This is a genomic window from Streptomyces atroolivaceus, assembly GCF_000717025.1.
Taxonomy (GTDB): Bacteria; Actinomycetota; Actinomycetes; order Streptomycetales; family Streptomycetaceae; genus Streptomyces; species Streptomyces atroolivaceus.
In genome coordinates this window covers 57,672-172,342 of record NZ_JNXG01000011.1, presented here as the reverse complement: position 1 = coordinate 172,342, position 114,671 = coordinate 57,672, and the positions used below count along the sequence as shown (strand labels likewise).

Genomic DNA, 114,671 nt, shown 5'->3' with positions numbered 1-114,671 from the left:
TGGAGTAGGGGATCGGCCCCTCTGTGAGGAGCTGTTCCTGAAGAGCCTTGGCGCGGTAGTAGTCCAGTTCGGGCACCTGGTCCACGCCGACGATGGACAGCACCACGAAGTGGTGCACCCCGCCCTTCCGGCCGGCGTCCAGCAGATTGTCCATCGACTGACGGAAGAAGGCCGGCGAGGCCTCGTCGAACGTCGGCGAGTTCGTCAGGTTGACGATGACGTCGACGCCGGCCACCGCCTTGTCCACGCCCTCGCCGGTCACGACGTCCACGCCCGTCGACTGGGAGTGGGGCACCGCCTCGTGTCCACCGGCGGCGAGCTTTCTCACGACCTTCGATCCGATCAGCCCCGTACCGCCGATCACCGCGAACTTCATGACAGGCCCTTCCGCCGGAGGACGTCCTCGTCCCTGATACAGCTCACCCGATCCACTGAAGCACGCCTGCCGCCGGACTGCACTCGCTCCTCGTACGCGGGACGGCTGCAGCGCAGGGCCTTCCGCTCCGTGAACCGGTGTTCGCGGGAACCGGAGCGACGTTGGTTGATCCTGACCGTGCCCGGCCGCTCGTGTCCGACCGCTCCGGGCGGGATCGCCGGGGCCCCTCTGCCGGGCTCCCAGGGCAGTCCCACGCTCCTCGTCGACGACCGTACGGATGGCGACCCGCACGGCAACCGACCCCAGCCCCGTCCATCCGATACCAGCCAACGGGCGGGTCGTCCTCTTCGGACCGCTGGTGGACGGGACGAACATCGAGGTGGGTGACTTCACTCAACTCGGCCCGGACAGCGGGCCGACGGTCATCACGAACGGGCCGGACGGCGCGCTCCGGTTCACCGAGTACGGCGCGCACCGGATCGGCCGGATCACGACCGACGGCCGGGTGACGGAGTTCTCGGTGCCCACACCGGAGTGCGGGCCCTTCGGTATCGCCCAACGGCCGGACGGCGCGCTGTGGTTCACCGACACCGCGGCGGACCGCATCGGGCGCCTGACCACGGGCGGGGTGGTCAGGGAGTTCCGCTGCCTCGCTCCGGGGTGTTTCCCTCGGTGATCGCGGCCGGCCGGGATGCCATGTGGTTCACCATGAACCTGGCCGACGCCATCGGCCGGGTCGGCCAGGTCGGCACGGACGCGGCCGGATTACGGTCCACGACCTGCCCACCGAGGGCGCCGCACCTGTGGGGATCGCCGTCGGCCGGGACGGAGTGGTCCGGTTCACCGAGATCGCAGTCGGACGGACCGGCCGGACGGACCGGGACGGCCGGATCGCGGAGTACCCGCTGCCGGACCGCTCCGCCCGTCCGCATGCCGTCACCGCCACCGCCGATGCCGGCGGTACTCCGTGGTTCACCGAACGGGGCGGCAACCGGGTCGGCTCGACCGCCTCCGACGGGACCGTCGCGCTCCGCGACCTCCCACTCCGGCCCCGGAGCCGCAGGGCATCATCCTGGGGCCGGACGGCGGCCTCTGGACAGCACTGGAGATCGGCGACCTCGCCCGTGTCGTGCCTGCCGGCAGCACCAACTGACCAGGGTTTCACTCCCGGCCCGGGCCGCCGCGCCGCGACGGGCCGGGGCACGGCCGTCCTCAGCCCCTTCCCGGCCGGTCCGCCGTCACCGCGTGACGCTCCGCGAGGCCGGCCTCCGGCAACTCCCGCGTCTAGTACCGCATGAGGCAACGTTCGCCCTGTCGACGACGGCGCGCAGGTGCCGGTCGTCGGCATGGCGGTTTCGCCAGATGATGTAGCGGCGGATCATGCTGCCCTGCTCTTTGTGGGTAGCGTGGTCGGTGCCGTCGAGGGTGAAGTAGCGCAGGTCGGTGAACTGGGCCTCGATGCGGTTGAGCCAGGAGGAGTTCGTCGGGGTGTAGGCGATCTCGACGTTGTTCGCCGCGGCCCAGGTGCCGACCCGCTGGCACTTCTTCGTGGTCAGGTGCGGGGAAGAGTTGTCGCAGACGATCGCAATACGGACCTTGTCCGGGTAGAGGGTGCGCAGGTAGCGGCAGAACATCAGGAACTGCGTCCGCCGCTTGACCGGCTTGATGTGGCCGTAGAGCTTGTCCTTGGCCAGGCCTAGGGCGGCGAACAGGTGCCGTACTCCGCTGTAGCGGTTGTAGGTCGCCCGCCGCCTGCGGCGCGGCTCACGGTCGGGGTCCTTGTGCTTGCCGCCGCGCTCGGCCCACTGCTTCCCGGGGTGGGGCATGAGGTTGAGCGGGCCGAACTCGTCCATGCAGAAGATGATTTCGGGCTCGCCTTCCTCGGCCAGGACCCTGGGCGGGGGCGTCGGACCGCCGCTCTGCCAGGATGCAACCGGTTCCCGCCCGGAGCCGGCCGGGTGGTCAGTCCAGTGCGGGACGTGTGCGGCGTGCGGTGCGTGCGGGCTGCCCGACTGCGGCGTACCAGACCAGGGCCGCACATATGAAGGCCGTCGCCGCGGAGACCAGTGACCTTGTGAGGGTGTCGGGCCGTGCGCCGGAAACGAGGGCGACGATCAGTGCCAGCGCCAGGGCGATGACATGCAGCGCACGAGGGCTCCGCGTGGCGCCTGGCGCGGCGGCCGACGGCAGCAGCCAGGTTGCGAGGCCGTAACAAGCACAGGCGAGCAAGGTGGCTCCCAGCACTTCGCTGGGCCGGTGGCCGCCCATGGTCGCGGTGGCGGCGGCGATGCAGGCGAGCCACAGCACACCGGCCGTGGCGACGTAGGGGCGGATGCGGGGGGAAACCACGAGGACGGCGGCGAGGGTCAGCGCGGCGGGGATGACCGTGTGCCCGCTGGGAAAACCCTGATCAAGGAGATTCTCGGGCGCGCCCACCAGATCGGGGCGGGGCACGGTCGATTTGAACACCTCCTTGGCTCCGATCGCGAGAATGGCGACCCCCAGCGCCGCGAACCCCTGCCGCCAGCACCGTCGCACCAGGGTGAGGAGCACGATGACGGCCAGGCCCACCATCACGGTGGGCTTGGCGCTCAGTTCCAGCGGCGGCAGGGGCGTCGAGCCGTAGACCGATCCTGACAGGGGGTAGATCCATGCTGCTTCGCCACCCTGTATGCCGAGGTAGAACCACGGGTTCTCAGCTCGTTGCCCCCACGGGGTGCAGATGGCGAGCAGGTAGACCGTCAGGAACCCCAGGGTGTACAGCAGGGCCGGCATCCACGGCCGCGTCGTACACGACGGGCTGGTGTCGTCGGGGGCCTCGGGGGCCTGCCTTGAGGCCCCCGGACGGTGCGCGGCCAGGGACGGAGAATCGTGCTGAGTCATCGCTCTGTTTCCTCTGTTGGGGGGGAGTTCCGTCACGCACGTGTTGCGGCACGACGTGGGCCTCCGGGCTCGGTCGGCCCACCGGGGGCCCGCTCCTATTCGGCGCGTGCCTGCCCCTGTCGGCGCTGGGCGGCGATCGCCAGGGCGGGGAGGGGTGATATCAGCAGGATGAGGACGACCAGGTCCGGAAAGGACTGCATGAACGCGTCCGGACGGACGACGATCGCCTGCGTGCGGACGATCGCGACCGCCGCGACGGGGATCAGCCACCGGCGGTCGCCGGTGGCGGCCGTCGCCGCCCACGCGGCGATCAGCGCGGCGACTTCGAGGGCGAACAGACCGCGCTGGAAGGTCGGACTGACGGAGATGATGTGCAGGCCCCCGGCCACGAACATGGCGAGCACGACAGGGACCAGCCAGCGGTACGAGCGGCGTCGCAGACGGCTGGTACGGTAGAGCGCCAGCACGGCGCACGCGGCGCACAGCATCCCCGAGAGCACCAGGTCACGGGCCGTTATCGGGGCGCCAAGACCGTAGTAGCTCAGGCCCGCCTTGCCCTCGTCGCCGAAGAGGATGCGGCCGTGGGACGTGGCGCCGGCCCAGATCATGGCCGCCGCGGCCGGCAGCGCGATCCACGCTCTGCCGCGCAGCAGGGCGATCAGGCAGCCCAGCGGGAGCAGCCCGTAGGGCAGCAGGCGTATCCGCGTGGGACCTTCGGCCCACGGGTACCAGCCGGAGAAGTGGAAGGCGATGGCGTGCTGTCCGGGGTCGATGTGCAGTGCCCAGTGCCACACATCCTGCAAGTACGGAACCAGCGCTAGCGCGGCGAGGGCCAGGGCGGCCAGATGGATGCCGTCCAGCCACCACGGCCGGGCCGTGTCGTCGACGACGGCACGGGCGCGGGCCTGCACCCCGGCGCGCACCAGGGCGGCAACTTCCCGCGGCGGGGGCCAGGAGCGGCCGGGGTACGCCTCGGACAGGCAGGCCAGCACCTCCTCTCCCTGCCGGGAACGGTAGGGCTCGGGATGGGCCGCAAGCAGCAGACGGTTCATGCCGGGGCCGGTCCGGCATCCCGCGAGTGTCCGATGACGACGGCCGCCGCCTGCTGCATCCGCAGCGCCTCCCGGCCGAGCGCCTCGGTGCCGTCCTCGGTGAGCCGGTAGTAGCGCCGCGCCCGTCCGTCCACGATCTCCTCATGGCCGGCGGCCACCAGCCCGGCCCGCTTCATCCGTTCCAGCGCGCCGTAGAGAGTGCCGACAGCGATCCGGAGCCGCCCGTCGGTGGCCTGCTCGGCAGCCTTGATGATGCCGTAACCGTGCAACGGACCATCCATGAGTGCAGCAAGGATGAAGTACTGCGGTTCCGTCAAGGGAGGATTCTGTCTGCGCATGCATCGAGCATATATCGAGCTACGAAATATATCTGCCAGCCCTGGGTGATCAACGGCAGCACCTCCACGCCCGCGGCGAGCGTCACCCTCTCCCGGCCGGCGGGCGCGACGGCGATCTCCTCGACGCACCCGCGCGGCGCTGGCGGATGCTCACCGCGACCTGGTCCGGGCCGAGCGGAATGTGCTTCTTACCGGGTCCGCCGGACCCGTCTCGCCTCTGTTGAATCTTCTATGGACCAGACCCTGTTCGCCGGGACCGGCCGGGAGATCAAGAAGATCGCCAAGTCCGAGCCAGCCGAGCACGGCTTGCCGGTCTCGACCTGAAGTCCAGCCGAGCTGGCCGACTTCCTGGTAGCCGAGGGGGCATTCGACGACATCAGCCACGAGGGCCTTCGGGCCCTGCTCCGCGAGGAAGGCGTCTGATTTCAATGCATAAAGACCTGGAAGGCCTCACACGACTACGCGGCCAAGAAGGCCCAGGTCAAACACCTCTACGCGATCACCGACGGTGAGGTCATACCCGAGGAAGGCGAGCCGAAGTCGTCTTCTGCATCGACGAGTTCGGGCCGCTCAACCTCCAGCTCCACCCCGGGCGGCAGTGGACCGAACGCGGCGGCAGCCACAAGGACCCCGCCCGGGAACCGAGGCCCCGCCGGCGGGCGCCCTACACCCGCCCGCACGGGGTCCGGCACCTGTTCGCTGCCTACGCCCTGGCCAAGGGCGAGCTCTACGGGGCACATCAAACCGAAGAAGAAGCGGACCAGGTTCCTGGAGGTCTGCCGTTACCTGCGCAGTCTCTACCCGCCCGAGATCCGCATCGCGATCGTGCTCGACAACTTGAGCAGGGCAGCATGATCCGTCGCTACAGCATCTGGGAAACAAGCACGCCGCCGACGAACGCCTCCGCGAGGTCGTGAACGGGGCGAACGTTGCCTGATGCGGCACTAGAAGCTGACGTCGCCGATCCCGCCTAGGAAGAAGGAACGCAGGGCCGCGCTTTCGACCCAGGATTGGCCCAGGTTCCTGGCGTCCGAATGGCTCTCGGAGCTGGGCCGGTTCGGTCATAGAGTCGTGCCATGACCGAGAACACGACCACTCCGTTCCCTCCGGTACTCACCCGCCACGCCGACGCCGAGACCTGTGTCGACCCGAGCAGCACGATGCGTCTGCTCGGCGAGGCCCGTCACACGGACGACGGCTTCACGAGCTACCGGTCCACCTTCGCCGAGGGCGCGGTGGGGGCACCGGCCCACTTCCACACGAAGGCGACGGAGCTGTTCTTCGTGCTGGGCGGAGCCCTGCGCGTGCTCGTGGGCGAAGAGGTGACCGTCCTGCGGGAGGGAGACTTCCTCGCGGTCCCGCCCCGTACCCCGCACGCCTTCGCCGCTGCTCCCGGCTCCACCGCGGACGTCCTGTTCGTCTTCGACCGCCACATGGACCGCTTCGAGTACCTGCGTCTGCTCGGCAGGGTCATGCGAGGGGAGGCCGACCCCCAGGAGATGGCCGAGTCCGCCCAGCGCTTCGACAACCACTACGTCGAAAGCGCGGTCTGGCGCGCCGCACTGGAGGCCTCGTGAGCGCGGGCGGGGCCCGGCGGTCGTGAGCCGGGCCCCGAGCCGCGCGGCGACCGTCCCGGCCGTGGGTGCCGCCCGGCGGTGGCCGGGAGGCGAAGGGCCATGCGTGCGCTGCCGACTATCGGGTAGTCGGCAGCGCAAGGCATAACCGAGTGAAAGAAGGGGTTGTTTTCCTTATGTCCTCCTCCCTCGTCGAAACCGTCGACATCAAGGCGCCCGTCAGCGTCACCTGGGCTCTCTGGAGTGATGTGACGCAGTGGCCGAAGTTCCTGAGCCACGTTCGGCGGGTCGATCCGATGGACGAGCGCCGGTTCTCCTGGCAGTTGTCCCTGCCGGGCGCCGACAAGGGCTTCGTCGCGGAGCTCACCGAGGTCGTCCCGCAGGAGCGGATCGCCTGGAAGACCATCGAGGGTGTGCATCACGCGGGTGTGGTCACCTTCCACCGGCTCGACGACACCTCGAGCCGGGTCGCCCTGCAGATCGAGTACGACCCCACCGGATTCGTCGAACACCTGGGTGCCCTGACCAACCTGGACTCGGCGCTGGCCAATTACGACCTGGGCGAGTTCCAGAAGCTCGCCGAGTCCACTGCGGCGGGTGACGGCCCTCGAGGCGTGTGACCACGGCCCGTTCGCCGGGGGCTGATTCCCCGCAGACGTGACCGCCCGTGCGCACTTCCGGGGTGCGCGCGGGCGGTCACGTCTGTCGTAGAGCCGGAAGCCGGCGCGGAAGTCAGCGTCGTGAAGGCGTGGAGGAATCAGGCCGAGGGGCGTCGGGAGTGACCGGGGCGTCCGGGACCCGCCCGTGAGGTGCCTCGTCCTTCGTCCGGCGTGCCGCGGCGTACTCACGTGCGGTGCGCAGCGGTGACTGGGTCCACTCGGCGAACCACCAGACGCCTGCCACCACGCACGCCCACAGGAGTCCGCCCAGGACGGCGTCCGGCCACGGTGCCTGCTCCGCCCACCGTTCCACGGCGGTCAGCGCCACCCAGCCACCGAGCAGGACGGTCAGAACTCGTACGCGCCTATATCTGAACATCCCGGCCCGATACCCGGTGGACGAGGTATTACGCAGCGTGACCCGGAAAGATATCGATCGCGGTTCCGGAGCGCAGGCCGGTGAAGAGCTGCCGGACTCGACGTTCAGCCCTCGGAGCGCCCCCGGAACGCCCCCGGAACGCCCCCGGAGCGCCCGCGGAGGGCATGTGCGGGGCCGGTCGACGGCGGGGATGCGGCCCGGATGGCGCGTTCCCGGAGGGTGGCTGCGGGGCGGAAAGGCCGGGTACCGGTCGCCGCCCGCTCCCTGTCTCTTCCCGTGGACGGGGGTTGTCGGCAGCGGCGGGAGCGGGTGGGATGATCTCATGAAGAAAGCGCTTTCACCCTCTTCCGCCGAACCCCCGGCGCCCTTCGACCACCTCGATCACCGCTACCGCGGTGAGAACCCGGTCCGCACCCTCGGTCACCTCTTCCGCCCCGACCGTGGTCGGCTGGCCCTGGCGGTCGCCATCTTCGTCGTGAAGCACAGCCCCATCTGGCTCCTGCCGCTGATCACCGCCACCGTCCTCGACGTGGTCGTCCAGCACGGTCCCGAGTCGGGCATCTGGAAGGCGAGCGGCGTCCTGCTGTTCATCCTCCTGATCAATTATCCGCTCCACCAGTGGTACGTACGGTGCCTCGCGGGCAGCATCCGGCGTATGGGCACGACTCTGCGCTCGGCACTCTGCCGCCGGATGCAGCAACTGTCCATCGGCTATCACTCACGGGTGAGTTCGAGCGTGCTGCAGGCCAAAGTGGTCCGCGACGTCGAAGCCGTGGAACAGATGGTCCAGCAGAGTTCCGACATGGGCCTCGGCGCGGTCGTCACGCTGATCGGCGGGCTCGTCGTCATCGGTGTGCGCGTGCCCGAGTTCCTGCCCGTCTTCCTCGTCGTGGTGCCCGCCTCCGGCTTCCTCGTGATGAAACTCCGGGGGCGGCTGCGCAGCCACAACGAGTCCTTCCGCCGCGAGGTCGAGCAACTCTCCTCCCGGGTCGGGGAGATGACCACTCTCATCCCCATCACCCGCGCCCACGGCCTGGAACGTACCGCGCTCGGCCGGGTCGACGGGTCGCTGCGCCAGGTGTTCGCGGCCGGGATGCGCCTGGACGTGATCAACGGCCGCTTCGGATCGCTGGCCTGGGTCATCCTCAACACGCTCGGCGTCCTGTGCCTGACGGGCTCCGCCCTGGTTGCCTACCACGGGTGGATGGCCGTCACCCCCGGGGACGTCGTGATGCTCAGCTCCTTCTTCACGGTGCTGACGGGTTCCGTGACGACCCTGCTGGGTCTGGCTCCCATCCTGACCAAGGGGCTGGAGTCGGTGCGTTCGGCCGGTGAGGTGCTGCAGGCGCCCGACCTGGAGAACAACGCGGGCAAGGCGCGGGTCGAGAGCGTCGTGGGCCGCATCGACTTCGAGGAGGTCGGATTCGCCTACGAGAACGGGGAGCCGGCGGTCGACGGGTTCACCCTCTCCGCACGGCCGGGGGAGACCATCGCGCTCGTCGGCGCGTCGGGTGCCGGCAAGTCCACGGTGCTCAACCTGCTCATCGGCTTCATCCGGCCCACCTCGGGCCGCATCCTCCTCGACGGCACCGACATGGCAGGGCTCGACCTCCGGAGCTACCGGCGCTTCCTGTCCGTGGTGCCCCAGGAGTCGATCCTCTTCGAGGGCAGCATCCGTGACAACGTCACGTACGGCATGGGGGACTCGGACGAGGAGACGCTGATGCGCGCCCTCCGGGATGCCAACGCGCTGGAGTTCGTGAACGGTCTCCCGCGTGGCCTGGACTCGGTCATCGGGGAGCGCGGCGCACAGTTGTCGGGCGGTCAGAAGCAGCGCCTGGCCATTGCCAGGGCGCTGATCCGTGATCCGAGGATCCTGGTGCTCGACGAGGCCACCTCCGCACTCGACAACCGTTCCGAGGCCCTCGTCCAGGAGGCACTCACCCGGCTCGTGCACGGCCGGACCGTCTTCGTCGTCGCCCACCGGCTCTCCACGATCCGGGGTGCCGACCGCATCGTGGCCATGGAGGACGGCAGGATCGCCGAGGTGGGGACCCACGAGGAACTGCTGAACGCGGGCGGTGTGTACGCGGGGCTGCAGCCCGCGCAGCCGCGGTGACGCGACGCTCAGCCCGGTCCGGCTTCCGAGGAGCACGCTCCGACGGGGCAGGCATTGCGGCCGGGGAGCGGCATGACGGGCCGGTCGCTCCGCGGTTGATCACCTCTTCCCCCACCGGGAACCCGCACGGGGTGACGCGTGGGGGCCCGGACGTCTCATGCCGCCCATCCACCGCCGGGCGGGGGCGGGGTGCGGAGAGGGCGCCCCGTTACCCTGGTTCCGTGCAGCGACCGCAGGCCTCGTCGGCCCCCTCCGAGGCACTCGTCGCGGCGTTCCCGGCCCGGCTTGCCGAGGACGTGCGGGCCGTTCTGCCGATCATGCCGGATGCGCGTGTCCTGCGGGCTGGCCCCCTTCCCGTCGAAGTGGAGGGCGTGCGGATCGCTCTCCCCTCACGGATCCACCACGACGAGCCCGGCGGCGAACCGGAGCGATCCCTCACCGGGACACAGCAGGTGATCCTGCATTGCCTGTACTCCCGGCACCACGACGGCAGGGTCCGCCAACGCCGTCTGGGCGTGATCGTCGGGTCGAGCGAGCCGTGGGTGGTTCCGTTCGTCGTGCAACTGGCGGGCGAGTACGTCGTGGAGATCCTGGAGACGATCCTCCATGGGCTGACCGACCTCGGTGTGCCGGGTTCGTGCCGGCGCAAGCTGTACGGAGAGTTCGTCGCCCGGAATCCTTCATACTTCGCCCGGACCGAACGGCGCATGGTGAGCTACTGGTCCTGCCACCACCGCCGACAGTTCCCCGAGTTCGGCACCTACCCGGGAGGGATCCTGGCGGAGGCGCTCCGGTCGGCCGCGTCGGAGCAGGCCGGCATGCCGTGGCCGCGGCAGACTCCGCGCCCACGGACAGCTCCGGGCGGCCGGCGCTCGTGAAGCGCGCCCCCGGCCGGTCTGTCGCGCCGCAGCTCCGTGATCAGAGGCCCGCCCGGTGGGTGCGCATGGCCCGTGCCGTGAGGTTGGGCCGGTAGCCGAGCTCGTCGATCGCGGCGCCGATCCGCGCGCGGGTGGCGTTCTGCATCCCGGAGTCCGAGTGGCAGGTGATCGTCAGGGCGGCCGAGTGGACGTCCACGGCAGGGCGGACGTCCACTCAGCCTCCGGCGGCGGGGAGGGAGGTGCCCGGCCGGCGGACGGCCGGTTCGCCCGTACTGGCCCGGACAGTCAGCCTGGGGGTGATCTCCTTGTACTCCGCGGGCGGCCCGCCCTCGATCTCCTGGACGAGCGCGTGCACGGCTGTGGCGCCGACAGCCGTGAAGTCCTGGTGGACGGTCGTCAGGGGAGGGACGAAGTTCCTGGCTTCCGGCATGTCGTCGAAACCGGCGACGCTCACGTCCTGAGGTACGCGCAGCCGTGCTTCCGTCAGCGCGCGCAGTACCCCCAGAGCCATCTGGTCGTTCGCGGCGAAGACGGCAGTCAGGCCCGGCTCGGCGGCGAGCCGCTGCCCGGCGGCGTAGCCGGAGTCGGAGTACCAGTCACCGTGAATCGGCTCGGGCACAGGCCGGCCGCGGGCCCGCAGGGTGTCACGCCAGCCCTGCAGGCGCAGGCCGGCGGAGTAGGAGTCCCGGGGCCCGGCAACGTGCCGGACGGTCTCATGGCCCAGATCCAGGAGGTGCTCCGTCGCCAGGCGTGCGCCTGTGAACTGGTCGGTGTCCACCACGGCGGGCCGATCGGCCGACCAGGAGTCCACCACGACCAGGGGGATTCCCCGGCGGAGCCCCGCCCCGTCCGTCCCGGCCAGGTGTGACTCGACGAGCAGGATGACGCCGTCGACCGCCTGCTCGACCAGCCGGTCGAGGGCCGCACCCACATCGGCGTGGGTGGGCCGCGTCAACGGCATGAGAGTGATGGTGTAACGCCGCTCGGTGGCCGCAGCGGCCACCGCCTCCAGCGTCCGCAGATTCCCGTAGGAGTGGAGGGTGAACACGATGACGCCGATGCTGCGGAACCGGCCTGACCGCAGGGCACGGGCCGCGCTGTTGGGGCGGTATCCCAGCTCGCTCATGGCGGCCAGCACCCGCTCCCGGGTCGCGGCGCCCACGTTGCTGCGGCCGTTGGCGACGCGTGAGACCGTCTGACCCGAGACGCCGGCCAGCCGTGCCACGTCGTCGATGGACGCCTCACGCCTTCGCTGCCGCCCCTGCCCGGATTCTGCTCGCACGCCGTCCATGGCCTCCTCCGGGCGTCGTCCACCGAGTGGGACGTGATCTCCGCCAGGGTATGCGAGCACACGCCTCCGAAACCGGTGGGGCGGAAGTGTGCCCGGGGTGCGCCGAGTCCGCAGGGTCATGGGCTGCCGTCAGGGCACTCGCTGAGGCCGGCGCGGTTCCGCATTTCCGCGTACAGGGATGTTGACGTCAACATTCTTGAGTGCCTAGGCTCCTGGTGGAGCGGGAACCATGCGGCGGGGACACTGCCGGAACGTTCTCCGCGCAGTCCGAACAGACCCTCCGCAGACGGGCTTTGTCCAACCGGGACGCGTGGTGTACGAACCGTGCGGGGGTGAGGCTCGCATCGGTGCGGACTTCCAGGGGCGAGTCCGCGCGGAACGCTCCCGACAGCCAGGAGGAGTGATGCGTGAGTTCCACGTCCGTCTCCACCTGAAACGTTACAAGCTACCCGGTCGGCCCCGCTGCTTCCCGCCCCTGGAAGTCCGCACCGTGGTCGCCTGCTTCGGACGGATGGGGGGCGGCGGCGTCTCCCGCTCTTCCGCCTCGCTCCACCGGGTCCGCCGACAAGGCGGCGGACAGGCCGAGTCGGCCCGCTGAACAGGTCTCTTCCCGCCCGTGAGGCGGCCGCTGGACGCACGGCACACCAACCGGCACCGGGGATGACCCCCGCGTGCCCGCACGAGGACGGATCAGAATGACGACCGAACGCCCCTGGCCCCTGCACGCCGACGGGATCCTCTACGGGGGTGACTACAACCCCGAGCAGTGGCCGCTGGACGTCCAGCTGGAAGACGTCGAGCTCATGAAGGAGGCCGGTGTCGGTCTCGTCAGCGTCGCCATCTTCTCCTGGGCGCAACTCGAGCCACGTGAGGGAGAGTTCGACTTCGGCTGGCTGGACGCGGTGCTCGACAGGCTGCACGCCGCCGGCATAGGCGTCGCGTTGGCCACCGCGACCGCGTCGCCGCCGCCGTGGCTCACGCGCAAGCACCCGGAGATCCTGCCCGAACTCGCCGACGGCACCGTCCTCCACCAGGGTTCCAGGCAGTCCTACGCGGTCTCCTCACCGGTGTTCCGCGACTACGCCCTGCGGATGACCCGCCGGATGGCCGAGCGCTACCGCGACCATCCCGCGGTCGCCCTCTGGCATGTCGACAACGAACTCGGCTGCCATGTGCCCCACGACTACTCGGACGCCGCCGCCGAGGCCTTCCGCATCTGGCTGCAGGCCCGTTACGACACCGTCGACGCACTCAACACCGCCTGGGGAACCGCCTTCTGGTCCCAGCGGTACGACTCCTTCGAGGAGATCCTGCCGCCGAGATCCGCCCCCACCTTCGTCAATCCGACCCAGCAGCTCGATTTCGCGCGCTTCTCCTCCGACGAACAACTCGTGCACTACCGCGCTCTGCGCGACGTGCTGCGCGAAGTCACCCCGCACGTGCCGACCACGACGAACTTCATGATGACCACCGCCAACAAGTGGCTGGACTACTTCTCCTGGTCCGGCGACATGGACGTGGTGGCCAACGACCACTACCTCACCTCCCGGGACCCCGAGGCCCACATCGGTCTCGCCTTCAGCGCCGACCTGAGCCGGGGGGTCGCCGGCGGGGCACCGTGGATGCTGATGGAGCACTCGACGTCGGCGGTCAACTGGCAGCCCCGGAACGGTGCCAAGCGCGCCGGGGAAATGCTGCGCAACTCGCTCGCCCACGTGGCGCGAGGGGCGGACGCCGTGATGTTCTTCCAGTGGCGGCAGTCCGCCGCGGGCGCCGAGAAGTACCACTCCGCGATGCTCCCGCACGCGGGACAGGACTCCGACGTGTGGCGCAACACCCTGGAGCTCGGGCGGCGCCTCCGGTCCCTGGCACCGGTCCGGGGGAGCCGCGTCACGGCGGACGTGGCCCTCGTCTTCGACTACCCCTCCTGGTGGGGCTCCGAGATGGACGGTCACCCCACTCATGACCTCAGCTACACGGGCGAGGCCATGCGCTGGTACGGCGCACTGTGGAAGCGCGGCGTCACCGTCGACATCGTGTCGGCGAGGAACGACCTGACCGGGTACCGGGCCGTGATCGTGCCCACTCTGTACACGGTGGACGACCAGGACGCCGCACGCATCGCGGAGGCCGCACACGCGGGCGCCAGTGTCCTCGTCACCTTCTTCAGCGGCATCGTGGACGAACACGACCACGTACGGCTCGGCGGCTACCCCGGCGCCTTCCGTGACCTGCTCGGCGTACGTTCCGAGGAGTTCCACCCGCTCCAGGAAGGCGAAGTGCTCACCCTGGACGACGGTACCCGTGCCGACCTGTGGAGTGAGAAGACCCGTCTCGAGGGAGCGGAGGCGGTACGCACCTGGGCCGACGGCCCCCTCGCCGGACTGCCCGCCGTCACCCGCCACAGCGTCGGCAGCGGTCACGCCTGGTACGTCGCGACCCGCCCCGACGGCGACGGAGTCGCAGGCCTCGTCGACGCCCTGCTCGCCGAGGCGGACGTGGCACCGGCGGTGGCCGGCCTCCCGCAGGGAGTCGAGGCCGTGCGCCGGCGCGCCGACGACGGCACCGGCTTCCTCTTCCTCGTCAACCACACGGAACGTGACGTCGACGTACCCGCTGCCGGACGCGAACTCCTGCGTGGCCAGGACGTATCGGGACGGCTCACGGTGCCCGCCCTGGAGGTGGCCGTCGTCCACGAGCACTGACGCCCGCCTCCGGGTTTCCGTCGCCCGGCGAGTCCGTCCGCCCCCGCCACCCCGTCCGATCGGGGGGCGGGGGCGTTCGCGGCGACCCACGAGCCCCGGACCGCCGACAGGAAGTCATGCGGCCGATGGGGGCCTTGACGAGAAGGCCGTAGTGGTCCTCGTGCATGTGAGCGATGCCCGGATGTCGTTCCGGAGCCGGTGATGGACGGATTCGGCTGCCCGTGCGAGGTGTCATACCAGAGCGGGACGCCTGGCGGGCAACTTCAACAACAGCACGCCGTGCACGGGCCATTGACGACTACCGTGTGTTGCGGGTGATCAACGGTGGGCTCCTATCGGTCGAGCCTGCCCCGACCGTTGACCCGGCCTGACCGACCACCGTAGGTGTCACCGGACGAATGCAGATTCCTGGTGCCCCACGTACCGAGGACGATGATGTCTCAACTTCGCGCACCCATCGCGCGACCGGAACGCCGCGAAGGCGGACGGCACGGCCGTCCGGGTGGCCGTTCACACTCGGCCGCGAGCCGGCCGCGCGCCGCGCAGCCCGCTCCTGACGGCCGGCTGCGACCACAGCTGCTGCGCACAGCCGTCCTGCCGGCCGTGGCCGCCGTACTCAGCGGAGCCGCAGCCGTCATCTTCACCATCCGGGCTTCCGGGGTACGCCCGTCCGGCAGTCTCCTGGCGGCGCTCGGTGGATCCGGGGCACTGGCCGTGGCAGCCGTGGCGGCCGCCTTCCTCGGCGCAGGCCGTGTCGCCAACGGGGTGCTCGACCGGGCCCTCGCGCTCCGGCGCATCGGGGCCCAGCACCACGCCGAGCTCCAGCGCGTCGTGGAGCAGCTCCGCGACGGCGAACCTCTGCCGGCCCGGATGGCGACGCCCGCAGCCGACCCCGACGCGGACGCCTTCGATCTCCTCGCCCAGGAGATGGGCCGCTCGCAGGACGACGCGGTGGCGGCCGTCGTCCAGGCCTCGCAGCTGTTCCGCAGCAACGGGAACGAACAGAAGGTCGAGGTCTTCGTCAACCTCGCCCGGCGGCTGCAGTCCCTCGTGCACCGCGAGATCCAGATCCTGGACGAGCTGGAGCAGGAGGTCGAGGATCCCGACCTGCTCAAGGGCCTCTTCCACGTCGACCATCTGGCCACCCGCATCCGCAGGCACGCCGAGAACCTCGCCGTGCTCGGGGGCGCCGTCTCGCGGCGGCAGTGGAGCAACCCCGTGACCATGACCGAAGTGCTGCGCTCGGCGATCGCGGAGGTCGAACAGTATCCGCGGGTGAAGCTGGTACCGCCGATCGACGGGACGCTGCGGGGGCACGCGGTCGCCGACGTGATCCACCTCCTCGCCGAACTCGTCGAGAACGCCACGGTGTTCTCCGCCCCGCACACCCAGGTCCTGCTGCGCGCCCAGCGCGTCACCTCCGGGCTCGCCCTGGAGGTGGAGGACCGAGGGCTCGGCATGCCCGGCCCCGAGCAGAAGCGGATGAACACCCTGCTCGCCGACCCCGACCAGGTCAACGTCGCCCACCTGCTGCAGGACGGGCGGATCGGTCTGTTCGTGGTCGCCTCGCTGGCCCGCAGACACGGCATCGCCGTACGCCTGCAGAGCAACATCTACGGGGGCACGCAAGCGGTACTCGTACTGCCCGAAGTCCTCCTGGGCATCGACATCGAGGCCACGACGACACCCGACGCGGCGCCGGTCCCACCGCCCGGAGCAGGGCACCGGCGACCTGAGCACGACGCGCCGCCCCCGGCTTCGCCGCAGGCGGTCGCGCAGCACCCGCCACCGCTGGACCGGACGCCCCGGCAGGACCGGGGGCGGGGAGAGGGCCCGCCGCTGCCACTGCGTGCCGAGCGGGTCGACCGGCCGAACCTCGCCACGTCCCCGCCGGTCGTCCGTTCCGTCCGGAACGCCGAACCTGCCCCGCCGGCCGGGCCCGCGCCCTCGGTCCGGACTGCCCCTTCGGCGGGGCCGGCCGAACCCGCGCGGCCCGTCGTGGGCGCCGGTGCTCCCGCCGGAGCCACCGCGCCCTCCCCGGCAGGCCCCGGCCGCCCGCAGCTCCCCAGGCGCACCAACCAGGAGCACCTGGTTCCGCAGCTCAGGGAGGCCCCCGTACCGCGTACCGAGGACGAGAACGCCCTGCACGACCCCGGTCTGATGGCCGCCTTCCGGCGGGGTGTCGACCTGGCCGAGGCGCAGACCGCCGAGGAGCCGGAGCCGGCGGGAGCATGCGGGACAGCGGGTGCCGCGACGGCTGCCACCGGGCCCGCCACCACTGTCGGACCGCAGCGGTCCCACGGTCTCGCCCCGCTGCCGTTCCGCACGGCCGGCACCACCGCCACGCCCGGTACGGAGCGCGTGGACCCCGGCCACCGGGGGCCGCGGAGTACCGAACCGGATCCACGAACCGAGAACATGTTCAAGGAGTAGATGCACCATGACGAGCGAAATGCCGTCCGGCCAGGTCGCTGACCTCGACTGGCTGCTGAGTGGCCTGGTCCAACGCGTGCCCTACACGCGCAGCGCCGTCCTCCTCTCGGCGGACGGCCTGGTGAAGTCCGTCCACGGCATGGACGCCGACAGCGCCGATCACATGGCCGCCCTGGCCGCAGGCCTGTACTCACTCGGCCGAAGTGCCGGTGCCCGGTTCGGGGACAACGGCGACGTGCGGCAGGTCGTGGTCGAGCTCGACTCGACGCTCCTGTTCGTGTCGACCGCCGGCTCCGGCACCTGTCTCGCCGTCCTCGCGGGCCGTGAGGCGGATGCCGCCGTACTGGGGTACGAGATGGCCATGCTGGTCAAGAGCGTCCGCCCCTACCTGATGACGCCGCTCCGGCAGCCGGCCGGAGCGCCGTTCACCCCGGGGCTGTGAGGATGCCGGCTCCGCAGGACGGGCCGTTGCTCGACGACGCGGCAGGCCGGCTCATCCGCCCGTACACCGTGAGCAACGGCCGCACGAGGCCGACCACTGTGCTCGACCTGCTCTCCCTGGTGATGGCCACGGGGAGTGAACCGCAGGTGCACCTCGGCCCCGAACACACCGTGGCCCTCGAGCTCTGCGAGGGACCCACGTCCGTGGCGGAGGTCGCCGCCCATCTCCGGCTGCCCGCGGTCATCACCAAGATCCTCCTTTCCGACCTGGTCGACTGCGGGGCGGTCACCGCGCACGCCCCCGCCTTCCACGACATGCCAACCGACCGATCTCTGCTGGAGGCAGTGCTCGATGGTCTACGACGACAGCTCTGACAGCTCCGAACACTTTCCCGTGGCCCTCAAGGTCCTGGTCGCGGGCGGTTTCGGCGTCGGCAAAACGACGTTCGTGGGGGCCGTCAGCGAGATCGCGCCACTCAGTACGGAGGAGCTCCTGACGCAGGTCAGCGTGGCGACCGACAGCCTGGAAGGCATCGAATCGAAGTCGGCGACCACCGTGGCCATGGACTTCGGCCGGATCACGCTGTCCGAGCAGCATGTCCTCTACCTCTTCGGCACCCCGGGACAGGAGCGCTTCTGGTTCATGTGGGACGAGCTGTCCAAGGGCGCCCTCGGCGCGGTTGTGCTGGCGGACACGCGCCGTCTGGCCGAGTGCTTCGCAGCCGTCGACTTCTTCGAGCGACGGGGCATCGGATTCATCGTCGCGGTCAACGAGTTCGACGGCGCCTACCGTTACGAACCGGAAGAGGTACGGGCGGCTCTCGACCTGGGACCCGAGGTGCCGGTCGTCCTCTGTGATGCCAGGATCGCCAGCTCGGGGACCGGGGCGCTGGTCACCCTCGTCCAGCACCTCATCAACGCCACCGCGCCCGCGCCGCTCTCGGGGTCCGCAGCCCGTCCGTGACCCGTGCCGGGACAGCCCGGCCGCTGCTCACCCCGTCGGCCGGGGCCCGCCGGAGCGCACGGCTGCGCCGGCTCGGCCCGGGGGAGTGTGCCGGCCCCACGTCCGACGGCTTCGACTCCCTCGCCGACCGGTGGCCGGTACTCGCAGATGCTCGTACGCCGCGGGGCCTGTCGCTCAGGATGCCTGCGGCTGCCCGCGGTTCGCGGGTGCCCCGGGGGAACCGTGCCGCGCGTACGGGGCCGGGCGAACCGTGCCGCGCGTACGGGGCCGGGGGAACCGTGCCGCGCGTACGGGGCCGGGCCGGACTCGGCGCCACCGAGCTGCCGGCCGGGAGATGGCCGTACGGATCGAGCGCGGGGAGGTACCGCGCCGCCGACCGCGGGGGTGGCGTGCCGTCGTCACCGCGCTCCGGCCTGCCCGGCACCCGGCCCGTGGAAGCGCAGCCAGTCGACCGTGAACAGGTCCGGCTTCTCGCTGCTCCACGCCGAGTTGGTGAACACCACGTACAGCCGCACTCCACCACCGGGGCTCCGCAAGGCGGTCGAGGGTGACACGGCCTCGTCCCCGCCCTCCGCGCCGGGGACCGGGAGCGAGCCGAGGAGAGGGCCGTCGGGCGAGCCGGCCCGGAATTCGATCGTCCCGCCGATCCCGCACGGCGTCGCACCGACGGTCACCGACCGCAGGCTCCCCAGGTGTACCGGGTCGAAGGCGACCCAGTCCCCGGCCTCGATCTCCGTCAGCGATCTTCCGGCCGAGGCCTCCGCACGGCTGCCGGCGACGGCTCCGTCGTGGGCGCCACCGGTCGAGGCGAACTGTTCCGCCTCCTGGAAGCCGGTGCGCAGGGTGAGTGAGGTGGAGCCCGTGAGCTCCGGGGCGTCCGGGGCCCCACCGTCCGTGTACTGCACGGTGATCCGGTGAGGGCCGGGCAATGAGGCGTCACCGGTCTCCGTCACGATCGAGCCCCGGCACCCGGGTGAGTTCTTGAGGGGGCGCAACGGTCCGGGGTGGCCGACCGCTGAGCGTACGAGGACGCGTGAGCAGTCGACCGGGGTGCGGTCCCCGTCCTCGTCGTCCGTCACCTCCACCGTGAAGGCGAGAGTGTCGCCGGGGCGGAACAGGCCTCCGTCCGGCAACCGGTGGACGGTGACCCGGGGGCGGGAGTTGCCGACGGTGATCTCCTGGCCGGCCATGGCTGTCGTACCTTCGGGCCCGGTCACCGTGAGGCGTGCGGTGAACTGCCCTTCGGTGCGATAGGTGTAGGAGGGGTTCGCATCCGTCGACTCGGTGCCGCCGTCCCCGTCGAAGTCCCAGGCGTATGTGACCGGCACGTCGCGGGGAAGCCCGGAGCCCGCACCTGTGAAGGCGACGGTCAGCGGCGCGGAGCCGTTGTCGCGGTCGGTGGTGACGGCCGCACCGGGCAGCCGGCCGTCGCCGACGTGGTCGATCCGGAAGACCCCGGCGCCCTCGTTGCCGCCGTCCTGGCCCGTACCGCCGGCGAGCCCCGCGTCGATGACGTACAGGGCGCCGTCCGGGCCGAACACGGCGGCCGTCGGCCGGTTCCACTCCATGTCCTCGAACACGCCGTTGACGGACTGGAGTTCACCGGACTCCACCGGTCCGAACCGGGGGTCGGAGAACGACTGGTCCTCCCGCTGGAACGAGAGCGTGGTGAACCGCCGTCCGGCCGGGTCGTAGGTCAGCCACTTCCCGGCGAAGTATTCGGGGAACTTGGTGCGGTACAGGTTCCCCGGCTCGTATGCGTAGACGGCTCCGCTCGTCCCACCGCCGCCGCCCTCGCCCGCGCCGTCCCGCGCACCGTTGACCCGCGGGGCGCAGTCCGCGGCTCCTCGGGTGGCGCCGGCGGTGCAGTACGGCCGGCCGGCCTGCCCGGCCTCGGTGATCCGGAAGTGCCCCACCGCGCCGTCGGCACCGTTGTCCGCGGCAAGCAGTGTGCCGGTCACCGGGTCCACGGTGGCGCGGTAGGGGTTCGGCATGCCCAGCGCGTAGATCTCCGGGCGGGTGCCGGCGGTGCCCGGCCCGAAGAGATTCCCCTCCGGCACGGTGTAGCCGCCGTCGTCCTGCGGGGTGATCCGCAGAATCGCGCCCCGCAGGTCGTTCGGGGCGCCCGAGGTGAGTGGAAGCGTGACGTCACCCGTGGCCGCGTACAGATGGCCGGCCCGGTCGAAGGCCAGTGACCCGGATGACCGGGGGTGCCCGCTGCTCGTGGACCGCCTGCCGGGAAGTGTGAGCAGGCGCTTCTCCGACGCCGGGTCGACCGTGTCTCCGTCAGCCGTGAAGCGGGAGAGGGCCAGCCGCCTCCCCGACGTGTCCGTACGCAGCAGGTAGAGCCAGTTGTTCTCCCCGAAGCCCGGATCCAGAGCGAGGCCTATCAGTCCGTCCGAACGGGCGGCCGTATCCGGCGTGTACGCCAGGTCGAGTGCCGTGGAAACCTTCATCGTCCGCTGGTCGACGACCTTGAGTTCTCCGGTGCGCTGGGCGACGAACACCCGGCGGTCGGGGGCGACCGCCATGTCGACCGGGTCGGTGAGACCGCTGGTCGTGAGCGGGGTCCGCTGGAACGAACCGGTCCGGGTCCCGGTGCAGTCGCCGGGCTTCGCGCCCGCGGCCCACTCGATGCCGCCCAGCAGGTGGTCGAGGAAGTCGTCCTCCTGGAAGGACGAGGAGGCATGGCCGCCCGCGGTGAACCACGAACGCCCGCCGTCGTAGTGCTGGCACCAGGACCAGGGATGGTCCACGCCCTCGTCGAGGCCCGTGATGCCGTCGCGCACCCTGATCTGCGCGAGGGTGTGCACCGTGCCGGCCGGATTGGTGCGCCAGTTGTACCACTCCTCCGTACGCTCCCACAGGTCGGGAAGCGCCACCGTCGAGGGGTGCGCGTGGTCGAGGACCTTGATCCTGCCGGTCTGCACCGGGGTGCCCCGGTCGAGGACCGCGCCGACCAGCCCTTCGTACCAGTCCCAGTCGCGCGCACCGGCGGAGGCGTCGTGCAGGCCGACCCAGCCGCCACCCGCCCGGATGTACTTCCGCAGGGCGGCCCGCCCGGCCCCGCCGAGGCCGCTGCCCTCCTCCCGCGCGGCCGAGGTGTTGTTGAAGACGACCGCGTGGAACCGCGCGAGTTCCGCGTCGGCGAAGACCCCGGGGTCGTCACTCGCCTCGACCCCGAATCCGTTGCGGGCTCCGAGCTCCCTCACCGCGTCGACCCCCGCGCGGACCACGTCCTGGGGGGCGAGCGCCGACCCGGAGTACACCAGCACACGGAAGGGCGCTGCCGGAGCCCTCGGGAACGAGGCTGCCACCACCGAGCCTGCGATCAGCGCCAGAAGCGCGGACAGGACCATGAGGGCGATGGATGCGGGGGGAAGGGCCCGGGGGCCGGAGGCGCTGGGTAACGGGCGGCTGCTCATGAGGGCGCTCCCGGTGCGGAGTGGGGGCCGGGCATGGGGGTAGAAAGCGCTTTCTGGCGTGCCTGGTTCAGAGTAATTTCCTGGCATGGTCGGGTCAATGGGGCGCTGGGGCTCGCGTCGTCCGCGGACTCCGCGGACTCCGCGGACTCCGCGGACTCCGCGGACTCCGCGGACGACGCGAGCGCCGCTCGCCCGGGATACGGTCGGGCCGACCGCACCCCGGATCGGAGACCGTGGATGACCCTCACCGCCGATGACGTCCGCGCGATCGCGCTGTCGCTGCCGGACACGGCCGAGAAGCTCGCCTGGGGGCAGCCCGCCTTCCGGGTCGCGGGAAAGATCTTCGCCGCGCTGGGTGACGACGACGCCACCGTGGGGGTCAAGTGCCCCGTCGAGGAGCGCGCCGGGCTCATCGCCTCGGAGCCGGAGAAGTTCTTCGTGCGCGAGGGGCACGACGACAACTACGCCTGGCTGCGGGTGCGGCTCGCCGCGCTCGACGACGTGGCCGAACTGACCGCTGTTCTCACCGACTCGTGGCGACAGGCCGCCCCGCGCCGGCTCGTGTCCGCGCATCCGGAGCTGAACCCGCCGCCGGCGGACGGCTGAGGGGATCTCATCCCGGCAGGAAGCCGGTGATCCGCTGCCGCAGTGCGCGCGCGTCGAGTCCGTGCGCCTCGATGTGGTCCGCCATCTGCCCGTACCTGCGCAGCTCGCCCCGGCCCACTCCCAGCCCGAGCACCCGGTGGGGCAGGTCGGCCAGGGCGTCGTTGGCGGCCCCCGTCGACGTGCCCGCCAGATACGGCTCGACGAGCACGACGTCCGCCGATCTGCCCGTTCCTACCGCGCGACGGAGCCCCGCCGCGTCGAAAGGCCGCACGGTCGTCGCGTACAGCACGGTGGTGTCCAGGCCCTCTGTCGCCGCGAGGACGTTGTCGAGCAGGGGACCGACGGCGATCACCACCCCGCCGGTCCCCTGCCGCACGGTGCTGAAGCCGGGGCCCCCGACCGGACGGCCGGTGCTGTTCGACTGGAGGGAAAGCCGTACGTAGACACGGCCTTCCCCTTTGACGGCCCGCCGCACCAGGGCCTCGGCCTCATCGGGATGCCCAGGCACGTGCACCGTCCAGTCGTCGAGGGTGTCGAGAAGGGCGACATCGCCCGGCGACATGTGGGTGAAGCCTCCGGCCGGCCAGTCGTACGAGGCCCCGGCGCTGACCAGCACGCCGCCCACGCCCTGGTGGCCCAGGTCCAGCTTCACCTGCTCGAAGGGACGCTCCACGAGAAAGCTCGCGAAGGTGTGCATGACCGGCCGCGCCCCGGTCAGGGCCATCCCGGCACCCGCGCCGATGAGCAGTTGTTCCCTGATCCCGACGTTGACCACCCGGTCCGGGTGGGCTCGCTCGGCCTGCTGGAAGCCGTCGCGGCTGATCTCGGCGAGTACGACGGTGATGCGGGGGTCCTCGTCCAGCAGCCGGGTGGTCGTGGTGATGAAACGGTCACGCATGGTGTCCATGGGGGTGTGCTCCGTCCTGTTCGGGTGCGGGTGATCAGCGGCCGGGCGCCACACGGGCGATCACGGCGTGCGGCCGGCCGGGGTGCGGCGCGGTGAACGCGGCGAACAGCTCCTCGTGGTCCCGTCCGTCCACGGTCCGGGCGGACCATCCCGCGGCCTCGAACCGCGCCGCGATGCCACCCGGCCTGGCGTACGTCGCCGACGCGTTGTCGATCACCACGGTGTGCAGCTGGTCGAGCCCCGCGGGGCCGGCGTAGGCGATCGCCTCGTGGTTGCTGCCCTCGTCCAGTTCGGCGTCGCCGGTCAGGACCCAGACGCGGGGGTCCCTCAGCCCTTGCGCCCGCAGGCCCAGCACGCTGCCCACGGCGAGCGGGAGCCCGTGACCGAGCGACCCGCTGCTGATCTCGGCTCCCGGCACCAGCAGCCGGTCGGGATGGTGTCCGAGCGGGGAGGCGTACGAACCGAAGCCGGGGAGCAGCTCCTCCCCGAAGAAGCCACGGGCCGCCAGCACGGCGTAGTAGGCCATGGGGCCGTGCCCCTTCGAGAGCAGGAAGCGGTCACGGCCCGGGGAGTCGACGGTGCCGGGTGAGACCCGCAGCACCCGGTCGTACAGCACCCAGAGGGCGTCGAGTGTGGAGGTCGCGGCGGGGCCGTGCTTCTCGTCACCGGTCATGAGACTCATCAGCCGGGCCAGCTCGTCGTAGCCGTGGACCGGCGGGGGTGTCGTGGTGGTCATGAGACCCAGCGTTCGACATCAACCAAGGTTGAGGTCAAGCCCACCGGAAACGGGTTCGTGAGCACCGCTTGAAGTGCGGTATTGTTCTCATGCGCGTTCAGCCAGGGGGAAACCCCAGGTCAGGCGGGCAGCGGGACGTAGCGCAGCTTGGTAGCGCACTTGACTGGGGGTCAAGGGGTCGCAGGTTCAAATCCTGTCGTCCCGACTGTGCGGAAACGCAGGTCGGAGGTCGTTCTCTCATCCGTGAGAGGGCGGCCTTTCGTGCGTCTGGGGGCGTGGTGGTCGCAGTGTGGTCGCACGCCTGGGCCGGGGCTGGTTCGCGAGGCGGACGGTGCGGGGGAGCGGAACCGGCCGAGGGCTTTGCGCAGGCGGTGGAGGTGGTCGCGTGGTGGTCGCAACCGTGCCGGTCGGGTCGGGCTGTCAGCGGCTCGTGCGGCCGTGGTGAGGGTGTGGTCGATGGTGTCGACGGCCTGGTGTGCGGCTTGTCGGGTGAGGTGGCTGTAGAGGTTCGCGGTGGTCGACAGAGTGGAGTGCCGCAGCGTCTTGGAGACCACGGTGAGTGGGACGCCGGCGGTGATGGTGATGGTGGCGGCGAGATGCCGTAGGTCGTGGACCGTGACCCGGGGGACGCCGGCCTCCTCGGACAGCCGGTGGAGTCGGTCGAGTACCAGGTGCGGTCCGAGCGGCCGGCCGTCGGGTTGGCAGAAGACCAGCCCCGGGAACGGGTTGTTGGGGTCGCCGCGGAGACTTGGAGCGGAGCGTGCGCGGCGGCGGAGCGCGGTGGTGACGCGGGGTGAGATGGCGACCCAGTCTCTGCTTGACCGGGTCTTGGGCGTCGTGAGGACGAGACGCTGGTTGTCGACGGCGGAGAGCGTGCAGCGGATGTAGAGCACGCCCTGGTCGAGGTGGACGTCGTCCCGGTGCAGGCCGAGGGCCTCGCCCTTGCGCATGCCGGTGCCGATGAGGACCTCGAAGAGGTCGGCCATCTCGTGGTCGGTCTGATGGCAGTGGGTGAGGAATCGGGCTGCTTCCTCCGCTGTCCAAATCCGTCGTTCCGTCGACGGCGGCCGGTGCAGCACCGGGGGAGAGGCTGGGTTGTGGGGGAGGCGGTGCTGGCGGACGGCGTCGCCGAGCGCGCTGGACAGGGTGGCGAGGCACCGGTAGAGGGTGTCCGGCCACGGCCGCAGGCGAGCTGGCCGGTGACGAAGGCCGCGATATGCCGGTGGGCGAGCTGGTCGAGCTTGAGGGTGCCGAACGCGGGGACCAGGTCGTTGCGGACGTAGTCGCGGCAGCGGGCCATCGTGGTCGGCTTCAGCGCGAGCGCCTTCGCAGTCAGCCATGTGTCCAGGTAGGCGGCGACGGTCTGGTTCGGGTCCGCCTCGAACCCGCCGGCCTCGCCTTCGAGGAACCGTCGCAAGGCTTCATCGGCCGCATCCTGGGTGGTGAAGCCGCCGCGGCGCACCGTCGTTCTGCGGTGGTCCGGGGCGGGGACATCGACGGCGAATCCCCAGGTTCCGTGGGTGCTGTCGGTGACCAGGTGTGGACAGCGGGCACCTATCTGGTGACGGTGGGTGTCTCTGCAGCCGCAGCGGCGGTAGATGCGGCCTCGGCCGGTGCTGGTACGCATGGCGATCGCCTCCACGAGGCAGGGAAGTGCCTGACATTCTCAGCGTGCGACCACACGCGACCACCACGCACGCTAGAGAGTCCGTGACCAGCGATTTTCCCTTGTCTGCGCGCCAAAGGACCCGCAGGCGCCCCGCAGAGTCTTCGGCTGAAGGTTGTCGGGCTTGGTGCGCCACTGAACGGCTAACAGGGCTGCTGGGACGGATGACGGGCCACGTTCGAGCTTGGCCTCGCCTCTCAAGCAGCGAGGGGGCGATTCCCATCGGCGGCGTGGTTTCTGCCAGGCGGGGACTCTCCTCGTAGAGCGGTGCTGCTATCCGTTCATCCCAAAGTTGACCGTGATGGCACCGCTGCTGTGGGTGAGGTGCTTGCCACGCATCGGGACTCGAATCGCTGGGCCGGCGCCCTGATACGCCTTGTCGGCCCAGCACTTGCTGTCGTTCGCGTCGAGGGCGACGGGAATGCCGTGGGTCTGGGCGGCGGTCAGGTCGTGTGTGGCTCCCGGCAGTGCGTCCGAGACCCAGATCAGGCCTCCGGCGGCATCGGCATGGATCTGCACGTTCATCCCGTGGTGCTTCTTCTTCCCGGAGTAATACGGCCGGTCTGCGGTGATGCGGTCGATCGGTAGAACTGTGCCGTCGAGGATCACGTACGCCTTCTTCCGGACAGTCGTCGGGATGGCCTCGCTACCGCGGCCTGCCGAAAGTCCGCCTCCAACACGCCTTCTCCGCCACCGCACTCAACCTGATCAGGCTCGACGCCCACTGGACCGCCGGCCCTCTCGACCGAACCCGCCACACCCGGCTCGAACGACTCAGCTACCGACTCTCCGCCTGAACGAATTGAGCAGCAGAGTCATGTCCTGGAGCAAAGACACCGTCGGCGACAGTGATGGACGACGTGAGCGTGACGGTGGAACACTGAACGGGCAACGGGGCTCCTTCGATCAGGAAGACCTTGGTCGGCTTCCTCGCTCTATCAGGTGCGCCGGGGCCGTCAGGGCAGCGTGCTCCGGCGGCCCTCGACCACCTCACGCGGTCAGTCGATGTCCGGATCGTGGGTCTCTTCGAGTAAACGGCCTGCCAGGTCGTCGACCCATTCCAGGGGCTCAGGTGCGAAGCGCGGTGATGGTGGAGTCATCGAGCCCGTAGGCGGCGAAGGCTTCGTTGTCGGTCCACTCCGCGCCGGTGAGATGTGCCTGCAGGTCCTCGCGCTCGAAGAGCACCAGGCATGGCGGAGCGCCTGACGCCCCGCCGTCATCCGAACCGCCCCGTCCTCCCGTCCGGCGAAGCCCCCGCCCCCCGGCTTCTCGGAGCGGCCACGCTACGTCACCCTGCTCTCCGCTTCCCCCGCCGCTCCCCGCATCACCGACGACGGCACCCGCACCCGCAGCCGGTCCGGCGAGTAGAACTGCCGGGCCCAGTGGCGGAACGGGCCGATCGGGCCGTCGCCGCGGGCCAGCCGGGGCGGAGACACGTACCGCTTCGTCGTCCAGACCGGGAAGTCCTGGGACACGAAAGCGCAGTTGCCCCGGAACATCACACCCGCCAGCAGCCGGTGTACCGAGCCGCTCACCCAGCGGGCCAGCGGGGCCGGGAGGGCGGCCGGCTCGGCCACCTCGAAGCGGCTCGTCTGGCGCAGCTGGAAAGCCGCGGGCGCGATCATCGTGGTCGTGTATACGGCACAGGTGCGCACCCCGAACCGAGGGAGCGCCGTGCACACGTGCACCCGGCTGATCCCGTTGCCCTCCAGCGTCACCTCCAGCGGACTCGCGCCCAGCAGCGGCACCCGCTCCTCGGAGCGCACCGAGATCCGGAAGGACCGCCCCTCGAAGACCGCCGGCTCGGCTACCTCCGACGCGCCCCAGCCGTGCAGCGGCGTGAAGTGCCCGATGTCCACCGTGTTCTCGACCACGTCCTGGCTGTGCCCCGCCATCTCCCACGCGGCCAACCGCGGCGCCCGCGTCCCGAGCGTGTGCCAGGGCGTGAGCTCCCAGTCCGGCGCCCGCCCGTCGTGGTGCCGCCACACGAAGACGGCGCCGTCGACCTCGCGCACCGGCAGCAGGGTCAGGTCCGAGGACGGCGGTGGGGGCGTGCCGTACCCCGTCCGCGTGCAGGCGCCGTCCGGGCCGAAGGCGAAGCGGTGGAAGGGGCACAGCAGTTCGTCGCCCTCCAGCGCGCCGAGCCCGAGGTGCGCCCCCAGGTGCGGGCAGTACGGGCGGACCGCCCGCACCTGGCCGTCGCGGAGCCGGTAGAGCACCACGTCCTCGCCCTGGAGCGGCCGGGTCAGCAGCGCCCCCCGCACCACCTCCGAGGAGAACGCCACCGAGAACCAGCCGTCGGGGTACGGCAGGACTGGCTCGTGCGCGTCGGCCGGGCTCGGGCCCTCGGTGAGCGCTCGGGTGTGGCCGCGCCTCACAGCTCGACCAGCACCTTGCCGAAGGACGCCGCGCGGTCGGTGTACAGGCTGCGGTAGGCGGCGGGAATGGAGTCGAAGCCGTGGTGCATGGTCTGCTGGTAGCGGATCTCGCCGGCGCGCACCAGCGGCCCCAGCTCGGCGTGCAGCGCCGCCCAGTTGTCCTCGGTGAACCACTCCAGCGCGAAGATCCCGCGGATCGTCGTGCGCGGGAACATGATGTACGGCAGCAGCCGGGGCCCGGTCCACTCGCCGCCGACCTGGCTCGCCCACTGCCAGCACACCGCGACCCGGCTGTCCACGGTGAGCATCGTGAAGACGGTATCGGTCATGACCCCGCCGAGGTTGTCGAAGTACCGGTCGACGCCGCCAGGAGCCGCCTTCACCAGGTCCTCGCGGAGCTGCGCCGGGTCCCCGCCGTGCCGGAAGACGACGACGGCGTCGAAGCCGAGCGCCGTCAGCCGTGCCGCCTTCTCCGGCGAACCGGTCGTGCCCACCACCCGCGCGCCCGCCCGCTTCGCCAGCTGCCCGACCAGCGTGCCGATCGCGCCGGACGCGCCGCTGATCAGGACCGTGTCGCCGGGCCGTACGGCCAGGAAGGTGGTGAGGGCGCCCCACGCGGTCATCCCGGCGCCGCCGAGGATGCCGAGCGCGGTGCTCAGCGGCAGCGCCTCGTCGTAGTGGGCCGGGTCCAGCTTCCGGTACGCGGGGAAGACCATCGGGAACGTGCCGGTCTGCCACAGCGCCCCCGCGCCGTTACTGACCAGGTGGGTGCGCCAGCCGCCGAAGCCCTGCACGAGGTCCCCGACGCCGAACATCGCCCGCGGTCCGGCCGCCAGCACCTCCATGATCGAGTCGGCGCCCATGTGGTCGCCCACCGGGGTGTCCAGGGCGATCCCGTGGAGGTACGGGTCGACAGAGACGTACCGCGTGCGCAGCAGCATCTCGTCCTCGGCCAGGTCGGTGTCGAGCTCCTCCACCATCTTCACGTACATCCGGCCCACGTCCGGCACGCCGTCGTTGTGCTCCCTGACGATCCACTTCTCGGTCTTCACGGGGTCGCTCCTGCGGGTTCGATGAGTTGTACGGGGAGAGGGGCGCTGTCGTCGACGGAGGCGGTGAACGGCCGCCCGTCGTCGCGGCAGACGAAGTGCATGACGTGCCGTCCCGAGGCCGCGGCCCGGATCAGGCCGCCGGTGGTGGCCCAGACGCCGGACAGATAGAAGTCCGCGAGCCCCGGCAGTCCCGGACCGTGTCGCTTGACCTCCTGCTCCACGGTCTCGCCGCTGTCCACGAACGGCTGCCAGCCGAGCACCGTGCCGTCGTAGTTGCCGGTGTAGCGGACCTGGGTGAGCGGGGTGGACACGTCCCGCACCACGATCGCGTCCCGCAGTCCTGGGTGCCGCTCGTCGAGGAAGTCCACGATCGTGTCCCGCACCTGCCGCTTGGCCCGCTGGTAGTCGCGCCCGCGCCCGACCGGCAGCGTGTGCAGCTCCTCGCCGCGGCGGATCCGGGTGAACTGCTCGGGACCGGTGCTCAGCTCCCGCCACGGCGCGATGTCGCAGAAGTACGTGGCGTACACCACGGAGGTGCCCGGCGGCGACAGCTCCGGGTAGTGGCGGCTGCGGAACTGCACGTTGACGCTGGGGTGCCGGATGCCGGTGAGCCGTTCCGCGACCGCGTCCTCCAGGAGGTACGTGGTGCAGGGCTCGCCGTCCGGGAAGGGCCGGCGCAGCCCCAGGAAGACCGTGAGGTAGCCGGGGAACACCATGTCGGGTTCCGTGATGGTCCGGGTGTACAGCTCCCGGTACGTGTCGGTGAGGTAGCGGCCCTTCAGCAGGTCGAGGAGCGTGGTGCGCCCGTCGCAGGCGGAGACCACGATGTCCGCCCGCAGCTCTGTGCCGTCGCTCAGCCGGACCCCGGCCGCCCGGTCGTTCTCCACCAGGATCTCCACGACCCTGGCGTTGTACATGACCTCGCCGCCGAGCCCCCGGTAGCGCTCCTCGACCGAGCGGGCCAGGCCCAGCGAGCCGCCCTCGGGGACACCGGCCGAGGCGTCGGCGTGCGCCGCGAGCTGGAAGTAGAACGGCAGCACGGGGAAGTTGGGATGCTTCTCGTACAGGATGAAGTTGAACGCCTCGCGCAGCAGCGGGTCCCGGAAGCGCTGCGAGTAGTCCCGCATCAGCGTGCCGATGGAGCGCCGGATCACGTTGAAGTAGGGGACCAAGGACGCCAGCATCCGCCAGCGCTCCACGCGGCCCATGAGCCCGACCGGGGTGAGGAACGGGTAGCGGGCCAGTGCCTTGCGGAAGGTCCGCAGCCCGGCGCAGAAGTCGCGGATCACCCGGGCGTCGCCGGGGGAGAGGGCGAGCAGGTGCGCTTCGAGGCGGTCCGGATCGGAGTAGAAGTGGACCGCCCGCCCGTCCCGGCCGCGCACCGTGTTGAACACGTCGAAGTTGCGCATCCGCTTGCCCTGGAGCGCGCCGAGCTCCAGCCAGATCTGGTGCATCTCGTTGCCCGGCCCGCTGCCGAGCAGCCAGCTCACACAGCAGTCGAGGGTGAAGTCGCCCCGGTCCCAGGCCGTGCAGGAGCCGCCCGGGATCTCGTGCATCTCCAGCACCCTGCTGCGATAGCCGTTCATCTGGGCGTAGCAGCCGGTGGAGAGCCCACCGAGCCCTCCGCCGACGATCAGCATGGTCCTTCTGGTCATTCGGCCACCGCCGCCTTCCCGGCGTCGCCCCGCTGTTCGAGTCGTGGCAGCCGGCCCAGCTTCCCGGGATGCCACGGCCCGGCACCCTCGCTCGGCCAGGCCCGGAACTCCCGGCCCAGCTCGTCGCAGAGGAACTGGACCGCGTACCGGCCGCTGGTCGCGGCCCGGATCAGGCCGCCCATCCCGGTCCACTGCCCGGCCATCGAGAAGCCGCTCAGCCCCGGCAGCCGCATCCGGTCCCGGTCCACCAGCGCGGTCGACACGTCGTCGGCCTCGGAGAACGCTTTCCAGGCCAGGATGCTGCCGTAGGTGTTGCCGGTGTACCGCTCCGTCGTCGCGGGCGTCGCCACGTCCACCAGCTCGATCCGCTCCTCGAGGCCCGGATGACGCTCGGCCAGGAAGGCCCGCAGGAAGTCGACGACCTCCTGCTTGCGCTCCCGGTAGGCCCGCCGGTCCGCCTTCCGCAGATCCTGCCAGGACCGGTGGTCGGTGAAGTACGTGCAGTGCAGCACCGACTTCCCGGCCGGCGCGAAGCCGTCGGCGTAGTCGGACCGCCGCTGCACCACCAGACTGTGCTGGAGGCTCCCCGGCAGCGCCGCGCCCCGCTCCGGACCGAGGAGGTACGTGGTGCTGTGTGGCTCACCGGCGGGCAGCGGGCCGTCGATCCCGACGAACGCGGAGACCACCGCCGGGTACAGGTTGTCCGGCCGGTCCAGCAGCTCCGTGTACAGCCGCTCGGTGCGCGGGCTGCTCCACCGCCCCTCCAGCAGCCGGTCCAGCACCGTCGGCCCGTCGCAGGCGGCGATCACGTGGTCGGCGAAGTGCTCCTGCCCGTCCCGCAGCCGTACGCCGACCGCCCGCCCGTCCTCGACGAGGATCCGCTCCACCCGGGCGCGGTAGCCGATGTGCCCGCCGAGCCCCGTGTACCGCTCCTCCACCGACCGGGCCAGACCCAGCGAACCGCCCTCCGGGAAGCCCGCGTTGCCGTTGAAGGCGCAGGACATCGTGAAGAGGAAGGGGAGCAGCGGGAAGCCGGTCAGCTCCTGGAGGAACATGTTCGGGAACGCCTGGCGCAGCAGGGGGTCCTCGAAGCGGTCCGCGAACCGGCGCATCGGCGTGGCCGCGGTGCGCCAGTACAGCCGAAACGCCGGCAGGATCGCGAGCAGAGTTCGCGCTTTCTCCGTCAGGGACTTCAGCGGTGGCGGCTTCAGCTCCCAGTGCGGGGCGAGCCCCGCGAAGCGCCTGAGGTCCCGGCAGAACGCCCGGATCAGGCGCTCGTCGCCGGGCGAGAGCTCCAGCAGGTGCTTCTGGAGCCGGTCCGGGTCGTTGTAGAACGTGACGGACCGGCCGTCCTCCGTCACCACCCGGTTGAACTGGTCGAAATGGGTGATCCGCTTCCCGTCCAGTGCCCCGAGCTCGCGCCACACGTCGTTCGCCCCGGTCCCGGCTGCCGTGCCGATCAGCCAGTCGATGCAGTAGTCGAAGAGGTAGCCCTGCCGAGCCCAGGCGGTGCAGCAGCCCCCTGGCAGCACGTGCTTCTCGAAGATCCGGCTCTCCAGCCCACTCATCTGCGCGTAGCAGCCGGCGGCCAGACCCGACATGCCCGCGCCGATGATGATCACCCGGGGCCGCCCGCCGGGAGGCCGGGCCTCCCAACGGGGCCCGCCGTCACGCACGCCCATCCGCGGCACCTCCCGCCAGCAGCGCCCGGACCAGCTCCGCGTTCCCGTCGAGGAACGAGCCGTCGAGCATCTCGGCGTGCCGCCCGTGCCCCTTGCGTACGGTGCACCCGGCGGCTGTGACCCCGTGCCAGCCGCCGGGCTCGTCCGCCGCGAAGCGGAGCAGCTTGTCCTGGTCGGAGATCACCGCGATCGGCGCGCCGAGCACACCGAGCGACGGGTGAGCACCGCAGTGCGCCAGGTACTCGCGGCCCTGCTCCACGGTCTCCCGGGCGACGATCTCGGAACCGGTGTGCCGCCGCAGGTGCTCCGCGAGCTCCGCCTCGAACTCGGCCAGGTGCTCCTCGCCGAGGGCGACGGCCTCGGCGATCCGGTACGAGTCCATGATCAGCACGAGGTCCACCGCGCGGCCCCGCCGCTCCAGCTCCCCGGCGATCTCGAACGCGAGGTTGCCGCCGAGGGAGTAACCGAAGAGCGTGTACGGCCCGCCCGGGTGCAGCTCCTCGGCCAGATCCGCGTACCGGGCCGCCTTGTCCGGACCCGACAGGTAGTTGAACGCGGCGAAGCGGTGCTCGGGCAGCCGCGCCGCGAGCTGCCGGTACACCAGCCCGTGCCCGCCCGCGGGCGGCAGGCAGAACACCGTCGCCGCCGGGTCCGCGCCCGGGTTGAACCACAGGTACGGCTCGGCGCCGGGCAGCCGCCCGGTGACGACGTCCTCCAGGGTGCGGGCCATGCCGTGCAGGGTGCTGGTCTGGAACAGCCGCCCGACCGGCACGGACGCGTTGAACTCGGTCCGCAGGTGGTGGATCAGCTCGATCAGCTTGATCGAACTGCCGCCCGCCTCGAAGAAGTCGTCCCGCAGCCCCGGCCGCTCCAGCCCGAGCAGCGACCGCCAGTGCGCCGCCATCCGCGTCTCGTACAGCGTCACCGGCGGTTCGTACCTCTCCGGTCCCGCCTCCGCGTGCGGCTCCGGCAGCGCGCCGAGATCGACCTTTCCGTTCGCGGTCAGCGGCAGCGCGGACAGCTCCGTGAAGTGCGCCGGGATCAGATACGTCGGCAGCTGCTCCGCGAGGTGGCGGCGCAGCTCCCGGGCGTCGGCCACCGCGCCCGGCGCGGGCACGCAGTAGGCGCACAGCACGTTCTCGCCCGTCTCGTCCCGCCGTACCGTCACGCACACCTGCGCCAGCTCGGGCCGGGCGGCCAGCCGCGCCTCGATCTCCCCGGTCTCCACCCGGTGGCCGCGCACCTTCACCTGCCCGTCGGCCCGCCCGAGGAGGTGCAGCACCCCCTCCGCGTCCCAGTGCCCGAGGTCCCCCGTCCGGTACAGCCGTACGGGTTCGCCGCCCGGTTCGAGGGTCACGAACCGCTCGGCCGTCCGCTCCGGATCACCCAGGTAGCGGTCGGCGACGCCGGCGCCGCCGATCCACAGCTCACCGGCCACCCCCGGCGGCACCGGCTCGCCGTGCCGGTCGAGGACGTACAGCTCGCTGTTGGGCAGCGGCCGGCCGACCGGCACCATCCGGCCCGGCGCCAGCCCCTCCGCCGGCCCCTCGTAGCAGGCGCTGTCGATGGTGGCCTCGGTCAGCCCGTACGAGTTGACCACCCGGGTCCCCGGCCCGCACAGCGCGACGAGCCTCCGGTGCTCGCCCGCCCGCCAGGCGTCCGAGCCGACGATCACCAGGCGCATGAACTCCAGGCCCAGCCCCTCCCGCTCGCAGTGCGCCAGCAGCCCGCGCGCCACCGACGGCACGAACTCGCCGCAGTCCACGCCCTCCGCGCGCATGGTCCGGTAGAGCCGCGCGGTGTCGAAAAGGAGGTCCCGGTCGACGAGGACCAGCGTCCCGCCCGAACACAGCGCCCGGACCAGGTCCCCGGTGAACACGTCGAAGGAGACGCCCGCCATCTGCAGGTGCACCCGGACGTCGGTGTCCAGCCGGTACTCCTGCTGCCAGGCGACGAACACCGAGGCCAGGTTGCGGTGGCTGACCCGCACCGCCTTGGGGCGGCCGGTGGAACCCGAGGTGTGGATCACGTATGCCGTCTGGTCGAGGCCCACGGCCGGCTCCGGCCGCGCCTCGGTCCCTGGCCGGTCCAGCTCGTCGAGGGTGACCGGCCGTCCCGGCAGCCGGGCCGCCTGGCCCCGCCGCCCGTCGGTCAGAACCAGCGTGGCCCCGGCGTTCTCCATCAGCTCGGCCAGCCGCTCCGCCGGGTGGTCCGGGTCCAGCGGCAGATACGCGCCCCCGGCCCGCCACACCGCGAGCAGCGCGATCACCAGCTCCGGCGACTTCGCAAGACGCACCGCCACCACCGTCCCGGCGCCGACGCCGCGTTCGCGCAGCGAGGCCGCCACGCGCCGCGAGCGCTGGTCCAGCTCCCGGTAGCCGAGCCGCCGCCCGCCCGGCACGGACACCGCGACCGCCTCCGGGAACTGCGCGGCGATCTTCCCGATCAGCTCGTGCACCGGCACGTCGTGGTCGATCCGTCGGCCGACGCCGCCGAACCCGGTGACGATCCGCTCCCGTTCCCCGGCCCCCAGCATCGGCAGCCGTCCCGCCGGGCGCTCGCCCTCCGCGCGGGTCAGGCCGTCGAGGAGGTTCCGGTAGTGCGCGGCCATCCGACGCACCGTCGCCGCGTCGAACAGGTCGGTGTTGTACTTCAGCACGCAGTGGAAGCGCCCGTCGGACCGGTCCTCGTACGCGGACAGCGTGACATCGAACTGCCCCTCTTCCTCGGGAAGTTCGATGTACTCCAGTGTGTACCCGAAGCGCTCCACGGCCACCTTGTGGTTGAGCAGGATGAACATCGCCTCGAAGACCGCCGAGCGGCTCGGGTCGTGCTGGAGGCCCAACTGCTCCACGAGCAGCACGAACGGGTACTCCTGATTGTCGAGGCCCCCGAGGACCGTGTCCCGCACCCGGCCCAGCATCTCGGCCACCGACGGCTCCCCGGCCAGGCTCACGTGCAGCGGCAGCGGATTGACGAAGTAGCCGTAGACGGAGGCGAACTCCTCCTCGGTGCGCCCGGTGACGGGGCTGCCGACCACGATCTCGTCCTGCCCCGACCAGCGGTGCAGCAGCAGGTAGTACGCGGTGAGCAGCACCGTGAACACGGTGACGTTGTGCTCCCGGGCCAGCGTCTGCACCCGGGCGCTGAGCTCGTCGTCGAGCTGGAAGAACTCGGAGGCGCCGTTGTCGGTCTGCACCGGCGGGCGCGGCCGGTCGGTGGGCAGTTCGAGCGCCGGGACCTCCCGCGGCAGGTGCTCCCGCCAGTACTCCAGCATCCGCCGCGCCTCGGGCCCGGCCAGGAAGCGGTTTCGCCGGTTGAGGAAGTCCAGGTAGCGGGCCCGGACCGGGGCCAGCTCCGCCGGCCGGCCGGTGCGCAGCCCGTGGTAGACCTCGAACAGCTCCTCGACGAAGGTGAAGGTGGAGATCGCGTCCGAGACGATGTGGTGGACCGCCTTCATCAGTACCCAGCGGTCCGGGGCCCGCCGGAACAGCCGCAGCCGCACCAGAGGATCCCGCTCCAGGTCGTACGGCCTGCGGTACTCCGTTACCAGCCGGGCGCGGACCTCGTCCCAGGGCAGCCCGGACACATCGAGAAGACCGGTGTCGGCGATGGCCTCGGGCCGCACCCGCTGGACCGGACGCCCGTCCTCGGTGGTGATGTTGACGCGCAGGCTCGGATGCCGGGCGATCAGCGTCCGGAAGGCATCGAACAGCAGCTCCGGGTCGAGCTCCGCGCGCACCTCCACCGCGCCGCCGATGTTGTACGCGAAGCCGTCCGGGTTGAGCTGCCGGAGGAACCACAGGGCCTGCTGGTTGTGGGTGAGTGGGTAGCACGCCTCGTCGGTGAACAACTCCACCGCCGTCTCCGCCACCGGATCCCCGGCCTCCGCGAGCTCGGTCAGCCCCGCGTGCAGCCGCTCGGTCAGCTCGCTCACCGGCCCATTGCTGAGCAGCGCCACCACCGGCAGCGAGACCCCCAGCTCGGTGTGGGTCCGGGCCCGCAGCTCCATGGCGAGCAGCGAGTCCAGACCGAGCGAGCCGAGCCGGGCGTCCGCGTCGACCAGCTCCGGCCGCACCCGCAGCACACCCGCCGCGAGGGCCGCGAACCGCTCGGCCACCAACGCCGTACGCGCCGCCTCGTCGGCGGCGCGGAACGCGTCGAGCAGACTGCCGCCCTGCCCCGCCGGGACCTCCCGCGCCGCCGCGGCGGCGAGCGCCGACACCAGCGGCGGCGGGGTGGGATACCAGGACAGGAACACCGGCCAGTCCACCACCGCGGCCACCAGCAACTGGGCCCGGTCCTGCCCGATCACCCGCTCCAGGACCGCCATGCCCGCCTCCGGCGCCAGCGAGCTCATCCCGCGCGCGTCCCGGTAGTGGGCGACCAGCCCGAGCTCCTCGATCATGCCGGTGGCCCACGGCCCCCAGTCCAGGCTGAGCGCGGGCAGACCGAGCGCCCGGCGGTGATGGGCGAGCGCGTCCAGGAACGCGTTCCCGGCCGCGTAGTTGACCTGACCGGCCGTGGTCAGCAGCGAGGCGACCGACGCGAACAGTACGAAGTGCTCGACCGGCTCGTCGCGCAGCAGCTGGTGCAGCAGGTACCCGCCGTGCACCTTCGGCCCGTAGCCCGCGTCGAACGCTTCGCGGTCCAACGACGGCAGCAGGACGTCCCGCACCTGTCCCGCGAGGTGGAACACGCCCCGCACCGGCGGCAGACCGGCGGCCCGACGCCCGGCCAGCCAGTCCTCCATGGCCGCCGCGTCGGTCACGTCCACCGCGGCGACCAGCACCTCTGCGCCGAGCGCTTCGAGCTCGCGCAGGAACGCGACCCGCCGCCCCTCGGGGCCGCCCGGATCGAGCCCCCGCCACGCGCCGCGCTCCGGCACGCCGGTGCGGCCGAGCAGGACCAGGCGCCGGGCCCCGCGCCGTACCAGGGTGCGGCAGAGCAGCCGCCCCAGCGCCCCGAACGCGCCGGTGACCAGATAGGCGCCGTCCGCGCGCAACCGCAGCGGCAGCGGACGGGTCAACCCCGTGGGCGGACGCAGCCGGCTGAGGTGCCGCCGCCCGGACCGCAGCGCGATCTCGCCCTCGCCGTCGTCCGCCGTGAGCGCGCGCAGCAGCACCTCGGCCTCGCCGGGACCCCCGGCCGGGTCGAGATCGATCAGTTTGCCGCTGTGACCGGTGAGTTCCTGCTGCCACAGCACCCGGCCGATGCCCCAGGCAGGCGCGCCGAACGGCTCCACCGGCTCGCCCGGCACCACCGCCTGGGCGCCCCGGGTGACGATGTGCAGGCGCCCCTCCGGGCACGCCTCGGGCAGCACCTGGGCGAGCAGGACGAGCGAGTAGCCGCCGACCGTGCCGATCCCGTCGAGGTCCGCCGCGCCGACCGTGTCCAGCGGGGGCAGATCGAGGTTCCACAGATGCACCACGGCTCCGAACCCCGGCCCGAGTTCGTCGAACAGCATGCGCAGATCGGCCGCCGAATCGGGTCGCACGGTCATGTGCCGGGCCCCGCTTCGGTATCGGCTGCCCGGGCGGACCAGCCGGCACCGCCCGCCGCGCGCCACGACCGCCTCGGCCATCCGCGCGCCGAGCCCGCCCTCGTCGGCGAAGACCAGCAGGTCGGGCGCGGGGGAGCCGTCGGGACCGTCCCCGGTCCCCTCGGCGGTCCCGCCGTCCTCCGGCGCCTCGGTGGGCGTCTCCTCCCAGACCACCTCGGCCAGCCAGCCGTCGATGGTGCCGAGCTTCACCGAGGAGGCCACCCGGTCCACCGCCGCCGCGCGGAAGCCGCTGATCCGGCCGAGCGGCGTCCCGTCCTCGGTGTACAGGGCGAGGTCGCCGACCAGTTCCTCGTCGCTCTCCGCGGTCACCGTCGCGTGCGCCCACAGGGCCCGGTCGCCGACCGCGTCCAGCCGCAGCTCCGCGATGCCGACGGGCAGCCGGATCCCGGCGGACCGGCCGTCGTCCGGCGTCATCGCAGTGAGCATGGTCTGGAAGCAGGCGTCCAGGAGCACGGGGTGCACATGGCAGTCCGCGGCCCCGTCGCCCATGCCCGGGGTGGGCCGGATCAGCGACAGCGCCTCGCCGGGCGCCGTCCACACCTCGTCGATCGCCCGGAACGCCGGGCCGTAGTGGTAGCCGAGCGCCGCCAGCTCGCCGTAGCACGCCTCCCGGTCGAGCCGACGCCCCGCCCGCACCCGTACCGCGTCCGTGTCCAGCGGTTCCGCGAGCCGACGTGGCTGCCCGGTGCGGACGACCCCGCTCGCGTGGACCGTACGGTCCGGAGCCCCGGTCCCGGAACCGGCGAGGGAGGCGATGGTGAACCCGGCCTCCTCCGGCGCGAAGGCCAGCTGGACGGCCGTCGCCTCGCCGTCGGGCAGGAACAGGGCCCGGGAGAACTCGACGTCGGCCAGGGTCGCCGTGTGGCCGCCGGTCAGCGCCCGGACCGCCTGCGCGGCCATCTCCAGGTACCCGGCGGCCGGGAAGACCGTGCTGTCCTCGATCCGGTGGTCGGCCAGGTACGGCAGCCGCTCGGTGTCCAGGCGGCTCTCCCAGGTCGGCTGCAGCGCGGAGGTCCGCCGGCCGAGCAGCGGGTGGTCCAGCCGGCCGAGCCGGATCTGCTCCACCGGCGCGGGCTCCACCCAGTACCGCTCCCGCTGCCACGGATAGCCCGGCAGCGGCACCGGCCGCCCCACGGGCTGGAGCACCGACCAGTCCACGTCGACGCCCAGCGTGTACAGCTCCGCGAGGGAGCGGGCGAACCGCTCGGGCTCGTCCTCCCGGCGCCGGATCGACGGCAGCGTCACCCCCTCGACGGCCCGGCCCTCCAGGCACTCCCGGATCGAGTGGCCGAGCACCGGGTGCGGACCGATCTCCAGGAACAGCGTGTACCCGTCGTCGACCAGCCGGTCGACCGCGGCACGGAACCGGACGGGCCGCCGGACGTTCTCCCACCAGTACGCGGCGTCCAGCTCCGGCCCTCGCGCACGCCCCTCGCGGGCGGTCAGATACAGCGGGAGACCGGCGGCGCGCGGCGCGATCCCGGCCAGCGCCTCGTGCAGCTCGGCCTCGATCGGGTCCATCCGGACGCTGTGGTACGGCACTTCGACGTCGAGGAACCGGGCGAAGACCTGCTCCCGCTCCAGCCGCCCGGCGAGCTCCCCGAGGGTGTCCCGGTCCCCGGACAGCGTCACCGACGCCGGGCTGTTCACGGCGGCGACCGACACGTGGTCCCGGTACGGGCGGACCAGCCGCTCGGCCTCCTCCTCGGACAGGTTCGCCGCCAGCATCACGCCGGTGCCCGCGAGCCGGTGCTGGAGGGCGCTGCGCGCCAGCGCGATCCGGACGGCGTCCTCCAGGCCGTACACCCCGGCCTGGTGGAAGGCGGCGATCTCGCCGGTGCTGTGCCCGACGACGGCGTCCGGCCGCACCCCGTGGTGTTCCCACAGCGCCGCGAGCCCCGCCTGGACGGCGAAGTTGGCGGGCTGGGCGAGCCAGGTCTCGGCCATCCGGGACTCCGCCTCGGGCCGGGTCAGCTCGTCGAGCAGCGACCAGCCCGCCTGGCGCCGGACCTCCCGGTCGCAGCGCTCGACCGCCTCCCGGAACACGGGCTCGGCGTCCAGGAGCTCGCGCCCCATGCCCCACCACTGCGGCCCCATGCCGGTGAACACCCACACCAGCCGCTGCGCCCCGGGCTCCCGGAGGCGGCCCCGCACGGCCCGGGGGTGATGCTCCCCGCGCTCGCAGGCGGCCAGTACCTCGTCGAGGGAGCCGGGCGGGCCGAGGGGGGAGTGGACGACGGCGAGGCGCTCCTCGAAGTGCTGGCGGCGGTGGGCCAGGGTGTGCCCGAGGTCCGCGAGGGGCACTCCGGCGGCAAGTTCGCGGCGGACGCCCGCGGCCAGTTCGGCCGGGCCCGACGCGTGCCGGGCGCTCAGCGGGAGGACCGAGCGGGCGGGCGTCCGGGCCGTCGCGCGCGGCTCCTCCGGCGGGCGGGGCGGCGCTTCCTCCAGCAGGACGTGGGCGTTGGTGCCGCCGAAGCCGAAGGAGTTGACGCCTGCCCGCGCGGGCCCCTCGTGCTCCGGCCAGTCGACCGGTGCGGTCGGGATCTCGAAGGGCAGCGCGGCGAAGTCGATGGCGGGGTTGGGCTGTTCGAGGTTCAGGTGCGGTGGGATGCGGCGGTGCCGGAGGGCCAGCGCCGTCTTGATCAGGCCCGCGACGCCGGCGGCGGCCTCCGTGTGCCCGATGTTGGTCTTGACCGAGCCGACGTAGCACCGCGCCCCGGGCGCCCGGCCCTGCGCCAGCACCCGGCCCAGCGCCCGCGCTTCGATCGGGTCGCCGACGGGGGTGGAGGTGCCGTGCGCCTCGACGTACTGGAGGCTGCCCGGTGTCACTCCCGCCTCGGCGCAGACCCGCTCGATGAGCGTGGCCTGGGCGTCAGCGCTGGGCACGGTGATGCCGTTGGTGCGTCCGTCCTGGTTCACCCCGCTGCCGATCACCACGGCGTGCACCGGGTCGCCGTCGCGCAGCGCGTCCGAGAGGCGCTTGAGCGCCACGACGCCGACGCCCTCGGCCCGTACGTAGCCGTCGGCGGAGGCGTCGAAGGCGCGGGAGCGTCCGTCGGGGGAGAGGAAGCCGCCCTTGGTCTCGGCGATGGTGTACTGCGGCGCGAGGTGCAGCAGGGTACCTCCGGCCAGGGCGAGTTCGCTCTCGCCGCGCTGCAGGCTCTGGCAGGCCAGGTGGACCGCGACCAGGGAGGAGCTGCACGCCGTGTCGATCGAGACGCTGGGGCCGCGGAAGTCGAGGCAGTGCGAGATGCGGTTCGAGACCATCGTCATCATCGTGCCGGTCGCGGTGTGCGCGGCCAGCGTCTCGAAGCCGAGGTCGGCGAACTGCAGGATCTTGTAGTCCAGGGTGAAGGCGCCGATGAAGACGCCGACGTCCCGCCCGGCCAGTTCGGCGGGCCGCTGCCCACCGTCCTCCAGCGCCTCCCAGGACACCTCCAGGAGCTTCCGCTGCTGCGGGTCCATGTGCTCGGCCTCGCGCGGGCTGATCCCGAAGAAGTGGGGGTCGAACTCGTCGAAGCCGTCGATGTAGCCGCCTCTGCCGCCGGTCAGCCGGCCCGGCTTGGCCCGGTCGCGGCTGCCGAGGGTCGTGGTGTCGTACCGGTCCGCCGGGGTGGGGACGAGACAGTCCCGGCCTTCGATCAGATTGCGCCAGTAGGACCGGTGGTCACCCGCGTGTCCGGGGAGCCGGCAGCCGATGCCGATGATGGCGACCTTGTCGCGGTGGGCGGCGCTGGGTGAGTCCGTCATGGTCCAATCCGGTGGAGACGACGCCTCGGTACGGGCCGGGCGGGGGCGTATGGGGGCACGACGCCGGTACGGCCGGGGACTGCGCGGTACGGGGCGGGGAGGTCGCGGTACGGAGCGGGTGTGCGCGGTACGGGGGACTACGCGGGGTGGGGCGGGCGGCGCAGGGGGTGGAGCAGGCTTGCGACGATCGAGCCGGTCTCCGGGAAGGTGGCGGGGTCCTTGACACCGACGATCGCCGGGCGGCGGTCCGGTCGCCAGGTGAAACTGCCGAAGAGGCGGTCCCAGACCGAGAGGTCCACGCCGAAGTGACCGGCCTCGGCCAGGTCGGCGCTGTGGTGCAGCCGGTGTTGCTCGGGGCTGGCCATGACGTGGTGGAGCGGACCGAGTCGGACGTCCACGTTCGCGTGCACGAAATAGCCTTGGACAAGGGTGAAGAGCGCCACCGCGAAAAGGCAGTCGGTTGAGAATCCGAGAAATCCCAGTGTCAATTGGACCGTGCCCTGTTTGAAGGCGACATCCAGTAGGTGGTTGACGCCGTTATTGGCGACGTTCACTTTTCCCGGGACGTGATGAATTCCGTGTACCTTCCACAGCCACCGATTGGAATGCGCCCAGCGGTGGGCGAGGTAGCCGGTCAGTGAGGAGGCCAGCAGGGCGAGGGGCACCTCGGCCCCGAGCGCGAGCCCCGGTCCCGTGACGGGCGTCGCGGCCAGAACGGCCGCGACGACCGACTGGCCGAGCACGGCGCCGGCCATGGTGAACCCGAAATAGGCTGCGTACCAGCAGAGTTCCCGGCCGCTCGGGTGCCAGTCGGTCCGGTGCGGGATCAGCCGCTCCAGCGCCGCGAGATAGACGATGGTGCCGATCAGGAAGAGCTGGACGGCCCGGCCCCGGTCCCAGTCGAAGCGCAGAACCGAGGTGAAGAGCCAGACTGCGGACAGGAGCAGAATCGGGTACGCGGCATAGCGGAGACACTCGCGGGCGGACGCGCCGGTGGTCCACGCATTCGCCGGCAGCGATCCCGTATCGGGTCGATCTTCCATGCGGAGAATCTCCATCACATCCGAATAGGGAGTTCGCAGAGTAGCAGCGGACGTGAGGGGCCGTGAATGAGTGAGCGGCGCTTTTTGGCCAGCGCGGTAAGGGGGGCGCACGAGGGTAATTTATAAGAAGAAGTTCTTTTCATTGTTCGGTGCCCGTGGGGCGGGGTGGAGGGCGTGGGGTGCCGGTGACCGGAAGCAACGATTCCGCACTCGCGTGGGCGGCGCCGGCCATGCCGGTCGCCACCCGCGTAGAGAGCGGTTACCGGGGGTCCCGGGCCCGGCGGATATGCCCGAAACCATCGCCCCGTGGGAGCGCGTGCGGGGCCACGGGCGGAACGCGAGCCGTACAACTCGGGCGGCCGGACCGCACAGGAGCCCGCACGGAGAGAATGGCCCGGGCATACAGGCCCACCCAACCTGGCGGCCCGTCAACGTTGCAGGCGATCGAACAAGGGGCGATCCCCGGCCGCCGGAGACTCCCGTGTGGGAACCGAGGCAGGAGTGCAGCCGACGCCAGTGCTCGTGACGTCGGGAGCGGAAGTTGCGGGCGCGGTCGTATCGCTCCCATTCCTCGTCGCGCCCGGCCTCGTCGTCGTCTTTCTCCTCCTCGTCGCCGGATTCGGTGGCGCGGGGCGGGTACTCGCCGGCGGCGAGGGCGATGGCGGCGTCACGCTCGGCCTCGAGGTCCTCCTCGTCCTTGGACTCCCGGTCGAGCCAGATGGCGAGTGAATCCACCTCGCTCACTGCGGCGCCGAGCGGCAGGATGAGGCTGTCTGTGGGCAGAGGCCACCGACAGCTCGGGCAGAGCCGCGCCACGGCTTCGCCGAAGAGGACGTCGATCTGGTTCACGGAGGCGGCTGACCGCAGCGTGCGGCACTCGGGGCTTCCGTGGAGCTTGCCCTTGCCTGTCGCCGAGACGTGGCAGGTGATGAGGATGTCCCGGGTCGACCCCAGGGGAACCCTCATCCTGCACGGTGCCGACGACGCCCTGGGTCCCCGCCCGGCAGTCCATCCGCCTCGCCGAAGCCCTGCGCTCGGCCGGACACCGCCCCGACCTGTGCCTCCTGCCCGGCGGAAACCACCTGTGGGTGGGCCTGTCCGACGAGGAGGTCGAGGACTGCTACAGCCGCACCCTCGGCTTCCTCCGCCGCTGCGCGGACCATCCCGAGCCCTGAGCGGCCGCGACCGGGGCAAGAGAGGCGTGCGCCCCGCGGGGCCGGGGAGATCACCGCTTCCGCACCCGCGCCGCCCGATCGTCACGGCGTGGTCACAGCGGCGGAGGGGGTCGTTCGATCGGCTGACCCGTCCGTCAGCCGTTCCGCTTCCCGAGACCGTCCGACGGGGCGATGGTCCGGGCGAACGCGTGACGGAGTCTGGGGGAGGGCAGCGGAGATCGCGGCCTCGCACCGCACCCTACGATGCGGCAGAACCACAGGAGGGGTGTCGCCGATGACCACCAGGGCGGAACAGCTTCACACCACGGAGCCTTCCGGCAGCCGCACGACCGGAACCGGCCCGGGACCGAGGGCCGGGAGAAGGCGCGCAGCCTCTCTCGTGGGGGCGGTGCCGGCCGCCCTCACGCTGGCACTCGCCGGGTGCGCGCCGGACGGAGGCGCCTCCCCGTCCTCGGCGGCCACCTCACCGCCGCCGCGTCCGGGCGCGGCACGGACGGACGGCGAGGGCCCGGCCCGCACTCCCGCGGGAACCCTCCTGGTCACGGATTTCGGAGCCGACACCGTCACCTTCGTCGACCCGTCGGCGCGTGAGCGGTCCGGCCGGCAGTCGGTCGAGGTCGGTACGGCCCCGTACGGGATCGTGCTCGGTGACGACGGCACGGCGTGGGTGGCCACGGCCGAAGGGGTGGCAGCGGTGGACACCGCGACCAGGAAGCGCACCGCCCTGATCCCGTACACCACCGACACCGGACCGGTGACCACGGGTGAGTACCGGGGAGGCGGCATGGGCATCGCGCTCTCCCCTGACGGAAGCACCGTCTACGTAGGGGTCAACGTCCCCGGTGCCCCCGGAACCCTCGAGGCCATCGACACGGGGCGGCGCCAGGTGGTCGAGACGGTCCCGGTCGGAAGAAGGCCGTTCGACGTCGATGTCTCAGGTGACGGACGGCAGGTCTACACCACCAACCACGACTCCTTCGACGTCACGGTCGTCGATGCGGCGTCCTGGAAGAGCCGCCGCGTCGAAGTGGCCCCGTACGGCACGGAGGGAGGCCTCGGTTCCTGGCTCAAGCCGCACTACGCCGCCGTACGCCCTTCGGACGGGGCTCTTCTCCTCCCCTTCGAGGGCGAACGTCTCGCCGTCGTCGAACCGGACAGCGGCCGTGTCGCCATCGAGCGCATGACGGCCGACACCCACCAGCACGGAACCACGGTCACGGACGACGGGACGCTGTACGTCGTCGGTACCGGTGCCATTGATCCGTCGGCCGACGAAGGTCCTTCGCTGACCATCCGCGCGCCCGGCGGGACGGAGCGCGTCATCCCCCTGGACGGCCCGCACGAGGACGTCGTGGTGGCCGCCGACGGCCGGACCGCCTACGTCTCCGGAGGCTTCACCCGAGACGGTTACTGGGACGGTCTCAGCGTCGTCGACGTGGCGACGGGCGACGTCACACGCGTCCCGGCCGGCACCCGGCCTCTGGGCATGGTGGTTCTGCGGGGGCCTGCGTCGGCGGCAGGCGGTGCAGGAAAGTCTGCGGCGATGTGCGAGGAATGTCATCCAAACAGAGGGCCGGCTGCGAAGTGATGGGTGTGGCGCCCGCACCACGAGCGCGCCAACCCTCTCAGCAAAGGTGAAGGTCATGACCATCAACCGCCGCTTCAAAGGTGCCGCTCTCGCAGGAGCCGGTGCGTTCCTCGTCCCCCTCGCTCTCGTCGCCGCCGCGCCCGCCGCGCAGGCGGGCCCTGTGGCGGAGCCCTTCGGGCCCGCCTGCTCCACCTTGCCGACCAGCGGCGAGGGGAGCGCCGCAGGCATGGCCGACGATCCGGTCGCGACCGCGGCGTCCAACAATCCGGAACTCTCGACCCTGGTCAGCGCCGTGCAGAAGGCCGGTTTGGCCGAGACCTTGAACAGCGCCGAGAACATCACCGTGTTCGCGCCCACCAACGACGCTTTCGACAAGATTCCCCAGGCGGACCTCGACAAGATCCTCAACGACGAGCAGCAACTGAAGAGTCTGCTCAACTACCACGTGGTGGGTGAGAAGGTGACCGTCGACAAGCTGCCCGACGGCACGTTCAAGACACTCCAGGGCGGCCAGATCACGACGTCCGGGTCCGGGGAGAACTTCACGGTGAACGACTCGGCGAAGATCGTCTGCGGTGACATCGAGACGAAGAACGCGACGGTCCAGCTCGTCGACACGGTGCTGATGCCCAAGTCCTGAGACGCCTGGGCACTGTCACGGCGCGTCCGGTGTCAGAACGCGTACCGGATCGGCAGCCATGGAGCGTGCGTGTGGACCAGGCGGCGCACGGTTTCCACCGCCGAGGCCTTGGTGGCGTCGCGGTAACGCACGTTCCAGCTGCCGTTCTGCGAAAGCTTGGCCTGCTGGAGCTCCGGGCGCCAGATGGTGTCCTCGGCGCGCGGGTGCCAGGACATGTTGACGTCATGGAGATCCCGGTTGTGCGTCAGCATGATCACCTCGGCCGCGGCCTGTGCCTTGACCGCGTCCGGCAGGACGTCGTCCATGTGCTGGAGCAGCAGTCCCCAGGCCTGTTCCCACCCAGGTCTGATGACGACGGGAGAGAGGTTGAAGTGCACCTCGTAGCCGGCCTCGACGAAGTCCGCCGCCGCCTCGATGCGCTCCTCGACGGGACTGGTGCGGATGTCCAGCAGGCGGGAGTCGTCGGGTGGCATCAGGGAGAACCGCACACGGGTGCGCCCACGTGGCTGGAGCAGAAGAAGATCCGGATTGACGAACTTGGTCGCGAACGAGGCCTTGGCCGTGCGCCACCGCGAGAAGGCCCGCACCAGATCGGCGGTGTTCTCGCTGATCAGCGCGTCGACGGAACAGTCGTTGTTCTCCCCGACGTCGTAGACCCATGCCTCCGGGTCACACTGGTTCGGCTCGCTCTTGGGTCCCTGCCCGGCGACGTGCCGGGCCAGCCGGGCGATGATGCGGTCGATATTGGTGAAGACGGTGACAGGGTTGGCGTAACCCTTGCGCCGGGGTACGTAGCAGTAGGCACAGGCCATGGCACAGCCGTTGGCGGCACCTGGGGCGATCCAGTCGGCGGACCGGCCGTTGGCCCGGACGGTGAGTGTCTTCTTCTCGCCGAGCACCAGGACCGTGCTCTTGATCCTGACCCAGCGTTCGACGTTTCCCCTGTTGCCGTGCAGTTCCGGGATGCGCCAGTGGGAATCGACCGGAAGGACCTCGGCGTCCGGGAACCGTGCGAGGACCTCACGTCCCCGCTGCGAGGCTGCGGCGCCGGGCTCGGCATGGATCTCCCGTACGGACAGCATCCGGCGCGCCCGGTCGGAGTCGCGGAAGGACGGACCAGGGGCCCTGCTGTCCTCGGGCCGGCCGTCCAGGTCATCGACGCCGAACAGCCCGTCCTGGACCGGGCCGGCGTCGCCGGGGAACTGGGGATTCTGCATGGCTTCCGCTCCGCGATCGGTCACGTCACCACCAACGGTACGAGATCGGCGGGAGACGCCGGCGCGGGAGTCGCGGGCGGCGTGCGTGGATCACCAGGGCGGGTCCGGTTCACACCACGGCGTCCGCCCCGATCCGGTGGCGCAGACGGTGCAGCCCCAGACGGGCATGACTCTTGACGGTGCCGAGCGGGATGCCGGTGCGCTCCGCGATCTGGGCCTGCGTGAGGTCCTCGTAGAAGGCCATGCGCAGGACCTGGCGCTGGGGGCCGGGGAGCCGTACCAGCTCCCCGGACAGAAGCACACGGTCCAGGGCCGTTTCGGGGGGAGACTGCGCGCTGTGCGGCGGGGCCACGGCGAGGGTACGGGCAGCGGCCTCGACGAGCTTCGCGCGCCGGGTCCTGGCTGCCAGCGCGTCGACGGTCTTGCGGCGCGCGATCCCCACGATCCACGCACCGAGCGGCCCGCGCTCGGGCCGGAAACCGGCCCGTCCGAGCCACGCGGCGAGGAAGACCTGCTGGGTCACGTCCTCCGCTTCCTGCGCGTCGCCGAGTGAACGGCTCGCCAGCGTGTGGACGAGAGGGCGCCAGCGCGCGAACACGGCCGCGAAGGCGCGGTCGTCGGCGGCCGCGAAGGACCGCGCGAGTTCCTCCTCGTCGGCGGTGGTGCTTCGCGCGGGGACCGGTGTGCGCTCGGCGGGGCGGTTGATCGTGTACATCGTCTCGTTCTCCTGCCGGAGCCGGTTATGAGCGATGTGGGGGCGGTCGTTCGCCGCGGTGGGCCCCCGCTCGCGTACCTTTCAGTTTTGGAGGCCCGGACGACACAGGCAACATGCCTCGTTTGTGCGTCGTATGGTGAAAACGTGGCTCCCAGCGATGGCCCCGGACTGCAGGACGGCGGTCTGACGACCGGCGAGGTCGCCAGGCGGCTCGGGGTGGCCCCCACAACGGTGCGTTCGTGGGACCGCCGGTACGGGCTCGGCCCCCGGGTCCGCTCCCGCGGCAGGCACCGGAGGTGGACGGCGGCGGACCTCGCGCGGCTGGAGCGGATGTGCGCGCTGACCACGACCGGCCTCCCGCCCTCGGAGGCCGCCAGACTGGCCCGGGAGCAGGCGGCCCCTGACACACGGCAGGCCCGCGCCGGCCACCCGGGGGTCCGCGGCGGTCCACGGCCGGGGGACGTGCGACAGGAGTGCCGAGGGCTGGCCCGTGCCGCCGTCCGGCTGGATCCCGGCGCCCTCGACGAGCTCCTGGCCACCGTGCTCGCCGAGCGCGGACTGGTGGCCGCCTGGACCGAGGTGATCATGCCCACGCTGCAGGCGGTCGGCCGCAAGTGGGATGCCGCGGACGAGAGGTACACGGAGGTCGAGCACTTCCTGTCCTGGCACGTGGTCGGCGCTCTGCGCCGGTCCGCCCCGCCGGCTCCGTCCGGGCGCCCGGACGCCACGACCCTGCTGGCCTGCGTGCCGGGGGAGAACCACACACTGCCCCTCGAGGTCCTCGCTGCCGCCCTTGTCGAGCGTGGCATGCCGATCCGGATGTTCGGTGCCGCGCTGCCGGCCGAGGCGCTCACCGAGGCCGTGCGCAGAACCGGTCCGGCGGCGGTCGGGCTCTGGGCCCAGTCCCGTACGACCGCGAGCGCGCCGCTGGCCCGGCACATCGCGGCCGTGGAGTGGGGGGTGCGGGGATCCCGCAGGCGGCCGGTGGTGCTGACCCTCGGTCCGGGATGGGCCGGGCAGACGGTGCCCGGGCTGCCGCACCCGTCAGGCCTCGCCGAAGCGCTTACCGCGTTGCGGCCCGTCGTGGGCGCGTCCGGCTGAGTGCCGGGACCCGCGGGGCCGGGCTCTACGCGCGTGTCCTGCCGGAGTGGCCGTGAGCGGGCCTCCGCCCTCTGCCCGGCCTGGGACCGGGGTGTGCCGGGATCGGCGGCCATGGGGGCACAGGGGCACGGTCAGCGGCGACTCGCTCGTCCACGAGGTGGTGTCCCGGCACCGTCCCGCCTGCCAGGAGCACAACACCGTGTGCGAGGCAGGCTTCATCCGCCTCCGCTGCGACAGCGATCCGCCCGCGGCGTGGAACGCCGGCCTCGAGGGACGGGAGACGTGGCGCGCCGTTCCGGCCCGGTCGCCGGCGGCCGTGCGAGCGGAGGCCGTACCGGAACCTCCGGTACGGCCTCCGGGGTGTGATCGGAACTCTCAGGCGGTCCGGCCGGAACCGGAGCCCGCCCCCTCCGCCTCCTTGATGCCCTTGGTGATGTCGTCCAGGACAGAGAGCTTCGGTGCCTTGGCGTTGATGTCGAAGCCCGAGCGGACGACCACCAGCATGCCCTTGACGTTGGGGGAGGGGAACGCGAGCGATTCGACGTATCCGTCGTCGCCGTTCTTCGTCACCACCTTCCAGCGCACCAGGTAGCCCTTCTGTCCGGCGACCGTGACCGCCTCCGACTTGAGCTGCTCGTGCGAGGTGATGCCGCCGTAGATCTTCTCGCCGTACGACTCCTCGGCGTTGGTCTCGATGTCGGCCTCCGCCGCGGCCTTCGCCGTGGTCGCCTCGACCTCCAGGGCCTGAGCCGGTGCGGAGAACACCCCGCCGCGCACACATGTCTGGGCCTCGTCGCCGGGGCATGCGTACTCACCGGTCGTCACTCCGGCGCCGATCGGCCCGGACTGACCCGTCCAGCCTTCGGGGACGGGGATGCTGATCCCGCTGGCCGCGTCGGTGGCGTACCCCTCCTCCGTCTGCGGCATCTGCTGGTCGGGGCCCTGGCCCCCGCCGCCGTCCTGTCCGCCCCCGTCCGGCACACCCGGGAGGCGAGGGCTCTGCGACGGTGCGGGGGCTGTGGCCGAGGTTCCGGTGCGGTCGCCCGAACTGTCGCCCAGCAGGTAGGCGCCGCCACCGACGCCCGCCAGTACGACGATGCCTGCGGCGATGCCCGCACCGATGCGTATACGACGGCGGCGGACCGTGGCGGGAGGTATCCGGAGCTGGTCGGTCCAGCGGCTCCCGTCCCACCAGCGTTCCTGAAGGGGGCCGATTCCTGAGTGCCCGGGGTCTGGATGCCAGCCGGGTGGGGTCATCTGGGTCACAGGAGCACCGTAGGCGCACCGGGTGAGAATCGTATGAAACGCACAGCGTGGTCGTAGTCACGTCCCAGGCCCCCGTGCGGGGCACGAGCCTCGGGCCGCAGTGGTGGAGGGGGTGTCCGACGCCCCGTCACGCGGCCGCCCGGCGCCGCCTCCTGCAGAAGGAGGGGCCGCGCCTCAGCGCCGCCGCCGGCTTCCTCGGGAGCCGCCCACTCCACCGCGCACCGCCCGGATCCTGAGCGGAGCGATGCGGCGGAGTTCGGCCGGCGCGGTACTCCTACGGCTCGATCAGCCCGGCCCGGATCGCGTACCGGGTGAGTTCCAGACGGTCGCGGAGCCCCAGCTTCTGCAGCAGATTGGCCCTGTGCCGTTCGACCGTCTTGACGCTGATCACGAGCATGACCGCGATCTCCTTCGAGGAGTGGCCCTCGGCGACCAGCTTGAGGATCTCCTCCTCGCGCTCGGTGATGGCCCGGTCCGGCACGTCGCCGCCGTCCCTGACCCGGTCCAGGTAGTTCCGGATGAGAGCGGTGACCGCGCCCGGGTAGAGGAACGGTTCGTCGCGCATGGCCGCCCGGCACGCCTCGACGAGATCCCGGTCGGCGACGGACTTCAGCACGAAACCCGAGGCCCCGGCCTTCAGCGCCTCGAAGAAGTACTGCTCGTTGTCGTACATGGTGAGCATCAGGATGCGCAGATCCGGCATCACCCGGGACAGCTCACGGGCCGCCTGAAGGCCTGTCAGGCGTGGCATCGCGATGTCGAGGACGGCCAGGTCGGGCAGCTCCGCGCGCGCCATGTCGATGGCCTCGGCGCCGTCACCCGCCTCGGCGACGACCTCGAGGTCCGGTTCGCCGTCGAGGATCAGCCGCACGCCGCGGCGGACCAGGGCGTGGTCGTCGGCGAGCAGGATGCGGGTCTTCCCCGACCCGGTGGGGGAGTGGGGCATGGTCAGGCGCTTCCGTTCCGTACGGGCAGGTCGAGGCGTACGTCGGTGCCGCCCGTCGCACCGGCACCGAGGGTGAGTGTGGCCCCGATGAGCAGGGCGCGTTCGCGCATGCCGCGCAGGCCCGCCCCCTCGGGGGCGTCCCCGAGGCCTCGGCCGTCGTCACGGATCCGCAGCTCCACTCCGTCGGCGCTGCGCCGGAGGGAGAGTTCGAGGAGGGTGGCCCGTGCGTGGCGGACGGTGTTCGTGACGGCTTCCTGGGCGATGCGGTAGACGACGAGCTCCGCCTCCTCGCCGAGCGGGGGCAGATCCTTCTCCATCCGCCGTCGGATCGTGAGCCCTCCGGGTGTCGGTGTCTCGGTGGTCAGGGCCGTCAGCGCGCTGACCAGCCCCAGTTCCTCCAGTACCCCGGGGCGCAGCCGTCGCGCGATCCTCCGGATCTCGTCGAGACTGCCCCGGGTGATCTCCTGGACCTGAGCCAGTTCCCCGCGCAGGGGTTCCGGGGCGTGGCCGGTGACGCGTTTCAGCTCCAGCAGGACGGCGGTCAGGGTCTGGCCCACCTCGTCGTGCAGTTCCTGGGCGACCCGGCGGCGCTCGGCCTCCTGGGCCCAGAGGGCCCGGGCGCTGCTGGTCGCGCGCTCCGCCTCCAGGCGGTCGAGCATGCTGTTGAACGTCTCGATCAGGGCGGCGACCTCGCCCTCACCCGCGACCTCCGGGCGTGGCCGCGGGCTCAGCAGATCGGTGGTCGTCATCGCCCGGGTGACCCGTTGCAGCGGCGCGAGGCCCAGGCGCAGGAGCAGCGCGTTCGCGCCGAGCATCAGCGCCATGCCGCCGGCCAGGATCAGGGCCTCGGTCAGCACCACCGGGGCGGACACGGTGATCGGGCCGAGCAGCAGCAGGGCCCCGGCGGCGACCAGCACCGCGGCGTTGAGCAGGAAGATGCGCCAGAACAGGGACAAGGCCGCACGGCCTCCTTCTTCGGACGGGTACACGGGCGGGCGACTGCCTCCACTATCGCCGGTCGGGGGCCGCGCGGGGCAGCGGCCCGGCCTCCGCGGCCGCGTCTGCATGGCGCACCCCCTCCAAGATGGGTGTCATCCCCGATGGTTCCGGGCACCCGCACTCCCGGACGATGGAGACCTGCCCAACGGGTTCTGATCCGGGAGGGAGTCACCGATGCCCCACTACGACGAGAAGCTGCGAGGTCTTGAGGACCTGCCGCGCACCGACGACCACGCACACGCCGACGTCCCGGGACGGGACGCCTCACCCGGGCGCCGCCCCGGCCGCCTGACATGGCTGTGGCTCGCCGCCGGAATCGTCGGCCTGCTGGCCGGCATCGTCCTCGGTCACGGCCTGCTCATCGCCGCCGGCCTGGTGGTCGCCGGGATGGCGGGGCAGCTCCTGGACCCGCAGCGGAGCAGGCCACAGAACAGTGTGCCGGGCTCCCGTTGAGTGAGAGCCGCTTTCTGCTCTTTGGTCCGACCACACGCCCTGTGTGACATAGTCGGGGGTATGCGTATCGCCCGGAACAGGGAGTAGCGGATGCCCGTCGAGTGGCAACCCGTACGGCAGGCCCGCACCCACGAGCTCGTGCTCCAGAGCATCGAGGAACGGGTCTTCGCCGGAGAGCTCAAGGCGGGCGACCGCCTGCCGCCCGAGCGGGAGCTGGCGCCGGTGCTCGGCGTCAGCCGGTCCGCGCTGCGCGAGGCGCTCAGGGTGCTGGAGACCATCGGTGTCCTGGTCGCCCAGCCGGGCCGCGGCCCGGACTCCGGGGCGCGCATCGTGCGCAACCCGGACGACGCCCTCGGCCGTCTGCTGCGGCTGCACTTCGCGCTGGGCAGCTACGGTCTGCACGACGTCCTGGAGGCGCGCGTGGTCCTGGAGCGGTCGAGCTGGGAGGCCGCCGCCCGGCACGCCCGGGCCGAGGACCTCGAGGCGGCCGGTGAGCTCGTCCGCCTGATGGGGGAGCCGGACGTGGACGTCGCCGAGTTCAACGACCTCGACACCCGCTTCCATGTGCTGATCGCCGGGAGTTCGGGCAACGCCCTCACCTCCACGCTCACTTCGGCGGTGCGCGAATCCGTCCGCCCGCTGATCCTGCGGGCCCTCGAAGAGGCCGAGGACTGGCCGGCGACGGCGGGTGCCCTCAACGCGCAGCCCCGCCCCCGTTCCGCATTCCCTTCCAGTGGGTGTGCTCGCAGCCTTCCCCATTCGGACCGAGGCTAGTATGGTCGGACCATAAACGACCGGGGAGGCCCCATGCGTATCGGACTCTTCGCCACCTGTCTGGGAGACACGCTCTTCCCGGAGGCGGTGAAATCGACCGCGGTGCTGCTCGCCCGCCTGGGCCACGAAGTGGTCTTCCCGCCGGACCAGACCTGCTGCGGCCAGATGCACGTCAACACCGGCTACCAGCGCGAACCCGTCCCACTGGTGCGCAACTTCGCCGAGCAGTTCGGCGATGCCTCGATCGACGCCGTCGTCATGCCGTCCGGGTCGTGCGCCGGCTCCGTCCGTCACCAGCACGAGATCGTCGCCCAGCGGTACGGCGACGCCGCTCTGCGCGCCGGTGTCGCGACGGTCAAGGCCAAGACGTACGAGCTCTCCGAGCTCCTCGTCGACGTCCTCGGGGTCACCGAGGTCGGCGCGTACTTCCCGCACCGGGTCACCTACCACCCCACCTGCCACTCCCTGCGCATGCTCCGGGTCGGCGACAAGCCGCTGAAGCTGCTGCGGGCCGTCGAGGGGATCGACCTGGTCGAGCTTCCCGAGGCCGACTCCTGCTGCGGATTCGGCGGCACCTTCGCCGTGAAGAACGCCGAGACCTCCACCGCGATGCTCCAGGACAAGATGCGCAACATCGCCGATACCAAAGCCGATGTGTGCTCCGCCGGGGACTCCTCCTGCCTGATGCACATCGGCGGCGGACTCTCCCGTATCAAGTCCGGCACGCGCACCCTGCACCTCGCCCAGATCCTCGGATCCACCCGTACCGCTCCGTACGCCCCGATGGAGGCCGCCCGATGAGTACGTTCCTCGGCATGCCCGCCGCTCCGCCCCGCTCCCCGTACGGCACGGGCAACCTGCGCGGCGACCGTAAGTTCCCCGAGGCGGCCCACGACGAACTCCGGAACGAGCAGCTGCGCCGTAACCTCAGCAGGGCCACCCGCACCATCCGGACCAAGCGCCTCGGCGTCACCGGGGAACTCCCCGACTGGGAGCGGCTGCGTGACGCGGGATCAGCCATCAAGACCGACACCATGAACCGGCTCCCCGAACTGCTGGAGCAACTGGAGCGGAAGGTCACCGAGCGAGGCGGCACGGTCCACTGGGCGCGCGACGGCGTCGAGGCCAACGAGATCGTCACCCGGCTGATCAGGGCGACCGGCAGCCGGGACGTCATCAAGGTCAAGTCGATGGCCACCCAGGAGATCGGCCTCAACGAGCACCTCGAAGCAGCCGGCATCACTCCGTACGAGACCGACCTCGCCGAACTCATCGTGCAGCTCGCCGACGACAAGCCCTCGCACATCCTGGTGCCCGCGATCCACCGCAACCGCGACGAGATCCGGCAGATCTTCCTCGACGAGATCCCCGGCGTCGACCCGGATCTCGACAACGTGCCCGCGCACCTCGCCGCGGCGGCCCGCGCCTACCTGCGCGAGAAGTTCATGACGACCAAGGTGGCCGTCTCCGGGGCCAACTTCGGCATCGCCGAGACCGGCACCCTGACCGTGGTCGAGTCGGAGGGCAACGGCCGGATGTGCCTGACCCTGCCCGACACCCTCATCACCGTGATGGGCATCGAGAAGGTCCTGCCGCGCTTCCAGGACCTGGAGGTCTTCCTCCAGTTGCTGCCGCGCTCCTCGACCGGCGAGCGGATGAATCCGTACACCTCGATGTGGACCGGCGTGACACCGGGGGACGGACCACAGGACTTCCACCTCGTCCTCCTCGACAACGGCCGCACCGCCGCGCTGGCCGACACGATCGGCCGCGAGGCGCTCAACTGCATCCGCTGCTCGGCCTGTCTCAACGTCTGCCCCGTGTACGAACGGGCCGGCGGCCACGCCTACGGATCGACGTACCCCGGTCCGATCGGCGCCGTGCTCACTCCGCAGCTCGCCGGGATGCACGCGGCGAAGGACGACCCGAACAGCTCTCTGCCGTACGCCTCCAGCCTCTGCGGCGCGTGTTTCGACGCCTGCCCGGTGAAGATCGACATCCCCTCGATGCTCGTCGAACTGCGTCACCAGCACACCGAGCAGTCCGGTACCACGGCGGAGAAGCTCGCCATGAAGGCCGCGGCCGGCGTGATGAGCAGGCCGAAGCTCTTCGCCGCGGCGCAGAAGGCGGCCTCCCTCGGCAGGGCCGCCGGAGGACGCGACGGCACGATCTCGCGTCTGCCCGCATCACTCAGCGGCTGGAGCGACAGCCGCGACACCGCCGCCCCGCCCAAGCAGTCCTTCCGCTCCTGGCTGGCCTCGGCCGAGGGCGCGGCGACGATGCGCGCCGCAGCCGGGGAGGGCGCCGGGCGCACCGCCGAAGAGCCCGAGGAGGAGCAGTGACCACCAACCCCACCGCACGCGACACGGTGCTCGGCCGGATCAGGGCCGCCCTGGCTCTCGCACCCACCCCCGACAGCGAAGTCCCCCGCGTCTACCGCACCGGCCGGACGCTCCCGGACGATGAGCGACTGGCACTCCTGACCGACCGCCTGGCGGACTACAAGGCGCAGGTCCACCCCTGCACGGGCGACCGCACGGCCGAAGTGATCGCCGGGATCCTGCACGAGCGCGGCGCCCGGCGGATCGGCGTCCCGGACGGGCTGGACGAGCAGTGGCTCGCGGCCTACGACGGCGAGGTGCAGCTGGACTCGGCGGACATCCCCGCACCGAGCCTCGACGCGCTGGACGGGGTGGTGACGGCCTCCGCCGTCAGCTGCGCCGAGACCGGCACCATCTTCCTGGACGGCTCGCCGGGCCAGGGCCGGCGTGCCCTGTCCCTCGTCCCCGACCTCCACGTGTGCGTCGTCGACCTGTCCTCGGTCGTGGCAGGCGTCCCGGAGGCAGTGGCCCGCCTGGTGCCGGAGAGGCCGACGACCCTGATCAGCGGCCCGTCGGCCACGTCCGACATCGAGCTGGAGCGGGTGGAGGGCGTCCACGGTCCCCGCACCCTCGCGGTGGTGATCCGCACCGACGCCTAGGGACGTGTGCGGTCGATGGCTTACCGCTGCGGCCCCGTGCCGTCGATGGTGGGCGTGGCGAGGTCACCTCTTTCGACCTGGTGCGCGGAGAGCCGTGCTCACCTTCGTCGTCTCAGCGCAGCTGCCACGCGTGGAAGCTCCTCGTTCAGCAGTTGGCCGACCAGCGCCCCGCCGAAGACGACGATCCCCACACCCACCAGCCAGGACTGGACGACCAGTACGGTTCCGACGGGGCCGTAACTGATGGTGCTGGAGGCGATCAACGGCGAGAAGACGAGCATGGAGAAGACGCGCAGGCCGATCAGCCCGATCACGGTGACGACGGCGCCGGGCAGAAGGGCGAGCCAGCGGATCCGCCCGCCGAGCAGCAGTCGCTGGGACCACCAGAAGAACAGGACGGCGCTCAGCGACGCGGTGGCCCCACCCGCGGACGGCGTGTGCAGCAGCGTGGTGGTGGCGGAGACGAAGAGTTATCCGGTGAACACGCCGAGCCACACCAGGTGCCGCCACCTCGCCCACCAGCGAGCCGGCGGCAGGTCCCAGACCTTCTCGTAGCCGGTCTGCACAGCGGCCCCGAAGCTCAGACCGAACACGGCGAGAGCGGCGAGGCCGAACACGGTCGTGGTCCGCAGAGCCTGGCCGGGCAGGGTGAACAACCGCTCGACCCGTTCCCTGGAGTCCGTCGACACCCCGAGCCCTTGCCCCAGCCACTGGGCGAACCCCTGCCCACGCTGACCCCCTGCGGAGACGTTGATCAGAAGCGGGACCAGAGTGAGGAAACCGAGCGCGGCGAAACCCAGGGCGCGCTGCCCCAGTTCCATGTCGCTGCTCCGCCGCCATCCGCGCCCTACCGCGGAGCGGCTGATCACACGGCGCAGCCGTCCGAACCAGGACGGACGGTTCTCTGTGCCCGAAGGCTTCGTCGGCATCTCTGTCGACTACCACGACCCGGACCCCACTGCGCGAGGGCGCGACGAAGAGGTGCTCCGGAAACCCGGCAGGAACGAGGGAGTACCGGCCCTCGGGCGGAGCGGGGCGCCGCGTCCCGCCGTTCGGCCACCACCCGGGGTGACTGTTCCCCGCCCGTCGGCCCGGCCCCTCGCGGAGGCCGGGCCGACGGACGGACGCCGAGTGGCCCTCAGCCCCGGATCAGGTGAACGGCCACCGTCTCGCCGACGGACACCGGCCGCTCGTAGTCCGGGTCCGTCGCCGTGGCCCGCGCCTCGACCTCGACGTCACCGCGCTGGAACGGCACGGACCCGGTGGGGACGGCCTTCGCGGTCCAGGCGACCGGCGCGCCCGGGACGCACTCCACGGACGCGGCGTAGGAGCCCCGGATGAGCTGCTGCCGCTTCACCTGAGTGACGTCGCCGGCCACCTCCACCTGGACCGGCTTGTTGCAGCTCACCGTGCCGTGCAGGGTGGCCTTGCCGTTCAGGGTGCTCGCCGTGCCGTCCAGCGCCACGGCGAGGCCGAGACCGAGCTCGGCGGGCGGGGCCGGGTTGTCGATGTGGACCTCACCGCGCGCGGCGGGGTCGCCCCCCTCGCAGTGCTGTACGAAGGAGGCGTCGAGCTCCTTCACGTACCCGTGCGGGCCGAACTCGACGGCCGTGATCGTGAAGCTGCCGGTGAGGGTGTTGCAGCCGCGCCCGTTTCCGCTGAGGTCCAGACCGGGCTGCGCCGCCTCGTTGAACGGGTACCGGGTGGCCCCGGCATAGGTGCCGGGCGTCAGGGTGGTGCCCTCCGGTGCCGCGAGGTCCAGGGACCACCAGTCCCCGTTGGCGCCGTCGACGGACAGCGAGATCACCCGGTTGTCGCTCGACCCGGTCACCGACACCTTGTCCTGCGCATCCGTCGAGTAGGCGTAGGACCCGCCACCGCTGATCCAGTCACCCTCGTCGCCGCTGAAGGCCAGCGAACCGTCGGTGACCGGTTGGGCGTGGGCCTGGGGTCCGGACAGCAGACCGGTCGTACCGGTCGCCATGGTGAGGGCCAGCGCGAACACGGCCGCCCCTCTGGCCAGAACGCGTCCGGGCATGCTGATCTTCATGTGTGTTCCCCCCTGGGAAGACGGTCTGCGCTACGCCGACGAGGTGTTCCTTCGGCAGCGGGAAGAGTCTTGCAACCAGGAAGATCGACGACAACAGTGTTTCAGGAGAAGCCGGTTGAGGTTTCGGTCAACATCTGTGGCTGCTGTGGGCAGAGTGACGGCCCGGATCGCTCCGGAACCATGAACGAGCACCCGCGCACCCTGTGACGGGGCTCGCCCCCCGGTGTCCGCGCCCCCCGTGCGGACACCAGGGAGCGGTCGTACGTCAGGCGCCCAGGTCGTAGAGGACGAACTCCTCCCAGGACCCGGTGATCTCGGTGGAGCGGGCGCGCAACGCGTACTGGAGCGACCCGGTGTAACCGTTCTCCATGGTGACGAAGAGTCCGTTCAGCGTGGACTGGAGCGCCCAGCGGTCCAGTCCCTCGTTGTAGTACAGGACGAACCGCTCCCAGCCGCCCGCGGTCGCGGAGCGGGCGCGCAGTACGTTCTGTGTGCTGCCGGTGAAGTTCTTCTCGACCGCCACGTAGCGATTGTTCGCCAGGGACTTCATGGCGAACGTCTCGGAGGTCTCGTCCCACTCGAAGGCGAAGCCCTCCCAGGCGCCGCCGACGTCGGCGGAACGGGCCCGCAGCACACCGGTGTTCGGGGCGGCGTAGTTCATCTCGGTCGCGACGAACTGTCCGTTGCGGGCGGACTGCAGGGCCAGGAGCTCGGTCTCCGCGGCGGTCGCGGAGACACCTTCACCGGCGGCGAGCGGGGCCTGCCGGGTGTCCGACTTCTCCGCGACGCGCGCCAGCTCGGCGCCGTCCACCGCCTCCCAGCCGCTGGGTGCGGCGGCCGGTCTGTCGGCCGCCGGCGCGGCTCCGGCCGTGGGTGAGGCCAGCGCGGAAACCGCGACAACGGCACTCAGGGACAGAAAAACGGACGTCATGCGTCGCACAGGTTTTCCTCGCTTGTCGTCAGAACAATTACGGAGTCGTGGGGAATGGTTCGCGATGGATTTTCTGTTCGCCTTGCCGGGTCATTCGACATGCGAACGGAACGAGCGGACGGGCGTGTGCCGTCAACCCTTTACACCGCAAGGCGGAGCTGTCCCCCAGAACCCCCGCAACCCCAGAAGGCCGAGGTCGACGCCCTTCCGGGCGATTCCGCAGCCACCGCGCCACTCGGCGCAGCGGCCTCAGCGTAACCGTGAGACGCGCTTTCCGGAAAGGATTTGAGAGGAATTCGTGAAGCCTTGATCCTCCTTCTGCGGCATTAGGGATTCCGCATTTCTCCGTTAAGGCAAGTGACGCATTCAGTTTCCTTCGCGGTCGCCCGGGCGTCGGTAAGGCTCAACTCGCCCACCATCAGACTGACCGTCGTGGGTGCCACCATCAGCCTGCAGCCAGGCCGTTGATGCTCATTCACCCACGCGGGCGGGCCCAGGCGCCCCGACCGGTACAGGAACCTGCTCGCCGAGCTCCGGGTCACCGTCGAGGCCGGCGCGGAGGACGGCAGAGCGGAGACGTCCGCCGCCACAGCGGTACCGGCCGTCGGCGAGGAGCGGGACCGTCTCCACCAGGCACGGTGCGAGCGCGACCCCTGCCTTCATCGCCTGCCGGGCCGGCACCACGCGGGTCCTCCCGGCGTCCCGCACCGACCGTGCACGACACGGCCTCCGAAGCGTGACCCGCACGTTTCGGAGGCCGTCCGTTCCCGGTCGTGGCGGACTTCAGGGCCCGTGAGTGACCTCCAGCGGCGCGAAGCCGACCCGGGTCGTCGTACCGTCGTCGGCCCAGCGCACCGCGACCGTCTCCCCGTTCACGTCCACCCCGCTCACCGCCGAGGCGAGAGGACCGGCGTCCGGATCGGCGGTCAGCGAGGCCAGTGCCGCCAGCACCTCGGTCCCCTCCACGTCCGCGGCGAGCCGGGGCAGCACCGCCCACCGCGTGAAAGCGGTGCCCTGCGGAGCCCGTACCTGCTCCTGCTCGGCCCAGCCGTGCAGCCCGTGCACCGCGGAACGGGCCGAGCCCTCCGGATCCGTCGCCCAGCCCGTCTGTTCGGCCCGCGTCCCGGCGGGGGCGCCCACGATCCGGTGCACCCGTAGTTCGTACCGCCCCCGGACGACCGTCACACTCTCCACCCGCAGGCCAGGGGCGGTCGGCGGGCCCTCGGGGAAGACCGGGCAGTGCCAGGACGCGGCCCAGCCCCAGCCCTCGCCGTGCCCCGCGCCCAGCGGGTGGATACGGACCCGGCTGCTACGGGAGCCGGCGACCCGTACCGACAGATGGTTGTCCGCGGTGTTCGCGGACGCGGTGGGGCCGGTGGCCGTCGAGTACGCGAGGCGGGCGTAGAGCGGGTCCGACAGGTCGGCCGTCTCGCCCTCGTGCGGCCGGACATGGTCGCTGCCGTGGTTGTGCAGCCGCACGATGCCGTCCGCCCGGGTCGACTGCACCAGCAGTCCGGGAGACGGCAGTGACAGCACCCGGTCCGGTCCCTCGCTCGGGGCGGCCTCCTCCTCCGCCGTCCACAACGGGTGCTCCGCCGGGGCGAGCAGGGCCACGAAGGCCTTCGACGCCCAGTACGGGGAGGACGGGCCGGAGTACACCTGCAGCGTCGCGTCGTGCGGGCCGTGCCAGCCCAGACTCAGCAAGCCGTCGTCCCCGGCCGAACCGCGCTCCAGGAAGTACCGCAGCGAGCCGCTGATCAGCCGGCGCGAGACGCCCGGCGTCAGCGGGGTGTGCCCGGACACCGCGCCCATCCCGACGGCCGCGCCCGCCGCGAAGCGGTAGGTGAGGGAGCGCCCGAAGTGCAGCGGAGCGCCGTCCGCACCGAACATCAGCGAGAAGCTCTCCAGGTGCTCGCTCAGCCGCGCGCCGTAGTGTGCGGACAGTTCCGCGTCGCCCGACAGGTACGCGTCCAGCACGGGGTACAGATGCAGCGCCCAGCCGTTGTAGTGGTCGAAGGCGCGCCCGTCCCCGTCGGCGTACCAGCCCTCGCCGCGGTACCAGCCCTCGAGCAGGTCGAGCGCCCGCTGCCGGGCGCGGCCCGTCTCTCCGTCGCCCCGGCCGACCGACTCCAGGAATCCGGCGACGGAGAAGGGGAAGAGGTACCAGTTGTTGGGTGCGGGCGTGTGCCGCAGGGCGCCGCGCAGCCATTCCTCCGCCCGGTCCTGCGTGGCGGCGTCCAGCCGGTCCCACAGCCAGGGGCGGGTCAGCCGCAGCCCGATCGCCACCGACGCCGACTCCACCATCGGCTGGCCGAACACGGTGTGGTCCAGGATCAGCGGCCAGGACTCTGCGTCGTCCCGCCCGGCCGTGCGCGTACCGGCGGTGAGCCCGTCGGCGTACCGCTCCAGCCAGTTGTGCGGGTCCTTGCCGTCCGAGCCCGCGACCCGGAACGCGGCGGTGAGGAACGTACGGGCATAGCCCTCCAGGCCGTCGGAGCGGACTCCGGAGCGGGAGGGCCGGCCCGGCAGGTCGAGGAGGGCCCGGCCGGGGGTGGCCCACCTCCAGGCGGCGCCCAGCAGGCCGTCCGCCGCCGCTTCCCAGTGGCTCCGGGTGTAGCCCGTGTACGGGCTCGACCCGCGGTCCTCGGAGGGGAGTTGAAAGGGAGTGGAGGTCATGCGAGAAACGCCAGCCTTTCGCGTCGTACGGGATGGGCGAAGCCGTCGCCCGCGGCCCAGCGGGCGACCTCGCCGACCGCCAGATCGGCCAGCCGCCGCAGCTCGTTGCCCTGGGATCCTGCTAGATGGGGGGTGATCGTGGCGTTCGGGCAGTCCCACAGCGGGTGGTCGGCCGGCAGCGGATCCGGGTCGGTCACGTCGAGCACCGCCCGGATCCGCTCCGCCCGCAGTACGTCGGTGAGGGCGTCCTGGTCGACGACCGCGCCCCGGGAGGTGTTGATCAGGACCGCGTCCGGCCGCATCGAGGCGAGGAGCCCGCGGCTGACCAGCCCCGTGGTCGCGGGAAGCAGCGGGGTATGGACGCTGACCACGTCGCTCCCGGCGAAGAGTCCGGCCAGGGTGACGGGGTGGACCCCGAGCCCGGCGGCCTCCTCGTCCGTGACGTACGGATCGTGGAGCAGCACCCGCAGGTCATAGGGCCGCAGCAGCTCGATCACCCGCCGGCCGATCAGAGAGGCGGACAGAATGCCCACCGTGCGGCGGTAGTTGCCCACGTCGGGCGGTGTGGCGAGCCAGGCGTCGCGCAGACGGGTGGCCCGGAAGTCCCGGGCCCGCTCCAGGACCCGTTTGCCGGACAGCAGGATCATCGCGAGGGTGTACTCCGCCACGGGCAGCGCGTTGGCCGCCGCGGCCGACGACACCTCGATGCCCCGGTCCCAGCAGGCGTCGGTGACATGGCCGCGTACCGTGCCCGCCGTGTGCACGACGGCCCGCAGCGCGGGCGCCGCGGCCAGGACGCCCGCGTGGATCGGCGGGCAGCCCCAGCCGGTGACCAGGACCTCCGTGTCCGCGAGCACGGCCTGCGCCGCTTCGGTCGTGAAGTCGTCGATCGCGGGCACGGGGGCGAGGGCGCACACCTCGGCCAGCGCCGCCAGGGAGTCGGGGGAGAGCACCGCTGCTGCGGCGTCCGCTCCCATGGCGAGCGCGGCGCGCGGCCGGCGGTGTGCGGGGGGAGTGCTGGGCATGGTTCTCCTGTGCGATGGTCCGGGCGGGGCAGCACGGCTACTTGACGGCGCCCGCCGTCAGTCCGGACCGCCAGAAACGCTGGAGCAGGGCGAAGGCGAGGATCAGGGGCAGCACCGCGAGCAGCGAGCCCATGATGACGACGGGGTAGTACTCGGGTGATACGGAGGCGGCGCTGTTCCAGGAGTACAGGCCGAGGCTGACCGGATACAGGTCCTGGTCGGAGAGCATCACCATGGGCAGGAAGAAGTTGTTCCAGATGGCTGTGAGCTGGAAGAGGAAGATGGTGACCAGCCCGGGCCCCAGCATGCGGAGCGCCACCCTGAAGTAGGCGGCCAGTTCGCCCGCGCCGTCCATCCGTGCGGCCTCGAGCACCTCGTCGGGCACGTACCCCTGGCTGAAGATCCGGCCGAGGTAGACCCCGAACGGATTGAACAGGACGGGGATGAAGACCGCCCAGAAGGTGTTCACGAGCCCCGTGCCGGAGGCCATCAGGTAGAGCGGCAGGGCGAGCACCGTCTGCGGCACCATGACGGCGGCCAGCACCAGGCCGAACAGCTTCTCCTTGTGGGCGAAGCGGTACTTGTCGAAGGCGTAGCCGCACGCGATGCTGATCAGCGCGCCGAGCGCCGCGCCGAGCACCGCGTACAGCAGGCTGTTGCCGTACCAGCGGCCGAACAGCCCGCCGTCCATGGCGAAGAGGTCCTTCATGTTCTGGACGAAGGAGAAGCCGCTCAGCGACAGGATGTCGCTGCTGAACAGGGCGTCCCTGTCCTTCGTCGAGGCGAGCACCAGCCACAGCACCGGCAGCAGCGTGTACAGCACCGAGACGAGGACCACCAGGTTGACGACGGAGCGTCCGAGGAGCCGGGGGCGGAGGGGCGAGGCGGTGCGGGATACGGTCGACGCGCTCATCGGGCGGCCTCCTCGGCGGCGTCGGCGCGGTTGGTCCACCGGGTGACGCCGTAGGACAGGGCGATCGTGCACAGCAGCAGGACGACCGAGGCGGCGGCCGCCAGACCGTAGTTGTTGCGGGTGAAGGCGGCGTCGTAGATGTACATGCTGGGGGAGAAGCGTGAGTTGATCATGGGAGTCGACTGACTGAGCAGCATCGGCTCGGTGAAGAGCTGGAGCGCGAAGATGAGGGTGAACATCGCGACCATCACGATCGACGAGCGCACCAGCGGGGCTTTGATCTGGAGGGCCGTGCGGACGGGGCCCGCGCCGTCGACGACCGACGCCTCGAGCACCTCACGGGGGACCGCCTGCAGGGCGGCGTAGAACACGACCATGTTGTAGCCGAGGTTGCTCCACAGTGCGATGTTCACGATGGACGGGAGCACCGTGTGCACCCCGAGGAAGTCGATGGTGATGTCGGCCCTGCCGAGCAGGTCGATCACCGGACTGATGCCGGGTGTGTACAGATACAGCCAGATCAGGGCCGCGATGATGCCCGGCACGGCGTGCGGCAGGAACAGGGCGAGCTGGACGGTGCCCTTGAGGCGTACCACGCCGGAGTCGAGCAGCAGCGCCAGTACGAGGGCGCCGGTCACCATCAGCGGGATGTAGACCAGGCAGTACAGGGCGACGACGCCGAGACCGGCGAGGAAGGTGGGGTCTGCCAGTACGGCGGTGTAGTTGCGGAGCCCGGCGAAGACCGTCCGCTCGGGGCCGAAGCCGAGCCCGGGCTGGTCGTCGCTGAAGAAACTCAGATAGACGGCGGTGGCGACCGGGATCAGGAAGACGGTCACCAGAAGGACGAAGAACGGTGTCATCAGGACGCCGCAGGCGCCGAGTTCACGACGTCTGGCGGACCTGCGAGCCGCGGGGGGCGGCGCGGCGGCGGCCGGACTCTTCGGTGAGGGCCGAGCGGTGGCGTCCGCCGCCACGGAGACGGGGGTGGTGCTGGTCATGGGTGTCACCTGCCTCTCTGCTGCTGGGAACGGGATGCGGACCGCGGTCAGGTGGAGTGCCGGGTGGTGGAGAGTCCAAGAGCCCTGAGATCGGGCATCGTGCCCTCCTGGGCCGCCCGGACCGCTCCGAGGATGGATCCCTGTCCGCCGCTCGCCCGCGCCAGGCCGTCCTTCATGATCCTGCCGGTCGCCGTCATCCGGGGGCCCCAGACCCAGCCCGGGCGGATCTTGTGGGCCTCCTGCTCGAAGAGGGTGTAGATGTCCTGGCCGCCGTAGTAGGCACGGTCGAAGGCCTTGCGGCCCACCTCGACGAGCCCGGGCGCGGCGGGGTACTGGCTGCTGGCGCCGCTGGAGAGCCGGGCACGGAGGGCGTCCGGGTGCGAGACCTGCCACTCGATGAACTCCATCGCGGCCTCCGGGTGCGCGCTGCTGCTGGTGACCGCGAAGGTCGAGCCGCCGTGGGTCCCGACGCCGGGGTCGGCCGGCTCCCACTGGGGGAGCGGAGCGAGTGCCCACATGCCCTTCTGCTTCGGCCGTGCCTTCATCTGTGCGCCGGCGTCCCACGCCCCGCTGAGCCGGCTGACCACCAGGCCGTTGCCGATCTGTACATCGGCGTGCCGGCTCTCCACCGCGTTCATGAAGACCAGGTCCTGGTCGGTCAGCCGCTGCCAGAAGGCGGCCACACGGCGGGTGGGCGCGTCGGCGAGCGAGACGTTCCAGGCCCCGCCGGCCGTGTCGAACCACTGGGCCCCCGCCTGCCACGCGAACGCGGCGAGATGGGTGTCGCCGTCCGTCGGGAAGAGTGCCATCCGGCGGTCACCGCTCTTGCGCCGTACGGTCCTCGCCGTCTCCTCGAAGTCCTCCCAGGTACGGGGAACGGTCAGCCCGTACCGCTCGAAGAGGTCGGTGCGGTAGTGCAGCACCATGGGTTCTATGTCGAGCGGAACGCTGAAGACGCTCTTCTCGAAGGTGGTCAGTCCCAGCGCCTGCGGCAGCAGTTTCGCGCGCAGCCCCTCGCCCACCAGGTCCGTGATGTCGCGGCAGACCCCGTCGATGGCGAAGCCGGGGACCTGGGGATATTCGATCGTGGCGACGTCCGGTGCGTTGCCGGCCCGAGCCGCGCTGCTGAGCTTGGCGTAACCGCCCTGGGCCCCGGAGGGGACCTGCTGGTAATCGACCTCGATGGAGTCGTGGCTCCGGTTGAACGCGTCCACGACCTCCTGACTGCCCCGCAGGGCGGACCAGAAGGTGATCCGCGTCTTCCTGCCGGTCCTGCTGCTCACTGTCCTGCCGGTACTGCTCGTACCGCCCGATCGTGTGTCTCCGCCACCACCTCCGCAGGCGCTGAGCGCGCCTGTCAGAGGAAGTGCGGCGATCGTGGCGAGCACGGATCGACGGCTCTGTCGACCAGGCATGTGCGCCTCCCGCGGCTCCTGATTCGAGACACGGGGAATACTGATCGGCTGATCGATAGTGGTCAATAGATCGATCAAAAGAAGCTTGAAGTGTTCAAACGATCAGTTGGCCGGGCCGGGCAACTCGTGGGTCGATCCGCGCACTTCGAGGCAGGGGAGCAGCTCCACCCGTCGCACCGGGCCGGTGGCGCCCGCCGGGTGGGCCAGCCGGTGCAGGAGGAGCTCGGCCGCCGCCCGCCCGATCTCGGCCCTGGGCGGTGCGACGGCGGTGAGGGCGGTGCTGCCCAGGGCCGCGACGACATCGTCGTAAGCCACCACGGAGCAGTCCCGCGGCACCCGGATCCCGCTCTCCGTCAGGCGCTGGACCAGCATCAGGGCGTCCTCGTCGCCGTGCAGCACCGCGCCGGTCACACCGCGCTCCCGCACCAGCGCCGTGAGATCCGGGACCTCCTCCTGTGTCCCGGGCTCCCCGGGGCCCGCGTTCGGGGAGCTGAGCACCACCGACCAGTCCTCCACCTCGGGCCGGGCGGTGGCGATCTCCGTGAACGCGGCCCTGATGGAACGCGCCGTGGGGCTGTCGTTCCTGGCGGCCAGGACGAGCCGGCGGTGGCCGAGCGAGATCAGGTGGTCCACGGCCAGATGTATCCCGTACCAATGGTCGGAACACACCGTGTCCATGGCATGCAGCACGCTGCCCGGGCGGGGACGCCGCTCCATCAGGACCGTCGGCACCTCCACCTCGGCGAGCCAGCCGTAGTCCGCCTCCTCGCCGGCGGCGCTGCGCCACCGGGGCGCGATCAGCAGGCCTCTCACGCCGGCGGCCAGGGCCCGCTCCACCTGCGGCCGTTCGGCCCCGGCCGCCTGCGGGGCGATGTGCAGGGTGATCCGCATACCCGCCTCCTCGAGGGCGGTCCTCGCGCCGTGCAGGGTCTCGTAGAGATACGAATGCCGCTCCGGGACGACCAGGGCTATCGCGGCCCCGTCCCCGGCCGGTTCGTCGTTCCGGGCGGCCGGCACCCCGGTCGTGCGTGTGGCCTCCCCCACCGGCCGTACCACCCCGTGCCCCCGCCGCAGCATCCCCGCCCTGGCCAGCTCTTCCACGTCCCGCCGGAGCGTCACCGCGGAGACGTCCAGCTCGTCGGCGAGCGAACTCACCTTGACGGCGCCGCGTGCGTGCACCACCGCGAGAATGCGCTTGCGCCTCAGCTCAACCGGCTCCCGCATGCTGGCCCCCTTGCCTACCGCTGTGCGATGTTCGTTTGAACGTTTCCGTGAGCGATCGCAGCATAGCGAGGGACCGGCGCCACCGGCGGTCACAGAAGGGAACGATGATCCGCCGAAGGGAAGATGTGTCTAACATCTGATCCGGAATGGACACGATCACACTCTGGCAACTGGCCGCGCTCGCGGCGGCATCCACCCTCGTCGGCTTCTCGAAGACGGCGGTCAGCGGTGCCAACACGATCAGCCTCGCGGTCTTCGCGGCCGTACTCCCGGCCCGCGAATCGACCGGCGTGCTGCTCCCGATCCTGATCGCGGGCGACATCCTCGCCGTGCTGGTCTACCGCCGGCACGCCCACTGGCCGACCCTGCTGAAGCTCTTTCCCGCCGTCGCCGTGGGCGTGGTCGCGGGCACCGTCTTCATGCTGTGGGCCGACGACGCCGCCGTACGCACCTCCATCGGCGCGATCCTGCTCTTCATGGCGGGCGTCACCATCTGGCGCCGGCGTGCCCGCCCCGAGCCGGCGCCGGAACAGGATGACGAGGACGGCCCGACGCGCGGCGGGCGCCTCAAGGCGCGCTCGTACGGGGTGCTCGGCGGTTTCACCACCATGGTCGCCAACGCGGGCGGCCCCGTGATGTCGCTCTACCTGCTGTCGGCGGGCTTCCGGAAGCTTGGCTTCCTCGGAACGTCCGCGTGGTTCTTCCTGATCGTCAACACCTCGAAGGTGCCCTTCAGTGTGGGGCTCGGCCTCATCGACGCGCGGTCGCTCCTGCTGGACGCGGCCCTCGTGCTGTTCGTCATCCCCGGTGCGTACCTCGGCCGTGCCTGCGTCGGCCGGATCAACCAGAAGCTCTTCGACCGGATCGTGATCGGGGCGACCGTCCTGGGCGGCCTCCAGCTGCTGGTGCGCTGAAGACCGCCCGGGGGAGGACGGTCAGACGATGCCCTCGGCGATCTCCGCCTGCTCGCGGGCGTTCCCGTACGCGGCCGGAGTGCTGTACGAACGGCGCGCGACGAACCACCACACCGTGGCCAGGACCAGAACGGCTACCAGGGCGATCGACGCGTAGTTCATCGAGTCGATGGTGACGGGCGAGGACTGCGGCAGCAGGAACAGCACGCTCACGATGGCGACCCACACCACCGCGATCCAGCCGATCGGCTTCGACCAGCGGCCGAGGTGCCACGGGCCGCGCTGGAAGCGGTCACCGGCGCGCAGCTTCAGGTAGATCGGGATGGCGTAGGCCGGGGTGATCCCGATGACGTTGATCGCCGTGACCGCTCCGTAGGCGGTCGCGGAGTACAGCGACGGCACCGCCAGCAGTGCGGCGACGGCGACCGAGAGCCACACGGCGGGCACCGGCGTCTGGGTACGGGAGCTCACCTTGCGCCACAGCGCGGAGCCCGGAAGCGCGTTGTCACGGCTGAAGGCGAAGACCATCCGGCTCGCGGCCGCGACCTCGGCGTTGCCGCAGAACAGCTGAGCCGCGATGACGATCAGCAGCATGGCGGTGGCACCCGACGTGCCCAGCGCGTCGATCAGGATCTGGGCTGGCGGGACCCCGGTGGCACTGTTCTGGGTGCCGGCGTAGTCCTGGATGGCGAAGGTCAGTCCGGCCAGCAGGACGAAACCCGCGATCCAGGAGACCCAGATGGCGCGGACGATGCCCTTCGCCGCCGTCACCGAGGCGTTCGAGGTCTCCTCGGACAGGTGGACGGAGGCGTCGTAGCCGCAGAAGGTGTACTGCGCCAGGAGCAGACCGATCGCCGCCACGTAGATCGGGTTCTCCCAGCCCGTGCCGTTGACGAACTCGGTGAAGACGAACGACGGCGACTGGTGGTTCGAGGGCACGATCGCCAGCACCGTCACGATCACGGCGACACCTGCCAGATGCCACCAGACGCTGATGGAGTTGAGCACGCTGACCAGGCGCACTCCGAAGAGGTTCAGTACGGCGTGCAGCAGCAGGATGCAGAGGAAGATGACCATGGTGGAGCCGGGGGTGGGATCGAACCCCCACTGCAGGTTGAGCAGGGCGCCCGTGAACAGGGCCGCGCCGTAGTCGATGCCGGCGATCGCGCCGAGCAGACCGAGCAGGTTGAGCCACCCGGTGTACCAGCCCCACTTGCGGCCGCCGAGCCGGTCGGCCATGTAGTAGAGCGCCCCGGAGGTCGGATACGCGCTGGTCACCTCGGCGAGGGCCATGCCCACGCAGAGCACGAACAGGCCGACACCGGCCCAGCCCCAGAGCATCACGGCCGGGCCGCCGGTGGACATGCCGAAGCCGTACAGCGTCATGCAGCCGGAGAGGATCGAGATCACGGAGAAGCTGATCGCGAAGTTCCCGAAGCCGTTCATACGACGGGCCAGCACCGGCTGGTAGCCGAGCTCGCGCAGCCGCTGTTCCTCGTCCTTGTGCGGCGTGGGCTCCGTGCTCGACGGGGTCGAGGCGGATATGGACATGGAGATGACCTCCGGGTGGGCGACGGGGGGACGGAAAGGTGCGTGGGGGCGGGGCCGGGAGGTCAGGTGTGCGGCTCCCTCCCGCTCGGCGGCGGCCGCCGGTCAGCCGTGCGGGGCCCTCCCGGGCTCCTGCTCGGCGGCCAGACAGCGGCTGCGGGCCCGGAGGAACACGTCCTCGGCTCCTGCCGGATCCCGCGGGGTCCGGGTGCGGTGCGCCCAGGGGAGTGATGTGTAGTACGGGCCCATCGCCCGGAACACCGGCGCTGCGTCGGTGAACCGGAGCGAACCCCACAGGGCGTGGGCCAGGTGGTTGAGATCGAGCAGTGACCGGGCGGCCGGGTCGGAAGCGGCGAACCAGACGCGCAGGGCGCGCCGGGCGTCGCGCTCGCCGTCCTCGGTGACCCAGTGCAGGTCCAGCGCACGCTCGTTGCCGTTCTCGCGGCGGTAGCGCTCCACCCGGACGTACAGCGGCAGGACATGGAGCGGGGAGCCCTCCGGAGCGGAGGAAGCGGCCCACTGGACGAAGTTGACCGCCTCCGAGAGCGTGCCGCTCTCCTGCCTCGCGTAGACGAACTGCAGCATCCGGTGGTAGGCCTCGCGATTGAACGGATCGCGCTTGTCCGCCTCCGCCAGCAGCCCCCACGGCCCCGGGAACAGCATCGGGCCGGGCGGCAGCAGCCGGTGCTCCTCCAGGCGCTGTCCCTCGTCGAGCTGGGACAGGGCGAGGAGACAGACCCAGGGCACCGGGTCGGCGGGCGAAGCGTGCGCGGCGGAGCGGCACCCCTCCCACGCCTCCTGCCACAGCTCCTGGGCGCTCGGGCGCTTCTCCCGGTGCGCGCGTACGGCCCGTTCCACGGTCACCCGGGCGTGCATCACCGCCGCCGCCACGCTCCGCGGTTCCTCGGCGAGCCAGGCGTGCACCGTGTCGCTGCCCGCCGCCACGGCTGCGAGGACCTGGGTGCGCTGTGTCCACAGCGCCCAGTCCGGTGTGCTCTCCAGCAGATTCCGCATGGCGAGCCAACGGCCGGTACGCAGGTCCTGTAACGCCACCCGCAGATCGTGGTCGTGCCCCGCGGGGTGGTAGACCGGCCGGAAGTCACCGGTAGCCATGTACGTGCCCTGCCCCTGAACGCGCGGTGAGGGCGGGGCGGTGAGCCGGGCACAGCGGCACGGCGCAGATTTTTCTCGTCATGAATCCTCAGAGAACGTGGGGGGCTGGGTCGTTCGGTCATGAACTGCCGGTGGTCATCGTCCGGTTGTCCACTCGGCGGTGAGTGTAGAGCGCCGGGCGCCCGCCTTCCGGTGACTCCGCGGATCTTACTCAAGTAGGCGCCCTGAACCGGACGTTGATCTCCGCAGAGGGCTGAGGACGGGATGTTCTGGACGGGGTTGACGCAGGGCGTGGTCTGCACGACTGTGGGCGCAGGGACCAGATGATCACGATTCCGCCCGGGTCCGGGCGGTCCGCACGGCTGGAGCGTCGCTTGACAGGACCGGTACTCGCCATCGACCAGGGGACGTCCGGAACCAAGGCGCTGGTGATCTGCCCCGAGCGGGGGGTGATCGGTTCCGGTTCAGCGCCCGTGCGTCCCCGCTACGGTCCCGGAGGCCTGGTGGAGGCCGATCCCGGCGAGCTGATCGGGTCGGTCCTCGACGCCGGAGGCCAGGCGGTGGCGGACGCCGCCGAACCCGTGGCGGCCGTCGGCCTGGCCAACCAGGGCGAGACGGTGCTCGCCTGGGACCCCGCGACCGGCCGGCCGCTCACCGACGCCGTCGTCTGGCAGGACCGGCGTGCGGAAGGCATCTGTGGGGACCTCGCCGAACGCGGGGACGAGCTGAAGCGGCTCACCGGGCTGCCGCTCGATCCGTACTTCGCCGCTCCCAAGATGGCGTGGATCCGCCGCGAGCTGACCCGCGAAGGGGTCGTCACCACCAGCGACTCCTGGCTCGTCCACCAGCTGACCGGAGCTTTCGTCACCGATGCCGCCACCGCGGGACGCACCCAGCTGCTCGGGCTCCACGAGGTCGGCTGGGCGCCCGAGGCCCTGGAGATCTTCGGTCTGTCCGACGAGCGACTGCCCGCCGTCGTCGACTGCGCGGGACCGGTCGGCACCACCACCGCCTTCGGCGCAGACGTCCCTCTGACTGGCCTCCTCGTCGACCAGCAGGCCGCCCTGCTGGCCCAGGGCGCCCTGGAACCCGGCCAGGCGAAATGCACGTACGGCACCGGGGCGTTCCTCCTCGCCCAGACCGGCGGCCGGCCCAGCACCGGCTCCACAGGTCTGGTCAGCTGCGTCGCCTGGCGTCTCGGCGGCCGGACGGACTACTGCCTCGACGGCCAGGTCCTCACGGCTGCCTCGGCCGTGCGCTGGCTCACCGACCTCGGGGTGATCTCAGGAGCCGCGGACCTCGACGCGGTGGGCGCCTCCGTCCGGGACACCGGCGGAGTCACGTTCGTCCCCGCGCTCGCCGGTCTCGCCGCCCCCTGGTGGCGCAGCGACCTGCGCGGCTCCCTCACCGGCCTGGGGCTCGACACCAGCGCGGGCCACCTGGTCCGCGCCCTGTGCGAGGGCATCGCCGCACAGGTCGTCGCCCTGGCCGACGCCGTGGAGTCCGACCTGGGCGACCCGCTGACCGTGCTGCGGGTCGACGGCGGCCTGACCCGCTCCTCCCTGCTCATGCAGACCCAGGCGGACCTGCTGCAACGACCGGTCGAAGTCTCCGCGCTGCCCGACGTGACCGCGCTCGGTGCCGGCGTGGTGGCAAGGCTCGGGCTCGACCCGCGGCTGCCGCCGGACCGGGCGACACCGGAGTGGCGGCCCTTTGCCGTCTACGAACCCCGGATCGCCCCCGAGGAGGCGTCGGAGCGCCTCGCGGACTTCCGTGCCGCGGTGGACACCCTGCTGGAGCGCGCATGACCGTCACCCTGACCACAACCGGCCCCCTGCTCCCGGGGACGGACGCGGATTGCGCGTACGACGTCACCGTCGTCGGAGCGGGCGTCGTGGGCTCGGCCATCGCCCGCGAACTGGCCCGCTACGACCTGCGCACCGCCCTGGTCGACGCCGCCGACGACATCGGCGACGGCACGTCGAAGGCGAACACCGCCATCCTGCACACGGGCTTCGACGCCGTACCCGGCTCGCTGGAGGCGCGCCTCGTACGAGAGGGGCGGGAACTCCTCGCCGCCTACGCCGCCGAGACCGGAATCCCGGTCGAGCGGGTCGGTGCCCTCCTCGTGGCCTGGGACGAGGACCAGCTCGCCGCACTGCCCCGGCTGCGGGACAAGGCCGCTCGCAACGGCTACCACGCGTCCCGCGTCATCGACGCCGGCGAACTGCGCGCCCGTGAGCCCCACCTGGGACCCGGCGCGCTCGGCGCCCTGGAGGTTCCGGACGAGAGCATCATCTGTCCCTGGACCACCCCGCTCGCCTTCGCCACCCAGGCCGTCCGGGCAGGCGTCCACCTGCACCTGAACTGCCGGGTGCGGGGCGTCGACAGCGACACCGAGGGCCATACGCTCACCACGTCGCGAGGCCCGCTGCGCACCCGGTACCTGGTCAACGCGGCCGGACTGTACGCCGACGAGATCGACCGGCTCCTCGGGAACGAGGTGTTCACGGTGACCCCGCGCCGAGGCCAGCTGATGGTCTTCGACAAGCTCGCCCGCGGACTCGTCGGTCACATCCTCCTGCCCGTCCCCGGCCCGGAGGGCAAGGGTGTCCTGGTCGCACCGACCGTCTTCGGCAACGTCCTCCTCGGTCCCACCGCCGAGGAACTCGACGACAAGACCGCCACCGGGTCCACCGCCGAGGGCATGCGCCTGCTGCGTGAGAAGGGCCGCCGCATCGTGCCCGCGCTCGCCGACGAGGAGGTCACCGCCGTCTACGCGGGCCTGCGCGCCGCCACCGGGCAGGAGGACTACCGCATCCAGGAATACCCGGAGCTGCGCTACGTCGCCGTGGGCGGCATCCGCTCCACCGGTCTCACCGCCTCCATGGCGATCGGCCGCCACGTCACGGGGCTGCTCGCCGCCACCGGCCTGGAAATCGCCGGGCCACGCGCTCTCCCGCTCCTGACGATGCCCAACCTCGGAGAGGCCTTTCCCCGGCCCTGCCTGAGTCCAGGCCTCGTGGCCGAGGATCCGGCGTACGGCACTCTCGTGTGTCACTGTGAACAGGTCACGCTCGGAGAGATCCGGGACGCGCTGTCAGCGACGATCCCGCCGCACTCCTTGGACGGCTTGCGGCGCCGCACCCGTGCCCGTGGCGGCCGGTGCCAGGGATTCCACTGCGGCGCCGCCGTCCGCGCCCTGTTCGAGGAGGCGCGACCATGACCCGGAACGCACGCGAAGTCGACGTCCTGATCGTCGGCGCGGGCCCTGCGGGCCTCGCGGCCGGAGCCGAACTCGCCGCTGCGGGCGTGGAGCGGGTGGAGATCCTGGAACGCGACCAGGAGGCGGGCGGGATGCCCCGCCACTGCCACCACGGCGGATTCGGCGGACGCCTCGACCGGACCGCGTACGCCTGGGCGTCGGCGACCGGATCCGAGTACGCACCGGCAGGGACGAGCGGGCCCGAATACGCCCGGCGGAGCGTGAGAGCGGCTCTCGCCGCGGGCGCGGCCCTGCGCACCGGCGTCACCGTCACCGGCTGGGCGGGGCCCCACGCCGTGGAGACCACCGGACCCGCCGGACTCGAACGGATCACCGCCCGGGCCGTCGTCCTCGCCACCGGCGCCCGCGAACGGCCACGCAGCGCCCGTCTCATCCCCGGCACCCGGCCACCGGGCGTCTACACCACCGGCGAACTCCAGCAGGCCGTCCACCGGTACGGGCAGCGGATCGGCACGAGGGCGGTCGTCGTCGGCAACGAGCCGGTCGGCCACGCGGCCGCCGCCACCCTGCGGGCCGCCGGGGTCCACGTCGTGGCCATGGTCACGGACCAGCCGGACTCCCCGGTCCGCCCTCGGAGCCGGCGCACCCCGTTGCTCACCGGCGCCACCGTCACGGCGCTCACGGGCCGGAGCCGGCTGTCCGGGGTGGCGCTGCGCCACGACGACGGCCGTACGACCACGCTGCACTGCGACACCGTCGTCCTGACCGGCGACTTCGTCCCTGAACACGAACTGGCCAGGCGCGGGGAGATCCTCCTCGATCCCGGCACCCGCGGACCCGCCTACGACGCCGCCTACCGCACCTCGCGGCCGGGCGTCTTCGCAGCCGGGAACCTGCTGCACGCCGCCGAACGCGCGGGGTTCGCGGCTCAGGAGGGCCGAGCCGTGGCGGTGCCCGTACTGCACCGCCTGGCCGGCACCGACGAACCCGCGGGACACGGACGGCGCCTCGTCGTCGACGCCCCCCTGAGGTGGATCGCCCCGAACGTGACGGGGCCGGACGGGGCGCGCCCGCCGGATGACCGGTTCGTACTGCGCACCGCGCGGCGGCTGCCCCGGCCCCTGCTCGTCGTCTCGCAGGACGGGCGCGAACTCCACCGGCAGCGGTCGCTGTTGCCCGCAGTCCCCGGCAGGCCGCTCCACCTCGCGGCCGACTGGGTCGACCGGGTCGATCCGCACGGCACGTCCGTACGGATCAGCGCGCTGTGACGCGGGGGCGCGGCCGCCTCAGGGAATGAGCAGCCAGTCCGCGGAGACGGCCGCCACCAGTCCGGCGCCCAGCAGCCAGCTGCCGAGCCGGGTGCGGCCGTTCCGGCTGAGCTCGATCACCACACCGCACAGGATGAGCGCGAGCCCGTAGACCCCGACGACCAGGACCGAGGAACGGCTCGCTATCCGCAGCGCCAGGACCACGGCCATCGCCGCCATGCCCACCGAGGAGAGGACGATCCGCAGCCGCCGCGCCTGACGGGGCGTGAGTCTCCGCTCCGGTGCGGCGGTCCCGGGTATCGCCGCAGGGCTCTCGCCCCGCTCCTCGTCCTGCTCCGGGCCCTGTTGTTGGTCCTGGTCCTGATCCTGGTCAGAAGTGCTCATGACGCCGGATCGTAGTGGCTGCGCACCGCGCTGGCCGCCGGACCGTGGGATCACCGGATGATCAGGCGATGGAGGCCGACACGATGGCGGACACCGCCAGGTTGCAGGCAGCCGTCACCCAGACCGCCGGATGCGGCTCCCGCTCCACCAGCGTGGCCCCCAGCTTTCCGGGCGTGACCAGGTCCACGACGAGGAAGGCCACGGCCATCATGATCAGACCGAGCAGGCCGAACGCCGCCGTCGAGACGAGGCCCTTGGTGAAGTCCTCGTAGGTCGTCCAGATCGACGTGAACACGATGCCGCCGATACCCAGCATCGCCGAGCTCAGGAGCATCGCCGCGTTGCGGTTGCGCTCCTCCCATATCTGGCGGCCGAGCTTGCCCGGCGTCAGGGCGTCGATGAGGAATATGCCGAGAACGAGCAGTACGACGCCGAGGGCCCCGTATGCGGTGGCACGGCCGAGGCCGTTGATGATGTCGGTCATCGGGGCGTCCGTCTCCTGAACAAGTGGTCGAAGAATGGAGCATGAACATGGCGAGTGTGATCAACACACCGTCAAGAAGGAGCAAAACCTATCGCACTCATGTGCTCAGCCCCCGGCCCGGTCCCCCCGCCGCAACCGGGGTGCCTCCGAAGCCGCGTCCACGACAGGAGCGCCCGCGGCGTCTCCTTCCGCACGCCCGCTGTGCCCCTCGGTACCCTCCGGCCCGGAGGGGTCCACCCGGCCCGCCAGCTCCCGCGCCCAGCCGATCAGCCCCTCCACGCCGATCCCGTGCGGATCCGACGCCCGGAACCCCTCGGCGGCGGTGGCGCCCCGCCTCAACAGGCGCGCCCCGCCCGCCGCGTTGCCGCGAGCGGCATGGGTCAGCCCGACGGCCATCTGCGCGAGGCCGCGCCACAGTTCGCGCTCCGCGTCCGGCCCCGACTTCCAGGCGTCCTCGAACACCTCGTGGGCATGGAAGGGCATGCCCGCGTCCAGCAGCCGCTGGGCCTCGCGCACCGTCTCGTCGGGGGAACGCACCACACCCTCGGGCTGCCGCTCCACCCCCGGAGTCCCGTACGGCAGGGGGCGCCCCAGCCCGTCCCGGGGGCGCGCGTTGCGCGCCCGCCCTTCCTCGTCGCGGTCCCTGCGAGATTCGTCCACCCTCCGATTGTGCCTCGCACCTGCGGAGAACCACGGGAACCCTGTCCGCGGGCACCCGCGCGCGGATAGGCTCGGGGCTCTCCGCAACCACCCTGGGAAGGGGAGGCATGAAGCCGTCCCGGCCGTTGTACGAGCGCGATCATGAACTCGCCGCCGCCGCACAGGCGTTGGACGCCCTCTGCGGCGGGCAAGCAGCCGGCGGGCTGCTGGTCTTCAGCGGCGAAGCCGGCATCGGCAAGACCGCGCTGCTCGGCGAGATCCAGGCCATGGCCGCCGACCGCTGCACCGTCTGGTCCGCACGTGGCGGCGAGACGGTCACCTCGGTGCCGTTCCACGTCGTACGCCAACTCCTCCAGCCCGCACTGGACCAGTTCCCCGCCGACGAGACCCGCGCCCTGTTCGGGGACTGGTTCGAGATCGCCGCGCCCGCTCTGGGCCTGGCGGATCCCAGCGGCCCGCAGCCCGACCCCCAGGGCGTCAGGGACGGCCTCGACTACGTCGTGTCCCGGCTCGCTTCCCGCCTCAGTCACCGGCCGCTGCTCCTCATAGTGGACGACGCGCACTGGGCGGACGGCGAGTCCCTCGCCTGGCTCGCCGGCTTCACCGCTCGGCTGTCCGAACTGCCCGTACTCGTCGTCCAGGCGCACCGCCCTCAGGAACTCGCCGACCGCGACGCCGACTGGGCCGTCGCGAGAACGCCCGACAGCGGCGGCACGGCGGGCCACCCCGCCCTGATCCGGGTGGCGCTGCGCGCGCTCACCCCCGAGGCCACGGCCGACCTGGTGCGCGCCGGCCTGGGGGAGCACGCGGACGACCCCTTCTGCCGCGAGGTCTGGGCAGTCACCGGAGGCAATCCGTACGAAGCGGTCGAACTCGTCGCCAAGGCGCAGGACCGCGAACTGCCGCCGGTCGAGGAATCCGCAGGACTTCTGCGTGAACTCGGTGCGTCGGCGCGGGGCAGCGGGCTCGTCGCCCGCCTCGAACGCCTGGGTACGAACGCCAACCGCTTCGCCTGGGCGGCGGCCGTGCTCGGTACCGAGATCTCCCAGGAACTCGCCGCGACGCTCGCCGGTATGAGCTCGGCGGAGGCCGCCGACTGTACGGCGCGGCTGCGGGACGCCCGCATCGTCAGCGGCTTCGACCCGCTGGAATTCGTCCATCCGCTCATCGCCACCGCCGTGTACCGCTCCATCCCGCCGGCGACCCGCACCGCCATGCACGGACGGGCGGCGTGGGCGATCACCCAGGCCGGACTCGGAGCCGCGGCGGCCTCCCGCCATCTGCTCGAAGTCCATCCGGACGACGATCAGGAGCTGGTCGCGCAGCTCCGGGAGGCCGCACGGCAACACCTCGCGGTCGGCGCACCCGAAGCCGCCAGACGCTGCCTGGACCGTGCCCTGGACGCGCCGCCGCGTCCCCGCGACCGGGCGGTGCTGCTGTACGAACTGGGGTGCGCCACACTGCTCTCCTCACCGGCCACCACGGTGCAGCACCTGCGCGCGGCACTCGACACACCTGGCCTCGACGAGACACTCCGCATCGACGCCACCTTCCGGCTGGCCTCCGCTCTGTCCCACAACAACCAGCTCAAGGACGCGGCGCTCTCGCTGGCGGCCGAGGCGTCCCGGACCGCTCCCGGACCCGGCTTGATGCGTCTCCAGGCCGCCCACTTCCTGTGGGAGGGCATGCAGGCCACCGAGGACGACGGGCCCGGACGGTCTGCCCGCCTCGCCCGCAACGCGGACCACCTCAAGGGCCGCGACAACGCCGAGCGCGCCCTGCTCACCCTGAGGGCCTTCGACGCCATGCTCCGTGGCGAGAACGCCCAACTCGTCGTGGACTTCTGTGAACGCGCACTCGTCGACGGGCGGCCCGCGCGCGGCCTGGGCTGGACCGACTCGGAATGGGGCTTCGAACTCCCCGCGATGGTCGGCATCACCTACGCGTTCACGGACCAGCTCGACCGGGCCGAAGCACTCTTCGGCGAGGCCGTGCGTGCCTTCGAGATCTCCGGCTGGAGCGGCGCGCACCTCGCTTTCGCGCACACCCTCCTGGGCCTCACGCACCGCAGGCGCGGCCGTCTCGCCGAGGCCGAGGGCTTCCTGCGCGAAGGGCTGCGCCTCGCCGACCGGGCCGGCAGCGGGCTGCCCGTCCACTGGGACGCCACCTGCCTCCTCGTCGACACCCTGCTCGCCCGCGGCCGGACCGCGGAGGCCCGGCTGGTCGCCGACCGGTACGACTTCGGCCCGCCGTACCCCAGCGCCATGGTCCTGCCGGACGCCCCGTGCGTACGCGGGCGACTGCTGCTGGCCGAGGGGCGCACGGAGGAGGCAGTGGCGGAGCTGGAGTCGGCAGGCGCGGCGCTGGAACCGCGAGGCCGGTTCAACGGCGTCTGGGCGCCGTGGGCCGGGGACCTCGCCCGCGCGCTCGCCGACACCGACCCGGCCCGGGCCGCCCATCTGGCCACCCGGACGCGTGTCCACGCGGAACGCTTCGGTACCGACACGGCGATCGGCGAGGCCCTGCGCTGCGTAGCCGTCTTCGGGCCCGCGGAGGAGGCGGCCCACCTGCTTGCCGAGTCCGTACGCCACCTCGAGGCCTCCTCGTCCGCCTACGAGCACGCTCTGGCGCGCTTCGAGTACGGCACGGCGATCCGCTCCCATCGGGAGGTGGCCCTGGCCCAGAAGCTGGCCACGGCCTGCGGCGCGGAAGGGCTGGCGAGCCGCGCCCAGCAGGTACGGGCGTCGATCCGGTCCTCGGAGTGAGGTAATGTTTGTCCTGCGCCGCCGCCCGGGAAGACCGGGGGGAAGCGCATCGGGACGTAGCGCAGCTTGGTAGCGCACTTGACTGGGGGTCAAGGGGTCGCAGGTTCAAATCCTGTCGTCCCGACTCGAGAGAGTTGCAGGTCAGGGGCCGTGTCAGAGCAATCTGGCACGGCCCCTGACCCTTTTTTGCGGAGTCCGGCCGGGAAGCACTACTCCCCGCCGGCCGATGCCGTACGTGGTCAGGGTTGTCCGCCGCGCTCCAGGGGGATCTTCTCCCCTGCTTCGATCGCGACCGGCAGCCGGTTCTCGGCCGGGGGCAGCGGGCAGGTCGCCAGGTCCGTGTAGGCGCAGGGCAGGTTCGCCGCGCGGTTGAAGTCGAGGCTGACCCTGCCCTCGGCGTCGGGGGGCGCGATCTGCAGGGCACGGTTCGCGGCGTACGTGGTCACCCCGGAGGTCGCGTCCGTGAACAGTGCCATCAGGCTCCCGGGGCGTGTGCCGTTGAACGCCGTGAGCCGGTGGACCGTCCCGTCCAGCTCGAACTCGACCTGGCCGGGGGAGTCGTAGACGTGCTCCAGTCCCTCGACCGCCGCGCCGACCGTCACCGCCCGCGGGAGGCCGAAGGGCACGAAGCGGCCGGTGCGGAGCCATCGGGGGTCGGGGGCGTACGCAGGAGTCCGGGTGAAGGCGGTGCGGAGCACGCTCCCGGGGTGGCGGGGACGCAGGATGTCGTGTCCGCCGCGCTTGGCGACCTCGATCACCGCGTCGCCGAAGCCGGGATACACACTGTCCCGCTCGCCGATGACGCCGAAGTCGTACCGTCCGTGGACCGCCACGCCGTCGACCGTGAGTTCCTCGCCCTCCGCCAGTTCGACCACCACTCCGCCGACTGTGCTCGACCACGCTCCCGGGGCGTCCTCGAAGCGCTCGGGTTCGGCGCCCAGCCAGCGCAGACTCGTGATGGCGAGAAAGCCGTGAGGCCCGGCGAGCACCTCCTCGTGTTCACGGTGCCACTGCTCCCATTCCCGGACGAAATCCGCGTGATCGACGACTTGGGCGGTCATGTTCGCTCCTTCGTGTGGATGTTCGCGGTCCGGCCCGAGCCGGCTTCTTCCGTGCTTTCCCAGGGCAAGGATTCGCCGGCCGGACGTTTCACAGGCGCTTGCCGTAGCAGACACCGAACGGGTCGGTGTCGTAGGGCGGGTAGCAGGGGATCCGGCGCCATCCCTGCCGTTCGTAGAGCCCTATGGCCTCCGGCTGCAGCTTGCCGGTCTGCAGGAAGAGCCGGGCGACGCCGAGCGCCCGGGCACTGGTCTCCACGGCGTCGAGCGCCGCCCTGGCCAGGCCACGCCCACGGTGCTCGTCGTGCACGTAGACGCGTTTGACCTCGTAGAGGTCCGCGCCGTCGCTGCGGTGGAGCAGCCTCAGGGAGGCCGTCGCCAGCGGTCCGGCCCCCTCGTAGGCCAGCCAGGTCACCGCGATCTCACGGGCGTTCGGCGGCCCGGCCCGCCGACCCGCACGCTCGGCGTCGAACGGCGCGTAACGGGGCCGCAGTTCGGCATCCATCCGGCGGCGCAGCGCCAGCGCGTCGGGGTGGTCCCAGTCGGTGGCGACCCACCGAACGGTGCCGTCGCGCGGGGGTGCGGCCTCGGTCCTGAGGGCGGTCGAGGGCAGGTCCGCACGGTCCCGCGGAGCCGCGGCGAGATTGCCTCGCGGTGACTGGAGACGGGCCGGTCCGACGCCCGATGCGAGGACGTCGGTATCGAGGGGGCGCGCGCGGCGGTGCTGGGGGCGTGGTCCGGACATGGGCGTCTCCAGGACGAGGGGGAGGATGCCCGGCACGACGGCGACCTGAGAAGACAAGGGGGAGTGTGGAAGCAGCAGGTCCGGCCGTGATGCGGGCGGGTCAGGCAGTGACGACGTCAGGCCTGACAGACGGCGCTGGAGACGCGGTGCAGATCGATGTGCCGGCGGGCCGCGAAGCGGGGGCGGAAGAAACCGGTGTAGCGCGTGCCGGCAGCCCGGCTCGGGGGCGTGGCCCCGGCGGCAGTCGGCTGGTGCGGCATGAGTGGCGAGGTCCTCTCGAACACGTGGCATCGCCCCGAGGACGACGCCACGCAACGTACCAGCTCGAACACCGGTGTGAGAAGGACGCTTTGGGCCGGTGGGCGGAGCCCGTCGGGCACGACGCGCCGATCGGGGTCCGCCCGGCCACGGCCGACGGCACGGCATTGTTCATACGTGGTCGAACGGTTAACGTGAAGTGAGATCACACGCATCAGCAGCGACTCCTGAGCCGCTGACCGACCCCAGAGCTGTGAGGTGACCGGCGTGCAGGCGCGACCCTTCCGCGAGCGCGACGACCGCATGCCGCACCACGCCGGGGCCCTCGCACCGCTGGTGGCCCGGCGCCATGTCGACCTGCTCAGGGTGAGCAGCGCGCTGTGTCCGGGGACCTCTTCGCGCCGCTGAACGCATGGGCGCTGTGCGTGCCTTCTGTTCCGCCGTCCGAACACGTGCCTCTCAGTCACCGGCGGGCCCCGCGCATCCCTTTCCTCCCGCGTCGGCGCCTCTCGGATGCCCGTGTCGCGTTTCGGCCCGGCCGCACGCCTGACCGATGGGGCCATCGCGCCCAGGAGCCTCGCCGGCAGAGGTGTTCGCGGCCCTGCGGGTCCATGACCACCTGATCGAGCGTCGCACTCGCCGCGGCGCCGTTGCTGTTCCGGCAGCCGCGCATCAGCGCCGTCGGCTCTTCGTGACCAGGCGGCTCTGTCGCCCTCCAGACTCCCGCTCCCGCGCGCCCGTCCGCTCCGTCCTCCGCCAATCCCTCTTCCCTCGAACGCACTTCGACCGGAGGTACATCCCATGACCGACCGTGAAGCCGGGCCGGCCGGCCTGCATCTCGCCCTGGAAGCCGACGGCGACGGCGCCCACCCCGCCGCATGGAGGCACTCGGGGCGCCCACCGGGTGCCGTCCTGACCCCCGGTGCGGTGCGCGACGTCGTCCTCGCAGCCGAGGACGCGGGCTTCGCCCTCGTCACCTTCGCCGACTCGCCGCTGCCGCCCGGTGCCGGCCCAGGGGCGGCCGGTCGGCTGGAAGCCGGCACCCGTGCCTCGTACGCCGCGCCGCTCACCGAGCGGACAGGCCTCGCGCCCACCCTGCACCTCACCACCACGGAACCGTTCCATCTGGCCACCCAGCTGGCGAGCCTGGACCACGCCTCGCACGGCAGGGCCGGCTGGGTGGTCGGCGCGGCGGCGGACGAGGCCGCCCTCGCCGGCGTCGGGAGAACGGCACTTTCCGCTGCCGAGCTGGTCCGCGAGACCGCCGATGTCATCGACACCGCCCGCGCCCTGTGGGACTCGTGGGAGGACGACGCGGTCATCAAGGATGTGGCGACCGGCCGCTTCCTGGACGCGCGACGGGTTCATCACATCGACTTCGAGGGCGAGTCCTTCACCGTCAAAGGGCCTCTGATCACTCCGCGTCCGCCGCAGGGCCAGATCGTCGTCCTGGCTCCGGACACGCTCGATGCCGACGCGCGCGCCGACGTGGTCCTGGTCGCGCGGCCCGATCCAGCGTCGGTCGCGGCCCGCGCGGCCACGGCCAGGGAAGCGGGCGCCCCACTGGTCTTCGCCGAGGTGGAGGTGCTCCTCGACGCGGCAGTCCCGGCCGCGGACCGGCTCGCCGAGCTGAACGGCGCCGCCGAATGGCCGGGGTCAGGGCGGCTGCGCCATGTGGGGTCCCCGGACTCCCTGCTGGACCTGTTGCGTGAGCTCGCGGAGTCGGTGGACGGAGTCAGGCTGCACCCGGCCGTACTCGCCGTCGACCTGCCGGTTCTGGCCGAGCGAGTGCTGCCGAAGCAGGCCGGGGCGAGGCGGCGCGCGCCCCGGGCCGGCAGCACACTGCGCGAGGTGCTCGGCCTTCCCCGTCCCGTCAGCCGGTTCGCCGCCCCGGCGGCCACGAGCGCCTGAGGTGAATGTCATGACCGAACAGAATCCCCGCCCGCAGCTCCACCTGGGCGTGTTCTTCACAGGCGTCGGGCCCCAACTGATCTGGGCCGATCCACAAGCGCCCTCGCACACGGCGTTCGAGACGTTCGTCGAGATCGCACAGGTCCTGGAGCGAGGCCTGTTCGACGCGTTCTTCCTCGGGGAGGGCCTGAGAGTCCGGGAGAACCGCGGCAAGGTCTTCGACCTCGACGTGGCCGGCCGGCCGGACGCGATCACTCAGCTCGCCGCGCTCGCCGCCGTCACCGAGCGCATCGGCCTGGTGGCCACCCAGAACACCACCTACAACTATCCGGCCGACCTGGCCCGCCGGCTGGCAAGCCTGGACCTGCTGTCGGACGGCCGGGCGGGATGGAACATCGTCACCACCGACAACGCCTGGACCGGAGCCAACTTCCGCCATGGAGGCTGGCTGGAGCACGAGCGCCGCTACGAGCGCGCAGGACAGTTCGTCGAAGCGGCCAAGGAGCTGTGGGCGTCCTGGGAACCGGACGGCGTCGCGCCCGACAGCCGCGCCGCGAGCTGGGCGCGGCCCGGCTCGATCAGCCCGGTGGAGCGGGACAGCGATCTCGTGCGGCTACGTGCGACCGCCACCGTGCCGGGCAGCCGCCAGGGCCGCCCGGTGCTGTTCCAGGCCGGTGACTCCGACGGCGGCCGTGAACTCGCCGCCCGCCATGCCGACGTGGTCTTCTCCGCCAACACCGAGTACGGCAAGGCCGTGGCCTACGCCGCCGATCTGCGGGACCGCCTGTCCCGCCACGGCCGGACGCCGGACTCGCTGCGGATCCTGCCGGGCGCGAGCGTGGTCCTCGGCGACACCGCGGCCGAGGCGGAGGAGAAGGCGCGCTGGGTGCGAGGTGAGCAGGTCAACGGGGTGCGGGCCATCGCCTTCCTCGAGCAGTACTGGGGCGCCGACCTCTCGGCCTACGACCCGGACGGCCCGCTGCCCGACATCGAGCCCAGTGAGCAGGAACTCGACCCTTCGCGCGGCACGATCTCCATCGAGCTGCGCAGCGGCAAGCAGACCGTGATACGGAAGTGGCGAGATCTGGCGGCGGAACGGAGCCTTTCCATACGACAGCTGGTGCTCGAGGTGGCCCCGGGGCACCCGTCGTTCGTCGGCACCCCATCAGCCGTCGCCGACGAGTGGACCCGCTACGTCACCACCCGCGCCGTGGACGGCTTCAACCTCCTGCCGCACCTGCTTCCGGCCTCCGTCACGGACATCGTCGACAAGCTCGTCCCGGAACTCCAGGAACGCGGGGTCTACCGCACCGAATACCGGGGCACCACCCTGCGTGAGCACCTCGACCTCCCCCCGCTGGGGTGAGACCCGCGTGTCGAGCGGACAGCGGCTGTCCGGGCCCTCGGCCCGGACCCCGTCGCACACGGTTGCGGCCTGCGGGGGTTCGGTGACCCGCCTGCGGCAGGAGGTGAACTGAGGCCGGAGGAACCGGGCCCGGGCCCGGGAGTGACCGTCCCGTGCTCCGTGGCCTGGATCCGGGCCGCCCTCGGCGCCTCGGATCCAGGCCCCTGCCAGGCTGGACGGGCCGGCCGGCGAGGGCGTGGCCGGGGAGACCGGTCCCGGCAGCACGTGCTGATGCCCGTCCCGGAGCCGCCCGGTCGCGGGGGAGTGCCTCAGCCGTGGGCGTCCGCCTTCTCGGCCGGCCCCGGCCCGTCCGTCTCGGCCTGCCCGGCCTGCGCGGCCTGCCCGTCCGTCTCGGCCTGCCTGGCCTGCGCGGCCTGCCCGTCCGTCTCGGCCTGCCTGGCCTGCGCGGCCTTCTCCGCCTTCTTCGACGCCGCGAGGCTGGTGATCGTCGTGATCACCAGCACGCCGCAGATGACGCCCAGTGAGACCGGAAGGGATATCTCGGGCACGTGCAGGCTCGTCGTCTCGTGGATGCCGTGCAGGACCAGCTTCACCCCGATGAAGGCGAGGATGACCGACAGGCCGTACGAGAGGTGGACCAGCTTCTTCAGCAGGCCGACGATGAGGAAGTACAGCTGGCGCAGACCCATCAGCGCGAAGGCGTTGGCCGTGAAGACGATGTACGGGTCCTGGGTCAGGCCGAAGATCGCCGGGATCGAGTCCACGGCGAAGAGCACGTCCGTGACACCGATCGCCAGCATGACGATCAGCATCGGGGTGGCCAGCCGCTTGCCGTTCTCGCGGACGACCATCTTCGTGCCGTGCCACTTGTCGGTGGAGGGCAGGCGCCGCTCGATGGCCTTCATCAGGCGGCCCTCCTCCCAGTCCTCGTCCTCCTCGCCGGCCCGGGCTTCCTGGATGAGCTTCCAGGCGGTCCAGATGAGGAAGGCGCCGAAGATGAAGAAGACCCAGGCGAACGAGGCGATCGCGGCGGCGCCAGCGGCGATGAACACGGCGCGCAGCGCCAGCGCGATCAGTACGCCGATCATCAGCACGCGCTGCTGGTAGATTGTCGGGACCGCGAACTTCGCCATGATCAGCACGAAGACGAAGAGATTGTCGACACTGAGCGACTTCTCGGTGACGTAGCCCGCGAAGAACTCGCCGGAAGCCTGTCCACTGCCCCAGATCAGCAGGCCCACGCCGAAGAGTGTGGCGAGAACGATCCAGACGATCGTCCAGATGCCCGCTTCCTTGATCGAGACTTCGTGCGGCTTGCGGCCGCCTATGAAGAAGTCGGCCGCGACGAGTGCACACAGTCCGCCAACTGTGAGCACCCACATGGTCGTTGAGACGTCCAACCCCGGTCCCTCCCTATCCCGTGAGCCGCCCACGGTATAGGGATGACCAAGAAAGCGTAAAGCAATGGTCGAGAACCCCTGGTCACGGCAGTACGCCCATGGCCCGTGAGAGCGCCGGGCGGACGGCAGGGGGGTACGAAACCGGGCTCCGGGCCTGGAACGGTGAAGGCGTGGTGCGGCTTCTCGACCACGGGGGCGGCTCCAGGCGGCTGGGACGGCTGGAGGGTGCCCGCACGCTCACTGCGCTCGAGGCCCCTCCGCCGTGGCGGACCGTGCCGGGGGCCACCGCCCCCGGCACGACCACGTCAGGTCCCCGCCGCGAGCACCGTGTCGATCTCCCGCACGAACGGCTCCAGATCACCCGGATTGCGCGAGGTGATCAGAGTCCAGCCGCCTGAACCGTCGGTCACGACCGGTTCGTCGGTCCACTCGCCTCCCGCGTTGCGGATGTCGGTCCGCAGCGAGGCGTAGGAGGTCATCCGCTTGTCCGCGACGACGCCCGCCTCGACCAGCGCCCAGGGGCCGTGGCAGATCGCCGCGACCGGGCGTCCGGAGTCCGTGAAGGACCGGACGATGCCGGTGGCGGCGCTCTGGAGGCGCAGGGTGTCGGCGTTCAGGGTGCCGCCCGGGATGAGCAGCAGGTCGTAGGCGGCGGGGTCGGCGTCGGCCAGTGTGAGGTCGGGCCGGACGGTCTTCCCCGGATCCTTGTCGCCGACCAGCGTCACGATGTCGTCCATCGACACGGCCGCGACGTCGACCTGGGCTCCGGCGCCGCGGAGGCGATCGACGGGCACCAGGAGTTCGTCCTGTTCCACACCGTAGTTGGTGACCACGGCCAGTACCTTCCGCTGGTTCACGCTGTTGTCGGTCATCGGCTGTCACCTTTCCTCCGGCGGCCCACCGGGTTGTGGTCCGCGTTCGTGGCGTTCCCCTGATCAGCGGGGGTATGCGTCCCGGGCCCGGGCCCGGGCCCGGGACGAGCGGCATCCGGGACCCTCAGACCCCGTCGTCGTCCTGGATGTGAACCGCCGCCTCCTCGGCGGAGGCCGCGCCGCCGTCGATACCGACGTCGCGGCCCAGCACCCTGTTGTTGCGCTCGAGGCCTGACTCCTCGTCGGCCGCCGCGACGCGTCCGGCGCGCCGGTCACCCGCGTCGTCCTCCTCCGGACCGTTGTCCTCCGGCCCGTCGTCGGCGCCGTCCGCGAGCGGGTCCTCCTCGGGGACCTCCTGCGCGAGGCGGCGTTCGAGGGACTCGCCCTCCCTCTGCTCCTCACCGGTCGTGCCGTACTTCGACACGCCGAGGGGCTTCTCCGGCGGCGAGTACCCCGTGTCGAGCGTGTCGTCCATATCGGGCTCGTCGATCACGTTCTGCGGATCGAGGTCGTCCGTCGGCCTGTTGTCCGCGTCGGACCCGTCCGGCTGGTAGACGTCGTCACCGCGTCCTGCTTCCGACATCGGGCTGCTCCTTCCCTCGAGGCTGTCGTATCCGCCGTCGCCCGTACCAGGGCCGTGCGGCGTCGCCGCTCTCCTGCCCACGTGCGCGCATCTCAGTGATGCGATCCGCCCCGGTGGCCGCTCGTCCGGCCGGCCACCCAGGTTCGACCACCGTGCGGTGCAGAAGTCCTGGTCAGGCCCATCGAGGTCCTGCCCCGTCCGCCCCGGCAGCTTATGACCGATGCCCGGACGCTGCGACCGGGGCGGGCCGGCCACACCGTGTGGGAGGGGCGGCAGAGGCGGTGTGCCCGGTGGCAGGTCTGGAGGAGCCAGGAGGGGGCAGACGGCGAACGCCGGGGTGCGCCCCGGCCGCACTCTCAGCCCGAGGTCCACCGAATCGAATCGACGGGAACGCCATGCCGACCGACACACCGGAAAGACGCACGGTCCTCCCTGGCAGGGGGCGGCACGCAGGGGACGTGCCGCCCCCTGCCAGGGAGGACGCCCCGTCCCCGCCGCCCGGGTCCTCCGTGGAACGCCAGGGCGGTGCCCCGGAGACCGCCGGGGGCATGAGCAGGGCGGTGGGGATCATCGCGTCGACGTCGGTCTGCCAGGCCGCCCTGATGGTGGGCCTCGGGCTCCTGGTCACCGGGCCCGCCGCCCGGGTATGGCCACTGACGTCCGAGGACGAGGTGACCGACGCCCTGGAGCGGGCCCGGACCGGCACGCTGGACACGGTGTCCCTCGTCGTGTCCGAGGCCGGCAACACGATCACGGTCGTCCTCGGCACCCTCCTCTCCTGCCTCGTCCTGCTCGTGGTCCCCCGGCTTCCCCGGTGGCGGGACGCGCTGTTCCTGGCTGTGGCCGTGTCACTGCAGTCCCTGGTCTTCCTGGTCATCACCGAAGCGGTGGACCGTACCCGGCCGGATGTCGAACGGCTCGACGCCTCGCCCCCCACCTCCAGCTACACCTCCGGACACACCGGTGCGGCGACAGCCCTCTACGCCGGCCTCGCGGTCCTGGTCCTGCACCGGACGAAGGGCCCGTGGCGCAGGCCCGTGGCTGCGCTGCTGCTGCTGCTCCTGCCCCTGCTGGTGGGGGTGGCCAGGGCGTACCGGGGGATGCACCATCCGACGGACATCGCTGGAGGTCTGCTCAACGGAGGACTCTCCCTGCTGATCGTCGGCCGCGCCCTGCTGGCCGGACCGCATGTGCCCGCCGGTGCGCCCGCGGGCACGGGCGGCCGTCGGACACCGGCCCCCCGGAAGCCGGAGGAGGATGCTCCCGGCCGCACCACCGTGGTCTTCAACCCCACCGTCACCGACGAGGCGGCCCGCGCCGGCCTCCGACGGGTCCTCGAGGAGCACGGGCGTCACGGAGCGGACTTCGTACCGACCACGGCCGACGACCCGGGACAGGGCCAGACGGCACGCGCCGTGCGGGAAGGAGCGTCACTCGTCGTGGTCTGCGGCGGTGACGGGACGGTCCGCGCGGCCGCGGAGGCGCTGGCCGGCACGGGCGTGGCGCTCGCGGTGGTGCCCTGCGGTACGGGGAACCTCCTGGCCCGCAACCTGGGTCTTCCGGTGAAGCCGGCGCAGGCGCTGGCCGTCGCGCTGCGCGGTGCTCCCCACCGCATCGACCTCGGGCGGATCGAGGGCGACGGAATGGCGCCCGCTCACTTCACGGTGATGTCGGGGGCGGGGCTCGACGCCGCGATGCTGGAGAGCACCAGTGACCGCGCCAAGGCCGTGCTCGGCTGGCCCGCCTACGCGATGGCCGGCCTGCGTGAGCTGCGCGCACCCCGGATGCGCCTGACGGTCCGTATCGACGGAGCACGGCCGCTGCGGCGCACCGCCCGGATGGTGCTCGTGGCCAACACCGGAAAGGTGCAGGGCGGGGCAGCCCTGGTGCCGGAGGCGAGACCCGACGACGGCCTCCTCGACCTCATGATCCTCGACCCACGCGGACCCGCCGGCTGGCTGGGTGCCGTCGCGGCGCTGGTGCGCCGCCGGCCCGTGGGACACTCCGGCCGTGCGGGCGGCCCCCGCCCCGTGGAGTACTTCACCTTCCGCCACGCGGACATCCGCTTCGAGACACCCCAGCAGCGTGAGCTGGACGGCGACCTCGTGATCCCGGGCCGGCGCCTCACCGCCGAGGTCAGGCCCGGGGCGCTGACCGTGCTCATGCCCGAAATAGGAGAGTGAGATGGGCACCGCCACCAGGGTCCCGCAGACCCGCGACATGGTCGGCAGCGAACTGTCCGGGGACGAGGCGCTCGCCGCCCTGCGGCGCTACGGCCGCTGGCCGCTGCTGCGCGACTCGTTCGTCCGCTTCCGGTACGCCGACGGCTTCAGCCACTCCCGGGCGCTGGCCCTGCAGACCGTCCTGGCCGTGGTGCCTCTGGTCATCGCCTTCGTCGGACTGTCCACCGCCCTGCACACGGAGAACCTGGGCAGGGTGGCGGAACTGACGATCCACCGGATCACGGCGGGGCCGAGCGCCGAGGTGGTTCAGGACGCGCTGGACCGCAGCCGCCAGAGGGCCGACGACGGTGCCCAGCTCGCCCTGTGGTTCGGGCTGGTCTTCTCCCTGACCAACACGACGACGGCGATGTGCCAGATAGAGCGCGGCGCCAACCGCATCTACGGCGTCGAGCGTGACCGGGTCTTCCACCTGAAGTACCTGAGGGGGCTGGTGATGTCGATGACCGCCGGTATCCCGCTCGGCGTCGGTTTCGTCGCGATGGTGGCCGGCGGCGACCTGGTGGCCGCCGTGGTCGACGTGTACGACCTCGGCGCCGGCGCCCGCTCCGCCTGGGACCTGCTGCGCTGGCCCGCGGGGTTGGTCCTCGTCCTCATCTCGGCGAGCGCGATCTTCCGCCGCTCGCCGAGGCGCAGGCAGCCGGGCTACACCTGGCTGGCCTTCGGAGCCGCCGTGTACCTGGTGCTGTGGACCACGCTGACCTGGCTGCTCAGCCTCTATCTCGAGGTCAGCGGTTCGTTCGACACGGTGTACGGCCCGCTCACGGCCTTCATGTCCCTGCTGCTCTGGGCCTACCTCACCTCCATAGCCCTCTTCCTCGGCCTCTCCTTCGCCGCCCAGCTGGAGGCGGTGCGGGCCAGGCGGCCCGGTCCCGTACAACCCGACCCAGGAGCCTGAATGACTGCCCGACCCGCTGCCCCGGCCCGACGACGGAGCCGCCGGGATGCCGACCGCAGATTCGGGGTCCGGCTCTTCGGATCCGCAGCCGTGGCCGCGGTCGCCGCCGTCCTCTTCGGCCTCCTGCTCGTCCTCGTGGAGAGTGGATGGCATCCGCTGCGGCGCGTCGACGCGGGCGCTGCCCGGTGGCTGAACCGGACGGCTCTCGACCATCCGGCATGGACGGGCACCCTGCGCTTCTTCTCCGACGTGGTGTGGGACCCCGTGACCCTGCGCGCAGCGGTCGCGGTGCTCACCCTGTGGCTGGTGCACCGCCGAGCCTGGCGTCTGGCCGCGTGGTCGGCCGTCACCGCGGTGGCCGGAGGGCTGACAGGTCTCCTGGTGAAGATCGTCGTGGAGCGGGCGAGGCCCGACCTGCCGGACCCGGTGGCGCACGCCCCCGGGTTCTCGTTCCCCTCAGGCCACGCCATGACCGCCACCACCTCGTTCGCCATCCTGCTGCTCGTCCTCCTGCCGGTGGTGCGCCGAGGCCTCCGTCCCCTGTTCTGGGCCGTGGCGGTCCTCTCGGTACTGGGGGTCGGATTCACCCGTATAGCGCTCGGAGTCCACTGGTTCAGCGACGTGCTCGGAGGCTGGACGCTCGGGCTGGCGGTGGTGGCCCTCACCGGCTGGGCTTTCGAGGCCTGGCGCGCCGACGCGGGCCTGGGCCGGACCGAGGTGGCCGAAGGCCTGGAGCCGGAGCTCAGCGGTGACGATCCCGAGGCGCCGGGCCCCGCACGGTGACGATCCCGGGGTCAGGCCCCTACCCGGCGAAGGGAACGTTTGTTCTAATGCCCGGGTAGGCTTGTCCGCATGACCGCTCATCTCCAGGGTTCGCTGTTCGACCAGGCCGACCGCCCGCACCTGGGCCGTCTCACCGGGGTGCGCAGGACCGTCCTCGGCGACGGGGCGTGGATCGACCTGCTGCCGGGCTGGCTGAGCGGTGCGGACGAGCTCTTCGCCGAACTCGCGGCAGCGGTGCCCTGGCGGGCGGAGCGCAGGCAGATGTACGACCGGACGGTCGACGTGCCCCGGCTGCTCGCCTTCTACCGCACCCAGGACGCCCTGCCGAACCCCGTACTGGACGAGGCCCGGGACGCGCTGTCCTCCCACTACGGTGACGAACTGGGCGAACCCTTCACCACGGCCGGGCTCTGCTACTACCGGGACGGGCGCGACAGCGTCGCGTGGCACGGTGACCTGACCGGACGCAGCTCGCACGAGGACACCATGGTGGCGATCCTCTCCCTCGGGGCCCCTCGTGATCTGCTCCTGCGTCCGTGCCGAGGCGGCGACACCGTACGCCGGCCGCTGGGCCACGGCGACCTGATCGTCATGGGCGGCTCCTGCCAGCGCACCTGGCAGCACGCGATCCCCAAGACCGCGCACGCCAGGGGGCCGCGTATCAGCGTCCAGTACCGCCCCCGAGGAGTGCGCTGACGCCGGGCGACAGCCCGGAGACGCCGCCCCGGCAGACGGTCCGCATGTCCGCCGTCTGCCAGGGCACGCGCTGTGGAGTGCCCGGAACACGTCTTACCGAAGGGACACCCACATGCCGCAGGTACAGCGCAAGAACATCTTCGTCGTCGGCCTGGACGACTCCAACCTGCCGATGCTGGAGGCGGTACCGGACGCCGACGCCTACCGGTTCCACCGCCTGCTGACCGTCGGGGAGCTGCAGGAGGGCGAGGTTTCCGTGCCCGACCTGATGGACCGTGCCCGAGCCGTTCTCGACGCGCACGAAGGCAGCATCGACGCCATCGTCGGGTACTGGGACTTCCCGGTGAGCACCCTCGTCCCGATGCTCGGCAAGGAGTACGGAGTGCGTACGACCAGTCTCGAATCCGTCGTCAAGTGCGAGCACAAGTACTGGAGCCGGCTCGAACAGCAGAAGGTCATCGACGAGTACCCGCGCTTCGGCCGGGTGGACCTCGACACGGAGGATCCCGAGCCGCCCGAGGGTGTGAACTTCCCCATGTGGCTCAAGCCGGCCCTCGCCTATTCGTCCGAGCTGGCCTTCGGCGTCTCGGACATGACGGAGTTCCGCAAGGCCGTCGACGAGATCCGGGCAGGCATAAGCCGGGTCGGCAGGCCCTTCGACTCCGTACTCGGCCTGCTGGAACTCCCCCCGGAGATGGAGGGAGTAGGGGGCGAGGTCTGCCTGGCGGAGGAGGCGATGACCGGGATCCAGGTGGCCGTCGAGGGTTACGTGTACAAGGGCGAGGCGCATGTGTACGGCGTCCTTGACTCGATCAACTACCCGGCCTCCCCGTGCTTCCTGCGCCATCAGTACCCGAGCGGCCTCCCCGCCCCGGTCATCCGCAAGCTGCACGAGGTCAGCGAGCGGACCATGCGCCAGATCGGCATGGAGTCGGCCACCTTCAGCATCGAGTACTTCTACGACCCGAAGACCCAGGACATCAGCCTGCTGGAGATCAACCCGCGGCACTCGCAGTCCCACGCCGAACTCTTCGACTACGTCGACGGCGCCCCCAACCACCACCGCATGATCAGCCTCGCGCTGGACCGCGACCCGGCACTCCCGGGCGGCAAGGGCCCGTACGCCGTGGCCGCCAAGTGGTACTACCGCTGGTTCGGTGACGGGAAGGTGCACGAGGTGCCCACCCCGGAGCGCATCGCCGCCATCGAGCGCGAGATACCCGGCGTGCGTATCGACGTCGTACCCGAGGAGGGCCAGAAGCTCTCCACCGTCTCCCAGCAGGACAGCTACAGCTACGAGGTGGCACACATCTTCACCGGGGGCGACGACGAGGAGGACCTGCGTCGCAAGTTCGACCGGTGCGTTGCCGCCCTCGGACTCACCTTCGACGAGACCGAGCCGGGAGGCCGCGGCACGAAGACCCGGTGAGCCCGTCAGGTCCGGCACGACGAAAGGAGGTCGCCCAGGCATGCGCTACGTCGACCAGCTGCCCTGCGCGATCCAGGAAGAGAAGCACGTCACGATCCCCATGGAGGACGGAGTCAAGCTCTCCGCACGGATCTGGCGTCCCACCGCCTCCGACGCGGAGCCCGTACCGGCCGTTCTGGAGTACATCCCGTACCGGAAGAACGACCTCACTTCCACGCGCGACGCCATCAACCATCCCTACGTCGCAGGCCACGGCTACGCGTGCGTGCGTGTCGACCTGCGGGGGACCGGCGAGTCGGAGGGGGTGCTGCTGGACGAGTACCTGGAACAGGAGCAGAGCGACGCCGAGGCGGTGCTGGCCTGGATGGCCGAGCAGCCCTGGTGCGACGGCAACACCGGGATGACGGGCATCTCCTGGGGAGCCTTCGCCGCCCTCCAGACGGCCGCGCGCAGGCCGCCGAGCCTGCGCGCCATCTGCATCGCGTCGTTCACCGACGACAGGTACGCGGACGACATGCACTACCTCGGCGGCGCGATGCTGTCCGACAACCTGGCCGAGGCCGGGACGATGTTCGCCTACGCCACGTGCCCGCCCGATCCGGCCGTGGTCGGTGAACGCTGGCGGGAGATGTGGCGGGAACGGCTCGACGCCGCACGCCCCTGGGTCCTCGAATGGCTGCGCCACCAGCAACGGGACGACTACTGGCGCCACGCCAGCCTCAGCGAGGACTACTCGGCCCTGCGCTGCCCGGTGCTCGCCTCCAGCGGCTGGGCGGACGGCTACTCCAACGCGGTGACCCGGCTGCTGAGCAACGTCGACGTGCCCCGCAAGGGACTGATCGGCCCCTGGTCGCACAAGCTCCCGCACCTCGGCGAGCCGGGACCGGCCATCGGATACCTCCAGGAAGTGGTCCGCTGGTGGGACCACTGGCTCAAGGGCGTCGACAACGGCGTGATGGACGGCCCCATGCTCAAGGCGTGGATGCAGGAGAGCGTGCCGCCCTCGACCTCGTACGAGGAACGGCCGGGCCGCTGGGTCGGTGAGCCCTCCTGGCCCTCCCCGAACATCGGCGAAGCCGTCTTCCCGCTGCGCGACGGGGCCCTCGGGATGCCGGACGGGAGCATGGAGCAGGAGGACCGGGTCCGGACCGTGCAGTCGCCGCTGTCCGTCGGTCAGTTCGCCGGCAAATGGGCCTCGTACAACGCTCCGCCGGACCTGCCCTACGACCAGCGCGAGGAGGACGGCGGCTCGCTCGTCTTCCAGACCGAGCCGCTGCCCGAGCGGATCGAGATCCTCGGCGCACCCGTCGTCGTCGTGGAGGTGGCCGCGGACGCCCCGGTCGCGCAGGTGAACGTCAGGCTGTCCGACGTGGCCCCGGACGGGCGCTCGACCCGCGTCACGTACGGGGTGCTCAACCTCACCCACCGCGACCGCGAGGAGGCACCGGAGGCACTGGAGCCGGGCAGGCGCTACCGGGTGCGGGTACCACTCCACGGTGTCGCGCAGGCGTTCCCTCCCGGGCACCGCATCCGGCTGTCACTGTCCACCTCGTACTGGCCGCTCGTGTGGCCGGCGCCCGGACCCGCACTGCTCAGCGTGTACGAGAAGGGCAGCGCCCTCACCCTGCCGGTCCGCCCGGACGACGTACCCGAGGACAAGGCACTGCGCCCCTTCGGTGAGCCCGAGGGCTGCGCGCCCCCGGCCGTGACCCGGCTGAGTGAGCCGGAGCAGGCGTGGACCGTCTCCAGGGACCTCGTGAACTACCGGTCGGTTCTCGACATCGTGAAGGACCGCGGACTCCAGCGGTACGAGGACAACGGGATCGAGACCGGGCTGAGGGCCTGCGAGAAGTACAGCTGGGTCGGCGAGGACTTCGGATCCGTGCGCGGTGAGTCGGCCTGGGAGATGCGCTTCGGCCGTCCCGGCTGGGACGTCCGGGTGGAGACGCGGACCGTGCTGACCTCGGACGAGGACACCTTCCACGTGGACGCCACGCTCGACGGATACGAGGGCGGCCGCCGGGTGTTCTCCCGCACCTGGAACGAACAGATCCCCAGGGAGAACGTCTGACCCACATCCCCGAAAGACGCTGCCGAACGAGTGACGGCACTGTACCTGCCGTGGCAGGGGTGCCCTGCCACGGCAGGTATACGTGTGCCCGGGCAGCTTGCCGCGCCTTGTCACCGGCACGCCGGTCCGGCGACGGGCTACATCTCAGGAGGACGAAGAAGTGACGGAGAACAAGGGAAACAAGCCGATTCCCGGCGCGCCCAGCAGCATGCCCCCGTCGGCGGACGAGCCGACCGCCCCCCGCGAGCCGCTGCCCCCCAAGGACGACCAGACCGGCCCCGAGACGGTGAGTCCGACCGGTCAGCCGACCGGAGCGGACCAGGCACGCAACGCCCAGAGCGGTGCCTACCTGACCACGGCACAGGGCGCCCGGCTGTACGACACCGACCATTCCCTGAAGGCCGGCCCCCGTGGCCCGGTCCTGCTCCAGGACCACCATCTGCGGGAGAAGATCACCCACTTCGACCACGAGCGCATCCCGGAGCGTGTGGTGCACGCCCGTGGTGCCGCGGCCCACGGGGTGTTCCGCGGATACGGGAGCGCGGCGAAGATCTCCAAGGCCGCCTTCCTGGCGAAGGACGTGGAGACCCCGGTCTTCGTGAGGTTCTCCACCGTGCTCGGCTCACGCGGGTCGGCCGACACCGTGCGCGACACCCGGGGCTTCGCCACGAAGTTCTACACCGAGGAGGGTGTCTTCGACCTCGTCGGGAACAACATCCCGGTGTTCTTCATCCAGGACGCCATCAAGTTCCCCGACGTCATCCACGCCGGCAAGCCGCATCCCGACCGGGAGATCCCGCAGGCACAGAGCGCCCACGACACGTTCTGGGACTTCGTGACCCTGCACTCCGAGGCGACGCACCACACCCTGTGGAACATGTCCGACCGGGGTATCCCGCGCTCGTACCGCACGATGGAGGGCTTCGGCGTCCACACCTTCCGGCTGGTCGACGCCGAAGGCGCCTCCACCCTGGTCAAGTTCCACTGGAAGCCCAAGCTGGGTGTCCACTCCCAGGTCTGGGAGGAGGCCCAGATCGCGAGCGGCGTCGATCCGGACTTCCACCGCCGGGACCTTGCCGACGCCATCGAGGCCGGCGCCTTCCCGCAGTGGGAGCTGGGCGTCCAGACGTTCCCGGACAACCCCGAGCAGATGTTCCAGGGCATCGACCTGCTCGACCCGACGAAGATCGTTCCGGAGGAACTCGCCCCGGTCCAGCCGATCGGCCTGATGACACTCGACGCCAACCCGTCGAACTTCTTCGCCGAGACCGAGCAGGTCGCGTTCCACGTCGGCAACATGGTGCCGGGCATCGACGTCACCAACGACCCGCTGCTCCAGGGCAGGCTCTTCAGTTACGTCGACACCCAGCTCACCCGGCTCGGCGGCCCCAACTTCCCGCAGCTGCCCATCAACCGCACGCACGCCCCGGTCAACGACATGCTGCGGGACGGCATGCACCAGACGGCGGTCCACCGTGGCGTGGCGCCGTACCGGCCCAACTCCCTCGACGGAGGCTGCCCGTTCCTGGCGGGCGCGGACAACGGGGCGTTCGTCGAGGTGCCCGCCGAGGTCGCCGCGAGCCGGAAGGTGCGCGAGGCACCCGAGTCGTTCGACGACCACTTCAGCCAGCCCCGCCTCTTCTGGCTCAGCATGACTCCCGTGGAGCGCGAGCACATCATCGCCGCGTACACCTTCGAGCTGGGCAAGTGCTACGAACAGGTGATCAAGGAGCGGGCCCTCAAGGTGCTCGCCCGGATCGACGCCCAGTTGTGCGAGCAGGTCGCCGCCGGTCTCGGGCTGCCGGCGCCCGAGCCGGACGGACCGCTCGCGGACCCGGAGCCCAGCCCGGCCCTGTCGCAGGTCGGCGGTGTCTGGCCGCTGGACGGGCGGGTCATCGGCATCGTCGCCGACAAGGACGCCGACCTCGACGGTGTCCGGGCGGTACGCGACGCCGTGGAGGGTGCCGGCATGGTGCCGCTGGTCATCGCTCCCGCCGGAGGTGTCCTCGACGCCGACGGCGACCCGGTCACCGTCCAGCGGACCTATGCCACCGCCCGCTCCATCGAGTTCGACGCCGTCCTGCTCGCCGGTGCCCCCGGCGCGGGCGCCGACGCGATCGGTGCGCGGGACGCCAAGGCGGGCGCGGCCGGCACGGCCACCGACCCCCGGGTGATCCTGCTGCTGAACGAGGCGTACCGGCATGCCAAGGCGATCGGGACGTGGGCGGGCGGTGACGGTGTCCTCGCCTCGGCCGGCGTGCCGCAGGACGCGCCGGGCGTGGTGACCGGGGCCACGGGCAGCGAGGTACTGGAAGAGGTCAAGCAGCTCCTCGGCATGCACCGGGTCTGGGACCGTTTCCCTGCCACGGTCTGACCCGGCGTACGACGAGAGGAGCCGGGTGCCCGGTCCACCGTGGGGGAGCGGTGGACCGGGCACCCGGCTGTGTGACGTGGGGGAGGGTGGCGGGCTCGTGTCAGCGGGTGAGGCGGAAGCGGTGGATCCGGCCGGCGCCGCCGAGCCCGGCTCCGGACCTGTCGGGTCGACGACCGTCGCCGTGGCCCGCAGGCGCAGTGGCTCACCGAGCAGATCGCCTGACCCCGCGCCTGCCGGTCCACTTCCGGCTCTCCTCCGGCCAGCAGGAATGGGTCGCCCTGGCCGCCGCCAGGCGTCTGCGAGAGGCTCTGGCGGCGGCGGGCTACGACGACGGCCCCTACCGGGAGTGCGACGGCGGATCACGACTACCTGTGCCGGCGCACGGAGCCGGCCGACGGTCCTGTGGACCTGCTGGGTCCGGCCGCCCCCGTGTCGTAGGGGCGGCCGGACGTCGGGCCGGTCACCGGCCCGGCTCCAGCGTGGCGGCGCACACCTCGTGAGGGGCCGGGCCGAACCGGACCGACCAGCCCTCCGGCACCTCCCGCCAGACCGGCCAGAGTGACAGCCGGCCGATGGCGTTCTCCAGCACCAGGTGCGTGGCGCGGCCCTCGGGGCCGGGGTCGAACGGGCCGCCCTTCGCCCTCGTGCGTCGACCGAGGGCACAGGCGGCGTCCACCCCGCCCCGGGTCGTCTGCGCCGTCTCGGTCTCGCCCGGCTCGATGCGCTGTCCCGGGAGCTTCACCCGGTCGTCCGCGCGGCCGAGGTGGACGACCTCGCCCTCCGCCGTCCAGCGAGCCAGGTCCCCCGTGCGGTACATGCGCTCCGCCGGGCGGCCGAAGGGGTCCGCGACGAAGCGGGACGCGGTCGGCCCCGGACAATTCAGATAACCGTCCGCGAGCTGCCGCCCCGCCAGATGGAGCTCGCCGGGAATCCCCGGGGGACAGGGCTGCAGCGCCGCGTCGAGCACGTACAGGCGGGTGTTCCACACGGGGCGGCCGATCGGCACCGGGCCGGCCGCGTCCGCCGCGCAGGTGTGGAAGGTGACGTCGACGGCCGCCTCCGTGGGGCCGTACAGATGGTGCAGTTCCACGCCGGGAAGCCCGCGGCCGAACGCGTCGGCGGTCTCGCGGGGCAGGGCCTCACCGCTGGAGAAGACCCTCCTGAGGCTTCCGCACGCCTCCGCGTCCGCCTCCGCGAGGAGGACCTGGAGCATCGACGGCACGAAGTGGCAGGTGGTGACGCCCTGTTCCCGGATCAGCCGGACCAGACAGGCCGGGTCCTCGTGCGCACCCGGTTCGGCGACCACCAGTACGGCGCCCTGACGCAGCGGCCAGAAGAACTCCCACACGGACACGTCGAACGACGACGGTGTCTTCTGCAGCACCCGGTCGTCCGCGGTCAGCCCGTAGGCGCCCTGCATCCAGCGCAGCCGGTTGTCGATCGCACCGTGCGACACGACGACACCCTTGGGGCGGCCCGCCGAACCGGAGGTGTAGATGACGTACGCCGGGTGCGCAGGGGTGAGGGGCCGCGACGGGTTCACCCAGAGGTACTCCGAGACGTCGAGGCCGTCCAGGACGACCAGCGGAGTCCCGGTGTCCTCGGGGAGCCGTCCCGCCCGGTCGGTCACCGCGCACACCGGCGCGGCGTCCCGCAGCATGTACGCGAGCCGCTGCTCCGGGTGGTCGGGGTCCAGCGGCAGATACGCGGCCCCCGCCTTCAGGACGGCGAGCAGGGACACGACGAGCTCCACCGAGCGCGGCACCGACACCCCCACCACAGCACCGGGCCGGGCGCCGAGCGTCCGCAGGTGCCGGGCGAGCCGGTTGGCGCGGGTGTTGAGCTCCTCGTAGGTGAGTGAGGTCTCGCCGTACACCAGAGCCGTCGCGTCAGGGGTGCGTGCGGCGCGCGACTCGATGGGGCCGATCAGTGTCGTCGGCGGCAGCGTGCGACCCGTGTCGTTGAACGTGCCGGCGATCAGCTCGAGTTCGGCAGCAGTGGCGATGCCGTGCGCGGCAGTCGGAACATGCGGATCGGCTCGGCCGAGCCGCTCCACCAGGTACAGGAAGCGCTCCTGGTGGGCGGCCAGTTCACCGTCGTCGTACAGCGCGGGATTGCCGTCGTGGTCGATGCGCAGACCACGGCCGTCGGCCCGGTCGTACACGTTCACCGTCAGGTCGTCGACCTGGCCGGCGGACAGGTTCCGGGCCCGTGCCGGGGAGCCCGCGAAGTCCAGGTCGTGGTCGTAGGGCATGACGTTGACGAGAGGGCCGGCCAGTCCGCGGTTCTCCCGGAGGAGCCGCAGGTCCCGGCGGATGTCCTCGTAGCGGTAACGCTGGTGGCGCCGGACCTCGCGGACCCCGAGCACCACCTGGCGGACCAGCTCGGCGAAGGTGGCGTCCGGGGCCACGTCCAGCCGCAGCGGAAGCACGTTCATGACCATGCCGGGCACCCGTAGGGAGACGGACCCCATGCGGCCCGTCATCGGCAGGCCGAGCACGACCTCCTGGTGGCCGGTCGCCCGGGAGGTGTAGAGGGCCTGGGCGGCGATCAGCACGTCCGGCCAGGTGGCGCGGAGCCGGGCGGCCAGGTCCCGCACGGCCTCGGTGGCCTCGGGTCCGAGATGGGCCGTGCGCCGGAGAAACGTCCGTGAGGGCAGCGCCCCGCGGCCCGCGAGCCGGGGCACCGCGGGGCGGTCGGCGAACGCCTCCGTCCAGTGCGCGCGGTCGGCGGCGAAGGCGTCCGAGGACCGGTAGGCGGAGTCCTCGGCGACGAGGTCGGCCAGCGTCCCGAAGGCACGGGACCCGGGTTCCTCTCCCCGGGTGAGCGCCGTGTAGACCTCGGCGGCCCGGCGCACGAGAAGCGAGTAGCCGAATCCGTCCATGACGAGGTGGTGGATGCGCTGGTACCACAGCCAACGCTTCTCGCCCACACGGAAGAGGGCGTGCCTGAACAGCGGACCGGCCGTCAGGCCGAAGGGCTCGGCCAGGTCCGCGCGCATCCACTCCTCGGCCCGCCGGCCCGCGTCGGGCGCGTCCCTCAGGTCGTGCGTCGTCAGCGGCAGCCCGACCGAGGGCAGGACCCGCTGACGCGGGCCGTCCGGTGAGTCCTCGAAGGTCACACGCAGTGCGTCGGCCTCGGCGGTCACGCGGCGCAGCGCAGCGGCGAACAGCTCCGGGTCGAGCGGACCGTCGATCTCCAGGCACTCCGCCGTGTTGTGCGCCGGGCTGAGCGGATCGAGCGACTGCGCGAACCACATGCCCGACTGGGCCGCGGTCAGCGGGAGTACGACGGGCGTGACGTCCGGGCCGGGGACCGGCCCGGCCCCGTCGGTATCCGTGAGCAGGGCGGTCATGAGGCCTCCAGCAGCGGCACCCATACGTCGGTGGCGGGCTGCTCGGCGAGATCCGCGAAGTCCGCCTCGACCCCCTGGTCCCGGCGCCTGCGTCCCAGCAGCGCCATGACGCGTACCGAGTCCAGCCCGTGGTCCAGGAGGTTCTCGTCGAGGGGGATGTCCGCGGGTACCTCACCGAGGGCGTCGGCGACGTCGTGGCGGATCAGTCCAAGGGTGAGCGCCACGGTGTTCAGACCTCCTTCAGGAGCGCGTCGGTCGAGGTGACGACCGCACAGCGGCCCGCGGCCCAGCGCAGCGCCATGTCGTGGTCCTCGCGGGAGAAGTCCGCCACGGCGTCGGCGACGACGAAGGCCTGGATGTCACGCATCCACGCGTCACAGGCGCTCATGAGCACCCCGATGTGCGCGTACACGCCGGTGATCACCAACTGGTCGCGGCCGGACTCGCGCAGCAGGGAATCGAGTTCGGTGCGCACGAACGCGCTGTACTTCCACTTGGTCAGGACGGTGTCGCCGTCCGCGGGCGCCACGGCCTCGGGGATCGCCAGCGCCTCCGGGTCGTCGGCGGCGCCGGGACCCCAGAAGTCCAGCTGGAGGCCGCGTTCCTCCGCTGTCTGGCCGCCGCGCTGCACCGAGTAGACGACGGGCACGCCGAGGCGGCGGTACTCCTCGATGACGCGGGACGTGTTGGCGAGCATGCCGGTGAGCGGCTGCTCACCGGGAGGGAAGGCGCCGAGGAAGTGGTTCTGCAGGTCGTGGACCAGCAGCACGGCCCGCGCGGGGTCCACAATCCAGTCCACACGGTTCGCGGGCAGTTCGGCTTCGGTCGGCAGGGCGTAGGAAGGGATGGCGGGAAGAGCCATGGGGTGGAACCTTTCGGTACCGCTCTGGGCGGAACTCGGTACTGATCTCAGGGCTGAGCTGATCCGGTGCGGCCGCGGGACGAGTCGGAGCGCAGCCCCTTCTTGCTGACCTTGCCGATTCCGGTCTGCGGGAACGCCTCGACGAATTCGACGAGGTCGGGAATCTTGTACGCGGCCACACCGCGTTCACGTACGAGGCGTTTGACCGCCAGTGCTTTCAGCGGCTCGGCCCCCTCGCGCAGGATGACGTAGGCCAGGGTGCGCTCACCCAGGTACTCGTCGGCCACTCCCACGACGGACACGTCGTGCACCGACGGATGGCCGAGGATGATGTTCTCGATCTCCTCCGGGGCGACCTTCTCACCACCCCGGTTGATCTGGTCCTTGGCACGACCCTCGACGATCAGATGGCCCGTCGGGGTGCGGCGCACGATGTCGCCGGTGCGGTAGAAGCCGTCCTCGGTGAAGGCCTTGCCGTTGTGCTCGGGGGCGCGCCAGTAGCCGCGGATCGTGTACGGGCCGCGGGTCAGCAGGTGCCCGAAGCTCCCCTCGGGTACCTCCTCGTCCGCGTCGTCGACGACACGGATCTCGTCGTCCTCCGAGATCGGCAGGCCCTGGGTGGTGACCACGGTCTCGTGATCGTCGTCCAGGCGCGTGTAGTTGACGAGTCCCTCGGCCATGCCGAAGACCTGCATGAGCCGGCACCCCAGCGCGGGTTCCAGGCGGCGGGCCGCAGCCTCGCTGTACTTCGCCCCGCCGACGAGGATCAGCTCCAGGCTCGACAGGTCGTGCACGGAGCCGGGTGCGGCCTCCGTCCACACCAGGGCGAGCGGGGGCACCATCCCGGTCATCGTGACGCGTTCGCGTTCCACGAGGGGGAACGCCGTCGCCGGATCGGGGCTGGGGCACAGGACCACGGTCCCCCCGGCGTACAGCGCCCCGAGCCAGCCGGGCGAGCTCATCGGGAAGTTGTGCGCGGCGGGGAGCAGGACGAGGAAGCGGGTGTCGCCGTCGACGCCGCAGATCTCGTTGGATCCCCGCAGCGAGTAGATGTAGTCGTCGTGCGTACGGGGGATGAGCTTGGGCACGCCCGTCGTGCCGCCCGACAGCTGGAGGAACGCCAGGTCGTGCGGCTCGGGCTCGTACGCGGGGGCCGTGGGCTCGCAGGGCACCTCGGACAGGGCGGTGTGCTCGCCCGGCGAGCCGACCACGAACACGTGCCTCAGGCTCGGTGTGCGTTCCTTGACCTTCGACGCGAGCGCGAGGTGGTCGAAGCCGGCATGCCGGTCCGGGATCACATACGCGACGGCCTCGGTGAAGGAGCAGAAGTAGGCGATCTCCGTCTCCCGGTGCGCGGGGAGCGCGTACACGGGCAGTGCGCCGATCCGGAAGAGCGCGAAGACGACTTCGGTGAACTCGGCGATGTTGGGGAGCTGGACGACGACACGGTCGCCCGGGGAGATGCCGCGCGCCGCGAACCCGGCGGCCAGCCGCGAGGCCCGCTCGTCCAGTTCCCCGTAGGTCCACTCGCGGCGCACGGGGGCGGGATCGACGATCGCGACGCGGTCGGGATGGGCGGTGGCACGTTCACGCAGCACACCGCCGAAGGTCTCCCCGCGCCAGTGGCCCGCCGCACGGTAGCGCTCGGCGAACTCGGCAGGCCAGGTGGGCGCGTCAGCTGTCCGAGGGGTGTTCACAGGGCGGCTCCCACGGCACTCAGGAAGGTCCGGAACTTGGCGCCGGTCTCCGCCGTCTCGGCTGCCGGAGACGACTCCGCCACCACACCCGCGCCGGCGAACAGCCGCAGGGTGCGGCCCTCCGCCTCGGCGCAGCGGATGGTCACCACCCAGTCGCCGTCGCCGTCCGCGTTCTGCCAGCCGACCATGCCGGTGTACGCACCGCGGTCGAAGGGCTCGGAGTCCGCGATGACCTGGCGGGCCACGTCGGTCGGGGTGCCGCAGACCGCCGGGGTGGGGTGCAGGGCCGACGCCAGGTCCAGGGCGGTGGACGAGGGGTCGCGCAGTTCCCCGGTCAGGGTCGTCGAAAGGTGCCACATGGCGGCGGTCCGTACGAGGGTGGGGCGTTCAGGCACGTCCAGGCGTACACAGAACGGCGCGAGCGCCTCGCGGATGGCGTCGACCACGACCGCGTGCTCGTGGAGGTCCTTCGGCGAGTCCAGGAGCGCGGCCGCCCTGCGGACGTCCTCCGCCAGGTCGCCGCTGCGCTGGGCGGATCCCGCAAGGGGGTTGGCGACGAGCCGGGTCCCCCGCCGGGTCACCAGGAGTTCGGGACTCGCACCCACGAGCGTGCGGCCGGGCCCGCTGGGGACGGCGAAGGTGTAACCGTCCGGGTCACGCCGTGCCAGTCGGCTCAGCATGGCCGGCAGGTCGAGGTCACGTGCCGAGGTCAGTTCCAGCGTGCGGGCGAGGACGACCTTGTCGAACTCACCGGCGCGCATCCGCCTCACGGCGGCGGCGACGGCCTCCGCGTACTCCTCGGCGCTGGGCACCTCACGTATCCGCCACTCGTCACCGTGATCCACGGCAGGGCCGTGCAGGGCGATGAGCGGGTCCGCGCGCAGAGCGGTCGCCCACCGCACGGTTTCCGGGACGGCCAGGCACGCCACGCCGTCGGGCGCGAACGGTACGGAGCCCACCACGACCGGGGCGGGGTCGCCCGCACGCCGGGCGGCGTCCAGGACCTCCTGCACCCGCGGTGCCAGAGGGCGTGAGGCGTGCGGGACCAGCGCCCTGGTGCCGGAGCCGAGCAGGGTGTGCCGGGGTGTGGCGAGGAAGCGGTCGGTACCGGGCCGGTAGGCCTCCAGCAGGGCGGTCGCCGCACCGGGGGAGTCGAGCGGGGGAGGGGCGGCGGGGACACGCAGAGATGCGGACATGGGTGGTCTCCGGTGGGGAAGGCTCGGGCGTCGGCAGGACGACGGGGCGGGCGGGGGTTCAGGCGCGCAGGGTGGCCCCGCCGTCGACGTACAGGTCGTGCATGGTGATGTGGCGGGCGCGGTCGGACACCAGGAAGGCGACCGCGTCGGCGATGTCGGACGGGTCCGCGATCCGGCCGAGCGGGATGCCGGTGCGGTACGTCGCGGGGTCGCCCTCGACGACGCGGCGGGCAGCGGCCTCCTCGTCCCCCACCGCCCACATGCCGCGTTGCATGTCGGTCAGGGTCGAGCCGGGGGAGACGGTGTTGCACCGGACGCCCCTGGACGCCACTTCGAGGCCGAGGCACTTGGTGAACATCACGGCGGCGGCCTTGGACGCCGCGTACGCCGCCATGTTCGTGCGGGGGATGCCCGCGGCGTTGGAGGCCACGGTGACGATGCTGCCCGAGCCCCGTTCGGTCATCCGCCGGGAGACGGAGCGCGACACGTGGAACACGCCGTGGGTGTTCACGGCGAACGTGGCCGCCCACTCCTCGTCCTTCAGGTCCGCGACCGGCGAACCACGCAGGATGCCGGCCACGTTGACCGCGATGTCCAGCGGGCCGAGCGTGTGCTCCGCCTCGGCGACGAGTTCCTCCACGGCCGTGGAGTCCGTGACGTCGAGGAGACGTGCGGTCACCAGGCCGGCGTACGTCTTCTCCAGCGCGGCGATTCCCTCCTCGGCCAGGTCGGTGGCGAGGACGGCGGCACCACGTCCGGCGAGGGCGTGGACGACCGCCTCACCGATGCCGCGGCCCGCTCCCGTCACCAGGGCGGTCCGGCCGGCGAGTTCCTGATCGAGGCTCACTTGACCACGGCCTTCCGGATGCCGTCGAGCACCGAGACGGCGGGCCGGTCCTTGGTGCCGCCGAGGGTGACCACCGTCGGCGCGACCCTGCGCTTCGGGGCCGCAGGCATCTTCACCTGCGTCCCCGTGGCTTCCGTGACCTGGGACGTCACCGCGGCGCCCGTGCCGCCGGCTTCGGCGTCGTCCCCGGACGACCCGCATGCGCTGAAGGCGGGAGCGCAGAGTGTGAGCAGGGCTGCCGACACAGCGGGGCGTGCGATGCCGCGGGGGTAGGGGGACGAATACGGCGCCATGGCCTGGGATCTCCGTTTACTTCGGTGAATCCTGTTCCGGCAAGGCGCTCTCCGAAGCCTGCATCGGAGAGAAGCGGTACACAGCGCGCCACTTCAGGGCATAGGTGGGCCCATGACCCGCCGGAACCGGACGAGTGTAATTAGGTTAGGCTAACCTTATGCCGATAGCGCAAGGGGGTCGGCCGAGAACAGCCGGATCCCGCCCATCCGAAGGTCCCCCGCACCGGGGGTGCTCAACCCTCCGGCCCGCCACGGGACTTCCGCTTCCTCTCGCGGTCCTTGTGCTGCTCTCCCTCGTCATCGGTACCGGTGAGAGCCCTGTGGGCCGCGCCTGGGACTTCCTTCTCGGTGACCCCGCCGCCCGCGCCGACGCGCAGATCCGGCCGGCCGTCATGGACGTACGCCTTCCGCGCACGCTCGCCGCCCTGCTCGTGGGCATCGGCCTCGGCGCGGCCGGCTGTCTCCTCCAGGCCGCCACCCACTGGCCGAAACAGCTCTGTCGGGCGTGAACTCGGGAGCGGCCTTCGCCGTTGTCCTGGGGCTCACCTTCTTCGGCGCCGACTCCCCGGGCGCGATGCCGGTGTGGGCGCTCGCCGGCGGCATGGCCGCGAGCGCGGTCGTCCTGGCGACGCCTCACCGGTCGGTGTCGAGGAGCCGCCGGCTCACGGAACGGACGTGACGCGCTTCGGCTCCCGCGCCGCCGGGCCGTCGGCCCGGCCTCCGGTCAGGCGGACAGCAGGTCGAGGAACGCGGTGAGCTTGTTCGTGGTCCGCTCGATCTGCTGCTCGACGGTCAGTGACTCCTCGAATCGTCCGCCCGGGGCGGGGGTCTTCCTGCCGCGTACGTACAGTGAGCAGTCGAGGTCGGTGCAGAGGTAGATGCCCACCGAGTTGCCGTCCCTGCCCGCCTGGCCGCGCTTGCGGGCGGTCATCAGCGACACCCCGCTGCCGGGATGCGTGGTCAGGCAGACCGAACACATGCTGCGGTGCAGGAAGCCGCGCTGCTGGGACGGGGAGCGGAGCGTGATGCCGGTGAGTTCGCCGCGCAGTTCGGTGACGATGTAGCTCCGGTCCGGAGCGGACAGGTCACGCCAGCCCAGGAAGTCCAGATCGTCCCACCGGCGCTCCTCGAGGTCGCGGGGCAGCGGCAGGCGCTTCGCCTCTCCCTTGGAACAATTGACGAACGATGCCCGGATGTCCTGCTCACTGACGGCTCTCATGGAGTCGACGCTAACTCTGCCTATGAGGCCTAGGCAAATAATTAATTCCTCTAGGACGGCCTCCGGGGTGGAGCGATCCGCAGGTGGTGCGCGGCAGGGTGCTCGACGGCGAGGTCCGGGCGCCAGGCGGCCAGGATCTGGGCCGACGGGTCGAAGAGTGGGCTCGGCAGCCGCTCGGGATCGGTCCACCGCCACGCGCTGATGAGGTGGGGTTCGGTGACCTCGGCCACCGCGGACTCCACCCTCACCAGTGCGCCCATGCTGATCTTGTTGAGGCCCCCCACCACGTCGTGCACCATCGCGAAGACGTCCACGGCGTCCACGGGCACCCGCAGGCCCGTCTCCTCGCGCAGCTCGCGGGCGGCGGCGGCGGCGACCGACTCGTGGGTCGGGTCGATCTTGCCGCCGGGCAGCTCCCAGGTGCCGCCGCGGTGCCGGCCGAGCAGGATCCTGCCCTACCCGTCCTGTACGACGACACCCACGCCGAAGGACGCCTGGGCCAGCGGCGGGCGGGTGTTGCGGGGCGGGACGTTCACGGAGTCGGTGGTCATGTCGCTGCTCTGCTCCCAGCTGGTCGGTGCGGGGTCCCGGGGACTCCGTCATCCTCACACGCCGGTCACGTCACCAGATTGAGGGTGGTCTCCGAGATGCCCAGCCGGACGGACTGACCCCATGTCAACTCCAGTGCGTCGGACTCCATACCGTCGCCGAACACCACCATCCGGTCCGACTCGACGGTGAGCCTGAGGCCGTCCCGGGGTCCCAGTTCACCCGCGACCATCGAGGTTCCGGTGGCCGGTGAGGGCCAGGCCTCGCGCACGAACCAGACGAGTCGCGGATCGGCGGGACCCGGCAGCCGCAGGGGGCTGCCGCGTTCGAGCCAGAGGGAGCGCAGCCAGCCGGTGGATCCCGTGCCGGTGCCGACGAGCACGCCCGAGGACGCCTGGGCCTCGCCGGCGGCCGGGACGCCGTCGGGGCCGATGCGGTAGCGGGCGGTCTGATGGCCCGGCGGTCCGAGGTAGATCTCGTTCAGGGCGAGGAGCCGTTGCGTGTCGTCGGCGACGGCCTCGGTCATCGTGAGGGCGTCCGTCCGGCCGCCGGACGACACGGCGGCCCGGCACAGCGCCGCCGTGTCACCGGCCCGGTGGCGTACGAGGACCCCGGGGTTGCGGCCAGGGTCGGTGTCGATGCCCACCACGGGCTGGCCCGACAGGTACTTCGCGGCGTTGGCGACCAGTCCGTCCTGCCCGACCACGAGGACCACGTCCTCGGGCCCGAACAGGAAGCGGTCCAGGTCCGCCCGCTCCACCCGGGTCCGGCGCCACCGCATCGGCACGGCGGCGGCCACCTCGGTGAGCGCCCGCTCGTTGCGCAGGTGGCGCTCGGCCACCTCGTCGATGGACCGGCCGCGTCCGGCGAGCACGAACGCGGCCTGCCCGTGTGTGCCGTGCCGTGCCAGGAGCTCCTCGTACTCGGTCGTGCGGTGCACCAGTACGGCCCGCGGGGCCAGGCTCACGCCCGGGCCTCCGGCTCCGGCCTGCCGAGCCTGGCGAGCAGACCCGTCAGTACGTCGGGAGAGAGGGTGAGGCTGTCGATGCGGGGCAGGTTCTCGGCCAGCCGCGTCGCGGCCAGGGCGTGCAGCGTCCCCGGGTCGACGTCCGCGTGCGCCTGCAGCCAGGCCGCCTGCGCCTCGGCACGGGCGGCCCCGATGTCACGTGCGGCCTCCGCCTCGGCGCGGGCCAGGCGTACGGTGCGGGCTGCCTCCGCAGCCGCGCGCACTCCGTCGGCCGCCGACTGCTCCTCGGCCTCACGGCGGGCGTTGGTGCCGCGCTGGTCGACCAGTTGCTCCTCGCGGCGCGCGAGCTCGATCTTGCTGGCGAGCTCGTTCTCGGCGATGGTGCGCTCCCGCTCGACCGCGACGGCCCGGCGCTCGTACACCGACCGGTCGGCCTCCTGCTGGATCTGCTCCCTGGCCGGTGTGCGCAGGGCGCGCTCGACCTCCGCCTCGGGGCGGATCGCGACGACGCGCACGGCGACCACGTCGATGCCTGTGGCGGGCAGCCGCGGCTCGGCCGCGAGCCCGGTGGCGACCCGTTCCCGCACGGCGGCGACTCCGTCCACGAGTGCGGTGGCGAGGGGGGTGCGGGCCAGGACGTCCAGCGTGTGCTGCTGCGCGGTCTCGGTGAGCAGGGTGGCGATCTGCTCCAGGGGCGCACCCCGCCATGCCCCGGTGTCGGGGTCCACCGAGAAGTCGAGCCTGGCGGCGGCCTCTGCCGGGTCGCTGATCCGGTAGGTGACCGTGGCCTGCACGGTGACGTCCTGGAAGTCGGCCGTGCGGGCGTGGAACGCCATCGCCAGTTCCCGGTCGTCGACCGGGACCTCGGAGAGTGCGGCGGAGAGCGAGCGGTACCAGAAGCTCAGACCGGGGCCGTCGTGGGTGAGCACGCCGCGCTTGTGGTGGCGGATGTGGGCGGTGGGCGCGGAGCGCAGGTGGCGCCAGCCGAGGCGCCGGGTGATGTCGGCCATGTCGGGCCCCTCTTTCTCGTCACGAAGACGATAACGAGGGTCGGAGATATCGTCAAGGGGACGAGAAGAGGTGGGGGTGCAAGAAGAAGCGGCCGGCCGGCGGTCTCCTCGGAAACCACCGGCCGGCCGGGTGTGCGCCGTCCCCGTCCCCACGGTGCGGCGCGCGGGCGGGCCGTCGTCATCCGCTCCGGCGACGGCCCACGTTCATCAGGTCCCGCTCCTCCGGGAAGCGGGCGGGGGCGTGGGGAGCCCGAGTGCCGGGAGTACGGCGCACTCGATGAACCGGGTGAGGAAGGTGTGGTCCGTGTACCGGCCCTCCAGGAGCGGCCGGGCGCGCATGATGCCGAGCATCTGGGCGGCCACGTATTCCGCCGCCGGGTTGTCGGCGTCGATCTCGCCACGCCGGACGGCGCGTCCGACCATCGCGTCGAAGGCGGCGATGGCCGGTTCGATCAGGGTGGAGCGCATCGCGCAGAGCAGGTCGGGATTCTGGAGTGCCGCATGGCTGAGCGCGTGCATCAGTGCGGTGTCCTGGCCGGACGCCGCGTCCACCACCCGTGCCACCTCGTGCAGATCGCCGCTCAGGCTGCCGGTGTCGATGTCCGAGAACAGGGTCCTGCGGGTGCCGTGCAGGGCCGCGACCACCAGCTCCGGCTTGGTGCCCCACTGCCGGTAGAGCGTGGACTTCCCGCAGCGGGTGCGGGAGGCGACGCCCTCCATGGTGAGGGAGTCGTAACCGCTCTCCCGGAGCAGGTCCAGCACCGCGGTGTAGAGCTCCTGCGCCCGCTCCGGTGTGATCTTCGACCGGCGTGACGTGGGTGCTGACTCCTGTGCTGAACCGGGCGACGGCATCTGCTTCCCTCTCTGCGACTCTGCGGCGGGGACCCTCGGTACGCAGTGTACCGATACGCCAGTGTACCGATACGTCGGCGTATCGGTACACTGGCGTATCGATAGGGCGTGGACTGGTCATGCCTACGACGTCACAGCGCATCGTCAGCAAAGGGGCACGGGTGATGTACACCCGCAGTGAGCCTGCGGAGCGGGAGCCGGACACCTCTGCCCGACCGCCCCTCGTCCGCGAACTGCTTCTGGTAGCCGGACTCTTCCTCGTCTACAAACTCGGCCGTCAGGCCGCGAACGGCCACGTCGAGGAGGCCTTCCGCAACGCAGGACACGTCTGGAGCTTCGAGCGGGCCGTCGGGCTCCCCGGCGAAGGGGCCGTGCAAGGCGTGCTGCTGCACAGCCACACGCTCGTCCAGGCGGCGAACACCTACTACGCGACCGTGCACTTCCCGGCCACGCTGGCGTTCCTGGTCTGGCTGTACTGGCGCCGCCCGCGCCACTACGTCTGGTCGCGCCGCATCCTGGCCGTACTCACCGGCGCCGCGCTCGCCCTGCATCTGCTCTTCCCGCTGGCCCCGCCCCGGATGCTGCAGGCGGCGGGCCTCGTCGACACCGGGCAGGTCTACGGCCCCACGGTGTACGGGGAGACCCCGGCGACCGACTCGATGGCCAACCAGTTCGCGGCCATGCCCTCACTGCACTTCGGCTGGGCCCTGGCGGTCGCCGTCGGCCTGATCGTCGCCACGCGCTCCCGGTGGCGCCTGCTGTGGCTGCTGCACCCGCTGCTCACCCTGCTCGTCGTCGTGGGTACCGCCAACCACTACTGGCTGGACGCGATCGTGGTCTCCGCCCTGCTCTCCGTGGCCTACGCCGCGATGCGGCTGCCGCGCACACCGGTCCGTACGCACCTGCCGTGGCAGACGGCCATCCCCGCCCGGCGATACGCGTCCCCCGCTTACGCACGGTCCGGGGTTCGGCGATGAACGCCACGCTCGTCGCCGTCGCCCTCTCCCTCGTCTCCGCGGGCGCCTACGCGGCCGCCGCGGTGGCACAGGCCCGGCTCGCCGGCCGGACCGAACCCTCCGCCGGAGCGCTGAGCCTGCTGGGCCGCGGAGCCTGGTGGTCGGCGGTCGGACTGAACGCCGGCGGGGCACTGCTGCACGTCGCCGCGCTGAAGTACGGGCCGCTGACCCTGGTCCAGCCGCTCGGCGCCCTCACGCTCGTCGCCGCCGTCCCGCTCGGGGCCCGTTCCTCGGGCCGCCGGGTCAGTCGTACGGAGTGGCGCGGCACGCTCCTCACCCTCATCGGTCTCGCGGCGCTGCTCCTGGCCGCGGGCGGTGCCGCGCCGCACGACACGCTGAGTCTCCCCGAGGCCCTGGGTGTCGGGGCCGTCACCATGGCTCTCGTCGCCGCGCTCGGCCGTCCGGGCGCCCGGCCCGGTCTCAGGCATGCCGCTGCCTCGGGCATCACGTCGGGGGTGGCCTCCGCCCTCACACAGACACTGACGGTCGCCGCGACCGACCACTCGGGCCCGCTGCTGAGCTGGCGGCTGGTGGTCGTGGCGGTGCTCGTCTCCTTCTTCGCCCTGGGCGGGCTGATGCTCTCCCAGACCGCCTACAGGGGCGGCCTCGGCGCCCCGCTCGCCGTCGTCACCCTCGCCAACCCGGTCGCCGCCGCCGCGATCGGTCTGGTCCTGCTCGGCGAACGCCTCCAGGGCGGGGTGCTCGGTCTGATCCCCGCGCTCATCGGTGCCGCTGCCGCCGTACGGGGCGTGATCCTGCTCAGCCGCGCGCAGGCACGGAGTACCGACGAGGCGTTTCCGGCCACGGCCGAGGCCGGCTCCGCCCCGGCCGTCACGAGGTCGAGGGTCGTCATCGCCGGTCCGTCCCTGACCGCCCCGCGCGCCGGGGAGGCGCCGGCAAAGCGCCCGGAGCCGGTCGGGACGGCGAGCGGCCCCGGCTAGGAATCGTCGGAGGCGCGGGACCCGGTGCCGGGCCCCGGCCCGGAGCCGGTCAGGTCGTCGATCGCCCTGGTCAGCCAGCCCGTCCAGAAGGTCTCCAGGTCGATGCCCCCGCGCAGCACCAGGTGGCGCAGCCGGTCCTCGTCGGCGGTCCGCTCCGGAGGGAAGTCACGCCGCTCGATCTCCAGGTACTCCGCCAGTTGCTCCCGGTGCAGCACCAAGTGCCTGCGCAGTTCTCCGGCCAGCCCCGGCGCACCGACCACGGCGGCTGCCCGCATCCTCAGCAGCAACGGATCGCGGACGGGCCTCGGGTCCTCGGCGAGCGACACCCAGGCCGACAGCTCCTCGCGGCCCGCGGGCAGCACCTCGTACTCCTTCCTCTGCCCACGTGCGGGCTGCGCCGTCGGCAGGACCCGGATGTGCCCGGCCCGCTCCAGCTTCCCCAGCTCGCGGTAGATCTGCTGATGCGTGGACGGCCAGAAGTAGCCGATCGACCGGTCGAACCTCCTTGTCAGCTCGAGACCCGACGACGGTTTCTCGAGCAGGGCGGTGAGGATCGCGTGCGGGAGTGACATGGAGTGCATCCTAGAGACGGCGGAACCGGGCGGTCACAGCTCCGCGGCGAGTTCCGTGCCCTGACGGATCGCACGCTTGGCGTCCAGTTCGGCGGCCACGTCGGCGCCGCCGATCAGATGCACCGGGCGTCCCGCGGCGCGCAGCTCGTCGTACAGCTCGCGGCGCGGTTCCTGACCCGCGCAGAGCACGACGGTGTCGACCGGGAGCAGGTGCTGCTCGCCGTCCACGGTGAGGTGCAGGCCCTCGTCGTCGATCAGGTCGTAGGACGCACCCGCGATCATCGTCACGCCGCGGTGGCGCAGCTCCGTGCGGTGGATCCAGCCGGTCGTCTTCCCGAGTCCCGCCCCGACCTTGCTCGCCTTGCGCTGGATCAGGTGCACCGTGCGCGGCGGCTTCGGGCGCTCCGGGCTCCGCAGCCCGCCCCGGTCCGCGTAGTCCGTGTCCACGCCCCACTGCCGGAAGAACACCTCCGGGTCCAGGCTCGCCGCGTCGCCCCCGTCGGTGAGGAACTCGGCGACGTCGAAGCCGATCCCGCCCGCCCCGACGACCGCCACCCGGTCGCCGACCGGCGCACCGTCGCGCAGGACGTCCAGGTAGCTGACGACGC

91 protein-coding genes, 2 tRNA genes and 11 pseudogenes (2 of these 104 cut by a window edge) are annotated in these 114,671 nt (G+C 71.6%); 43 read left to right on the top strand and 61 right to left on the bottom strand.

The genetic code is table 11. The annotated features are described in order from the left end of the window. Window positions 1-376, bottom strand: partial view of an SDR family oxidoreductase gene (locus tag OO67_RS21470; protein WP_033302674.1) — the 5' portion only. 362 nt of this gene lie to the left of the window's left edge; the window shows 376 of its 738 coding nt (coding positions 1-376); its start codon is at window positions 374-376; its stop codon lies beyond the left edge, outside the window. A 412-nt stretch (window positions 377-788) separates the two neighbouring features. On the opposite strand from OO67_RS21470, the pseudogene OO67_RS39970 reads away from it, so the two are divergent. Further along, window positions 789-1,529: pseudogene (locus tag OO67_RS39970) on the top strand (Vgb family protein); the annotation flags it as partial. Window positions 1,530-1,674: 145 nt separating this feature from the next. Here OO67_RS39970 and OO67_RS21460 read toward each other — a convergent pair. From OO67_RS21460 to OO67_RS21445, 4 genes and pseudogenes are all read right to left on the bottom strand, one after another. After that, window positions 1,675-2,268: pseudogene (locus OO67_RS21460) on the bottom strand (transposase); the annotation flags it as partial. Between the two features lie 70 nt (window positions 2,269-2,338). Further along, complete coding sequence (locus OO67_RS21455; RefSeq protein WP_033302673.1) at window positions 2,339-3,259, bottom strand: phosphatase PAP2 family protein; 921 nt, start codon at window positions 3,257-3,259, stop codon at window positions 2,339-2,341. A 95-nt stretch (window positions 3,260-3,354) separates the two neighbouring features. Beyond that, window positions 3,355-4,311, bottom strand: coding sequence for a hypothetical protein (locus tag OO67_RS21450; RefSeq protein ID WP_033302672.1), 957 nt, complete (start codon window positions 4,309-4,311; stop codon window positions 3,355-3,357). Further along, window positions 4,308-4,649 carry a PadR family transcriptional regulator gene (locus OO67_RS21445; protein ID WP_033302671.1) on the bottom strand — a complete coding sequence of 114 codons (342 nt, stop codon included), beginning with the start codon at window positions 4,647-4,649 and terminating at the stop codon, window positions 4,308-4,310. Before OO67_RS21445 ends, OO67_RS21450 begins: the two co-directional genes overlap by 4 nt. A 261-nt stretch (window positions 4,650-4,910) precedes the next feature. Here OO67_RS21445 and OO67_RS40650 point away from each other — a divergent pair. The 3 genes and pseudogenes from OO67_RS40650 to OO67_RS21435 form a co-directional block, all read left to right on the top strand. Then, window positions 4,911-5,586 (top strand): annotated as a pseudogene (locus OO67_RS40650) (transposase); the annotation flags it as partial. 139 nt (window positions 5,587-5,725) lie between these two features. Then, entirely contained in the window at window positions 5,726-6,226 is a 501-nt protein-coding gene (locus OO67_RS21440) for a cupin domain-containing protein (RefSeq protein WP_033302670.1), read from the top strand. 173 nt (window positions 6,227-6,399) lie between these two features. Further along, on the top strand, window positions 6,400-6,843 hold the full coding sequence (locus tag OO67_RS21435; protein ID WP_033302669.1) for an SRPBCC family protein: 444 nt from the start codon (window positions 6,400-6,402) through the stop codon (window positions 6,841-6,843). Window positions 6,844-6,955: 112 nt separating this feature from the next. Here the strand turns inward: OO67_RS21435 and OO67_RS21430 are convergent, their stop codons facing one another. Beyond that, window positions 6,956-7,261 carry a hypothetical protein gene (locus OO67_RS21430; RefSeq protein ID WP_033302668.1) on the bottom strand — a complete coding sequence of 102 codons (306 nt, stop codon included), beginning with the start codon at window positions 7,259-7,261 and terminating at the stop codon, window positions 6,956-6,958. Window positions 7,262-7,583: 322 nt separating this feature from the next. On the opposite strand from OO67_RS21430, the gene OO67_RS21425 reads away from it, so the two are divergent. Together OO67_RS21425 and OO67_RS21420 are read left to right on the top strand one after the other, a co-directional pair. After that, the gene (locus OO67_RS21425) at window positions 7,584-9,380 is read left to right on the top strand and encodes an ABC transporter ATP-binding protein (RefSeq protein ID WP_033302667.1); all 1,797 of its coding nucleotides are present in this window, start codon (window positions 7,584-7,586) and stop codon (window positions 9,378-9,380) included. Between the two features lie 221 nt (window positions 9,381-9,601). Beyond that, window positions 9,602-10,258, top strand: a complete 657-nt coding sequence (locus OO67_RS21420; protein WP_033302666.1) for a hypothetical protein — start codon at window positions 9,602-9,604, stop codon at window positions 10,256-10,258. 40 nt (window positions 10,259-10,298) lie between these two features. Here the strand turns inward: OO67_RS21420 and OO67_RS40645 are convergent, their stop codons facing one another. Beyond that, window positions 10,299-10,472 (bottom strand): hypothetical protein, encoded by a 174-nt coding sequence (locus tag OO67_RS40645; protein ID WP_341864649.1) that lies wholly within the window; start codon window positions 10,470-10,472, stop codon window positions 10,299-10,301. Continuing rightward, on the bottom strand, window positions 10,473-11,549 hold the full coding sequence (locus OO67_RS21415) for a LacI family DNA-binding transcriptional regulator (RefSeq protein ID WP_051709621.1): 1,077 nt from the start codon (window positions 11,547-11,549) through the stop codon (window positions 10,473-10,475). A 695-nt stretch (window positions 11,550-12,244) separates the two neighbouring features. Here OO67_RS21415 and OO67_RS21410 point away from each other — a divergent pair. From OO67_RS21410 to OO67_RS21390, 5 genes are all read left to right on the top strand, one after another. Beyond that, window positions 12,245-14,254 (top strand): beta-galactosidase, encoded by a 2,010-nt coding sequence (locus tag OO67_RS21410; RefSeq protein WP_033302665.1) that lies wholly within the window; start codon window positions 12,245-12,247, stop codon window positions 14,252-14,254. Window positions 14,255-14,689: 435 nt separating this feature from the next. Next, window positions 14,690-16,687, top strand: a complete 1,998-nt coding sequence (locus OO67_RS21405; protein WP_033302664.1) for an ATP-binding protein — start codon at window positions 14,690-14,692, stop codon at window positions 16,685-16,687. A 7-nt stretch (window positions 16,688-16,694) separates the two neighbouring features. Then, entirely contained in the window at window positions 16,695-17,129 is a 435-nt protein-coding gene (locus tag OO67_RS21400) for a roadblock/LC7 domain-containing protein (protein ID WP_033302663.1), read from the top strand. A 2-nt stretch (window positions 17,130-17,131) separates the two neighbouring features. Further along, entirely contained in the window at window positions 17,132-17,503 is a 372-nt protein-coding gene (locus OO67_RS21395) for a DUF742 domain-containing protein (protein ID WP_033302662.1), read from the top strand. Beyond that, complete coding sequence (locus OO67_RS21390) at window positions 17,481-18,092, top strand: GTP-binding protein (protein ID WP_033302661.1); 612 nt, start codon at window positions 17,481-17,483, stop codon at window positions 18,090-18,092. Before OO67_RS21395 ends, OO67_RS21390 begins: the two co-directional genes overlap by 23 nt. Window positions 18,093-18,490: 398 nt before the next feature. Here OO67_RS21390 and OO67_RS21385 read toward each other — a convergent pair whose 3' ends face one another. Further along, window positions 18,491-21,517: a ThuA domain-containing protein gene (locus OO67_RS21385; RefSeq protein ID WP_033302660.1), complete on the bottom strand. Its 3,027-nt coding sequence runs from the start codon at window positions 21,515-21,517 to the stop codon at window positions 18,491-18,493. A 237-nt stretch (window positions 21,518-21,754) separates the two neighbouring features. Between OO67_RS21385 and OO67_RS21380 the strand changes: the two genes are divergently transcribed. Then, complete coding sequence (locus OO67_RS21380; protein WP_033302659.1) at window positions 21,755-22,123, top strand: MmcQ/YjbR family DNA-binding protein; 369 nt, start codon at window positions 21,755-21,757, stop codon at window positions 22,121-22,123. A gap of 7 nt (window positions 22,124-22,130) precedes the next feature. Here the strand turns inward: OO67_RS21380 and OO67_RS21375 are convergent, their stop codons facing one another. Both OO67_RS21375 and OO67_RS21370 read right to left on the bottom strand, forming a co-directional pair. Next, window positions 22,131-23,030: a transketolase family protein gene (locus tag OO67_RS21375; RefSeq protein WP_033302658.1), complete on the bottom strand. Its 900-nt coding sequence runs from the start codon at window positions 23,028-23,030 to the stop codon at window positions 22,131-22,133. Window positions 23,031-23,064: 34 nt separating this feature from the next. After that, window positions 23,065-23,766, bottom strand: a complete 702-nt coding sequence (locus tag OO67_RS21370) for a thiamine pyrophosphate-dependent enzyme (protein ID WP_033302657.1) — start codon at window positions 23,764-23,766, stop codon at window positions 23,065-23,067. Between the two features lie 131 nt (window positions 23,767-23,897). Between OO67_RS21370 and OO67_RS21365 the strand changes: the two genes are divergently transcribed. Next, window positions 23,898-23,971 (top strand) — tRNA-Pro (locus OO67_RS21365). On the opposite strand, the gene OO67_RS39355 is transcribed toward OO67_RS21365, so the two are convergent. From OO67_RS39355 to OO67_RS21320, 10 genes and pseudogenes are all read right to left on the bottom strand, one after another. Beyond that, the gene (locus tag OO67_RS39355; protein WP_244300278.1) at window positions 23,937-24,752 is read right to left on the bottom strand and encodes a site-specific integrase; all 816 of its coding nucleotides are present in this window, start codon (window positions 24,750-24,752) and stop codon (window positions 23,937-23,939) included. The two genes, OO67_RS21365 and OO67_RS39355, sit on opposite strands and share 35 nt — an antisense overlap. Window positions 24,753-25,027: 275 nt before the next feature. Next, window positions 25,028-25,393: pseudogene (locus tag OO67_RS40870) on the bottom strand (hypothetical protein); the annotation flags it as partial. Window positions 25,394-25,723: 330 nt separating this feature from the next. Further along, window positions 25,724-26,050 (bottom strand): annotated as a pseudogene (locus OO67_RS21350) (transposase family protein); the annotation flags it as partial. A gap of 380 nt (window positions 26,051-26,430) precedes the next feature. Further along, window positions 26,431-26,611 (bottom strand): annotated as a pseudogene (locus tag OO67_RS40640) (hypothetical protein); the annotation flags it as partial. 104 nt (window positions 26,612-26,715) lie between these two features. Next, window positions 26,716-27,810, bottom strand: coding sequence for a Rieske 2Fe-2S domain-containing protein (locus OO67_RS21345; RefSeq protein ID WP_033302654.1), 1,095 nt, complete (start codon window positions 27,808-27,810; stop codon window positions 26,716-26,718). Continuing rightward, the gene (locus tag OO67_RS21340) at window positions 27,807-28,862 is read right to left on the bottom strand and encodes an MDR family NADP-dependent oxidoreductase (RefSeq protein ID WP_033302653.1); all 1,056 of its coding nucleotides are present in this window, start codon (window positions 28,860-28,862) and stop codon (window positions 27,807-27,809) included. The genes OO67_RS21345 and OO67_RS21340 overlap by 4 nt, the downstream gene beginning before the upstream one ends. Further along, a complete protein-coding gene (locus OO67_RS21335) occupies window positions 28,859-30,502 on the bottom strand; it encodes a phytoene desaturase family protein (protein ID WP_033302652.1) in 1,644 nt (547 codons plus the stop codon). The genes OO67_RS21340 and OO67_RS21335 overlap by 4 nt, the downstream gene beginning before the upstream one ends. A gap of 11 nt (window positions 30,503-30,513) precedes the next feature. After that, complete coding sequence (locus OO67_RS21330) at window positions 30,514-32,199, bottom strand: phytoene desaturase family protein (protein WP_033302651.1); 1,686 nt, start codon at window positions 32,197-32,199, stop codon at window positions 30,514-30,516. Beyond that, complete coding sequence (locus OO67_RS21325; protein WP_033302650.1) at window positions 32,186-41,512, bottom strand: non-ribosomal peptide synthetase/type I polyketide synthase; 9,327 nt, start codon at window positions 41,510-41,512, stop codon at window positions 32,186-32,188. Before OO67_RS21325 ends, OO67_RS21330 begins: the two co-directional genes overlap by 14 nt. 137 nt (window positions 41,513-41,649) lie before the next feature. Next, window positions 41,650-42,555, bottom strand: coding sequence for a sterol desaturase family protein (locus OO67_RS21320; RefSeq protein ID WP_033302649.1), 906 nt, complete (start codon window positions 42,553-42,555; stop codon window positions 41,650-41,652). A gap of 483 nt (window positions 42,556-43,038) precedes the next feature. On the opposite strand from OO67_RS21320, the gene OO67_RS21315 reads away from it, so the two are divergent. From OO67_RS21315 to OO67_RS21300, 4 genes are all read left to right on the top strand, one after another. Then, window positions 43,039-43,284 carry a hypothetical protein gene (locus OO67_RS21315; RefSeq protein WP_157841708.1) on the top strand — a complete coding sequence of 82 codons (246 nt, stop codon included), beginning with the start codon at window positions 43,039-43,041 and terminating at the stop codon, window positions 43,282-43,284. 245 nt (window positions 43,285-43,529) lie between these two features. Beyond that, window positions 43,530-43,730, top strand: coding sequence for an alpha/beta hydrolase family protein (locus OO67_RS21310; RefSeq protein ID WP_033302647.1), 201 nt, complete (start codon window positions 43,530-43,532; stop codon window positions 43,728-43,730). A gap of 274 nt (window positions 43,731-44,004) precedes the next feature. Continuing rightward, window positions 44,005-45,318, top strand: coding sequence for a YncE family protein (locus OO67_RS21305; RefSeq protein WP_244300277.1), 1,314 nt, complete (start codon window positions 44,005-44,007; stop codon window positions 45,316-45,318). 55 nt (window positions 45,319-45,373) lie between these two features. Further along, window positions 45,374-45,958 carry a fasciclin domain-containing protein gene (locus OO67_RS21300; RefSeq protein WP_033302646.1) on the top strand — a complete coding sequence of 195 codons (585 nt, stop codon included), beginning with the start codon at window positions 45,374-45,376 and terminating at the stop codon, window positions 45,956-45,958. Between the two features lie 32 nt (window positions 45,959-45,990). Here the strand turns inward: OO67_RS21300 and OO67_RS21295 are convergent, their stop codons facing one another. Further along, entirely contained in the window at window positions 45,991-47,175 is a 1,185-nt protein-coding gene (locus OO67_RS21295; protein WP_033302645.1) for a spore photoproduct lyase family protein, read from the bottom strand. A 109-nt stretch (window positions 47,176-47,284) separates the two neighbouring features. Beyond that, window positions 47,285-47,890, bottom strand: a complete 606-nt coding sequence (locus tag OO67_RS21290; RefSeq protein WP_033302644.1) for a sigma-70 family RNA polymerase sigma factor — start codon at window positions 47,888-47,890, stop codon at window positions 47,285-47,287. Window positions 47,891-48,034: 144 nt separating this feature from the next. On the opposite strand from OO67_RS21290, the gene OO67_RS21285 reads away from it, so the two are divergent. Further along, window positions 48,035-48,991: a MerR family transcriptional regulator gene (locus tag OO67_RS21285; RefSeq protein WP_033302643.1), complete on the top strand. Its 957-nt coding sequence runs from the start codon at window positions 48,035-48,037 to the stop codon at window positions 48,989-48,991. A 375-nt stretch (window positions 48,992-49,366) separates the two neighbouring features. On the opposite strand, the gene OO67_RS21280 is transcribed toward OO67_RS21285, so the two are convergent. The 3 genes from OO67_RS21280 to OO67_RS21270 all read right to left on the bottom strand — a co-directional run bounded on the left by OO67_RS21280 (window position 49,367) and on the right by OO67_RS21270 (window position 52,159). Further along, window positions 49,367-50,248: a DUF2510 domain-containing protein gene (locus OO67_RS21280; protein ID WP_033302825.1), complete on the bottom strand. Its 882-nt coding sequence runs from the start codon at window positions 50,246-50,248 to the stop codon at window positions 49,367-49,369. Between the two features lie 283 nt (window positions 50,249-50,531). Then, on the bottom strand, window positions 50,532-51,203 hold the full coding sequence (locus OO67_RS21275) for a response regulator (protein WP_033302642.1): 672 nt from the start codon (window positions 51,201-51,203) through the stop codon (window positions 50,532-50,534). 2 nt (window positions 51,204-51,205) lie between these two features. Then, window positions 51,206-52,159: a sensor histidine kinase gene (locus OO67_RS21270; protein WP_033302641.1), complete on the bottom strand. Its 954-nt coding sequence runs from the start codon at window positions 52,157-52,159 to the stop codon at window positions 51,206-51,208. 217 nt (window positions 52,160-52,376) lie between these two features. On the opposite strand from OO67_RS21270, the gene OO67_RS21265 reads away from it, so the two are divergent. From OO67_RS21265 to OO67_RS21245, 5 genes are all read left to right on the top strand, one after another. After that, window positions 52,377-52,655, top strand: coding sequence for a hypothetical protein (locus OO67_RS21265; RefSeq protein ID WP_033302640.1), 279 nt, complete (start codon window positions 52,377-52,379; stop codon window positions 52,653-52,655). Between the two features lie 90 nt (window positions 52,656-52,745). Further along, on the top strand, window positions 52,746-53,429 hold the full coding sequence (locus tag OO67_RS21260; protein ID WP_078598141.1) for a FadR/GntR family transcriptional regulator: 684 nt from the start codon (window positions 52,746-52,748) through the stop codon (window positions 53,427-53,429). A 33-nt stretch (window positions 53,430-53,462) separates the two neighbouring features. Next, the gene (locus OO67_RS21255) at window positions 53,463-54,230 is read left to right on the top strand and encodes a (Fe-S)-binding protein (RefSeq protein ID WP_033302639.1); all 768 of its coding nucleotides are present in this window, start codon (window positions 53,463-53,465) and stop codon (window positions 54,228-54,230) included. Continuing rightward, window positions 54,227-55,771 carry a LutB/LldF family L-lactate oxidation iron-sulfur protein gene (locus tag OO67_RS21250; protein WP_033302638.1) on the top strand — a complete coding sequence of 515 codons (1,545 nt, stop codon included), beginning with the start codon at window positions 54,227-54,229 and terminating at the stop codon, window positions 55,769-55,771. The genes OO67_RS21255 and OO67_RS21250 overlap by 4 nt, the downstream gene beginning before the upstream one ends. Then, window positions 55,768-56,409, top strand: a complete 642-nt coding sequence (locus OO67_RS21245; RefSeq protein WP_033302637.1) for a LutC/YkgG family protein — start codon at window positions 55,768-55,770, stop codon at window positions 56,407-56,409. The genes OO67_RS21250 and OO67_RS21245 overlap by 4 nt, the downstream gene beginning before the upstream one ends. A 98-nt stretch (window positions 56,410-56,507) precedes the next feature. On the opposite strand, the pseudogene OO67_RS21240 reads toward OO67_RS21245, so the two are convergent. From OO67_RS21240 to OO67_RS21195, 9 genes and pseudogenes are all read right to left on the bottom strand, one after another. Next, window positions 56,508-57,338: pseudogene (locus OO67_RS21240) on the bottom strand (ribonuclease BN). Window positions 57,339-57,547: 209 nt separating this feature from the next. Then, window positions 57,548-58,459, bottom strand: a complete 912-nt coding sequence (locus tag OO67_RS21235) for a hypothetical protein (RefSeq protein WP_033302636.1) — start codon at window positions 58,457-58,459, stop codon at window positions 57,548-57,550. Window positions 58,460-58,724: 265 nt separating this feature from the next. Then, window positions 58,725-59,390 (bottom strand): fascin domain-containing protein, encoded by a 666-nt coding sequence (locus OO67_RS21230; RefSeq protein ID WP_033302635.1) that lies wholly within the window; start codon window positions 59,388-59,390, stop codon window positions 58,725-58,727. A gap of 783 nt (window positions 59,391-60,173) precedes the next feature. After that, the gene (locus OO67_RS21220; protein WP_033302633.1) at window positions 60,174-62,066 is read right to left on the bottom strand and encodes a DUF2264 domain-containing protein; all 1,893 of its coding nucleotides are present in this window, start codon (window positions 62,064-62,066) and stop codon (window positions 60,174-60,176) included. Continuing rightward, complete coding sequence (locus tag OO67_RS21215) at window positions 62,063-63,091, bottom strand: hydroxyacid dehydrogenase (RefSeq protein WP_033302632.1); 1,029 nt, start codon at window positions 63,089-63,091, stop codon at window positions 62,063-62,065. The genes OO67_RS21220 and OO67_RS21215 overlap by 4 nt, the downstream gene beginning before the upstream one ends. A gap of 37 nt (window positions 63,092-63,128) precedes the next feature. Further along, window positions 63,129-64,004: a carbohydrate ABC transporter permease gene (locus OO67_RS21210; protein WP_033302631.1), complete on the bottom strand. Its 876-nt coding sequence runs from the start codon at window positions 64,002-64,004 to the stop codon at window positions 63,129-63,131. After that, the gene (locus tag OO67_RS21205; protein ID WP_033302630.1) at window positions 64,001-65,002 is read right to left on the bottom strand and encodes a carbohydrate ABC transporter permease; all 1,002 of its coding nucleotides are present in this window, start codon (window positions 65,000-65,002) and stop codon (window positions 64,001-64,003) included. Before OO67_RS21205 ends, OO67_RS21210 begins: the two co-directional genes overlap by 4 nt. Window positions 65,003-65,049: 47 nt before the next feature. Continuing rightward, complete coding sequence (locus OO67_RS21200) at window positions 65,050-66,417, bottom strand: ABC transporter substrate-binding protein (protein WP_033302629.1); 1,368 nt, start codon at window positions 66,415-66,417, stop codon at window positions 65,050-65,052. A 102-nt stretch (window positions 66,418-66,519) separates the two neighbouring features. Continuing rightward, window positions 66,520-67,641: a substrate-binding domain-containing protein gene (locus OO67_RS21195; protein ID WP_033302628.1), complete on the bottom strand. Its 1,122-nt coding sequence runs from the start codon at window positions 67,639-67,641 to the stop codon at window positions 66,520-66,522. Between the two features lie 146 nt (window positions 67,642-67,787). Between OO67_RS21195 and OO67_RS21190 the strand changes: the two genes are divergently transcribed. Next, window positions 67,788-68,555, top strand: a complete 768-nt coding sequence (locus OO67_RS21190) for a sulfite exporter TauE/SafE family protein (protein WP_033302627.1) — start codon at window positions 67,788-67,790, stop codon at window positions 68,553-68,555. Between the two features lie 21 nt (window positions 68,556-68,576). Here OO67_RS21190 and OO67_RS21185 read toward each other — a convergent pair whose 3' ends face one another. After that, window positions 68,577-70,106 (bottom strand): amino acid permease, encoded by a 1,530-nt coding sequence (locus tag OO67_RS21185; RefSeq protein WP_033302626.1) that lies wholly within the window; start codon window positions 70,104-70,106, stop codon window positions 68,577-68,579. Window positions 70,107-70,208: 102 nt separating this feature from the next. Continuing rightward, window positions 70,209-71,216 (bottom strand): hypothetical protein, encoded by a 1,008-nt coding sequence (locus OO67_RS21180; protein WP_033302625.1) that lies wholly within the window; start codon window positions 71,214-71,216, stop codon window positions 70,209-70,211. A gap of 374 nt (window positions 71,217-71,590) precedes the next feature. Here OO67_RS21180 and OO67_RS21175 point away from each other — a divergent pair, with 374 nt between their 5' ends. The 3 genes from OO67_RS21175 to OO67_RS21165 are packed head-to-tail and all read left to right on the top strand — an operon-like array spanning window position 71,591 to window position 75,710. Then, entirely contained in the window at window positions 71,591-73,024 is a 1,434-nt protein-coding gene (locus OO67_RS21175; RefSeq protein WP_033302624.1) for an FGGY family carbohydrate kinase, read from the top strand. Next, complete coding sequence (locus OO67_RS21170) at window positions 73,021-74,442, top strand: FAD-dependent oxidoreductase (RefSeq protein WP_033302623.1); 1,422 nt, start codon at window positions 73,021-73,023, stop codon at window positions 74,440-74,442. The genes OO67_RS21175 and OO67_RS21170 overlap by 4 nt, the downstream gene beginning before the upstream one ends. Beyond that, entirely contained in the window at window positions 74,439-75,710 is a 1,272-nt protein-coding gene (locus OO67_RS21165) for an FAD-dependent oxidoreductase (protein ID WP_033302622.1), read from the top strand. Before OO67_RS21170 ends, OO67_RS21165 begins: the two co-directional genes overlap by 4 nt. 18 nt (window positions 75,711-75,728) lie before the next feature. Here OO67_RS21165 and OO67_RS21160 read toward each other — a convergent pair whose 3' ends face one another. From OO67_RS21160 to OO67_RS21150, 3 genes are all read right to left on the bottom strand, one after another. Then, window positions 75,729-76,094, bottom strand: coding sequence for a hypothetical protein (locus OO67_RS21160; RefSeq protein ID WP_033302621.1), 366 nt, complete (start codon window positions 76,092-76,094; stop codon window positions 75,729-75,731). Window positions 76,095-76,155: 61 nt separating this feature from the next. Then, window positions 76,156-76,578, bottom strand: a complete 423-nt coding sequence (locus tag OO67_RS21155; RefSeq protein ID WP_033302620.1) for a DUF350 domain-containing protein — start codon at window positions 76,576-76,578, stop codon at window positions 76,156-76,158. Between the two features lie 105 nt (window positions 76,579-76,683). Further along, the gene (locus OO67_RS21150; RefSeq protein ID WP_033302619.1) at window positions 76,684-77,238 is read right to left on the bottom strand and encodes a DUF309 domain-containing protein; all 555 of its coding nucleotides are present in this window, start codon (window positions 77,236-77,238) and stop codon (window positions 76,684-76,686) included. Window positions 77,239-77,345: 107 nt separating this feature from the next. Here OO67_RS21150 and OO67_RS21145 point away from each other — a divergent pair, with 107 nt between their 5' ends. Together OO67_RS21145 and OO67_RS21140 are read left to right on the top strand one after the other, a co-directional pair. Beyond that, complete coding sequence (locus tag OO67_RS21145; protein WP_033302618.1) at window positions 77,346-80,003, top strand: ATP-binding protein; 2,658 nt, start codon at window positions 77,346-77,348, stop codon at window positions 80,001-80,003. Between the two features lie 50 nt (window positions 80,004-80,053). Next, window positions 80,054-80,127 (top strand) — tRNA-Pro (locus OO67_RS21140). Between the two features lie 115 nt (window positions 80,128-80,242). Here the strand turns inward: OO67_RS21140 and OO67_RS21135 are convergent. The 3 genes from OO67_RS21135 to OO67_RS38655 form a co-directional block, all read right to left on the bottom strand. Further along, window positions 80,243-81,064, bottom strand: a complete 822-nt coding sequence (locus OO67_RS21135; RefSeq protein WP_033302617.1) for a DUF1684 domain-containing protein — start codon at window positions 81,062-81,064, stop codon at window positions 80,243-80,245. 88 nt (window positions 81,065-81,152) lie between these two features. Continuing rightward, on the bottom strand, window positions 81,153-81,863 hold the full coding sequence (locus OO67_RS39965) for a GNAT family N-acetyltransferase (protein WP_244300276.1): 711 nt from the start codon (window positions 81,861-81,863) through the stop codon (window positions 81,153-81,155). 59 nt (window positions 81,864-81,922) lie between these two features. Then, window positions 81,923-82,066 (bottom strand): putative leader peptide, encoded by a 144-nt coding sequence (locus tag OO67_RS38655; RefSeq protein WP_157841707.1) that lies wholly within the window; start codon window positions 82,064-82,066, stop codon window positions 81,923-81,925. Window positions 82,067-82,331: 265 nt separating this feature from the next. Between OO67_RS38655 and OO67_RS38650 the strand changes: the two genes are divergently transcribed. The 3 genes from OO67_RS38650 (at window position 82,332) to OO67_RS21120 (ending at window position 85,341) form a co-directional block, all read left to right on the top strand. Continuing rightward, on the top strand, window positions 82,332-82,472 hold the full coding sequence (locus tag OO67_RS38650; protein ID WP_157841706.1) for a putative leader peptide: 141 nt from the start codon (window positions 82,332-82,334) through the stop codon (window positions 82,470-82,472). A gap of 393 nt (window positions 82,473-82,865) precedes the next feature. Next, window positions 82,866-83,975, top strand: a complete 1,110-nt coding sequence (locus tag OO67_RS21125; protein WP_033302616.1) for an LLM class flavin-dependent oxidoreductase — start codon at window positions 82,866-82,868, stop codon at window positions 83,973-83,975. Between the two features lie 10 nt (window positions 83,976-83,985). Beyond that, on the top strand, window positions 83,986-85,341 hold the full coding sequence (locus tag OO67_RS21120; protein WP_033302615.1) for an NtaA/DmoA family FMN-dependent monooxygenase: 1,356 nt from the start codon (window positions 83,986-83,988) through the stop codon (window positions 85,339-85,341). A 308-nt stretch (window positions 85,342-85,649) separates the two neighbouring features. On the opposite strand, the gene OO67_RS21115 is transcribed toward OO67_RS21120, so the two are convergent. The 3 genes from OO67_RS21115 to OO67_RS21105 all read right to left on the bottom strand — a co-directional run bounded on the left by OO67_RS21115 (window position 85,650) and on the right by OO67_RS21105 (window position 88,196). Continuing rightward, window positions 85,650-86,741 (bottom strand): TerC family protein, encoded by a 1,092-nt coding sequence (locus OO67_RS21115; protein ID WP_167748666.1) that lies wholly within the window; start codon window positions 86,739-86,741, stop codon window positions 85,650-85,652. A gap of 305 nt (window positions 86,742-87,046) precedes the next feature. Then, window positions 87,047-87,613 (bottom strand): type 1 glutamine amidotransferase domain-containing protein, encoded by a 567-nt coding sequence (locus OO67_RS21110; RefSeq protein WP_033302614.1) that lies wholly within the window; start codon window positions 87,611-87,613, stop codon window positions 87,047-87,049. A gap of 124 nt (window positions 87,614-87,737) precedes the next feature. Then, a complete protein-coding gene (locus tag OO67_RS21105) occupies window positions 87,738-88,196 on the bottom strand; it encodes a DUF5709 domain-containing protein (protein WP_033302613.1) in 459 nt (152 codons plus the stop codon). 395 nt (window positions 88,197-88,591) lie between these two features. Here OO67_RS21105 and OO67_RS21100 point away from each other — a divergent pair, with 395 nt between their 5' ends. The 8 genes and pseudogenes from OO67_RS21100 to OO67_RS39955 all read left to right on the top strand — a co-directional run. Next, on the top strand, window positions 88,592-90,379 hold the full coding sequence (locus OO67_RS21100; RefSeq protein ID WP_078598137.1) for a bifunctional phosphatase PAP2/diacylglycerol kinase family protein: 1,788 nt from the start codon (window positions 88,592-88,594) through the stop codon (window positions 90,377-90,379). 1 nt (window position 90,380) lies between these two features. Then, window positions 90,381-91,334, top strand: a complete 954-nt coding sequence (locus OO67_RS21095; RefSeq protein WP_033302612.1) for a YihY/virulence factor BrkB family protein — start codon at window positions 90,381-90,383, stop codon at window positions 91,332-91,334. Next, window positions 91,335-92,117 carry a phosphatase PAP2 family protein gene (locus OO67_RS21090; RefSeq protein ID WP_033302611.1) on the top strand — a complete coding sequence of 261 codons (783 nt, stop codon included), beginning with the start codon at window positions 91,335-91,337 and terminating at the stop codon, window positions 92,115-92,117. It abuts the gene before it with no gap. A 69-nt stretch (window positions 92,118-92,186) separates the two neighbouring features. Beyond that, window positions 92,187-92,813, top strand: a complete 627-nt coding sequence (locus OO67_RS21085) for an alpha-ketoglutarate-dependent dioxygenase AlkB (RefSeq protein ID WP_033302610.1) — start codon at window positions 92,187-92,189, stop codon at window positions 92,811-92,813. Between the two features lie 112 nt (window positions 92,814-92,925). Beyond that, on the top strand, window positions 92,926-94,242 hold the full coding sequence (locus OO67_RS21080; RefSeq protein ID WP_033302609.1) for an ATP-grasp domain-containing protein: 1,317 nt from the start codon (window positions 92,926-92,928) through the stop codon (window positions 94,240-94,242). Window positions 94,243-94,282: 40 nt separating this feature from the next. Then, complete coding sequence (locus tag OO67_RS21075) at window positions 94,283-96,313, top strand: CocE/NonD family hydrolase (RefSeq protein WP_033302608.1); 2,031 nt, start codon at window positions 94,283-94,285, stop codon at window positions 96,311-96,313. Between the two features lie 208 nt (window positions 96,314-96,521). After that, window positions 96,522-98,687, top strand: coding sequence for a catalase (locus OO67_RS21070; protein WP_157841709.1), 2,166 nt, complete (start codon window positions 96,522-96,524; stop codon window positions 98,685-98,687). A gap of 183 nt (window positions 98,688-98,870) precedes the next feature. After that, window positions 98,871-99,125, top strand: a pseudogene (locus OO67_RS39955) (enterochelin esterase); the annotation flags it as partial. A gap of 22 nt (window positions 99,126-99,147) precedes the next feature. On the opposite strand, the gene OO67_RS41005 reads toward OO67_RS39955, so the two are convergent. The 8 genes and pseudogenes from OO67_RS41005 to OO67_RS39345 all read right to left on the bottom strand — a co-directional run bounded on the left by OO67_RS41005 (window position 99,148) and on the right by OO67_RS39345 (window position 106,937). Then, on the bottom strand, window positions 99,148-99,276 hold the full coding sequence (locus OO67_RS41005) for an MbtH family NRPS accessory protein (RefSeq protein WP_244300285.1): 129 nt from the start codon (window positions 99,274-99,276) through the stop codon (window positions 99,148-99,150). A 51-nt stretch (window positions 99,277-99,327) separates the two neighbouring features. Beyond that, a pseudogene (locus tag OO67_RS21065) lies at window positions 99,328-102,042 on the bottom strand (amino acid adenylation domain-containing protein); the annotation flags it as partial. Continuing rightward, the gene (locus OO67_RS21060; RefSeq protein WP_033302606.1) at window positions 102,039-102,266 is read right to left on the bottom strand and encodes a phosphopantetheine-binding protein; all 228 of its coding nucleotides are present in this window, start codon (window positions 102,264-102,266) and stop codon (window positions 102,039-102,041) included. The pseudogene OO67_RS21065 and the gene OO67_RS21060, both read right to left, overlap by 4 nt. Window positions 102,267-102,271: 5 nt before the next feature. Further along, window positions 102,272-102,904, bottom strand: coding sequence for an isochorismatase family protein (locus tag OO67_RS21055; protein WP_033302605.1), 633 nt, complete (start codon window positions 102,902-102,904; stop codon window positions 102,272-102,274). A 47-nt stretch (window positions 102,905-102,951) separates the two neighbouring features. After that, window positions 102,952-104,601: a (2,3-dihydroxybenzoyl)adenylate synthase gene (locus OO67_RS21050; protein WP_033302604.1), complete on the bottom strand. Its 1,650-nt coding sequence runs from the start codon at window positions 104,599-104,601 to the stop codon at window positions 102,952-102,954. Next, entirely contained in the window at window positions 104,598-105,797 is a 1,200-nt protein-coding gene (locus OO67_RS21045; RefSeq protein WP_033302603.1) for an isochorismate synthase, read from the bottom strand. The genes OO67_RS21050 and OO67_RS21045 overlap by 4 nt, the downstream gene beginning before the upstream one ends. A gap of 58 nt (window positions 105,798-105,855) precedes the next feature. Beyond that, a complete protein-coding gene (locus OO67_RS21040) occupies window positions 105,856-106,644 on the bottom strand; it encodes a 2,3-dihydro-2,3-dihydroxybenzoate dehydrogenase (protein ID WP_033302602.1) in 789 nt (262 codons plus the stop codon). Beyond that, entirely contained in the window at window positions 106,641-106,937 is a 297-nt protein-coding gene (locus tag OO67_RS39345; protein ID WP_033302601.1) for a hypothetical protein, read from the bottom strand. Before OO67_RS39345 ends, OO67_RS21040 begins: the two co-directional genes overlap by 4 nt. A 158-nt stretch (window positions 106,938-107,095) precedes the next feature. On the opposite strand from OO67_RS39345, the pseudogene OO67_RS21030 reads away from it, so the two are divergent. Continuing rightward, window positions 107,096-107,562, top strand: a pseudogene (locus OO67_RS21030) (iron chelate uptake ABC transporter family permease subunit); the annotation flags it as partial. 99 nt (window positions 107,563-107,661) lie between these two features. Here OO67_RS21030 and OO67_RS21025 read toward each other — a convergent pair. The 5 genes and pseudogenes from OO67_RS21025 to OO67_RS21005 all read right to left on the bottom strand — a co-directional run bounded on the left by OO67_RS21025 (window position 107,662) and on the right by OO67_RS21005 (window position 111,534). Further along, on the bottom strand, window positions 107,662-108,156 hold the full coding sequence (locus OO67_RS21025) for an FBP domain-containing protein (RefSeq protein WP_033302600.1): 495 nt from the start codon (window positions 108,154-108,156) through the stop codon (window positions 107,662-107,664). A 50-nt stretch (window positions 108,157-108,206) separates the two neighbouring features. Next, window positions 108,207-108,707 (bottom strand): annotated as a pseudogene (locus OO67_RS21020) (NUDIX domain-containing protein). 65 nt (window positions 108,708-108,772) lie between these two features. Continuing rightward, window positions 108,773-109,672, bottom strand: a complete 900-nt coding sequence (locus OO67_RS21015; protein ID WP_033302599.1) for a diacylglycerol kinase catalytic domain-containing protein — start codon at window positions 109,670-109,672, stop codon at window positions 108,773-108,775. Continuing rightward, window positions 109,669-110,682 carry an SPFH domain-containing protein gene (locus tag OO67_RS21010; RefSeq protein ID WP_033302598.1) on the bottom strand — a complete coding sequence of 338 codons (1,014 nt, stop codon included), beginning with the start codon at window positions 110,680-110,682 and terminating at the stop codon, window positions 109,669-109,671. The genes OO67_RS21015 and OO67_RS21010 overlap by 4 nt, the downstream gene beginning before the upstream one ends. 207 nt (window positions 110,683-110,889) lie before the next feature. Beyond that, complete coding sequence (locus OO67_RS21005; protein WP_033302597.1) at window positions 110,890-111,534, bottom strand: TetR/AcrR family transcriptional regulator; 645 nt, start codon at window positions 111,532-111,534, stop codon at window positions 110,890-110,892. Between the two features lie 164 nt (window positions 111,535-111,698). Here OO67_RS21005 and OO67_RS21000 point away from each other — a divergent pair, with 164 nt between their 5' ends. Continuing rightward, a complete protein-coding gene (locus OO67_RS21000) occupies window positions 111,699-112,511 on the top strand; it encodes a phosphatase PAP2 family protein (protein ID WP_106972784.1) in 813 nt (270 codons plus the stop codon). Further along, the gene (locus OO67_RS20995; RefSeq protein WP_033302595.1) at window positions 112,508-113,491 is read left to right on the top strand and encodes a DMT family protein; all 984 of its coding nucleotides are present in this window, start codon (window positions 112,508-112,510) and stop codon (window positions 113,489-113,491) included. Before OO67_RS21000 ends, OO67_RS20995 begins: the two co-directional genes overlap by 4 nt. Here OO67_RS20995 and OO67_RS20990 read toward each other — a convergent pair. Next, on the bottom strand, window positions 113,488-114,063 hold the full coding sequence (locus OO67_RS20990) for a PadR family transcriptional regulator (protein WP_051709662.1): 576 nt from the start codon (window positions 114,061-114,063) through the stop codon (window positions 113,488-113,490). The two genes, OO67_RS20995 and OO67_RS20990, sit on opposite strands and share 4 nt — an antisense overlap. Before the next feature lie 33 nt (window positions 114,064-114,096). Further along, window positions 114,097-114,671, bottom strand: partial view of an NADPH-dependent 2,4-dienoyl-CoA reductase gene (locus OO67_RS20985; RefSeq protein WP_033302818.1) — the 3' end only. It continues 1,441 nt past the right edge of the window; only the last 575 of its 2,016 coding nucleotides appear in the window; the start codon falls outside the window, past its right edge — the gene reads right to left on this strand; its stop codon occupies window positions 114,097-114,099.

Bases quoted from the DNA above. Each gene is read 5' to 3' on its own strand.
- OO67_RS21455 (WP_033302673.1), bottom strand. From the start codon at position 3,259: ATGACTCAGCACGATTCTCCGTCCCTGGCCGCGCACCGTCCGGGGGCC.
- OO67_RS21450 (WP_033302672.1), bottom strand. From the start codon at position 4,311: ATGAACCGTCTGCTGCTTGCGGCCCATCCCGAGCCCTACCGTTCCCGG.
- OO67_RS21445 (WP_033302671.1), bottom strand. From the start codon at position 4,649: ATGCGCAGACAGAATCCTCCCTTGACGGAACCGCAGTACTTCATCCTT.
- OO67_RS21440 (WP_033302670.1), top strand. From the start codon at position 5,726: ATGACCGAGAACACGACCACTCCGTTCCCTCCGGTACTCACCCGCCAC.
- OO67_RS21435 (WP_033302669.1), top strand. From the start codon at position 6,400: ATGTCCTCCTCCCTCGTCGAAACCGTCGACATCAAGGCGCCCGTCAGC.
- OO67_RS21430 (WP_033302668.1), bottom strand. From the start codon at position 7,261: ATGTTCAGATATAGGCGCGTACGAGTTCTGACCGTCCTGCTCGGTGGC.
- OO67_RS21425 (WP_033302667.1), top strand. From the start codon at position 7,584: ATGAAGAAAGCGCTTTCACCCTCTTCCGCCGAACCCCCGGCGCCCTTC.
- OO67_RS21415 (WP_051709621.1), bottom strand. From the start codon at position 11,549: ATGGACGGCGTGCGAGCAGAATCCGGGCAGGGGCGGCAGCGAAGGCGT.
- OO67_RS21410 (WP_033302665.1), top strand. From the start codon at position 12,245: ATGACGACCGAACGCCCCTGGCCCCTGCACGCCGACGGGATCCTCTAC.
- OO67_RS21405 (WP_033302664.1), top strand. From the start codon at position 14,690: ATGTCTCAACTTCGCGCACCCATCGCGCGACCGGAACGCCGCGAAGGC.
- OO67_RS21400 (WP_033302663.1), top strand. From the start codon at position 16,695: ATGACGAGCGAAATGCCGTCCGGCCAGGTCGCTGACCTCGACTGGCTG.
- OO67_RS21395 (WP_033302662.1), top strand. From the start codon at position 17,132: ATGCCGGCTCCGCAGGACGGGCCGTTGCTCGACGACGCGGCAGGCCGG.
- OO67_RS21390 (WP_033302661.1), top strand. From the start codon at position 17,481: ATGGTCTACGACGACAGCTCTGACAGCTCCGAACACTTTCCCGTGGCC.
- OO67_RS21385 (WP_033302660.1), bottom strand. From the start codon at position 21,517: ATGAGCAGCCGCCCGTTACCCAGCGCCTCCGGCCCCCGGGCCCTTCCC.
- OO67_RS21380 (WP_033302659.1), top strand. From the start codon at position 21,755: ATGACCCTCACCGCCGATGACGTCCGCGCGATCGCGCTGTCGCTGCCG.
- OO67_RS21375 (WP_033302658.1), bottom strand. From the start codon at position 23,030: ATGGACACCATGCGTGACCGTTTCATCACCACGACCACCCGGCTGCTG.
- OO67_RS21370 (WP_033302657.1), bottom strand. From the start codon at position 23,766: ATGACCACCACGACACCCCCGCCGGTCCACGGCTACGACGAGCTGGCC.
- OO67_RS39355 (WP_244300278.1), bottom strand. From the start codon at position 24,752: ATGGCCGACCTCTTCGAGGTCCTCATCGGCACCGGCATGCGCAAGGGC.
- OO67_RS21335 (WP_033302652.1), bottom strand. From the start codon at position 30,502: ATGCTGATCGTCGGCGGAGGGCTCGGTGGGCTCTCCACCGGCTGCTAC.
- OO67_RS21330 (WP_033302651.1), bottom strand. From the start codon at position 32,199: ATGGGCGTGCGTGACGGCGGGCCCCGTTGGGAGGCCCGGCCTCCCGGC.
- OO67_RS21325 (WP_033302650.1), bottom strand. From the start codon at position 41,512: ATGACGGACTCACCCAGCGCCGCCCACCGCGACAAGGTCGCCATCATC.
- OO67_RS21320 (WP_033302649.1), bottom strand. From the start codon at position 42,555: ATGGAAGATCGACCCGATACGGGATCGCTGCCGGCGAATGCGTGGACC.
- OO67_RS21305 (WP_244300277.1), top strand. From the start codon at position 44,005: ATGACCACCAGGGCGGAACAGCTTCACACCACGGAGCCTTCCGGCAGC.
- OO67_RS21300 (WP_033302646.1), top strand. From the start codon at position 45,374: ATGACCATCAACCGCCGCTTCAAAGGTGCCGCTCTCGCAGGAGCCGGT.
- OO67_RS21295 (WP_033302645.1), bottom strand. From the start codon at position 47,175: ATGCAGAATCCCCAGTTCCCCGGCGACGCCGGCCCGGTCCAGGACGGG.
- OO67_RS21290 (WP_033302644.1), bottom strand. From the start codon at position 47,890: ATGTACACGATCAACCGCCCCGCCGAGCGCACACCGGTCCCCGCGCGA.
- OO67_RS21280 (WP_033302825.1), bottom strand. From the start codon at position 50,248: ATGACCCCACCCGGCTGGCATCCAGACCCCGGGCACTCAGGAATCGGC.
- OO67_RS21275 (WP_033302642.1), bottom strand. From the start codon at position 51,203: ATGCCCCACTCCCCCACCGGGTCGGGGAAGACCCGCATCCTGCTCGCC.
- OO67_RS21265 (WP_033302640.1), top strand. From the start codon at position 52,377: ATGCCCCACTACGACGAGAAGCTGCGAGGTCTTGAGGACCTGCCGCGC.
- OO67_RS21260 (WP_078598141.1), top strand. From the start codon at position 52,746: ATGCCCGTCGAGTGGCAACCCGTACGGCAGGCCCGCACCCACGAGCTC.
- OO67_RS21255 (WP_033302639.1), top strand. From the start codon at position 53,463: ATGCGTATCGGACTCTTCGCCACCTGTCTGGGAGACACGCTCTTCCCG.
- OO67_RS21250 (WP_033302638.1), top strand. From the start codon at position 54,227: ATGAGTACGTTCCTCGGCATGCCCGCCGCTCCGCCCCGCTCCCCGTAC.
- OO67_RS21235 (WP_033302636.1), bottom strand. From the start codon at position 58,459: ATGAAGATCAGCATGCCCGGACGCGTTCTGGCCAGAGGGGCGGCCGTG.
- OO67_RS21230 (WP_033302635.1), bottom strand. From the start codon at position 59,390: ATGACGTCCGTTTTTCTGTCCCTGAGTGCCGTTGTCGCGGTTTCCGCG.
- OO67_RS21220 (WP_033302633.1), bottom strand. From the start codon at position 62,066: ATGACCTCCACTCCCTTTCAACTCCCCTCCGAGGACCGCGGGTCGAGC.
- OO67_RS21215 (WP_033302632.1), bottom strand. From the start codon at position 63,091: ATGCCCAGCACTCCCCCCGCACACCGCCGGCCGCGCGCCGCGCTCGCC.
- OO67_RS21210 (WP_033302631.1), bottom strand. From the start codon at position 64,004: ATGAGCGCGTCGACCGTATCCCGCACCGCCTCGCCCCTCCGCCCCCGG.
- OO67_RS21205 (WP_033302630.1), bottom strand. From the start codon at position 65,002: ATGACCAGCACCACCCCCGTCTCCGTGGCGGCGGACGCCACCGCTCGG.
- OO67_RS21200 (WP_033302629.1), bottom strand. From the start codon at position 66,417: ATGCCTGGTCGACAGAGCCGTCGATCCGTGCTCGCCACGATCGCCGCA.
- OO67_RS21195 (WP_033302628.1), bottom strand. From the start codon at position 67,641: ATGCGGGAGCCGGTTGAGCTGAGGCGCAAGCGCATTCTCGCGGTGGTG.
- OO67_RS21190 (WP_033302627.1), top strand. From the start codon at position 67,788: ATGGACACGATCACACTCTGGCAACTGGCCGCGCTCGCGGCGGCATCC.
- OO67_RS21185 (WP_033302626.1), bottom strand. From the start codon at position 70,106: ATGTCCATATCCGCCTCGACCCCGTCGAGCACGGAGCCCACGCCGCAC.
- OO67_RS21180 (WP_033302625.1), bottom strand. From the start codon at position 71,216: ATGGCTACCGGTGACTTCCGGCCGGTCTACCACCCCGCGGGGCACGAC.
- OO67_RS21170 (WP_033302623.1), top strand. From the start codon at position 73,021: ATGACCGTCACCCTGACCACAACCGGCCCCCTGCTCCCGGGGACGGAC.
- OO67_RS21165 (WP_033302622.1), top strand. From the start codon at position 74,439: ATGACCCGGAACGCACGCGAAGTCGACGTCCTGATCGTCGGCGCGGGC.
- OO67_RS21160 (WP_033302621.1), bottom strand. From the start codon at position 76,094: ATGAGCACTTCTGACCAGGATCAGGACCAGGACCAACAACAGGGCCCG.
- OO67_RS21155 (WP_033302620.1), bottom strand. From the start codon at position 76,578: ATGACCGACATCATCAACGGCCTCGGCCGTGCCACCGCATACGGGGCC.
- OO67_RS21145 (WP_033302618.1), top strand. From the start codon at position 77,346: ATGAAGCCGTCCCGGCCGTTGTACGAGCGCGATCATGAACTCGCCGCC.
- OO67_RS21135 (WP_033302617.1), bottom strand. From the start codon at position 81,064: ATGACCGCCCAAGTCGTCGATCACGCGGATTTCGTCCGGGAATGGGAG.
- OO67_RS38655 (WP_157841707.1), bottom strand. From the start codon at position 82,066: ATGCCGCACCAGCCGACTGCCGCCGGGGCCACGCCCCCGAGCCGGGCT.
- OO67_RS21125 (WP_033302616.1), top strand. From the start codon at position 82,866: ATGACCGACCGTGAAGCCGGGCCGGCCGGCCTGCATCTCGCCCTGGAA.
- OO67_RS21120 (WP_033302615.1), top strand. From the start codon at position 83,986: ATGACCGAACAGAATCCCCGCCCGCAGCTCCACCTGGGCGTGTTCTTC.
- OO67_RS21110 (WP_033302614.1), bottom strand. From the start codon at position 87,613: ATGACCGACAACAGCGTGAACCAGCGGAAGGTACTGGCCGTGGTCACC.
- OO67_RS21105 (WP_033302613.1), bottom strand. From the start codon at position 88,196: ATGTCGGAAGCAGGACGCGGTGACGACGTCTACCAGCCGGACGGGTCC.
- OO67_RS21100 (WP_078598137.1), top strand. From the start codon at position 88,592: ATGCCGACCGACACACCGGAAAGACGCACGGTCCTCCCTGGCAGGGGG.
- OO67_RS21095 (WP_033302612.1), top strand. From the start codon at position 90,381: ATGGGCACCGCCACCAGGGTCCCGCAGACCCGCGACATGGTCGGCAGC.
- OO67_RS21090 (WP_033302611.1), top strand. From the start codon at position 91,335: ATGACTGCCCGACCCGCTGCCCCGGCCCGACGACGGAGCCGCCGGGAT.
- OO67_RS21085 (WP_033302610.1), top strand. From the start codon at position 92,187: ATGACCGCTCATCTCCAGGGTTCGCTGTTCGACCAGGCCGACCGCCCG.
- OO67_RS21080 (WP_033302609.1), top strand. From the start codon at position 92,926: ATGCCGCAGGTACAGCGCAAGAACATCTTCGTCGTCGGCCTGGACGAC.
- OO67_RS21075 (WP_033302608.1), top strand. From the start codon at position 94,283: ATGCGCTACGTCGACCAGCTGCCCTGCGCGATCCAGGAAGAGAAGCAC.
- OO67_RS21070 (WP_157841709.1), top strand. From the start codon at position 96,522: ATGCCCCCGTCGGCGGACGAGCCGACCGCCCCCCGCGAGCCGCTGCCC.
- OO67_RS21055 (WP_033302605.1), bottom strand. From the start codon at position 102,904: ATGGCTCTTCCCGCCATCCCTTCCTACGCCCTGCCGACCGAAGCCGAA.
- OO67_RS21045 (WP_033302603.1), bottom strand. From the start codon at position 105,797: ATGTCCGCATCTCTGCGTGTCCCCGCCGCCCCTCCCCCGCTCGACTCC.
- OO67_RS39345 (WP_033302601.1), bottom strand. From the start codon at position 106,937: ATGGCGCCGTATTCGTCCCCCTACCCCCGCGGCATCGCACGCCCCGCT.
- OO67_RS21025 (WP_033302600.1), bottom strand. From the start codon at position 108,156: ATGAGAGCCGTCAGTGAGCAGGACATCCGGGCATCGTTCGTCAATTGT.
- OO67_RS21010 (WP_033302598.1), bottom strand. From the start codon at position 110,682: ATGGCCGACATCACCCGGCGCCTCGGCTGGCGCCACCTGCGCTCCGCG.
- OO67_RS21005 (WP_033302597.1), bottom strand. From the start codon at position 111,534: ATGCCGTCGCCCGGTTCAGCACAGGAGTCAGCACCCACGTCACGCCGG.
- OO67_RS21000 (WP_106972784.1), top strand. From the start codon at position 111,699: ATGTACACCCGCAGTGAGCCTGCGGAGCGGGAGCCGGACACCTCTGCC.
- OO67_RS20995 (WP_033302595.1), top strand. From the start codon at position 112,508: ATGAACGCCACGCTCGTCGCCGTCGCCCTCTCCCTCGTCTCCGCGGGC.
- OO67_RS20990 (WP_051709662.1), bottom strand. From the start codon at position 114,063: ATGTCACTCCCGCACGCGATCCTCACCGCCCTGCTCGAGAAACCGTCG.